The organism is Burkholderia metallica, from assembly GCF_001718555.1.
Lineage (GTDB): Bacteria > Pseudomonadota > Gammaproteobacteria > Burkholderiales > Burkholderiaceae > Burkholderia > Burkholderia metallica.
Genome location: NZ_CP013401.1, coordinates 1,940,252 through 2,054,474, shown reverse-complemented (window position 1 = coordinate 2,054,474; position 114,223 = coordinate 1,940,252). Strand labels below are relative to the sequence as shown.

The 114,223-nt window shown below is 67.6% G+C and carries 101 protein-coding genes and 2 pseudogenes (2 of these 103 cut by a window edge); 74 read left to right on the top strand and 29 right to left on the bottom strand.

From position 1 onward, the window contains the following. From phaC to WJ16_RS09175, 6 genes are all read left to right on the top strand, one after another. Positions 1-421: the 3' portion of a class I poly(R)-hydroxyalkanoic acid synthase gene (gene phaC, locus WJ16_RS09195; RefSeq protein ID WP_069256804.1), read on the top strand. 1,445 nt of this gene lie to the left of the window's left edge; the window shows 421 of its 1,866 coding nt (coding positions 1,446-1,866); its start codon lies beyond the left edge, outside the window; its stop codon occupies positions 419-421. Positions 422-520: 99 nt separating this feature from the next. Further along, complete coding sequence (locus tag WJ16_RS09190; protein WP_069256803.1) at positions 521-1,702, top strand: acetyl-CoA C-acetyltransferase; 1,182 nt, start codon at positions 521-523, stop codon at positions 1,700-1,702. A gap of 120 nt (positions 1,703-1,822) precedes the next feature. Beyond that, positions 1,823-2,563 carry a 3-ketoacyl-ACP reductase gene (locus tag WJ16_RS09185; protein WP_027784565.1) on the top strand — a complete coding sequence of 247 codons (741 nt, stop codon included), beginning with the start codon at positions 1,823-1,825 and terminating at the stop codon, positions 2,561-2,563. Positions 2,564-2,682: 119 nt separating this feature from the next. Next, a complete protein-coding gene (gene phaR, locus WJ16_RS09180) occupies positions 2,683-3,249 on the top strand; it encodes a polyhydroxyalkanoate synthesis repressor PhaR (RefSeq protein ID WP_006485265.1) in 567 nt (188 codons plus the stop codon). 142 nt (positions 3,250-3,391) lie between these two features. Beyond that, positions 3,392-3,556, top strand: coding sequence for a hypothetical protein (locus WJ16_RS34760; protein ID WP_157126747.1), 165 nt, complete (start codon positions 3,392-3,394; stop codon positions 3,554-3,556). 121 nt (positions 3,557-3,677) lie between these two features. Continuing rightward, positions 3,678-4,508, top strand: a complete 831-nt coding sequence (locus WJ16_RS09175; RefSeq protein WP_236858153.1) for a lysozyme inhibitor LprI family protein — start codon at positions 3,678-3,680, stop codon at positions 4,506-4,508. A gap of 302 nt (positions 4,509-4,810) precedes the next feature. On the opposite strand, the gene WJ16_RS09170 is transcribed toward WJ16_RS09175, so the two are convergent. Beyond that, complete coding sequence (locus WJ16_RS09170) at positions 4,811-5,065, bottom strand: hypothetical protein (RefSeq protein WP_069256801.1); 255 nt, start codon at positions 5,063-5,065, stop codon at positions 4,811-4,813. Positions 5,066-5,527: 462 nt separating this feature from the next. Here WJ16_RS09170 and rimO point away from each other — a divergent pair, with 462 nt between their 5' ends. The 5 genes and pseudogenes from rimO (at position 5,528) to WJ16_RS09145 (ending at position 10,096) form a co-directional block, all read left to right on the top strand. Further along, positions 5,528-6,889 (top strand): 30S ribosomal protein S12 methylthiotransferase RimO, encoded by a 1,362-nt coding sequence (gene rimO / locus WJ16_RS09165; protein ID WP_069256800.1) that lies wholly within the window; start codon positions 5,528-5,530, stop codon positions 6,887-6,889. Between the two features lie 3 nt (positions 6,890-6,892). Beyond that, positions 6,893-7,819 (top strand): sugar kinase, encoded by a 927-nt coding sequence (locus WJ16_RS09160; RefSeq protein WP_069256799.1) that lies wholly within the window; start codon positions 6,893-6,895, stop codon positions 7,817-7,819. 54 nt (positions 7,820-7,873) lie between these two features. Then, positions 7,874-8,195: pseudogene (locus WJ16_RS09155) on the top strand (acetyl-CoA C-acyltransferase); the annotation flags it as partial. A 64-nt stretch (positions 8,196-8,259) separates the two neighbouring features. Further along, positions 8,260-8,802, top strand: a complete 543-nt coding sequence (locus tag WJ16_RS09150; protein WP_069256797.1) for a hypothetical protein — start codon at positions 8,260-8,262, stop codon at positions 8,800-8,802. A gap of 112 nt (positions 8,803-8,914) precedes the next feature. Further along, complete coding sequence (locus tag WJ16_RS09145) at positions 8,915-10,096, top strand: cystathionine beta-lyase (protein WP_069256796.1); 1,182 nt, start codon at positions 8,915-8,917, stop codon at positions 10,094-10,096. A gap of 86 nt (positions 10,097-10,182) precedes the next feature. Here WJ16_RS09145 and serB read toward each other — a convergent pair whose 3' ends face one another. Beyond that, positions 10,183-11,028: a phosphoserine phosphatase SerB gene (gene serB / locus WJ16_RS09140; RefSeq protein WP_069256795.1), complete on the bottom strand. Its 846-nt coding sequence runs from the start codon at positions 11,026-11,028 to the stop codon at positions 10,183-10,185. Between the two features lie 157 nt (positions 11,029-11,185). Beyond that, complete coding sequence (locus WJ16_RS09135; RefSeq protein ID WP_069256794.1) at positions 11,186-12,127, bottom strand: LysR family transcriptional regulator; 942 nt, start codon at positions 12,125-12,127, stop codon at positions 11,186-11,188. Between the two features lie 125 nt (positions 12,128-12,252). Here WJ16_RS09135 and WJ16_RS09130 point away from each other — a divergent pair, with 125 nt between their 5' ends. Together WJ16_RS09130 and WJ16_RS09125 are read left to right on the top strand one after the other, a co-directional pair. After that, complete coding sequence (locus tag WJ16_RS09130; RefSeq protein ID WP_069256793.1) at positions 12,253-13,269, top strand: zinc-binding alcohol dehydrogenase family protein; 1,017 nt, start codon at positions 12,253-12,255, stop codon at positions 13,267-13,269. 159 nt (positions 13,270-13,428) lie between these two features. Beyond that, on the top strand, positions 13,429-13,980 hold the full coding sequence (locus tag WJ16_RS09125) for a DUF6013 family protein (RefSeq protein ID WP_069258018.1): 552 nt from the start codon (positions 13,429-13,431) through the stop codon (positions 13,978-13,980). A 329-nt stretch (positions 13,981-14,309) separates the two neighbouring features. Here the strand turns inward: WJ16_RS09125 and WJ16_RS09120 are convergent, their stop codons facing one another. Both WJ16_RS09120 and WJ16_RS09115 read right to left on the bottom strand, forming a co-directional pair. Then, positions 14,310-15,113 (bottom strand): ABC transporter permease, encoded by an 804-nt coding sequence (locus tag WJ16_RS09120; protein ID WP_069256792.1) that lies wholly within the window; start codon positions 15,111-15,113, stop codon positions 14,310-14,312. After that, positions 15,110-15,811 carry an ABC transporter ATP-binding protein gene (locus WJ16_RS09115; protein ID WP_069256791.1) on the bottom strand — a complete coding sequence of 234 codons (702 nt, stop codon included), beginning with the start codon at positions 15,809-15,811 and terminating at the stop codon, positions 15,110-15,112. Before WJ16_RS09115 ends, WJ16_RS09120 begins: the two co-directional genes overlap by 4 nt. Positions 15,812-15,963: 152 nt before the next feature. On the opposite strand from WJ16_RS09115, the gene WJ16_RS09110 reads away from it, so the two are divergent. Beyond that, complete coding sequence (locus tag WJ16_RS09110) at positions 15,964-18,249, top strand: AsmA family protein (protein ID WP_069256790.1); 2,286 nt, start codon at positions 15,964-15,966, stop codon at positions 18,247-18,249. Between the two features lie 6 nt (positions 18,250-18,255). Here WJ16_RS09110 and WJ16_RS09105 read toward each other — a convergent pair whose 3' ends face one another. Continuing rightward, the gene (locus WJ16_RS09105) at positions 18,256-18,708 is read right to left on the bottom strand and encodes a lipocalin-like domain-containing protein (RefSeq protein WP_069256789.1); all 453 of its coding nucleotides are present in this window, start codon (positions 18,706-18,708) and stop codon (positions 18,256-18,258) included. Positions 18,709-18,878: 170 nt separating this feature from the next. Between WJ16_RS09105 and WJ16_RS09100 the strand changes: the two genes are divergently transcribed. From WJ16_RS09100 to WJ16_RS09075, 6 genes are all read left to right on the top strand, one after another. Then, a complete protein-coding gene (locus WJ16_RS09100; protein WP_069256788.1) occupies positions 18,879-20,471 on the top strand; it encodes an ABC-F family ATPase in 1,593 nt (530 codons plus the stop codon). A 250-nt stretch (positions 20,472-20,721) separates the two neighbouring features. Further along, positions 20,722-21,471, top strand: coding sequence for an FkbM family methyltransferase (locus WJ16_RS09095; protein WP_069256787.1), 750 nt, complete (start codon positions 20,722-20,724; stop codon positions 21,469-21,471). Beyond that, positions 21,472-22,464 carry a phosphotransferase enzyme family protein gene (locus tag WJ16_RS09090; RefSeq protein ID WP_069256786.1) on the top strand — a complete coding sequence of 331 codons (993 nt, stop codon included), beginning with the start codon at positions 21,472-21,474 and terminating at the stop codon, positions 22,462-22,464. It begins immediately after the preceding gene. A gap of 1 nt (position 22,465) precedes the next feature. Next, the gene (locus WJ16_RS09085; RefSeq protein ID WP_069258017.1) at positions 22,466-23,344 is read left to right on the top strand and encodes a 4Fe-4S cluster-binding domain-containing protein; all 879 of its coding nucleotides are present in this window, start codon (positions 22,466-22,468) and stop codon (positions 23,342-23,344) included. 175 nt (positions 23,345-23,519) lie between these two features. Then, positions 23,520-24,590 carry an asparagine synthase-related protein gene (locus WJ16_RS09080; RefSeq protein ID WP_069256785.1) on the top strand — a complete coding sequence of 357 codons (1,071 nt, stop codon included), beginning with the start codon at positions 23,520-23,522 and terminating at the stop codon, positions 24,588-24,590. 7 nt (positions 24,591-24,597) lie between these two features. Next, complete coding sequence (locus tag WJ16_RS09075; protein ID WP_069256784.1) at positions 24,598-25,803, top strand: glycosyltransferase; 1,206 nt, start codon at positions 24,598-24,600, stop codon at positions 25,801-25,803. Here the strand turns inward: WJ16_RS09075 and WJ16_RS09070 are convergent. Then, a complete protein-coding gene (locus WJ16_RS09070; protein ID WP_069256783.1) occupies positions 25,760-26,449 on the bottom strand; it encodes a cephalosporin hydroxylase family protein in 690 nt (229 codons plus the stop codon). The two genes, WJ16_RS09075 and WJ16_RS09070, sit on opposite strands and share 44 nt — an antisense overlap. Between WJ16_RS09070 and WJ16_RS09065 the strand changes: the two genes are divergently transcribed. Further along, positions 26,448-27,443, top strand: a complete 996-nt coding sequence (locus WJ16_RS09065) for a phosphotransferase (protein WP_208606984.1) — start codon at positions 26,448-26,450, stop codon at positions 27,441-27,443. The two genes, WJ16_RS09070 and WJ16_RS09065, sit on opposite strands and share 2 nt — an antisense overlap. A gap of 11 nt (positions 27,444-27,454) precedes the next feature. On the opposite strand, the gene WJ16_RS09060 is transcribed toward WJ16_RS09065, so the two are convergent. From WJ16_RS09060 to WJ16_RS09040, 5 genes are all read right to left on the bottom strand, one after another. Next, positions 27,455-28,030 carry a polysaccharide deacetylase family protein gene (locus WJ16_RS09060; RefSeq protein WP_069256781.1) on the bottom strand — a complete coding sequence of 192 codons (576 nt, stop codon included), beginning with the start codon at positions 28,028-28,030 and terminating at the stop codon, positions 27,455-27,457. 140 nt (positions 28,031-28,170) lie between these two features. Then, positions 28,171-28,980, bottom strand: a complete 810-nt coding sequence (locus WJ16_RS09055) for an ABC transporter ATP-binding protein (RefSeq protein ID WP_069256780.1) — start codon at positions 28,978-28,980, stop codon at positions 28,171-28,173. Further along, positions 28,973-30,037 carry a FecCD family ABC transporter permease gene (locus WJ16_RS09050; RefSeq protein ID WP_069256779.1) on the bottom strand — a complete coding sequence of 355 codons (1,065 nt, stop codon included), beginning with the start codon at positions 30,035-30,037 and terminating at the stop codon, positions 28,973-28,975. The genes WJ16_RS09055 and WJ16_RS09050 overlap by 8 nt, the downstream gene beginning before the upstream one ends. Continuing rightward, a complete protein-coding gene (locus tag WJ16_RS09045; RefSeq protein ID WP_236858152.1) occupies positions 30,034-30,954 on the bottom strand; it encodes an alpha/beta hydrolase in 921 nt (306 codons plus the stop codon). The genes WJ16_RS09050 and WJ16_RS09045 overlap by 4 nt, the downstream gene beginning before the upstream one ends. A gap of 22 nt (positions 30,955-30,976) precedes the next feature. Continuing rightward, positions 30,977-32,098 carry an ABC transporter substrate-binding protein gene (locus WJ16_RS09040; protein WP_084636037.1) on the bottom strand — a complete coding sequence of 374 codons (1,122 nt, stop codon included), beginning with the start codon at positions 32,096-32,098 and terminating at the stop codon, positions 30,977-30,979. A gap of 161 nt (positions 32,099-32,259) precedes the next feature. Between WJ16_RS09040 and WJ16_RS09035 the strand changes: the two genes are divergently transcribed. The 10 genes from WJ16_RS09035 (at position 32,260) to WJ16_RS08990 (ending at position 46,811) form a co-directional block, all read left to right on the top strand. After that, positions 32,260-33,231 carry a helix-turn-helix transcriptional regulator gene (locus tag WJ16_RS09035; protein WP_069256776.1) on the top strand — a complete coding sequence of 324 codons (972 nt, stop codon included), beginning with the start codon at positions 32,260-32,262 and terminating at the stop codon, positions 33,229-33,231. 117 nt (positions 33,232-33,348) lie between these two features. After that, a complete protein-coding gene (locus WJ16_RS09030; RefSeq protein WP_069256775.1) occupies positions 33,349-35,556 on the top strand; it encodes a TonB-dependent receptor domain-containing protein in 2,208 nt (735 codons plus the stop codon). A gap of 49 nt (positions 35,557-35,605) precedes the next feature. Further along, positions 35,606-36,790, top strand: coding sequence for an isochorismate synthase (locus WJ16_RS09025; protein WP_069256774.1), 1,185 nt, complete (start codon positions 35,606-35,608; stop codon positions 36,788-36,790). After that, entirely contained in the window at positions 36,787-38,403 is a 1,617-nt protein-coding gene (locus WJ16_RS09020; RefSeq protein WP_069256773.1) for a (2,3-dihydroxybenzoyl)adenylate synthase, read from the top strand. Before WJ16_RS09025 ends, WJ16_RS09020 begins: the two co-directional genes overlap by 4 nt. A gap of 48 nt (positions 38,404-38,451) precedes the next feature. Continuing rightward, positions 38,452-39,327 carry an isochorismatase gene (locus WJ16_RS09015; protein ID WP_157126746.1) on the top strand — a complete coding sequence of 292 codons (876 nt, stop codon included), beginning with the start codon at positions 38,452-38,454 and terminating at the stop codon, positions 39,325-39,327. After that, on the top strand, positions 39,324-39,650 hold the full coding sequence (locus WJ16_RS09010; RefSeq protein WP_047901238.1) for a DUF2218 domain-containing protein: 327 nt from the start codon (positions 39,324-39,326) through the stop codon (positions 39,648-39,650). Before WJ16_RS09015 ends, WJ16_RS09010 begins: the two co-directional genes overlap by 4 nt. 44 nt (positions 39,651-39,694) lie before the next feature. After that, positions 39,695-43,609, top strand: coding sequence for a non-ribosomal peptide synthetase (locus WJ16_RS09005; protein ID WP_069256772.1), 3,915 nt, complete (start codon positions 39,695-39,697; stop codon positions 43,607-43,609). Then, the gene (locus WJ16_RS09000) at positions 43,606-44,400 is read left to right on the top strand and encodes a 2,3-dihydro-2,3-dihydroxybenzoate dehydrogenase (RefSeq protein ID WP_084636019.1); all 795 of its coding nucleotides are present in this window, start codon (positions 43,606-43,608) and stop codon (positions 44,398-44,400) included. The genes WJ16_RS09005 and WJ16_RS09000 overlap by 4 nt, the downstream gene beginning before the upstream one ends. Positions 44,401-44,434: 34 nt before the next feature. Next, a complete protein-coding gene (locus WJ16_RS08995; protein ID WP_069256770.1) occupies positions 44,435-45,538 on the top strand; it encodes a 3-deoxy-7-phosphoheptulonate synthase in 1,104 nt (367 codons plus the stop codon). Between the two features lie 34 nt (positions 45,539-45,572). Further along, the gene (locus WJ16_RS08990) at positions 45,573-46,811 is read left to right on the top strand and encodes an MFS transporter (RefSeq protein WP_069256769.1); all 1,239 of its coding nucleotides are present in this window, start codon (positions 45,573-45,575) and stop codon (positions 46,809-46,811) included. 35 nt (positions 46,812-46,846) lie between these two features. Here the strand turns inward: WJ16_RS08990 and WJ16_RS08985 are convergent, their stop codons facing one another. After that, a complete protein-coding gene (locus WJ16_RS08985; RefSeq protein ID WP_069256768.1) occupies positions 46,847-47,404 on the bottom strand; it encodes a hypothetical protein in 558 nt (185 codons plus the stop codon). Between the two features lie 300 nt (positions 47,405-47,704). Here WJ16_RS08985 and WJ16_RS08980 point away from each other — a divergent pair, with 300 nt between their 5' ends. Next, positions 47,705-48,184 (top strand): YjjA family protein, encoded by a 480-nt coding sequence (locus WJ16_RS08980; RefSeq protein ID WP_069256767.1) that lies wholly within the window; start codon positions 47,705-47,707, stop codon positions 48,182-48,184. A gap of 270 nt (positions 48,185-48,454) precedes the next feature. Here the strand turns inward: WJ16_RS08980 and WJ16_RS08975 are convergent, their stop codons facing one another. Then, complete coding sequence (locus WJ16_RS08975) at positions 48,455-48,820, bottom strand: hypothetical protein (RefSeq protein ID WP_069256766.1); 366 nt, start codon at positions 48,818-48,820, stop codon at positions 48,455-48,457. Positions 48,821-49,168: 348 nt separating this feature from the next. Here WJ16_RS08975 and WJ16_RS08970 point away from each other — a divergent pair, with 348 nt between their 5' ends. The 3 genes from WJ16_RS08970 (at position 49,169) to WJ16_RS08960 (ending at position 52,625) form a co-directional block, all read left to right on the top strand. Continuing rightward, complete coding sequence (locus WJ16_RS08970; protein ID WP_069256765.1) at positions 49,169-50,605, top strand: aldehyde dehydrogenase family protein; 1,437 nt, start codon at positions 49,169-49,171, stop codon at positions 50,603-50,605. 122 nt (positions 50,606-50,727) lie between these two features. Then, entirely contained in the window at positions 50,728-51,918 is a 1,191-nt protein-coding gene (locus WJ16_RS08965; protein WP_069256764.1) for an NAD(P)H-dependent flavin oxidoreductase, read from the top strand. Positions 51,919-51,983: 65 nt separating this feature from the next. After that, positions 51,984-52,625 (top strand): OmpW/AlkL family protein, encoded by a 642-nt coding sequence (locus tag WJ16_RS08960; RefSeq protein ID WP_069256763.1) that lies wholly within the window; start codon positions 51,984-51,986, stop codon positions 52,623-52,625. 75 nt (positions 52,626-52,700) lie between these two features. Here WJ16_RS08960 and WJ16_RS08955 read toward each other — a convergent pair whose 3' ends face one another. Further along, positions 52,701-52,904 (bottom strand): DUF1289 domain-containing protein, encoded by a 204-nt coding sequence (locus tag WJ16_RS08955; RefSeq protein ID WP_021159754.1) that lies wholly within the window; start codon positions 52,902-52,904, stop codon positions 52,701-52,703. Positions 52,905-53,324: 420 nt separating this feature from the next. On the opposite strand from WJ16_RS08955, the gene WJ16_RS08950 reads away from it, so the two are divergent. The 4 genes from WJ16_RS08950 to WJ16_RS08935 all read left to right on the top strand — a co-directional run bounded on the left by WJ16_RS08950 (position 53,325) and on the right by WJ16_RS08935 (position 57,406). Next, positions 53,325-54,419 (top strand): polyamine ABC transporter substrate-binding protein, encoded by a 1,095-nt coding sequence (locus tag WJ16_RS08950; protein ID WP_069256762.1) that lies wholly within the window; start codon positions 53,325-53,327, stop codon positions 54,417-54,419. Between the two features lie 85 nt (positions 54,420-54,504). Beyond that, entirely contained in the window at positions 54,505-55,665 is a 1,161-nt protein-coding gene (locus WJ16_RS08945; protein ID WP_069256761.1) for an ABC transporter ATP-binding protein, read from the top strand. Further along, complete coding sequence (locus tag WJ16_RS08940) at positions 55,662-56,588, top strand: ABC transporter permease subunit (RefSeq protein WP_006488137.1); 927 nt, start codon at positions 55,662-55,664, stop codon at positions 56,586-56,588. The genes WJ16_RS08945 and WJ16_RS08940 overlap by 4 nt, the downstream gene beginning before the upstream one ends. Then, a complete protein-coding gene (locus WJ16_RS08935) occupies positions 56,585-57,406 on the top strand; it encodes an ABC transporter permease subunit (RefSeq protein WP_069256760.1) in 822 nt (273 codons plus the stop codon). The genes WJ16_RS08940 and WJ16_RS08935 overlap by 4 nt, the downstream gene beginning before the upstream one ends. Before the next feature lie 107 nt (positions 57,407-57,513). On the opposite strand, the gene WJ16_RS08930 is transcribed toward WJ16_RS08935, so the two are convergent. The 3 genes from WJ16_RS08930 to WJ16_RS08920 are packed head-to-tail and all read right to left on the bottom strand — an operon-like array spanning position 57,514 to position 60,924. Continuing rightward, a complete protein-coding gene (locus WJ16_RS08930; RefSeq protein ID WP_069256759.1) occupies positions 57,514-58,320 on the bottom strand; it encodes a sulfite exporter TauE/SafE family protein in 807 nt (268 codons plus the stop codon). An 18-nt stretch (positions 58,321-58,338) separates the two neighbouring features. Next, positions 58,339-60,009 carry a bifunctional protein tyrosine phosphatase family protein/NAD(P)/FAD-dependent oxidoreductase gene (locus WJ16_RS08925; protein ID WP_069256758.1) on the bottom strand — a complete coding sequence of 557 codons (1,671 nt, stop codon included), beginning with the start codon at positions 60,007-60,009 and terminating at the stop codon, positions 58,339-58,341. Positions 60,010-60,039: 30 nt separating this feature from the next. Next, positions 60,040-60,924, bottom strand: a complete 885-nt coding sequence (locus WJ16_RS08920) for an MBL fold metallo-hydrolase (RefSeq protein ID WP_069256757.1) — start codon at positions 60,922-60,924, stop codon at positions 60,040-60,042. Between the two features lie 248 nt (positions 60,925-61,172). Here WJ16_RS08920 and WJ16_RS08915 point away from each other — a divergent pair, with 248 nt between their 5' ends. From WJ16_RS08915 to WJ16_RS08895, 5 genes are all read left to right on the top strand, one after another. Further along, a complete protein-coding gene (locus tag WJ16_RS08915; RefSeq protein WP_069256756.1) occupies positions 61,173-62,570 on the top strand; it encodes a sigma-54 interaction domain-containing protein in 1,398 nt (465 codons plus the stop codon). 72 nt (positions 62,571-62,642) lie between these two features. Further along, positions 62,643-63,173, top strand: coding sequence for a M949_RS01915 family surface polysaccharide biosynthesis protein (locus tag WJ16_RS08910; RefSeq protein WP_069256755.1), 531 nt, complete (start codon positions 62,643-62,645; stop codon positions 63,171-63,173). A gap of 164 nt (positions 63,174-63,337) precedes the next feature. Then, positions 63,338-63,898, top strand: coding sequence for a DUF2975 domain-containing protein (locus WJ16_RS08905; protein ID WP_069256754.1), 561 nt, complete (start codon positions 63,338-63,340; stop codon positions 63,896-63,898). A gap of 8 nt (positions 63,899-63,906) precedes the next feature. After that, the gene (locus WJ16_RS08900) at positions 63,907-64,131 is read left to right on the top strand and encodes a helix-turn-helix domain-containing protein (RefSeq protein WP_069256753.1); all 225 of its coding nucleotides are present in this window, start codon (positions 63,907-63,909) and stop codon (positions 64,129-64,131) included. Continuing rightward, a complete protein-coding gene (locus tag WJ16_RS08895) occupies positions 64,106-64,819 on the top strand; it encodes a hypothetical protein (RefSeq protein ID WP_069256752.1) in 714 nt (237 codons plus the stop codon). The genes WJ16_RS08900 and WJ16_RS08895 overlap by 26 nt, the downstream gene beginning before the upstream one ends. Positions 64,820-64,876: 57 nt before the next feature. On the opposite strand, the gene WJ16_RS08890 is transcribed toward WJ16_RS08895, so the two are convergent. The 4 genes from WJ16_RS08890 to WJ16_RS08875 all read right to left on the bottom strand — a co-directional run bounded on the left by WJ16_RS08890 (position 64,877) and on the right by WJ16_RS08875 (position 71,852). Continuing rightward, entirely contained in the window at positions 64,877-65,905 is a 1,029-nt protein-coding gene (locus WJ16_RS08890; RefSeq protein WP_069258015.1) for a MerR family transcriptional regulator, read from the bottom strand. A 129-nt stretch (positions 65,906-66,034) separates the two neighbouring features. Then, the gene (locus tag WJ16_RS08885; RefSeq protein WP_069256751.1) at positions 66,035-67,597 is read right to left on the bottom strand and encodes an efflux transporter outer membrane subunit; all 1,563 of its coding nucleotides are present in this window, start codon (positions 67,595-67,597) and stop codon (positions 66,035-66,037) included. A gap of 2 nt (positions 67,598-67,599) precedes the next feature. After that, the gene (locus tag WJ16_RS08880) at positions 67,600-70,746 is read right to left on the bottom strand and encodes an efflux RND transporter permease subunit (protein ID WP_069256750.1); all 3,147 of its coding nucleotides are present in this window, start codon (positions 70,744-70,746) and stop codon (positions 67,600-67,602) included. Then, a complete protein-coding gene (locus tag WJ16_RS08875; RefSeq protein WP_069256749.1) occupies positions 70,743-71,852 on the bottom strand; it encodes an efflux RND transporter periplasmic adaptor subunit in 1,110 nt (369 codons plus the stop codon). The genes WJ16_RS08880 and WJ16_RS08875 overlap by 4 nt, the downstream gene beginning before the upstream one ends. Positions 71,853-72,038: 186 nt before the next feature. On the opposite strand from WJ16_RS08875, the gene WJ16_RS08870 reads away from it, so the two are divergent. Then, positions 72,039-72,659: a TetR/AcrR family transcriptional regulator gene (locus WJ16_RS08870; protein ID WP_069256748.1), complete on the top strand. Its 621-nt coding sequence runs from the start codon at positions 72,039-72,041 to the stop codon at positions 72,657-72,659. Positions 72,660-72,710: 51 nt separating this feature from the next. Here the strand turns inward: WJ16_RS08870 and WJ16_RS08865 are convergent, their stop codons facing one another. Then, positions 72,711-74,444 (bottom strand): ClcB-like voltage-gated chloride channel protein, encoded by a 1,734-nt coding sequence (locus WJ16_RS08865; RefSeq protein ID WP_208606998.1) that lies wholly within the window; start codon positions 74,442-74,444, stop codon positions 72,711-72,713. Between the two features lie 103 nt (positions 74,445-74,547). Next, positions 74,548-75,615: a YeiH family protein gene (locus WJ16_RS08860; RefSeq protein WP_069256746.1), complete on the bottom strand. Its 1,068-nt coding sequence runs from the start codon at positions 75,613-75,615 to the stop codon at positions 74,548-74,550. A 112-nt stretch (positions 75,616-75,727) separates the two neighbouring features. Between WJ16_RS08860 and WJ16_RS08855 the strand changes: the two genes are divergently transcribed. The 8 genes from WJ16_RS08855 to WJ16_RS08820 all read left to right on the top strand — a co-directional run bounded on the left by WJ16_RS08855 (position 75,728) and on the right by WJ16_RS08820 (position 83,684). Then, on the top strand, positions 75,728-76,621 hold the full coding sequence (locus tag WJ16_RS08855) for a LysR family transcriptional regulator (RefSeq protein WP_069256745.1): 894 nt from the start codon (positions 75,728-75,730) through the stop codon (positions 76,619-76,621). Between the two features lie 163 nt (positions 76,622-76,784). Continuing rightward, positions 76,785-77,549 (top strand): apurinic/apyrimidinic endonuclease family protein, encoded by a 765-nt coding sequence (locus tag WJ16_RS08850; RefSeq protein ID WP_069256744.1) that lies wholly within the window; start codon positions 76,785-76,787, stop codon positions 77,547-77,549. Positions 77,550-77,577: 28 nt separating this feature from the next. Further along, the gene (locus tag WJ16_RS08845; protein WP_069258014.1) at positions 77,578-78,570 is read left to right on the top strand and encodes a sugar kinase; all 993 of its coding nucleotides are present in this window, start codon (positions 77,578-77,580) and stop codon (positions 78,568-78,570) included. 210 nt (positions 78,571-78,780) lie between these two features. Then, positions 78,781-80,061: an MFS transporter gene (locus WJ16_RS08840; RefSeq protein ID WP_069256743.1), complete on the top strand. Its 1,281-nt coding sequence runs from the start codon at positions 78,781-78,783 to the stop codon at positions 80,059-80,061. A gap of 4 nt (positions 80,062-80,065) precedes the next feature. Then, positions 80,066-81,031 (top strand): 2-hydroxyacid dehydrogenase, encoded by a 966-nt coding sequence (locus tag WJ16_RS08835; protein WP_069256742.1) that lies wholly within the window; start codon positions 80,066-80,068, stop codon positions 81,029-81,031. Positions 81,032-81,421: 390 nt separating this feature from the next. Next, positions 81,422-82,465, top strand: a complete 1,044-nt coding sequence (locus tag WJ16_RS08830; RefSeq protein ID WP_069256741.1) for a LacI family DNA-binding transcriptional regulator — start codon at positions 81,422-81,424, stop codon at positions 82,463-82,465. Between the two features lie 54 nt (positions 82,466-82,519). Beyond that, positions 82,520-83,308, top strand: a complete 789-nt coding sequence (locus WJ16_RS08825) for a YhfC family intramembrane metalloprotease (protein ID WP_069256740.1) — start codon at positions 82,520-82,522, stop codon at positions 83,306-83,308. 13 nt (positions 83,309-83,321) lie between these two features. Continuing rightward, entirely contained in the window at positions 83,322-83,684 is a 363-nt protein-coding gene (locus WJ16_RS08820; protein ID WP_069256739.1) for a DUF3022 domain-containing protein, read from the top strand. Positions 83,685-83,726: 42 nt separating this feature from the next. On the opposite strand, the gene WJ16_RS08815 is transcribed toward WJ16_RS08820, so the two are convergent. Further along, positions 83,727-84,158: a PGDYG domain-containing protein gene (locus WJ16_RS08815; protein ID WP_069256738.1), complete on the bottom strand. Its 432-nt coding sequence runs from the start codon at positions 84,156-84,158 to the stop codon at positions 83,727-83,729. A gap of 134 nt (positions 84,159-84,292) precedes the next feature. Continuing rightward, positions 84,293-84,835: a Spy/CpxP family protein refolding chaperone gene (locus WJ16_RS08810; protein ID WP_069256737.1), complete on the bottom strand. Its 543-nt coding sequence runs from the start codon at positions 84,833-84,835 to the stop codon at positions 84,293-84,295. 256 nt (positions 84,836-85,091) lie between these two features. On the opposite strand from WJ16_RS08810, the gene WJ16_RS08805 reads away from it, so the two are divergent. Both WJ16_RS08805 and WJ16_RS08800 read left to right on the top strand, forming a co-directional pair. Next, a complete protein-coding gene (locus WJ16_RS08805) occupies positions 85,092-85,556 on the top strand; it encodes an Lrp/AsnC family transcriptional regulator (protein WP_006481526.1) in 465 nt (154 codons plus the stop codon). Positions 85,557-86,059: 503 nt separating this feature from the next. Continuing rightward, the gene (locus tag WJ16_RS08800; RefSeq protein WP_069256736.1) at positions 86,060-87,160 is read left to right on the top strand and encodes a saccharopine dehydrogenase family protein; all 1,101 of its coding nucleotides are present in this window, start codon (positions 86,060-86,062) and stop codon (positions 87,158-87,160) included. Between the two features lie 96 nt (positions 87,161-87,256). Here WJ16_RS08800 and WJ16_RS08795 read toward each other — a convergent pair whose 3' ends face one another. After that, complete coding sequence (locus WJ16_RS08795) at positions 87,257-87,880, bottom strand: P-loop nucleotide/nucleoside kinase family protein (RefSeq protein ID WP_069256735.1); 624 nt, start codon at positions 87,878-87,880, stop codon at positions 87,257-87,259. Further along, positions 87,877-88,023: a cytochrome bd-I oxidase subunit CydX gene (gene cydX, locus WJ16_RS08790; protein WP_069256734.1), complete on the bottom strand. Its 147-nt coding sequence runs from the start codon at positions 88,021-88,023 to the stop codon at positions 87,877-87,879. Before cydX ends, WJ16_RS08795 begins: the two co-directional genes overlap by 4 nt. Positions 88,024-88,205: 182 nt before the next feature. Here cydX and corA point away from each other — a divergent pair, with 182 nt between their 5' ends. Further along, complete coding sequence (corA, locus tag WJ16_RS08785; RefSeq protein ID WP_069256733.1) at positions 88,206-89,183, top strand: magnesium/cobalt transporter CorA; 978 nt, start codon at positions 88,206-88,208, stop codon at positions 89,181-89,183. A 40-nt stretch (positions 89,184-89,223) separates the two neighbouring features. On the opposite strand, the gene WJ16_RS08780 is transcribed toward corA, so the two are convergent. Beyond that, the gene (locus WJ16_RS08780; RefSeq protein ID WP_069256732.1) at positions 89,224-89,511 is read right to left on the bottom strand and encodes a YciI-like protein; all 288 of its coding nucleotides are present in this window, start codon (positions 89,509-89,511) and stop codon (positions 89,224-89,226) included. Positions 89,512-89,947: 436 nt separating this feature from the next. Between WJ16_RS08780 and WJ16_RS08775 the strand changes: the two genes are divergently transcribed. The 18 genes and pseudogenes from WJ16_RS08775 to WJ16_RS08695 all read left to right on the top strand — a co-directional run. Continuing rightward, positions 89,948-90,436: an aminoacyl-tRNA deacylase gene (locus WJ16_RS08775; protein ID WP_069256731.1), complete on the top strand. Its 489-nt coding sequence runs from the start codon at positions 89,948-89,950 to the stop codon at positions 90,434-90,436. 858 nt (positions 90,437-91,294) lie between these two features. After that, a complete protein-coding gene (locus WJ16_RS08770) occupies positions 91,295-91,996 on the top strand; it encodes an energy transducer TonB (protein ID WP_069256730.1) in 702 nt (233 codons plus the stop codon). An 86-nt stretch (positions 91,997-92,082) separates the two neighbouring features. Further along, positions 92,083-92,988: a MotA/TolQ/ExbB proton channel family protein gene (locus WJ16_RS08765; RefSeq protein ID WP_069256729.1), complete on the top strand. Its 906-nt coding sequence runs from the start codon at positions 92,083-92,085 to the stop codon at positions 92,986-92,988. Between the two features lie 20 nt (positions 92,989-93,008). Further along, positions 93,009-93,431 carry an ExbD/TolR family protein gene (locus WJ16_RS08760; RefSeq protein WP_011549764.1) on the top strand — a complete coding sequence of 141 codons (423 nt, stop codon included), beginning with the start codon at positions 93,009-93,011 and terminating at the stop codon, positions 93,429-93,431. 98 nt (positions 93,432-93,529) lie between these two features. After that, complete coding sequence (locus tag WJ16_RS08755; RefSeq protein WP_069256728.1) at positions 93,530-93,961, top strand: ExbD/TolR family protein; 432 nt, start codon at positions 93,530-93,532, stop codon at positions 93,959-93,961. 16 nt (positions 93,962-93,977) lie between these two features. After that, positions 93,978-95,168 carry a tetratricopeptide repeat protein gene (locus tag WJ16_RS08750; protein ID WP_069256727.1) on the top strand — a complete coding sequence of 397 codons (1,191 nt, stop codon included), beginning with the start codon at positions 93,978-93,980 and terminating at the stop codon, positions 95,166-95,168. Positions 95,169-95,447: 279 nt separating this feature from the next. Beyond that, complete coding sequence (locus WJ16_RS08745; RefSeq protein WP_069256726.1) at positions 95,448-96,023, top strand: helix-turn-helix domain-containing protein; 576 nt, start codon at positions 95,448-95,450, stop codon at positions 96,021-96,023. 250 nt (positions 96,024-96,273) lie between these two features. Then, positions 96,274-99,072, top strand: a complete 2,799-nt coding sequence (locus tag WJ16_RS08740; protein WP_069256725.1) for a TonB-dependent receptor — start codon at positions 96,274-96,276, stop codon at positions 99,070-99,072. Between the two features lie 189 nt (positions 99,073-99,261). Further along, positions 99,262-101,124, top strand: coding sequence for an extracellular solute-binding protein (locus WJ16_RS08735; protein ID WP_069256724.1), 1,863 nt, complete (start codon positions 99,262-99,264; stop codon positions 101,122-101,124). A 12-nt stretch (positions 101,125-101,136) separates the two neighbouring features. Further along, positions 101,137-102,189 (top strand): microcin C ABC transporter permease YejB, encoded by a 1,053-nt coding sequence (locus WJ16_RS08730; protein ID WP_069256723.1) that lies wholly within the window; start codon positions 101,137-101,139, stop codon positions 102,187-102,189. After that, positions 102,143-103,240: an ABC transporter permease gene (locus WJ16_RS08725; protein WP_069256722.1), complete on the top strand. Its 1,098-nt coding sequence runs from the start codon at positions 102,143-102,145 to the stop codon at positions 103,238-103,240. The genes WJ16_RS08730 and WJ16_RS08725 overlap by 47 nt, the downstream gene beginning before the upstream one ends. Then, positions 103,240-104,874, top strand: coding sequence for an ABC transporter ATP-binding protein (locus WJ16_RS08720; protein WP_069256721.1), 1,635 nt, complete (start codon positions 103,240-103,242; stop codon positions 104,872-104,874). The genes WJ16_RS08725 and WJ16_RS08720 overlap by 1 nt, the downstream gene beginning before the upstream one ends. Before the next feature lie 112 nt (positions 104,875-104,986). Continuing rightward, positions 104,987-108,160: a multidrug efflux RND transporter permease subunit gene (locus WJ16_RS08715; protein WP_069258013.1), complete on the top strand. Its 3,174-nt coding sequence runs from the start codon at positions 104,987-104,989 to the stop codon at positions 108,158-108,160. A gap of 68 nt (positions 108,161-108,228) precedes the next feature. Then, complete coding sequence (locus WJ16_RS34755) at positions 108,229-108,357, top strand: Tn3 family transposase (RefSeq protein ID WP_076605902.1); 129 nt, start codon at positions 108,229-108,231, stop codon at positions 108,355-108,357. Between the two features lie 639 nt (positions 108,358-108,996). Beyond that, a complete protein-coding gene (locus WJ16_RS08710; protein ID WP_069256720.1) occupies positions 108,997-111,717 on the top strand; it encodes a TonB-dependent receptor plug domain-containing protein in 2,721 nt (906 codons plus the stop codon). A gap of 281 nt (positions 111,718-111,998) precedes the next feature. Next, positions 111,999-112,484, top strand: a pseudogene (locus tag WJ16_RS08705) (helix-turn-helix domain-containing protein); the annotation flags it as partial. Positions 112,485-112,835: 351 nt separating this feature from the next. Beyond that, the gene (locus WJ16_RS08700) at positions 112,836-113,975 is read left to right on the top strand and encodes an acyl-CoA dehydrogenase family protein (protein ID WP_069256719.1); all 1,140 of its coding nucleotides are present in this window, start codon (positions 112,836-112,838) and stop codon (positions 113,973-113,975) included. A 49-nt stretch (positions 113,976-114,024) separates the two neighbouring features. Then, positions 114,025-114,223, top strand: the 5' portion of a protein-coding gene (locus WJ16_RS08695) for an HpcH/HpaI aldolase/citrate lyase family protein (RefSeq protein ID WP_069256718.1). 704 nt of this gene lie beyond the right edge of the window; only the first 199 of its 903 coding nucleotides appear in the window; it begins with the start codon at positions 114,025-114,027; its stop codon lies beyond the right edge, outside the window.

The following is a 114,223-nucleotide window of genomic DNA, read 5'->3' as shown; positions in this document are numbered from 1 at the left end:
CGAGCCGGGCGCGCTGACCGTGTGCGGCGAATCGGTCGACCTGACGCTGATCGACGTGCCGACCTTCATCTACGGCTCGCGCGAGGATCACATCGTGCCGTGGCAGACGGCCTATGCGTCGACGTCGATCCTGTCGGGCCCGCTGAAGTTCGTGCTCGGCGCGTCGGGCCACATCGCGGGCGTGATCAATCCGCCGGCGAAGAAGAAGCGGAGCTACTGGGTCAACGACAGCGACCTGCCCGAATCGGCGGACGACTGGTTCGCCGGTGCAACCGAGCAGCCGGGCAGCTGGTGGACGACGTGGGTCGAGTGGCTCGACCAGTACGGCGGCCGCAAGGTGGCGCCGCCTGCCGAGGCCGGTAACGCGCAGTTCCCGGTGATCGAGCCGGCGCCGGGGCGTTACGTGTTGCAGCGCGATTGACGAAAACCGGACAGCGGCGCACGCTGTCCGGTGCACCGCAGTTTTTTTAACAGGGCCGGTAACGATGCGCCGTGTCGTGCGGGCCTGGAGGAAAGGGAAATGACGGACGTAGTGATCGTATCGGCCGCGCGGACCGCGGTCGGCAAATTCGGCGGTTCGCTTGCGAAGATTGCGGCGCCCGAGCTGGGCGCGACGGTGATTCGCGCGGTGCTGGAGCGTGCGGGCGTGAAGCCCGATCAGGTCAGCGAAGTGATCATGGGACAGGTGCTGACGGCCGGCTCCGGGCAGAACCCGGCGCGGCAGTCGCTGATCAAGGCCGGCCTGCCGAACGCGGTGCCGGGCATGACGATCAACAAGGTGTGCGGCTCGGGCCTGAAGGCCGTGATGCTGGCGGCGAACGCGATCGTCGCGGGCGACGCGGACATCGTGATCGCGGGCGGGCAGGAGAACATGAGCGCGTCGCCGCACGTGCTGCCGGGCTCGCGCGACGGGTTCCGGATGGGCGACGCGAAGCTGGTCGACACGATGATCGTCGACGGCCTGTGGGACGTGTACAACCAGTACCACATGGGCATCACGGCGGAGAACGTCGCGAAGGAATACGGGATCACGCGCGAAGAGCAGGACGCGTTCGCGGCGCTGTCGCAGAACAAGGCGGAAGCCGCGCAGAAGGCCGGGCGCTTCAACGACGAGATCGTGCCGGTGTCGATTCCGCAACGCAAGGGCGAGCCGCTGCAGTTCGCGACCGACGAGTTCGTGCGTCACGGCGTGACGGCGGAATCGCTGGCGGGGCTGAAGCCGGCGTTCTCGAAGGACGGCTCGGTGACGGCGGCGAACGCGTCGGGGCTGAACGACGGCGCGGCGGCGGTGCTGGTGATGTCGGCGCAGAAGGCGGCGGCGCTGGGCCTGACGCCGCTCGCGCGAATCAAGGCGTACGCGAACGCGGGCGTCGATCCGAGCGTGATGGGCATGGGCCCGGTGCCGGCCTCGCGCCGGTGCCTGGAGCGCGCGGGCTGGACGCCGGGCGACCTGGACCTGATGGAAATCAACGAAGCGTTTGCGGCGCAGGCGCTGGCGGTGCACAAGCAGATGGGCTGGGACACGTCGAAGGTGAACGTGAACGGCGGGGCGATCGCGATCGGTCACCCGATCGGCGCGTCGGGCTGCCGGATCCTGGTGACGCTGCTGCACGAGATGGTCAAGCGCGATGCGAAGCGCGGGCTGGCGTCGCTGTGCATCGGCGGCGGGATGGGTGTCGCGCTCGCGGTCGAGCGTCCGTAACCGGCCGTTCGTCACCGCCGAATCGAATTCGTGCGCCGGCCGGTTGCGGTTTCGGCCGGCGTCACGTGAAGTCAGAGGGGGCCTCGGCAGCTCTCGAAACCAAAAAATGGAGTGAGATTTATGTCTCAGCGAATTGCGTACGTAACGGGCGGGATGGGCGGCATCGGCACCAGCATCTGCCAGCGTCTGTCGAAGGACGGCTTCAAGGTCGTCGCGGGTTGCGGCCCGAACTCGCCGCGCCGCGTGAAGTGGCTCGAGGAGCAGAAGGCGCTCGGCTACGACTTCATCGCGTCGGAAGGCAACGTCGGCGACTGGGACTCGACCAAGGAAGCATTCGACAAGGTCAAGGCCGAAGTCGGCGAGATCGACGTGCTGGTCAACAACGCGGGCATCACGCGCGACGTCGTGTTCCGCAAGATGACGCATGAAGACTGGACGGCCGTGATCGACACCAACCTGACGAGCCTGTTCAACGTGACGAAGCAGGTGATCGACGGCATGGTCGAACGCGGCTGGGGCCGCATCATCAACATCTCGTCGGTGAACGGCCAGAAGGGGCAATTCGGCCAGACCAACTACTCGACCGCGAAGGCCGGCATTCACGGCTTCACGATGTCGCTCGCCCAGGAAGTCGCGACGAAGGGCGTGACGGTCAACACGGTGTCGCCGGGCTACATCGGCACCGACATGGTGAAGGCGATTCGCCCGGACGTGCTCGAGAAGATCGTCGCGACGATTCCGGTGCGGCGTCTCGGCGGTCCGGAGGAAATCGGTTCGATCGTCGCGTGGCTCGCGTCGAACGATTCCGGCTTCGCGACGGGCGCCGACTTCTCGCTGAACGGCGGCCTGCACATGGGCTGAGCGTCCGCGCTGCGCGGGCCGGGTGGCCGCGCAGCCGGGCGTTTTCCGAAGGCCCCCGCCTCCCGGATTCGGGCGGCGGGGATTCGTCAATTGCGCTACGCTGCACTCAAAGGCGTTACATGACTACTACAAAGAAGACGGCCGAACGGCTCATCAAGAAGTACCCGAACCGCCGGCTCTACGATACCGAGACAAGCACGTACATTACGCTGACCGACGTGAAGCAGCTCGTGCTGGAGCAGGAGGACTTCAAGGTCGTCGATGCGAAGTCCAACGAAGACCTGACGCGCAGCATCCTCCTGCAGATCATCCTCGAAGAGGAAAGCGGCGGCGTGCCGATGTTCTCGTCGTCGATGCTGTCGCAGATCATCCGTTTCTACGGCCATGCGATGCAGGGCATGATGGGCACCTACCTGGAGAAGAACATCCAGGCGTTCATCGACATCCAGAACAAGCTCGCGGATCAGTCGAAGAACCTGTATGAAGGCAATGCGATGAATCCGGAAGTCTGGTCACAGTTCATGAACATGCAGGCGCCGATGATGCAGGGGATGATGACCAGCTACATCGAGCAGTCGAAGAACATGTTCGTGCAGATGCAGGAGCAGATGCAGAACCAGGCGAAGTCGATGTTCAGCACGTTCCCGTTCAAGCAGCCGGGCGCGTCGGAGCCGGAGAAGAAGTAACGGTTTCGCGGCAGGCCGACCGCGACGGGCGACCTGTCGGGCGTCGGTGCCGCGAAGCAACGCGATGCGGGCCGGCCGATCGTGCATTCGGGCGCGACGATGGTGGTCGCTGCCTGTCTGATCACCTCGCCGACGGTCGCTCATGACCGTCGGTACCGAGTGCCCGCGCCGGGTTCGGGCGGGCATGACCGTTGTCCGGTCGATCGAGATCCAGTCACCTGTGAATGAATCCGGCGCGCATCACGCCTGGTGGTGTGCATTCGCGCGGGCACGCGTATCCTATGTGGCGCTGCATGGCGATGCGTGATTGCTGCGTTCGGCGAAAGGCGATACCGGTGCCCGGCATCACGGGCCGTGACAGGCGATGCCGCATCGACGCGGCATGAACAAGAAAAAACCGATTGAGAGAGAGCATGCGAGGGATTCGAATGGCATGGGCCCGCGGGCTGGCGGGTCTTGCGTCGATGTTCGTGATGGGCGCGGGCGTGGCGGTGCCGGCCTTTGCGATGGATTGCGCGAAAGCCGTGCAGCCGATCGAGAAGCGCATCTGCGCGAGCCCGGTACTGCGTGCGGCCGACGCGCGCATGAATTCGGCCTATGCGGGTGTGCTGAAGGCCGCGCCGGACGCGGCCATCCGCGACATGCTGGTGCGTAGCCAGCGCCGCTGGATCGACGCGCGCAACAACCGTCTCGATGCCGATTACGAAGGCCGCCCGCTGGCTGTCGACGAAGTGCGCAACGCAATCGATCGGCGTACCGCGGTGCTGGCCGATCGATCGGCTAAAGGATTGATCGCGCGTGCACAGGCCGAGCGCCAGTGGCTCGCGAAATACACGGGCGGCCCGCTCACCGGTTTCGATGCGAACTGCGATTTCATTCCCGACGATGCGCGTGGCGCGCACGTTTCCTATGCCTGTTTCGGCGCGGTGCATGTGCAGCATCGCGCGCGGGTTTGCAGCCAGAGCGAGGACTGGGCGACCGGTGCGGTCTATCAGTACCGGTCGGTGAGCGCGGCCGACGGCGGGAAGGTGCGCCCCGTCGCGTTCTGCGAAGCGCAGGCGCGCGCGAGCGCGTGCGACAACGGCGGGACGCACTCGGCGTGGATGCGTGCGGGGGTGTCCGGCGACGACAATCGCGCGTCGGCGCCGGTCGCCGGGTTGCCGCAACTCGATGCGGAAATGTGGCCGATTGGCGATGGCGACGATGCGGTATGGTTCGATCGGTGCCTGACGGCGCCGGTGTTTCCGGACATGCGGTGAAGAATCCCGCGCACGAGCACGGCCCGCCATGGCGGGCTTTTTTGTTTCTCGAGCCCGGGCGTCATGCGGGGCGGATATCGATCAAGCGACTGCTTCGATGCCGGGTGCTGGAGCGTGAATGCGGTCCGTTGCCGGTGACGATGCGCGGAGCGCTCGTGTGGGTGGAGACGGACGCGCAGGCCGCCGCATTGATCGCTTGGCGACGTGCCGCGGGTGTTGTCGCGCTCCGGCGTGATCCTGGCGCCCCTGCTCGGGCGCAGGGCGGCGAGCGCAATCCTGGGGGTAACGCGTGTCGTCGTCCTTCAGTGCGCCGGATCGAAATCCTGCTCGCCGTCCGGCGGAGGAAGGTCGAGCACGAGCTTGACCGCGCTGTAGTTGGCCTTGAGCGAAAACACGCGGCCGATCACGAAAAACGTCTGGCGCGAATTTTCGAGTTCGACGAAGTCGCCCGGTTGCGGCACGTGCGCGCCCTGGTCATACGAAAAGCTGGTGCTGGTCTGCTCGCCGATGGCTTCCGCCGCGTGCTCGGTGAATTCGATCGTGATGTGGGTGGTCATGAGAACCCCGTTGGGTCGATTGGAAAGGGTAGCGGGTTCGATTTTCGCATAGCGGCCGACCGGGTTCGGGCGATTTTCATTGCAGCCAGGGCCCATGCCCGGGAGCCGGATTGGGCGCCGCAATCCTCGCCAACCGTCGCCGCGGTGAGGCTAGGCGGCACCTCCGGACATCATTCCAATCCGTTATCGAACCGCTGACGAAAGAGGGGTCGCATGCACGCAGCAACACGCTGCCCGGATTCCGTGCAGGAAACCGCGAGCGCCGTGGGGCACGGTGCCGGAATCGAGCCGACGATCGTCGATCCGAAGTGAAAGGGACGCATCGGACGCCATTTCGAGCTCGACCTGCATCCGCGAGCCCATTCGATTGGGCCTCACCACCTCTGCACGTCGCTCATTTTGGCTCGCCGCCCCTAAATCGCTGTAAACTCACGCTTTTGCTGCCACGCCCCCACATTCCAGATGTCCCAATCCCCCAAAGTAGGGTTCGTATCCCTCGGGTGCCCGAAGGCGCTCGTCGACTCCGAACAGATCATCACGCAACTGCGCGCCGAAGGTTATGAAATCTCCGGCACGTACGACGGCGCCGACCTCGTCGTCGTGAACACCTGCGGCTTCATCGACGAAGCGGTCCAGGAAAGCCTCGACGCGATCGGTGAAGCGTTGACCGAGAACGGCAAGGTGATCGTCACCGGCTGCCTCGGCGCCAAGTCGAGCGCCAGCGGCTCGAATCTGATCGAGGAAGTCCATCCGAAGGTGCTCGCCGTCACCGGTCCGCACGCGGTGGGCGAAGTGATGCAGGCCGTGCATTCGCACCTGCCGAAGCCGCACGACCCGTTCACCGATCTCGTGCCCGCGGCCGGCATCAAGCTCACGCCGCGTCACTACGCATACCTGAAGATCTCCGAAGGCTGCAATCACCGCTGCACGTTCTGCATCATCCCGTCGATGCGCGGCGACCTCGTGTCGCGCCCGGTCGCCGAAGTGATGCTCGAAGCCGAGAACCTGTTCAAGTCGGGCGTGAAGGAACTGCTCGTGATCTCGCAGGACACGAGCGCGTACGGCGTCGACGTGAAGTACCGCACGGGCTTCTGGAACGGCAAGCCGATCAAGACGCGCATGACCGACCTGGTCGCCGCGCTGGGCGAACTCGCCGCGCAGTACGGCGCATGGGTGCGTCTGCACTACGTGTATCCGTATCCGAGCGTCGACGAAGTGATTCCGCTGATGGCCGAAGGCCCGTTCAAGGGGCACGTGCTGCCGTATCTCGACGTGCCGTTCCAGCACGCGCATCCGGACGTGTTGAAGCGCATGAAGCGTCCGGCGAACGCCGAGAAGGTGCTCGAACGCGTGCAGAAATGGCGCGAGATCTGCCCGGACCTGACGATCCGCAGCACGTTCATCGCAGGTTTTCCCGGCGAGACGGAAGCGCAGTTCGAAACGCTGCTCGATTTCATCCGCGAGGCGGAACTCGATCGCGTCGGCTGCTTTGCCTACTCGCCGGTCGAAGGCGCGACCGCGAACGAACTTGATGGCGCGCTGCCGGACGACGTCCGTGAAGCGCGTCGCGCACGCTTCATGGAAGTGGCCGAGGAAGTGTCGGCGAAGCGTCTGCAGCGCAAGGTCGGCAAGACGCTCAAGGTGCTGATCGACGAGGTCGGCGAAGAAGGCGGCATCGGCCGGACGGCGGCCGATGCGCCGGAGATCGATGGCGTCGTCTATGTCGAGCCGGCCGCGAAGGCTTCGAAGCGCTACAAGGTCGGCGATTTCGTGTCCGTGAAGGTCACGGGCGCCGACGGTCACGACCTGTGGGGCGAGGTGTAAGCGATGGCCGCCGCATTGCCGGAGATCCTCGCGCTCGGCGAGGCGATGATCGAATTCAACCAGTCGCAGCCGGGGCGTCCCGAATTCCTGCAGGGCTTCGGCGGCGACACGTCGAACTTCTGCATCGCCGCGGCGCGCCAGGGCGCATCCACGGGCTTCGTGTCGGCGATCGGCGACGATCCGTTCGGCCGGCTGCTGGCCGACATGTGGCACGCGGAACACGTCGACACGTCGTACGTGCGGATCGACCGCACGGCGCCGACCGGCGTGTATTTCGTCACGCACGGCGCCGAAGGTCACCAGTTCGACTATCTGCGCGCGGGCTCGGCGGCGAGCCGCTATGCCGTGGGCGATCTGCCGCTCGATGCGCTGGCCGCCGCGAAGGCCGTGCACCTGTCGGGCATCAGCCTCGCGATCAGCACGGCCGCGTGCGACGCCGCGTTCGCGGCGATCGACCATGCGCGCCGCAACGGCGCGAAGGTCAGCTTCGACACGAATCTGAGGCTGAAGCTGTGGCCGCTGCCGCGCGCCCGCGCGGTGATGCGCGAAGCGCTGCGCCAGACGGATATCTGCCTGCCCAGCTGGGACGACGTGACGGCGCTCACCGGCGCGAACGATCGCGACGCGATCGTCGATGCGATGCTCGAACACGGGCCGCGGATCGTCGCGCTGAAGCTCGGCAAGGAAGGCGCGTACGTGGCGACCCCGGACGAGCGGCGCGTCGTGCCGGGCTTCGCGGTCGAGGCCGTCGACGCGACGGGCGCGGGCGACTGCTTCGGCGGCGCGTTCGTCGCCCGGATCGTCGCGGGCGACGATCCGTTCGCGGCGGCGCGCTATGCGAACGCGGCGGCGGCACTGTCGACGACGGGCTACGGCGCGGTCGCGCCGATTCCGCACCGCGATGCGGTGGAGCGCCTGATGCAAGGCTGATGCGGGACGCGCATGCCGGCCACGGCATCGCATGGGCGATTGATGCGAGCGCACAGCCGACCGCTCGCACACGTCGTCGCGTATGCGCACGCGGGCGTCGATCCGGCCTGCATGGGAATCGCTGCGACACAGAAGGTACTCGCGCGCGAGGCTGACGGTCGCCGATCTCGACATGATCGACGCAAACGAAGCGTTCGCCGCGCGACGCGTGTGCGGTGACGCAGGCGCCGGGTTTCTCGGCCCGGCAAGGGTGAATCCGAACGGGGCCGGCATTTTTCTCGGCCACCCGATCGGGGCGACGGGCGCGCTGATCGCCGGCATGGCGCTGTACGAGTTGCAGCACATTGGCGGTCGACATGCGCTCGTGATGACGTGACTCGGCAGCGGGCAGGGCATCGCCCGCGATTTTCGAGCGAATCTGAAGCAAGGAGCAACACACGGTGGGTCGATATTCGCAATGGCAACGGGCGCTCGTCGTCGCGGGCGCGCTGGTGGCGGGCATGGCGATGCCGGGCGCGGTCGCGGCGCAGGCCGTCGCGCCGGGCGTGCAGCAGGATGAACCGGCTCCGGCGCGGCCGCTGAAGCCGAATCCCGAGTTCGCCCGCTTGCCGCGCTACGAAGGCACGCTCGGCGACCGGCCGATCGTCGTGCATCTCGGCCCGAAGACGGACGAGGAAGGCGTGCACGGCGAATACCAGTTCGCCGATACGGGCGAAGTCGTGCTGCTCGCAGGCGACCGCGATGGCGACACGCTCGAAATCGAGGAATCGAACGACGGCACGAACATCACGGGCGTGTGGATCGGCCGCTTCGACGCGACGGGCGACCTGAAGGCCGACCGGATGAATTCGGACGAATCGGATCCGCAGCCGGTCGTGCTGCGGCTCGCGCCGGGCAAGCGCGCGGCGCTGCAGGTGCGCGACGGCCGCGTGCAGGAAATCGAAACGGTGGGTGGCGTCGTCAATCTGCGCACCGACGACTGACCCGCGCTGGCTCGGTATGCGCGGCGCGCATTGTACCGGGCCAATTGCGCCGATTTTGGCTAATCTAGCAATCTGTTCCGCACTCGAACGGCCTCGTGCCCGGCTTCCCGTCATGACTGAATCCACTTCCAAGCGCGCGCTGCAAACCCGCATCGTGCAACCCGACGACGCAATCCCGGAAGGCTTCCGTTCGTTCGTGCCGCCGGTCGCGCGCGCGTCGACGGTCGTATTCCCCGATCTCGCGACGATGCGCGCGCTCGTCTGGCACAACGACAACCAGTGGCGCTACGGGCTGCACGCGACGCCGACGTCGCTCGCGCTCGCGCAGCGGCTCGCCGAGATCGAGGGCGGCACGCATGCGCTGCTGCAGCCGTCGGGTCTCGCGGCCATCGCGAACGTCTACTTCGGCATCGTGAAAGCCGGCGACGACGTGCTGATTCCGCACAACGTGTACGGCCCGAATGCCGATTTCGGCAACTGGCTCGCGAAGGATTTCGGCATTACCGTGCGCTTCTACGATCCGCTGATCGGGGCCGGCATCGCCGACCTGATCCAGCCGGACACGCGGCTGATCTGGATCGAGGCGCCCGGCTCGGTGACGATGGAAGTGCCCGACGTCCAGGCGATCACCGCGGCCGCGAAGGCGCGCGGCGTCGTCACCGCGATCGACAACACCTTTTCGGCGGGGCTCGCGTTCAAGCCGTTCGAACACGGTGTCGACATCTCGGTGCAGGCGCTGACCAAATACCAGTCGGGCGGGAGCGACTTGCTGATGGGCGCGACGATCACCGCGAACGCGGAGCTGCATGCGAAGCTGAAGCTTGCGCGGATGCGCAGCGGCATCGGAGTGTCGGTCGACGATTGCTCGCTCGTGATGCGCAGCTTGCCGAGCATGCAGGTGCGCTTCGATGCGCACAGCAGGAGTGCGCTCGCGCTCGCACAGTGGCTGAAGGGGCGGCCGGAGATCGCGGCGGTACTGCACCCGCAGATCGCGGATTGCCCGGGGCACGCGTCGTTCGTGCGCGATTTCACCGGCGCGGGCGGCCTGTTTTCGGTGGTGTTCGACGCGCGCTACAGCGCGGAGCAGGTCGACCGTTTCGTCGAGTCGCTCGAACTGTTCGCGATCGGCTGGAGCTGGGGCGGCGCGTGCAGCCTCGCGATGCCTTACGACGTCGCGTCGATGCGTCCGGACTGGCCGCATCGCGGCACGCTGGTGCGTTTCTATGTCGGTCTCGAAGACGAATCCGACCTGCGCGCGGACATCGAGCGCGCGATGCAGGCCGCACTGGGGTGATCGCGCGCCGATAACGTCTTCCGGAAAAACGAAACGCCGGCGCGATGCATCCTCGCGCCGGCGTTTTTATTTGATGCGCTGCGGAATCAGAACAGCCGCAGCAGCCCGTCGAGGCCGACGTGATCGAACGCGACCGTTGCCGCGGCGCGTACGACGGGCTTCGCGTGGTACGCGATCGACAAGCCGGCTTCGGCCATCATCTTCAGGTCGTTCGATCCGTCGCCCATCGCGATCGCGCGGCTCGGCTCGAGGCCGAGCGACGCGCATGTGTCGCGCAGCAGGCGCGCCTTCACGTCGGCGTTGACGATTTCGCCGAGTACCTTGCCGGTCAGCTTGCCGTCGACGATCTCGAGCGTGTTCGCATGCGCGTAGTCGAGGCCGAGGCGCGCTTTCAGCCGCTCGGTGAAGAACGTGAAGCCGCCCGACACGAGCAGCGTCTTCATGCCGGCGGCCTTCACGCCGGCAAGCATCTTCTCGGCGCCCGGCGTCAGTTGCAGCCGTTCCTCGTACACGCGTTCGAGCGCGTGCGCGTCGAGCCCGGCCAGCAGCGCGACGCGGCGCGTGAGGCTTTCGTTGAAGTCGCGGATCTCGCCGCGCATCGACGCTTCGGTGATCTCGGCAACCTGCGTTTTCAGGCCGCAGAAATCGGCGATCTCGTCGATGCATTCGATCGTGATCAGCGTCGAATCCATGTCCATCACGGCAAGCCCGAAATCGCCGAGCGTGAGGCCGGCCTCGACGAACGCGAAGTCGAGCGCATGCGTGCCGCAATACGCATCGATGTCGAGGCGCTGCGCGGGGTTCGCGTCCTCGATACGCAGCGCGTGATCGTCGGTCTGCACGATGCGGGCGCCGCGCGACAGCGCGAGCAGCGGTTTGTGATGGGCGTCCGACAGCGGCGAAAGGCTCTGGATGACGAGGTTGTGGGTCATGACGGAGTGGTAGGAAGCGAATGAAAAGCCTGCGCGGCCGATGAGCGGCCGCCTGCCGATGCGTGCCCCGGCGTCGGGCGCTTGCATGGCGAACACACCATTGTAGCCGGTTGGTCGCGCACGGCGGTGGGGAGCGAAACCTTGCACGGCGCGGCGGTCAGCGCCCGGCCGCGCGATCCCAGTACGGCGGATCGCCGAAATGCTCGGCCAGGAACGCGATGAACGCGAGCGTCTTCAGCGGGACGTGCGCGCGGCTCGGGTAGACGGCCCAGATTGCGATGTCGTCCGCGAACGGATAGTCGTCGAGCACCGTGACGAGCGTGCCGCTCGCGAGCAGCGGGCCGACGTCCCAGGTTGACTTGATCGCGATCCCGAAGCCGTCGACGAGCGCTTCGCGGATCGCCTCGCCGTTGCTTGCGACGAGCCGGCCGCCGACCCGCACGGTGAGCGGCCCTTGCGGCGTCGCGAACGACCAGTCGCGCTGGTCGCCGAGGATCACGCATTCGTGCTGCGCGAGCTCGGCCGGATGTCGCGGCGTGCCGTGCTCGGCGAGATACGCGGGCGAGCAGCACAGCACGCGGCGGTTCGCGGCGAGCTTGCGCGCGACGAGCGTCGAATCCTTCAGCATGCCGAGGCGGATCGCGACGTCGTAACCGTCGTCGACGAGGTCGACGATCTCGTCCGACAGCCGCAGGTCGAGCGACACGGACGGATAGCGGCGCAGGAACGCGGGAATGACCGGCGCGACGTGCTGGCGGCCGAACGACGACGACATCGACACCTTCAGCCGTCCGTACGGCTCGGTGCGGCCGTGTCCGACCGACGCGCGCGCGGCGTCGGCGGCCGACAGCAGCGTGTCGGCGTGCGTCATGAAGACTTCGCCGTCCTGCGTGAGACTGATGCGGCGCGTGGTGCGATGCAGCAGCCGCGCGCCGAGCTGGCGCTCGAGCTGCGCGATGCGCGCGCTCGCGACCGCGGCCGACACGCCGAATTCGCGCCCGGCCGCGCTGACGTTCGCGAGCAGCGCCGCACGGACGAACAGCGCGACGTCGAGCAGGTCGAGCGGCTTGTCGGGGGCCGGAATCGGATTGGAGGCCATTATTCTGAAAATCCTGAAAATGTTTCAGGAAATATAGCGGTTTTCTCGAATGATCGGGTTGCCTACGATGACGTTCGTGGGGGCTGCGCCGCGGCCCGCCCGGATTTCCTGAAAGGAGTATCGAGATGAAAGCCGTTGGACTCACCCGTTATCTGCCGATCGACGACCCGCAAGCCCTGCTCGACGTGGAGCTGCCGCAGCCCGTTCCGGGCCCGCGCGACCTGCTCGTGAAGGTCGAGGCGATTTCCGTGAATCCGGTGGACACGAAGGTGCGCGCGCCGAAGCCGCAAGTCGAGGCGACGCCGCGCGTGCTCGGCTGGGATGCGGCCGGCACGGTGGTCGCGGTCGGCGCCGACGTCACGCTGTTCCGGCCCGGCGACGAAGTGTTCTACGCGGGCAGCATCACGCGGCCGGGCGCGAACAGCGAATTCCATGCGGTCGACGAGCGGATCGTCGCACTGAAGCCGCGCACGCTCGACTTCGCCGCCGCCGCCGCGCTGCCGCTCACCGCGCTGACCGCATGGGAGGCGCTGTTCGACCGGCTGCGCGTGTCGCCGCAGGGCGCGGACGCTGGCAAGTCGGTGCTGATCATCGGCGGCGCGGGCGGCGTGGGCTCGATCGCGATCCAGCTCGCGAAGACGCTCGGCAAGCTGCACGTGATCGCGACCGCGTCGCGGCCGGCATCGGCCGAATGGGTGCGTGGGCTGGGCGCCGATACGGTGGTCGACCATTTCGGCGACCTGCCCGCGCAATTGCGTGAGGCCGGGTATCCGGAGGTCGACTACGTGCTGATCTTCAACGACACGGATCGTCATTTCCCCGCCGCCGCGGAGGTAATCCGGCCGCAGGGCGGCATTTGCACGATCGTCGAGAACGACAGGCCGGTGCCCGTCGAACTGCTGAAGGCGAAAAGCGCCGCGTTTCACTGGGAATTCATGTTCACGCGTGCGATGTTCGAGACGCAGGACATGATCGAGCAGCACCGGATCCTCGGCGAAGTCGCGCGGCTCGTCGACGGCGGTACGCTGCGCACGACCGTCGGCGAACAGCTCGGCACGATCAATGCGGCGAACGTTCGTCGTGCACACCAGTTGCTCGAGGCCGGGCGCGCGATCGGCAAGCTCGTGCTGAGCGGCTTCTGAGCGGCCGGCGCGCGTAAGGTTGCGGCGCCGCGAACGCAAGCGGGGTAACACCCGATGCGTTTGCGGCGCACTGCATCCCGCTTGGCGGTAGACTGGCAGCGCATCATGCATCGAAAACCGCGCGGCACGCGCGTGCCGCCGCATACCAAGGAGGTCAGCATGAGCCAACGCAGCTTGTCAGTCGCCGCATCGTGGTCGGTCGTGTTCGCGGCGGCGTGCGTCAGCGCGAGCGTATTCGCGGCGCCGCCGGTCAAGGGCAGCCTGAAGGGAGGCGGTACCGGACAGCTCGAATACACGGTCAAGGTCGACTCGAAGACCTTCGGCAATACGCAGGAGACCCGCAAGATCCGCTCGGGCGAAACGGACGACTTCAACTGGAAGTCGGTGCCGCCGAGCGGTGCGGTCGCGATGCCGGACGGCTGCCCGAACACCGACAGCCTGCCGCGCGACGCGAACGGCGCGATGGTTCGCCAGACCCAGGTGCGGCTCGCGCCGTCGATCGACGCGAAGGGCATCGCCAACGTGCAGATGAGCTTCCAGGCGGCCGCGCCGAAGGGCACGCGCAACGTGACGGCCGGCGGCAAGTCGCTGCAGTGCCCGGACGTCGTGGCGGTGAGCCAGGTGAAGTGGGTATCGATTCCGACCAACGGCGGTTCGAAGACCGTCACGATGAGCGACGGCACGAAGGTGACGGTGTCGATCAAGCGCTGAGTGGCGCGACGCGCGGGCCGGCCCGGCGGCACGTGACCGTTTCGTGTCGCCGTCACGGTGCTTGACGGCGATCTGCGTGGCCTTGTCGTGTTGCGGCAACGTACGGCAGCATCGCGGGACGTCATGGATGCGTCACGCGATGTTCGCCCGCATCATCCCTTTCCTGTCACGACCTCTCCATCAAATGCCGAATGCGCGCGGTGCGTCGCGTCGGTCGACGGGCTCGCGCCGGACGCGGATATCGCAGCCGTGCTGCGGCAGACGATCGGCAAGCGCGTCGGCGCGCGCTGACCGGCGAACCGCGCGAGCGAAGCGCGCGGCGCCGCAGGTCAGTGCGCGCGTTCTTCCAGCCGCGCCGCGAGAAAGCGGTGATCGGCCGAGAACAGCCGGCGATAGGTCATCAGCACCGCACCGACGGTCCCGAGCGCGGAGGCCGCGGCGATCAGGAACATGATCACGATCTGGTAGCGCACGGCTTGCAGCGGCGACTGGCCGGCCAGCACCTGGCCCGTCATCATCCCCGGCAGGCTCACGACGCCGACGACGGCCATCTGGTTGAGCGTCGGCAGCATGCCGGCGCGCACGGCCTGGCGCGCGGCGTCCTGCGCGGCTTCCCAGCGCGTCGCGCCGAGCGCGAGCGCCGTTTCGACGCGATCGCGGCGTGCGGTGAGTTCTTCCATCATCCGCTCGACACCGAGCGACACACCGGTGAGCGTATTGCCGAGAATCATCCCGAGGATCGGGATCGCGTATTGCGGCGCGTACCACGGATGGATGCGGATCACGACGAACAGGCCGACCGCCGCGACGAACCAGCTGCTGAACCAGATCGACACGATGCTGTCGATGCGCTGGCCGCGATACGTGCGCCTGGCGCGCCCCGCGCCGGCGAACCCGGCGATCAGCGTCATCAGCGCGGTGAGGGGCAGCACGACGTACCAGTGAGGATGCCCGAACACCCAGCCGAGCACGTAGCCGATCGCGAGCAGCTGCACGACGGTGCGCACCGCCGCGAGTGCGAGCTTGCGGCCGAGGCCGAGCGACAGCGCCATCGAGATCGCGCCGTTGACCGCGACGAGCGCGGCGGCAATGCCGACGTCGACGAGACTCAGGTCCTGCAGCGCCGGGCTCATTGCGTCGTCTCCGTCGGGTTGGCGACGTGCATCACGCCGGCCTGCATCACGAGCCGCATCGTGCCGATGCGGGCGGCCTGGGCCGGATCGTGCGAGATCCACATGTAGGCGCGCGCGTCGGGCGCCGCGTCGAACCATGCGCCGACCAGCGTCTCGATCGCGCGCGCCGATTCCGGATCGAGCGCGGACGTCGGCTCGTCGAGCAGCAGGACGTCGGGGTCGAGCTGCAGCACGCGCAGCAGCGCGGCGATCTGCGCTTCGCCGCCCGACAGGTCGCTCGCGCGCTTGTCGAGAAAGTCGGGGCCGCGGCCCGCCTGCGCGGCGAGCGCTTCGGCGCGTGCGCGATCGAACGTCGCATCGCGATAGATCGCGAGCGAGTACGGATAGCGCAGTTGCGCTTCGACGGTGCCGTCCATCTGCGCGGGGCGCTGGCGCACGTACGCGACGCTGCGCCGGTAACGCGGAATCACGTTGCGCCGGATCCGCTGGCCGCGCCACAGGATCTGGCCGCCATCGAGCGGATCGAGCAGCGCGAGCGCCCGCAGCAGGACGCTCTTGCCCGACCCGGACGGACCGGTGATAGCAATTCGCGATCCCGCTGCGAGGCTGAAATCGGTCGGTGCCAGCAGCGTCTTGCCGCTACTGGCGTCGCGCCGCGTGATGCGCTGCGCATCGATGAGACCGGTGGGGGCAGTCATGTCAAAAGTGAAAAAAAGCGTTAATGGCGCCGAAGCGTCGCGTTGGCGTGCGTCATAATACCGATTGAAAAGCTGCGAGTGTCGTGCGCCGTTCGTCCACACAAGCGGCCCGGCATGGCGCGGCAACATTTCAGAACAACAACGGAACCGCCATGACGCTAACCCGAGCCATCGGCAAATCGGCTGCATGGATCGCCGGAATCGTCGCGGTGCTCATCGCGGCGGCCGGCATCTTTCTCTACGTCTTCGACTGGAATCGAGCGAAGCCGTGGGTCAACGAACAGGTCAGTGCCGCACTCGGCCGCCCGTTCGCGATCAACGGCGACCTGAAGGTCGGCTGGCGTCGCCCCGACGGCGAAACCGGCTGGCGGGCATGGGTGCCCTGGCCGAGTTTTTCGGCCACGCAGCTCGAGATCGGCAACCCCGACTGGGCGAAGGCGCCCAAGTTCGTCACGCTCGATGCCGCGCACTTCGATCTCGCGATCCTGCCGCTGCTCGCGCATGAAATCGTGATCCCGTCGATCGACGTCGTGAATCCGGCCGTCGATCTCGAGCGGCTGGCCGACGGCCGCAACACGTGGACCTTCCAGTTCAAGCAATCGTCGCAGCCGTCGCCGTGGAAAGTGCGGCTCGACAGCTTCGGCTTCGCGAAGGGCACCGTCACGTATCGCGACGCGATCACGAAGGCCGACCTGACCGTCGCGATCGATACGCTCGGGCAGCCGATTCCGCTCGGCGACGTGCTGAAGGAACAGGAGCAGACGTCACGCGCGGCATCGGCGCAACGCGTCGGCAAGCATGGCGCCGCGCAGTTGAGCGCGAAGGCGAATGCGCAGGCCGCGTCGGGCGCTTCCGGCGCGCAGGCTGCGAGCGGGGCGTCGGGGGCCGCCGGGGCGTCGGCTGCGTCGGCCGTCGTGTCGGCTTCGTCGTCGTCCGCTTCGTCCGCATCGGCTGCCGCCGCGTCCGGTGCAAGCGGCGCCGCGGCACCCGCGAAGCCGGCCGGCCCGACCTATGCGTTCGGGCTGAAGGTCGACGGCCGCTACAAGAACGTGCCGATCAGCGGGACCGGCAAGGTCGGCGGCGTGCTCGCGATCGAGGACACGTCGCGGCCGTTCCCGCTGCAGGCCGACGTGAAGGCGGGCGACACGCGGCTCGCGATCGTCGGTACGCTGACCGACCCGATGCATCTCGCGGCGATCGACCTGCGGCTGTGGCTGCAGGGCACGTCGATGTCGCATCTCTACCAGCTCACCGGCATCACGCTGCCCGATACGCCGCCTTACGCGACCGAAGGGAGGCTGATCGGCAACTTCAAGCCGCACGCGAGCACGTTCCGCTACGAGAACTTCAACGGTCGCGTCGGCGGCAGCGATCTCGGCGGGACGCTCGTCTATGCGCAGCGCGAGCCGCGGCCGAAGCTGTCGGGCGAACTCGTGTCGAACCTGCTGCAGTTCTCCGACCTCGCGCCGGTGATCGGCGCGGATACGGCCGCGAGCAAGGCCAAGCGCGGCGACACGACGCGTCAGCCGCCGGACCGCGTGCTGCCGGTCGAGACGTTCCGGACCGACCGCTGGCGCGCGATCGACGCGGACGTGAAGTTCACCGGCCGCAAGCTCGTCAAGAGCGCGAACCTGCCGATCACCAATCTGTACACGCACATTCTGATGCAGGACGGCGTGCTGACGCTCGAGCCGCTGCAGTTCGGCGTCGCGGGCGGCACGCTGGCGACGACCGCGCATCTCGACGGCAGCGGCACGCCGCTGAAGGGCCGCTTCACCGTGGCCGCGCGGCATCTGAAGCTCAAGCAGCTGTTCCCGACGCAGCAGGTCATGCAGTCGGCGCTCGGTGAAATCAACGGCGACGCGTCGCTGTCGGCGACGGGCAATTCTCCGGCCGCGCTGGCCGCGACGTCGACCGGCGAAGTGAAGGCGCTCGTCACGAACGGCCGCATCAGCCGCCTGCTGATGGAAGCGGCGGGGCTGAACGTCGCGAACGTCGTCTACGAGAAGCTGTTCGGCAACCGCGACGTGAACATCAATTGCGCGGCGATCGACTTCGTCGCGACCAACGGGATGCTCGACCCGAAGGTGTTCGCGCTCGATACGGACGACGCGCTGATCAACGTCGACGGCCCGATCAACCTGCGCGACGAATCAATCGACCTGAAGATCCATCCGCATACGAAGGGCTTCCGGATCTTCTCGCTGCGCTCGCCGCTGTACGCGAAGGGCACCTTCAAGAATCCGAAGGTCGGCGTCGACGCGGGCGCGCTCGCGCTGCGCGCCGGCGCGATGGTCGGGCTCGGGTTGATCAACCCGTTCGCGGCGCTGATTCCGCTGATCGCGCCGAGCAACAACCGCGACGTGCCGTGTTCGGAGCTGTTCGGGCAGATGAACGCGAAGGCCGCGCAGAAGGCCGCCGCGAAGGCCGGCAAGTGACGCGCGTCAGCGGGCCGCGCGCACCCAGAGCAGCACGGCGTCGACGTCGCGACCGTCGATCCGCACCGGCGCGGCGGTGCCGAGCTGCAGGCGGTCGCCGTCGAGCCTGACGGCGCGCTGCTGCACGTTGCCGACCCAGTTCGGGAACAGGCTGATGTCCATTTCGTGGGTCAGCGTGCCGTCGTCGGCCACCTGAAAGGGGCCGGAATAGGCGATGTAGCCGCCGGCGGCGGCCGCGCGCTCGTCGGTGGTGCCGCCCTGCAGGTCGCCGTCGGCATAGGGCGGGCGGCCGGGTGCCATCAGCTGGGCGGACATGTAGCCGTCCGGCGTATAGAGGATCCAGCCGCGCACGTCGCGGCCGAGCGGGTAGACGACCGCGCTGCCGTCGCGCGGGCGGATTTCGTAGGACACGAGGCGCCATGCGCCGACGAGTTGTTCTCGAAGCTGGCTGGCAAGCATGCGGGATTCCGGTAGGGCGGCGGCAGCGCGTGTGCCGCCGTATTGGCGGGCCGCCGGCGGCAGGGTCGGATGGGCCGGAATAGGCCGCCCGGGCGGTACGGTCGGCAGTTTCTCCGACTCCTGCTAAAATACACGGTTTTCCGTCGATTTCTCTCTTAACGGGACCTGCCGTGCTTTCTACTGCCAACATCACGATGCAATTCGGGCCGAAGCCCTTGTTCGAGAATATCTCGGTCAAATTCGGCGAGGGCAACCGCTATGGTCTGATCGGCGCGAACGGCTGCGGCAAGTCGACGTTCATGAAGATCCTCGGCGGCGACCTCGAGCCGAGCGCCGGCAACGTCGCGCTGGAACCGAACGTCCGTCTCGGCAAGCTGCGCCAGGACCAGTTCGCATACGAAGACGTGCGCGTGCTCGACGTCGTGATGATGGGCCACACCGAGATGTGGGCCGCGATGACCGAGCGCGACGCGATCTACGCGAACCCGGAAGCCACCGACGACGACTACATGCACGCGGCCGAGCTCGAAGGCAAGTTCGCCGAATACGGCGGCTACGACGCCGAGGCGCGCGCGGGCGCGTTGCTGCTCGGCATCGGCATCGAGGAAAAATTCCACAACGGCACGATGAGCGACGTCGCGCCGGGCTGGAAGCTGCGCGTGCTGCTCGCGCAGGCGCTGTTCTCGAAGCCGGACGTGCTGCTGCTCGACGAACCGACCAACAACCTCGACATCAACTCGATCCGTTGGCTCGAGCACACGCTCAACGAGTACAACTCGACGATGATCATCATCTCGCACGATCGTCACTTCCTGAACTCGGTGTGCACGCACATGGCCGACATGGACTTCGGCACGCTGAAGGTCTGGCCGGGCAACTACGACGACTACATGCTCGCGTCGGCCCAGGCGCGCGAGCGTCAGGCCGCGGCGAACGCACGGGCGAAGGAGCGCGTGGCCGAACTGCAGGACTTCGTGCGCCGCTTCTCGGCGAACAAGTCGAAGGCGCGCCAGGCGACCAGCCGTGCCAAGCAGATCGACAAGATCAAGATCGAGGAATTCAAGCCGTCGTCGCGCCAGAACCCGTTCATCCGCTTCGAGTTCGAGAAGAAGCTGCACAACGTCGCGGTGGTGGCGGAAGAGATCACGAAGAAGTACGAACGCACGATCTTCCAGAACTTCAACCTGTCGGTGCAGCCGGGCGAGCGCATCGCGATCATCGGCGAGAACGGCGCGGGCAAGACGACGCTGCTGCGCTCGTTGCTCGGCGCGCTCGCGCTCGACCACGGCACGGTGAAGTGGTCCGAGAACGCGAATGTCGGCTACATGCCGCAGGACACGTACGAGGAGTTCCCGGACGACATCACGCTGATGGACTGGATCGACCAGTACCGCAAGGACGGCGACGACGAAACGATGGTGCGCGGCACGCTGGGCCGCCTGTTGTTCTCGTCGGACGACATCAAGAAGTCGGTGAAGGTGCTGTCGGGCGGCGAGAAGGGCCGCATGATCTGGGGCAAGCTGATGCTCGGCCGCCACAACGTGCTGCTGATGGACGAGCCGACCAACCACATGGACATGGAATCGATCGAGTCGCTGCAGATCGCGCTCGAGCAGTTCGAAGGCACGCTGATTTTCGTGTCGCACGACCGCGAATTCGTGAGCGGGCTGGCGAACCGGATCATCGAAGTGCGCACGGACGGCACGCTGTTCGACTTCGGCGGCAATTACGAGGAGTTCCTGACGAGCCAGGGGCAGGAGTAAGTGTCCTGACGCTTCCTTTCATGTGCCGCGGCTTCGCAATACGAAGCCTGCGCGCATAGACCGAAGCCGCGAGCCGGAATCTCTCGGGCCCGCATCGACAGCGTAGTCGAGGCGGGCTTTTTCATTTCCACGCATTCCCGCGGGGACGAAGCCCGGCTGCATCGCGCATTCCCGTTTCCTCGCATCGACCGACTTCGGGTAAATTACGCTCCGGATACCTCCCTCAATTCCGACCCGGAGCCGCCCCTCGATGCAGGACCGTCCTTTGCCGCTCGACCTGTCCGGCCTTGCGCCAAGCCTGTACGCGCAGGGCACCGAGGAGGGCATCCTGTCGCGCCTGATGGAGCGGATCGCGCCGATCCACCGCTTCTGCGTCGATGTCGGCGCGAGCGACGGCCTGCGCAACAGCAACACGGCGCGCCTGTTGCGTGAACGGGAATGGTCCGGCGTGTTGGTGGAAGGCAGTGCGTACCGTTTCGGCAAGCTGGCCGCGCATTACGCCGGCGCGAGCCGCGTTCGATTGCACCACGACCGCGTTCAGCCCGACACGATCGACACGTTGCTCGCCGATGCGGGCACGCCACCCGATTTCGACCTGCTGTCGATCGACATCGACGGCAACGACTACTGGGTGTGGCGCGGCCTGCAGGCGTTTCAGCCGCGCATCGTCGTGATCGAATACAACCCGTACTACACGCCGCCCGAGCGCTGGGTCATGTGCTTCAATCCAGACCACGAATGGGACGGGTCGACCTATTACGGCGCGAGCCTCGAATCGCTCGTTCACCTCGGCCGGCAGAAGGGTTATGAACTCGTTTGCTGCGACGACATGGGCAACAACGCGTTCTTCGTGCGGCAGGATCTGTATCCGCTGCTCGGCATCGCGAACAACGATCCGTCGGTGCTGTTCCGGCCGGCGATGTACAAGCTGCGCTACGTCGGCCACAACACGTTCCTGAGCGGCCATCCGTATCGCTACGGGCCGGCCGAGGCTATCTGAATGGACTCGCTCGCCGCGACCTTCGACGAGATCCGCGATGCCTATGCGCTGCGCCGTGGCGGGCCGCCGCGCCAGGTCGGCGAACGCGTGTGGCACCTGCCGACCGACGACGGCGGTGTAGCGGTCAAGCTTTACGCGTCCGAACATCGCGCGCGAGCGGCGAAGGAAGCTGCCGTGCTCGCGCACTTTGAGACGCACGGCGATGCACGCTTCCGTGTGCAGGCACTGAAACGCACGGCAGACGGCGCACCGCTGTGGACGGGAGCGAACGAACACGCGATGCTGACGCGCTGGGAAGCCGGGCGGTTCAGAACCTACGACACGTTTTCGCCGGCCGAATGGGCGGCGCTGGGCACGAGTCTCGGCGCGTTGCACACGAGTCTCGAACGGCTTCATCTGCCGCAGATCGACACGATCCACGCACGGCTGGCGGCGATCGACGCGGACGCGGTACGCCGCAGCCTGCTCGACGCGCTGGATCGCGTGCGCTCGCACGACGGCGCCGACAGCCTGCGCCGCTATGTCGATCTCGCGCTGCGCCTGCTCGAGCGCTACTATCCGGGCAGCATCGACGCGTTTCCCGCCGACGATCCGCAGCACCCGATCCACAATGATTACAACCAGTTCAACTATCTGTTCACGGGCGCGCTGCCGCCGCTGATCGTCGACTGGGAAGCGTCGATCGGCGCGCCGCGCGAATACGAACTGGTGCGGTGCCTGAACCATCTGCCGCTGGAGGCGCCGCACCTCGCGCAAGCGTTCGTGCGCGCGTATCGGCGGGCCCGGCCCGTGGACCCGGCGCGCATTGCATGGGCGGTCGATGCCGCGTGCGTGCAGCACGCGCTGAAGCTCTGGATCGTGCAAGGCTGGCTCGACGAACCGTCGCGTTTCGCATCGCATCTGAACGGCGCGGTGACGATGGCGTCCGCGATGGTGGATGCGCGCGAGCGTCTCGTCGATTTCTTTTCCCGTTGTGTGGACGCAGGACGCTGACGTGAATGCGAATCTGAACCGGATTGCGAATCCGCCGCCGCCGGCCGAGCGGCAGCATGTGTTTCCGCCGCCGCTGGATCGCGATTACCGCGTCGAAGACGGGTGCGTGCTGACGCGCTCGCTGGAAGCGCACATCGTCGATCACTGCAACCTGACCTGCGCGGAATGCTGCTCGCTGTCGCCGCTGCTGCCGGCGTGGTACGCGCGCCCCGAATCGATCGAGACCGATCTGCGCATCGCCGCGAAGGTGCTGCGCCCGCGCATGTTCAAGCTGGTCGGCGGCGAACCGCTGCTGCATCCGGCGCTCGTCGAACTCGTCGAGCGCGTGCGCGCCACCGGCATCGCACCGGTGATCTCCGTGACGACGAACGGCCTGAAGCTCGGCGAGATGACGGACGCGTTCTGGCAGGCGGTGGATGCGCTGACGATCTCGCGTTACCCGAAACCGGCGCTGTCGTCCGACCTGGTCGCGCACGTCGAGCGTCAGGCGGCGCGCTTCGACGTGCGCCTGAACTGGAAGGTGCAGGACGTGTTCACGACGATGAACCGTGCGCAGCCCGGCACGGATCGCGACGCCGCCCGGCGCCTTTATCACGATTGCTGGATCCGGGAGCGCTGCCATATGATTCGCGACGGCATGTTCTACACGTGCACGCGTCCCGCGCATTTCCATACGCTCTACAACGGCGCGAAGGATTTTCAAGCGGACGGCCTGCGGCTGCGCGACGATGCGGACATGCTCGATGCGATGCTCGCGTATCTGCAACGCGAGGCGCCGCTCGAGGCGTGCCTGCATTGTCAGGGCGGCAGCGCGCCGGTGGCGCCGCATCGCATCCTCAAACGCATCGAAGTGGACGCGTTGAAGGCTCGTTATCCTTGACGTTTTCCTTCGCCCGCTTATAGGCGGAGGATCCCCGCAACCGGCGATGCACGTCCTCGTCGGTGAATGTTTCGCACAGCATTGATATCGCGATCATGCATGACACCCAATTCTGCGCCCTGCGTCCCGAAGGAATCTCCTCGGGGAAGCGCGGCGTTTCCCGGAGCCAATCCCGATGATCGTCGGCACCCGCGACCCGTTCGGTTTCGAGCGTCTGCACTACCACCCGCGCAGCGGCACGTCGGCGTCCGGCATCCGGGCCGTCCTGCACGCCTCGGGGCAGCCGGCCGGCGAGCCGGACGTGGCCGCCATCGCCGGTTACCTGAGCGGCGAGCGTCCGGTCGACCGCACCGTGCTGCGCGATGTGCTCGCGGTGCCGCCCGGCCATGCGCTGATCCGTTCGCCGCAAGGGCTGACCGTGCAGCCGACGCCCGAACGGCCGCAGCGCGCCGATCTGGAAACCGTGCTGCGCGCGTCGCTGCAGCGCGCGCTCGACAGCGGCAAGCGCGTGGCGCTGGCGCTGAGCGGCGGGCTCGATTCGGCGCTGCTGCTGGCGTTGCTGCGCGAGCTCGGCTCGCAGCGGCACGTAACGTCCTACATTCTCGCGACCGACATGCCGGACTACTGCGAACTCGACGCGGCGCTCGAGCTGGCCGAGCAGATGCAGGCGAACGTGAAGATCGTGCGTGCGAACGAGGCCGATTTCGTGGCCGCGCTGCCGCGAACGACGCATGCGGTCGAGGAACCGATGTTCAACCTGCATCCGGTTGCCAAGCTGCTGCTGGCCGAGGCGATGGCCGCGGACGGCGTCGAGGTGGCCATCACCGGCGACGGCGCGGACCAGGTGTTGCGCCGCGACCAGTCGGCCAACTACCTGCCGCTGTGCCATGCGTTGTTCGATGCGGCGGCGGTCGACCTGCATCCGCCGTTTGTCGACGATGCGGTCGTCGCGCATCTGACGAGCATCGCGCCCGACCCGAACAAGCAGTGCCTGCGCGATCTGGGCGCGCGCCTGAACCTGCCGGAGCGTCTCGTGCACGGCCCCAAGCGCGGGCGGCTCGCCCCGGCGATGGACCTCGCGGCACTGCTCGATCGCGACCGCGCGTGCGCGCTGGCCGACACGCTCGGTCTTGCCGCGCCCACGCTGCAGGCGGATACCGAACGCGTGCTGTGGACGACGCTGATGCTGATCCTCGATCATCTCGACCACTTCGATCATCGCGATGCCGCGCATCGCCTAACCTGAGCCGTTCATGAAACGCATCCTGTTCTGCGTGGTGCCCGAAAAAGGGCACGTCAATCCGTGTATCGGCCCGGCGCAGCATCTGCGCGCCGCCGGCTGCGACGTCGCGTTCTATGCGCCGGCCGACATCAGCGCGCAGCTCGATGGCGCCGGCGACTTCGCGTTCGTCGGGCCGCGCGAGACGCCCGAACGCCACGACCTGTCGCGCGGCGCGAGCTTCGCCGCGAACATTCGCGACGCCGACTGGTTGCGGCACTGGATCCGCACGCTGCTGATCGACCTCGCGCCCGCGCAGGTCGACGGTATACGCGCGGTCCTGCGCGAATGGCAACCGGACGTGGTCGTGATCGATCCGCTGCTCTATGCGGCGGCGATTGCGGCCGAGCTGGAAGGGCTGCCGTGGGTCTCGATGTCCAATTCGCTGAATCCGGTGTTGCCGGACGATCTCGATTCGGAGCTGCTGCGCACGGTACGCTGGCTCGCACCGGAACGCACGCGCCTGTTCGCGCGCTACGGCCTTGACGCGCGTTTTCGCGGTTGCGACATCCTGTCGCCGCATCTGACGCTCGCGTTCACGACCGACGCGCTGGTCGGTGCGCCGCCGCCAGGTATCGAACTGGTCGGCCCCGCGCTGCCGTCCGGCCCGCGCGGCGACGAGACGGCGTTCCAGTGGGAACGCCTCGATGCGGATCGCCCGCTCGTCTACATGTCGCTCGGCAGCCAGCTTTACTACCATCCCGACGTATTTGCGAAGGTCATCGAAGCCACGCGCGCGACGTCGGCGCAACTGGTGCTGTCGGTGGGCGAACTGGTCGATTCGGATCTGCTGCCGACCGGTGACGAGCGCGTCGTCGCGGTGCGTTATGTGCCGCAACTGGCGCTGCTGCGGCGCACGCACGCGTTCGTCAGCCACGGCGGCGCGAATTCGGTGATGGAGTCGCTCGCGTGCGGTGTGCCGATGCTGGTGTCGCCGTTCTGCAACGACCAGTTCCATTCGGCCCATTTCGTCGAGCGGGCCGGTGCCGGATGCGTACTGGATCTGCAGCAGGCCGGCGTGACGGACATCACCGATGCGCTCGAACGCCTGTTGCGTCCCGGTTCGTTGCGCGAGCATGCGGCGAGAATCCGTGCGAGCTACGCGCGCGATGGTTCGGCGCAGGCCGCGCGCCTGATCAGCGCACTCGCTTCAGGAAGCCGCCTGGCGACAGCGTCATGAGCACGCGGTCCTCGATGTCCTCGTCGACCTCGAACCGGTCGTCGCGGGCGAGAAATTCGCGCACGGCCGTAGCCGGGTTGTTGCCTTTGCCGTACGGCTTGCCGTCGAACATCGATGCCGGCAAGTACTCCATGATGGTGTCCATCACGATCGCGTAGCTGCCGGGCGTCACGAGTGGCGCATAGCATTCGAGTTCGCGCAGCACGTGTGAGTGGGTATGCGCGAGATCGAGGATTGCCATCACGCGCGCGCCGTCGCCGATCTGCGCGCGCACCGACGCGAGCGTGTCGGCCGCGCACGATTCACCTTCGATCAGCACCATGCGATGGGCGAGCCGGTGCGATTGCAGGCGTTGCCTGACCTCGTCGCGCAGGCGCGGTTCGATCGCGACGACGCGGCCGCGCTCGCCCGCCAGTTCCAGCATCGACGCGGAGAACACGACACCACCGCCCGCCGCGATGCCGGTCTGCACGATGCAGTCGGGGCGCGCGCGCCAGATCAGTTCCTGGAGCGCGAGCATGTCGCCGGGCAGATGGAAGAAGCGCTCGCCGAGCCAGCGCGTCTGGAACAGATGGTCGAATTCGGCAGCGCGCGTCAGCCATTCGATGTTGATGTCCCGCATGCGGGCCGAAGGACGCTCTGACATGGTCAATGCAACGAATAGGAGTGGTGTGAAAACGCTGGAATCCTGGCTTCACCGGCACTGGAACCTCGGGCCGGCGCGCATGCAGGCGCTGTCGTCGGGCCATACTAACAAAACGTATCTCGTCGAGTGCGATGCGGCGCGCGCGGTGTTGCGCGTGTCGTGGTCCGGCAAACCGGTCGAGCAGGTGCATCGCGAGGCGTCGATACTCGGCCATCTGGGCCGCTCGCGCACGGCGCCGATGCTGCCTGCGCTGCCGCGATTGCGGCCGACCGTGGACGTGCAATCCGGTGTGCAGGCGCCCGATGGAAGCTGGCTGCATCTGTTCGAGCATATCGACGGCAATCCCGGCTTGCCCGACGATGCGCAGGCAGGCGCGATCGATGCGATGCGCGCACTCGCGCATCTGCATGCGTCGCTGGCGGCGATCCCCGCGAGCGAATCCGCGCCGCTGGCATGGCTGACGGCGCGCCATGCGCGCGTCTCGGCACGTGCGACGCCGTCGTTGCCGGCCGACTTGAGCAGCCATTACGACACGATGATCCGGCGGATCGGCGCGCATCTCGACGCCGCGGCCCGCTGGCTGACGGGGCCGGTGCATTGGCTGCACGGCGACTATCACGCGGGCAACCTGCTGTACGTGGGCCACGCGGTGAACGGCGTGCTCGATTTCGACGATGTCGGGCAGGGCGCGCAGTGGCTCGAGGCGGCCTTTGCGCTGTTCGCGCTGTCCCGCGATGCGGGCAGGGACGATCGCTTCGTGTTCGATACGCAACGATGGGAAGTCGGCCTGCAGACCTATGCGGCGACGCGGCGCGATGCTGCGCCGGACTGGATGCGCGACAACCGCGCTGCGCTGATGGCCCTGTTCTGCGCGGACCAGACGCTGATTCATCTGGAAGCCGCCCAGCGCGGCCTGTGGATGCCGGGGCCCGGCATCGGATTTCTCGGTGGCTGGCGGCAGTTGCTGGACGGTGCGACGCCCGGAAGCTGGTAGGTCCCCCTGCGTCAGTCCCGGCGATTCAGGAACAGGCGCACGGCTTCGACCGTGTTGGGTCGCGCTTCTCCATGCCGTGATCCATCGTGCATGCAGAACAGCACGTCGCGATGCTGTGCCGCGCTGTCGGCGACATGTGCGCGCATCGTGTCGCACAGCGCCTGGGGCGACGGCGCCGGGCGCTGCCAGTCGTCCAGTATCGCGGTCCAGCCCGTGTGTTCGCGCCGCAGCCGCGCGAGCACGCCGGCGCGATTGTCCTGCGGCATCAGTCCGTAAGGAAGGCGCAGCGGGATCGCGGCCGGTGCGGGTACGCCGGCCCGGCGATAGGCCTCGCGAATCAGCGCGTCGGTCGCCTCGATCTCGTCGATCAGCGCGTCGTCCGGCAACGCGCCCGGCCTTGCATGCGAATGGGTGTGATTGCCGAGCCGATGACCTTCGCGCGCCATTCGCGCCGCGACGTCGAGCGCGCCCGCCAGGTTCCGGCCGAGCAGGAAGAAGGTCGCCTCGCACGACGCGGCGTGCAGCACGTCGAGCAAGGGCGGTGTCGACGGGCCCGGGCCGTCGTCGAAACTGAGGCGTATGGACATCGCGTGGAGGGCGCGCCGTGTGAGTGGAACCTGAACGATAGCGCAATCCGACGGCTGACCGGGCGAGCCTCGTCAGTGAGCGGAAGCGTGCGGACCCAACGCGGCCGGCCGACACCGCCCGTGCTCAAGCGTTGAATCGCTCAGGCGTCGCAAGCAAGCGCTGGCTCGTCCGGAATCGCCCGCTCCGCCAGCGCGACGTAATCGCCCGACGCCGTGCGCTCGACCCTTGCATCGACCCGGTACGCGCGCCGCAGGTTCGGCGGCGTCAGCACGTCGGCCGGTGCGCCGTCCGCGACGAGTCCGTCGGCGCTCAGCAGCACGAGCCGGTCGCAGAAACGCGATGCGAGATTCAGGTCGTGCATCGCGACCAGCACGATCGCGCCGCGCCGGCGGGCCGCGTCGCCGACCGCCTCCAGCGCGAGCAATTGCCAGCGCAGGTCGAGCGCGCTGGTCGGTTCGTCGAGCAGCAGCAGCGGCGTGTCGCGCACGAGCACCTGCGCGAGCCCGACCATCTGCCGCTGGCCGCCCGACAACCGGTCGAGCGGCGACATCGCCAGCGGGTGCAGCCGCAGCCGCGTGAACACCTGTTGCAAACACCGGTCGTGCGTCGCGTCGGACAGGCCGCCGCAGGTGGCGCGCAACGCGCTGCGCACGGCTTCATAGACGAGCAGCGACGACGGTTGCGGCAAGGTCTGCGGCAGATAGCCGACCTGCCGCGTGTGCTCGCGGCGCGACCCGGACAGCAGGTCGAAGCTGCCGAATGCCGCGCGACCGGTCGCGGACGCGAGCCGCGCCAGCGCGCGCAGCAGCGTCGACTTGCCGACGCCGTTCGGCCCGAGCAGCCCGATCGTCGTGCCCGGCTCGACTGGCGCGAGCGACAGCTCGTCGAGCACGACCCGGGCGCCGTAGCGGACGCACAGCGCGTCGAGTTGCAGCATCGGCTCAGCCATCGAGCCTCCTGCGCCGGCTGACGAGCAGCATGAACAGCGGCACGCCGACCAGCGCGGTGATGATGCCGATCGGCAGCGTCACGCCGGGGATCAGCGTCTTGCTGAGCACGGACGCGCCGGCCAGCATGATCGCGCCGGCGAGCGCCGCGCCCGGCAGGTAGTAGCGATGCTCGTCGCCGACCAGCAGCCGCGCGACGTGCGGCCCGACGAGGCCGACGAAACCGATCGTACCGACGAACGACAGCGCCGTCGCGGACAGCAGGCTGATGCGCGCGAGCGCGACGAGTCGCAGCCGTTCGACCGCGATGCCCATGCTGCGCGCCTGCTCGTGGCCGGCGCGCAGCGCCGTCAACGACGCGACGTCGACACTCGCCCACAGCGTGCAGGTGGCGAATACGCAGGTCAGCAGCACGATCTTGCCCCATGTCGCGCGCGCCAGGCTGCCCATGCTCCAGAACACGATCTGCTGCAACGCATTCGCGTCGGCGACGAATTGCAGCAGCCACAGCAGGGCCTCGAAGCTGAACATCAGGCCAATGCCGAACAGCACGACGGTCTCGGTCGTCGCGCCGTGGCGCCACGCGAGCCAGACGATCAGCAGCGTCGCGGCGCTCGCGCACGCGAACGCGCCGAGCGACAGCGCGACGTTCTCGTTCCACAGCACCAGATGCCAGCCGGAAATCACGACGAGCGATGCGCCGACGCTCGCGGCGGCCGACATGCCGAGCGTGAACGGGCTCGCGAGCGGGTTGTTCAGCACGGTCTGCATTTCGGCGCCGGCGAACCCGAGCGACGCGCCGACGAGCACGGCCATCAGCGCATACGGCAGGCGCACGTCCCACAGGATCACGCGCTGTTCGAGCGGCAGCCCGCCGGGCCGGAACAGGCCGCCGAGCAGGTCGGCGACCGGGAACGGCGACGGGCCGGTCGAGACGTCGACGACGAGCAGCGCGACGAGCACGCCTGCGAGCACGACGAGCGCACCGACACGTCGTGCGGCGACCGCGCGGTAGCGAAGTCGCAGCGACGGAGATGAAACGGGTGTCGTCGTGCTCATGTGGCCGCTCCGGATGCGGGCTCGAAAACCACGCGTGATGCAAGCGCGAGGCTCGGCAGCACGACGCCGCCATGATCTTCGCCGTCGATCAGCCGGAACGCGGCGTCGAGCCCCGAGCGGCCGCCCACCCGCGCGACGAAGTCGCGGGCGGAACTGACCTGCTTGCGCGCCTGCTGGCGGCGCATCCGTTCGGCGTCGGGGTTCGGTGCATCTTCCTCGAGGCAGCCTGCGGTCACGAGGACGCGCAGCGGTGGTGCGAGCGGCGCGGCTTGCGCGGCGAACCGGTCGGCATAAGGCAGCAGCATGCGCTCGCCCCACCAGATCGACGGGCTTGCGGCCACGTAGCGCCGAAACAGGTGCGCGCGCGTGAGCATCGCGTACAGCGTCAGCAGCCCGCCGTACGAGTGGCCGAACAGCGTCTGCCGCTCGGGATCGACCGGCAACTGGCGGGCGAGCCACGGTTGCACGTCGTGCTCGATGAAGTCGAGAAAGCGGTCCGCGACGACGCCGCGCCCGTTCGGCAACGGCGCGAGCGTGTAGTCATCCGCGCGCGCGGCCATGTCGTAGGGCCCGTCGACCGGATAGCCGATGCCTATCACGACGGCCTCGGCGTCGCGCGTGCCGTCCGGCCGCGCGCGGCGATTGCGGGTGAGTTGCGCCGCGAGCGGGAACAGCGCGTTACCGTCGAGCACGGTGAGCACCGGATGGGGCGCCGAGCCAGAACGCTCGGCCGGCAACGCGACGAACAGACGCCGCGTGCGGCCGGCGATCGTCACATCGAACTGGCGGCTGTTCGGCACGAAGACCGGCGGCGCGGCGTCGAGGCCGGGCCACGCACGCGCATCGGCGGCACACGCGGGCGCGAGCCGGTCGCCGAGCGGGCCGGCCAAGCCGGCGACGAGCAGGGAGCGGCGCATGGAGGAGGCGGGCATCCGCATGTCAGGACCCTTCCTGCACCCAGTATTCGCCTTGCAGCGCAACGGGCTGGAAGCGTCGCACCATCGTGTCGAACGTGGCGCGCGGATCGAGATCGGCGAACAGCGCCGGATGCAGCCACTTGGCCATCGCCTGCACGGCGACGACGTTGAACGGCGAATTGTAGAAGTGATGCCAGATCGCATACGCGCGCCGCTCGCGGACCGCGCGCAGCGGCGCGATCTGCGGTCGCTTCAGCGAACGGTCGAGCGAGCGGACGGCGGCGTCGCGCGGCACGCCGGCGCCGAGCGCGAGGCGTTGCGGCGCGCTTTGCAGCGTCTGGAGCGAGCCAATCGCGGTGCCGATGTAGAAATCGGGCTGGCGGCTCAGCAGGTATTCGGGGTTCAGCGTGCCGTGCTCGCCGGGCACACGGCCCTTCGCGACGTTGTTGCCACCGGCGGCGTCGAGCAGGTGGCCCATCATGCCGGTCATCGTGTCGCAGCAGTCGCCCGACAGGCCGACACGGCTTTCGAGGAACACGCTCGGCGCGGCGGGGCGCGCGGTCGCGAGCCGCGTGCGGACGAGGTTGAGCTGCTGCTGCCAGTACACATTGAATTCCGTCGCGCGCTGCGGCGCGCCGAGCACCTGGCCGAGCAGCGCGATGCTGCGCGGCGTGTTGGCGAGCGGGTCGTGCCGGAAGTCGACGAACACGATCGCGACGCCGGCCGCCTCGAGCCGCGCGAGCGTTTCGCGATCGCGCTCGCCGGGGCCGTGGCCGCCGCCGAGCCCGAAGATCGCGACCTGCGGGCGCAGCGCGAGCGCGCGCTCGTCGCTGAAGCTGCCGGACTGCGAGCGTCCGATGCGCGGCACGTCCTTCAGGCGCGGGAAACGCGTGAGCCATTGCGCGTAGCTCGCGGGATCGAGTTGCTCGAAATCACCCATCATGCCCACGAGGCGGCGCGTCGGATCGCCGCCGTCGACCACCGCCAGCGCAGGCAGCAGGCGGCCCTCGCCGAGCAGCACGCGCTCGACGCGCGCGGGAATCCGAACCTGCCGGCCGGCCAGGTCGGTGACGGTCGTGGTGTCCGCCTGCGCGGCCTGCATCGCGAACCAGCCGCACAGCCATACGCCCAGCATGACCCATATTCCGCTTGTCTTTCTCACGTGACTCCCGATACGATATAAATGAGAACAATTCTCATTTAATTGTAGCCGAGCCGATGCCGCGACTGGGGCGTCGGTCGTTTGATCGAACACCAAAATAGTTTGCGCGGGCGCAAGAGGCCTGCGCGTGGGGGTATGACGACATGACAGCGCTGACGCCAGCCGCTTCCCATTCCGATCGCTATCGACACGATGCGCACGTCGCGCGGATCCGCGAGGTGCGGCCCGGGCTGCGCATCCATTCGGACGATGCAACGGACGAATTCGACGCCGTGATGTCGGGGCAGTGTTCGCCGGGCCTGCATCTCGTGCTGCTGCTCGAGGGTGCGCTCGACGTGTCGTACGGCGACCGGCGCGTGGTGCTGACGACGGACGGGCGGCGGACCGGCCGTGCCGGCCGCGAAGCCGCGCGGCCCGCGGTGCGGATGCAGTCGTTCCTGCTCAACGCGGTCGAGCCGGACACGTTCCGCAGGCGGCTCAGCAAGGGCGGATACGCGCGGCGGCTGAGCCTCGCGATGTCGGGCGAATGGCTCGGTCATCTGCAGGAGGCCAGCCGCGGCGTCCTGCCCGAACAGCTCGGCGCGATGCTGTCCGCGCATCTCGCGATCCGCTTCTGGCAGCCGACGCCGCGCGCGACGGCGCTCGCCGAGCAGATCGTGCGGCCGCCGGCCTATCAGCCGATGCTGCAGGCGATCTATCTGGAAAGCCGCGTGCTCGAACTGCTCGCCGAGGCGTTCACGCCGCTCGAGAGCGACGCGGCGCAGGCGTCGGACGCGTCGCTCGGGTCGCGCGACTATCGCCGGATGGCCGAGCTGCGCGCGTTCCTCGCGAGCGACGCGGCGCAGGAACTGTCGCTCGACGACATCGCGCGGCACGCCGGGATGAGCGCGAACGCGATGCAGCGCCAGTTCCGCGCGGCCTACGGTACGACCGTGTTCGACTTCGTCCGCGAACATCATCTGCAGCGCGCGCGGCTCGCGCTCGAGCGCGACGCCGTGAGCGTGAAGCAGGCCGCGGCGCTGGCCGGCTACACGAGCGCCGCGAACTTCGCGACGGCCTACAAGCGCCGCTTCGGCGTCACGCCGACGCTCGCGCGGCGCAGCGACCGGCGCTGACGACGGCCGGCGACGGCGCTCAAACGACTTCGATGCTTACGCAAAGATTTCGGTTGATTACATGTTTCATAATGCAAATGAGAATCAATCACATTTTGAAACATCGAAAGCGCCACCATGCCGAATCAAGCTGCAAGCCTTGCATTGAAGCCGGTCGTCGTTGCCGGCCTGTATCTGATGGGTGCGTCGTGCGCGTGGGCGCAGACGCCTGACCGGGCGGCGGAACCTGCCGCCGCGTCTGCCGTCGCCGCCCGATCCGCCGCCGCCAAACCGGACGACCCGGCCAAGCCGGCCGGATCAGCGCCGCCGGAGGCCGCCGCCGATCCGGCCATGCTGAAGGAGGTCGTCGTCACGGCGAGCCGCCGCGAGCAGGCGGTCCGCGACGCGCCCGCGAGCATTTCGGTGATCAGCCGGGAAGACATCGAGGCGAAGCCGTATACGTCGGTCGCCGAGATCGTCGCCAACGTCGAGGGCGTGAGCGTCGTCGGTGCATCGCCGAACGACCAGGACATCTCGATTCGCGGGATGCCGGGCGAGTACACGCTGATCCTCGTCGACGGGCGTCGCCAGAACACGCGCGAAACGATGAATCGCGGCACGGCCGGCGTGCAGTCGAACCTGATGCCGCCGCTGTCCGCGATCGAGCGGATCGAGGTGGTGCGCGGGCCGATGTCGTCGCTGTACGGCGCCGACGCGATGGGCGGCGTGATCAACGTGATCACGCGCAAGGTGCCGAAGCGTTGGGGCGGCACGATCACGGCCGGCAGTGTGTGGCAGCTCGAATCGAACCAGGGCGACACGCAGAGCGTCGACTTCTGGCTCGGCGGCCCGCTGAAATCCGACGTGCTCGGGCTGCAGGCGTCGGGGCGTCTCCTGCATCGCGGCGAAGACAACATCTACTACCCGAACAGCGGGACGGGCGGCGCGAACGGGCAGCGGATCGGCAGCTTCGACGTGAAGTTGTCCGCGAAACCCGCGAGCAACCAGGACGTGAGCGTGAACCTCGGGCGCGAGCAGCTCACCTATCTCAGCACGCCGGGCAAGAGCGCCGCGCCGCTCACGCCGCGCACGGCGGCCACCGCGCTCACGGAGACGCGTCATGTCCGCGATTACTGGGGCATCACGCACGACGGCCGCTGGGGCTTCGCCGACACGACGGTGTCGCTGTACGGCGAGCGCGGCGTGCAGGACCAGTGGACGCCGGCCGGGCGTTCGCCGGTGAAGCCCGCGCTGACCGACACGATTCTCGAGGCCAAGGCCGCCGTGCCGTGGTGGGGCGAGCGCAACATCCTGACCGTGGGTGGCCAGCACATCTGGTCGAGGCTGTCGGGCGTCAGCGTGCAGGACGCGGTGCCCAAAGGGCATGGCGCCAATGCGGATCGCGTCACGCGCAACGCGTGGGCGCTGTTCGGCGAGAACGACTACTTCTTCAACGACCGCTTCACGCTGACGACCGGCGTGCGACTCGATCACGACGATCGTTACGGCAGCCACGTGAGCCCGCGCATCTACGGCGTCTACCAGCTCAGCAAGGCGTGGACGGTGCGCGGCGGCGTATCGACCGGTTTCCGTCCGCCGTCGCTGCGTCAGAGCACGGCCGGTTACTGCATGACGTCGGGCGGCGCAGCGGGCGCGATGCCCGGCACGTTGTGCGGCAATCCGGATCTCAAGCCGGAGACGAGCCTGACCGAGGAGCTCGGCGTGCGCTACGACCTGGGCGACACGTACGCGGGCCTGACGCTGTTCAACAACCTGTTCAAGAACAAGGTGGCGAGCTACGACACGGGCAAGGCCGATCCGCGTTCGCCGGGCCGCAACATCTATGTGTACGACAACATCGACCGGGTCAAGCTGTACGGGCTCGAGATCGGCGCGGGCACGCGCCTGTCGCGCACGCTGAAGGTGTCGGGCGCCTACACGCTGACCGAATCGCGCCGCGAGGGCAGCGGCGAGAAGGCGTTCAACGGCAGTTCGCTCGACGGTTATCCGCTCGACAAGACGCCGAAGCACAAATTCAACGTGCAGGTCGACTGGACGCCGACCGCCAGGCTCGACCTCTACGCGGCGGCGAACTACAGCGGCAGCGAATACTGGGCCGCGTTCCGCAACGGCGCGCAGGGCGTGCGCGAGCGGCCGTCGGCGACGACCTTCGATCTCGGCGGGCGCTACCGGATCGACAAGCGTTTCTCCGTCAATTTCGCGGTGCTCAACCTGACCAACAAGATGGTGCCGATCGACGATCGCACGCGCACGACCGGGCTGAGCGGCAACTGGCTCGTCGACCAGGGGCGCCGCATCGCGGTGAGTCTGACCGCCGAAATGTGACGGCATGGCCGGCGCGCCGCGCCGGCTCATTCAATCTGGAGGCAATGTCATGAATGCAATTTCCCGACCCGACGAACTATTAGTACCCCATAACGTGTGGGATGTGTATCGCGCGGATACCCCGTTGTTTCTCGCAACGCCGGCGCATACGGTGCTGGCCTGCGATGTCGCGGAGGCGATCCCGCATGCGGACGCGCCGCTCGCGGCGCGCGTGAACGATGCGTTGCGTCGCGCGCGGGCCGACGGCCACATGGGCGCGACGGTGGTCGGCGCGGTGCCGTTCGACGTCGGCGCGCCGACCGCGCTGCGGGTTGCGCGCACGATGCTGCGCGCGCGACCGCTCGGCGCGCAGCGGGCAGCCGGGCCGGCCGGCACGCGCTATGCGACGCGCGAGGTGCCGTCCGCGGATGCGTATGCGGACGCGGTCGCGCTGGCGGTTGCCAGGATTCGCGCGGGCGAGCTCGACAAGGTCGTGCTGGCGCGCACGCTGGAGGCGACCGGCGAGGTGCCGGTCGACGTTGCGGCGCTCGTCGCGCGACTCGCGTCGTGCAATCCGCACGGCTATACGTTCTCCGTGGATCTCGGCGCGGGCCGCACGCTGCTGGGCGCGAGCCCGGAGCTGCTCGTGAACCGCTTCGGCGGCGTCGTGCGCGCGAATCCGCTGGCGGGTTCCGCGCCGCGCAGCCGCGACCCGGTCGAGGACCGGCGCCGAGCGCAGGCGCTGCTGGCGTCGGCGAAGGATCTCGACGAGCACCGGGTCGTCGTCGACGCCGTGCGCGACAGCCTCGCGCCGCTGTGCAGGCGGCTCGACGTGCCGGCGCGCCCGTCGCTGGTCCATACGGAAACGATGTGGCATCTGTCGACCGAGGTGTGCGGCGAAACCGACGCGGATGCGTTGACGCTCGCACTCGCGCTGCATCCGACGCCCGCCGTCTGCGGCGCGCCGCGCGCGGCGGCGCGCGACTGCATTCGCGATGCCGAGCCGTTCGATCGCGGCTTCTACGCGGGGATGCTCGGCTGGGTCGATGCGCATGGCGACGGCGAGTGGGTCGTCACGATTCGCTGCGCCGAAGCGTTCGACCGCACGCTGCGGCTCTATGCGGGCGCGGGCGTGGTCGGTGAATCGACGCCCGAAGGCGAACGCGCGGAAACCGCGGCCAAGTTCCGGACGATGCTGGATGCGCTCGGTATCGATCGCGATGCCGCATCGGGCGCCGCGCGGGAGGCCGCATGACGCCCGCGAACCGCACGCCGTGGCCGGACGCGTTCGCCGCCGCGTATCGGCAGAAGGGGTACTGGCTCGGCCAGTCGTTCGCGCAGTGGTTCGACGAACGCGTCGCGCGGCACGGCGAACGTATCGCGCTCGTACAGGGCGACCTGCGCTGGTCGTACCGGACGTTCGCGGCGGAAGCCGAACGCACGGCCCGCGCGCTGACCGCGTGCGGGATCGTGCCGGGCGACCGCGTCGTCGTGCAATTGCCGAACTGCGTCGCCTTTTTCGCGGTGACGTTCGCGCTGTTCCGGATCGGCGCGCTGCCGGTGTTCGCGCTGCCCGCGCATCGCCGGCGCGAGATCGGCTACTTCTGCCGGCACGCGGGCGCGGTCGCCTATGTCGCGGCGGAACAGCACGACGGGTTTGACTACCGGGCGCTCGCGACCGAGATCCGCGCCGATGCGCCGACGTTGCGCCACGTGCTGTTCACGGCGCCCGGCAACGCGCGCGTGGCGCTGCCGGATGCGACGCCCGACGTCGCGCTGCCGCTGGGGCCCGGCGCGCACGAGATCGCGTTCCTGCAACTGTCGGGCGGCAGCACGGGTACGCCGAAGCTGATTCCGCGCACGCACGACGACTACCTGTACAGCGTGCGCGAGAGCGCACGCATTTGCGGGCTGACCGAACGCAGCGTCTATCTCGCGGCGCTGCCGGCCGCGCACAACTATGCGCTGAGTTCGCCGGGCTCGCTCGGTGTGTTCGATGCCGGCGGCACCGTCGTGCTGAGCGACGGCGCGAGCCCCGACACTGCGTTCCCGCTGATCGAGCGCGAGCGCGTGACGGTGGCGGCACTGGTGCCGCCGCTCGTGCCCGTATGGCTGGCCGCGGCCGGGCAGCGGCGCGGCGCGCTGGCGAGCCTCGAACTCGTCCAGGTCGGCGGCGCGCGCTTCGATCCGGCGCTTGCGGCGCGCGCGGCCGACGGCTTCGGCACGCAATTGCAGCAGGTGTTCGGGATGGCCGAAGGGCTGGTCAACTACACGCGGCTCGACGATCCGCGCGACGTGGTGATCGCCACGCAAGGGCGCCCGATCTCGCCGGACGACGAGATCCGCATCGTCGACGACGACGACCGCCCGGTCGAACCCGGCGCGGTCGGCCATCTGCTGACGCGCGGCCCGTACACGATCCGCGGCTACTACGACGCGGCCACGCACAACGCACGCGCGTTCACGGCGGACGGCTTCTATCGCACCGGCGATCGCGTCCGCCTGACGGCGGGCGGCCAGCTCGTCGTCGAGGGGCGCGCGAAGGACCAGATCAACCGCGGCGGCGAGAAGATCCCGGCCGAGGAAATCGAACACCTGCTGCTCGCGCATCCGGGTGTCGTCGACGCGGCGCTGGTCGCGATGCCCGACCCGTATCTCGGCGAACGCAGTTGCGCGTACGTGATTCGAGGCACGCCCGCGCCGGCCGCGGCAGACCTCGTGCGCTTCGTGCGTGGCCAGGGCGTGGCCGCGTACAAGGTGCCCGACCGGATCGAATTCGTCGACGCGTTCCCGAAAACGCCCGTCGGCAAGATCGACAAGCGCGCGCTTCGGCAGCACATCGCGGATCGGCTCGCCGCCGCTGCGTGACGAGTGCGGCGACGCCCCGTCGTTTTTTCCATTCCCAAGCAATCCAACATGGCCATTCCGAAAATCGCTTCCTATCCGATGCCGGCCGAGCTGCCGGCGAACCGCGTGAACTGGCGCTTCGACCCGCGCCGCGCGGCGCTGCTCGTGCACGACATGCAAGACTACTTCCTCGACTTCTACGACCGTGCGGCCGCGCCGGTGCCGACGCTCGTCGCGCACGTGCGTCGCCTGATCGATTTCGCGCATGCCGCCGGGATGCCGGTCTACTTCACCGCGCAGCCGGCAACTCAGGCGGCGGCCGATCGGGCGCTCCTGACCGACATGTGGGGGCCGGGTCTCACCGCGCAGCCGTCGCGCGCGGCGATCTGCGACGCGCTCGCGCCGGCGCCCGGCGACACGGTGCTCGACAAGTGGCGCTACAGCGCGTTCCGGCGTTCGCCGCTCGAGACGCACCTGCGCGAGCAGGGGCGCGACCAGCTCGCGATCTGCGGGATCTACGCGCACATCGGCTGTCTGATGACCGCCTGCGACGCGTTCATGCGCGACGTGCAGCCGTTTTTCGTCGCTGACGCGCTCGCGGATTTCTCCGAGCGCGAGCACCGCATGGCGCTCGACTACGTGGCTGGACGTTGCGGAATGGCAGTGACCACGGACGCGCTCGTCGGCGTCGCACCGGTGGACGATACGGCACCGATGCTCGCCGCGATCGCGGCGCAGGTCGCCCGCAGCCTGCGGATGCCGACCGCCGACCTGCGCGAGCACGACAACCTGGTCGATTGCGGGCTCGATTCGATCCGGATGATGACGCTCGTCGAACAGTGGCGCGCGCAAGGCTACGACGTCACGTTCGTCCAGCTCGCCGAGCAGCCGACGCTCGGCGCATGGACGCGAGTGCTGCAGCGCGCGGCGCGGGTGAGCGCATGACGGCGCGTCCGGCGATGCCCGATGCCCGTCCGGCGTCGTTCGTCAGCACGGCGGAGGTGTCGGTGCCGCAGGCCGACCGCGTGCTGTTCAAGCTGTGCAAGCACTACGCGATCAAGGTGCCCGTCGTGTTCGACGAACATCGCGCGACCGTCGATTTCCCGTACGGCGTCTGCCGGATGCTGCGTACCGACGACGTGCTGCAGCTTCGCTGCGAAGCCGATTCGTCGGAGCAGCTCGAGCAGATCCAGTACGTGATGGACGAGCACCTGGGGCTGATGTCGCGTAACCGGGCGCTGGTGGTCGCATGGGAGCGGGGCGCGTGACGCGGCCCGCCTCCGGCTCAACGAACTTCGGGGCAACCCCGCTCATGACAAACGAATCCTTGCCGATCCGCGCGACTTCCGCGCAATACGGAATCTGGGTCGCGCAACAGGTCGACTCCGACGATCCGGGCTATCTGACGGCCGAGACCGTCGAGCTCGACGGCGCGCTCGACGTCGCCGCGCTGACCGACAGTGTCGAGGCCGTGCTCGATCACGCCGACGCGCTGCACATGCGGTTCGCGTGGCAGGACGATGCGCTGTGGCAGGCGCGCCGGACGCCACGCACGCGGCTGCCACTCGTCGATCTGTCGGCGCAAGCCGATCCCGTGCAGGCGGCGCATGCGTGGATGAAGGCGTCGCTGTCGATCTGCTGCGACGTGACCGCCGATCCGCTGTACCGCACCGCGCTGCTGCGGCTGTCACCAACCCGGCACTGGTGGTATCTGCAGGTCCATCACATCGCGCTCGACGGCTTCGGCTACGGGCTGCTGCAGCAGGCCGCGGCGACTCGCTACAACGCGCGCGTCGGCGGCGGGCCGCTGCCGGAGCTGCCTGACTGGCGGATCGATCGCGTCGTTGAGGCCGAGGCGCGTTATCGCGCCGACGGCGGCTTCGATACCGATCGCGCGTTCTGGCGCGCGCATCTGCGCGACGTGCCCGCGCCGCTCGTCCTCGCGCGGAAACAGGACATCGCCCCCGACGCGTGGCGCGCGACGCGCGTGCTCGACGCCGAACGCGTGCGCGCGCTGCGCGCCGCCGCCGAGCGGGTCGACGTCGACTGGAATGCGTGGCTGCTGTGCGCGGTCGGCATCTGGCTCGCGAAGCAGGGCGGCCAGTGCGACCTGACGCTCGGGCTGCCGGTGATGAACCGACTCGGCACGCCGGCGCTCGGCGTGCCGTGCATGGCGATGAACATCGTGCCGCTGCGCGTGCATGTCGACGCCGGGCGCTCGCCGCGTGAGCTTGCACGCGAATGCGCGGAGCGCCTGCGCGCGATCCGGCCGCACCTGTATTACCGGTACGGCTGGATTCGCGGCGATCTCGGGCTGCTGGAGCGCAACGCGTTCCTGTTCAACCAGGCCGTCAACGTGATGCCGTTCGAACGGAAGGTCGCATTCCACGGGCTCGCGAGCGACACCCGCGCGGTGAGCGGCGGTCCGGTGAAGGATCTGAACGTGACGCTCGCCGTGCGCGGCGGCGCGTGGCATCTGACGCTGGAAGCCAACCCGAACGCGTACGACGAAGCGGTGCTCGCCGCGCATGCGCGCGACCTTGCCGCGTGGCTCGACGCATTTGCCGAACAGGCGCCGGACGAACCGGTAAGTGCACTGCTCGACGGGATGCCCGCGCCGTCGATCGTGCGCGGCACGCCGCTCGCCGGGCCGTACGACGACGTGCTCGCGCGGATCGAACGCATCGCGCGCGACGCACCGGCGCACCCGGCTATCGAGGCCGGCGGCCACCGCATCGACTACCGCACGTTGCTCGCCGACGCCCATGCGCTTGCGTCGGAACTCGAGCGAAGGGGTGGGGCGCGCGATGCACGCGTCGCGATCGCCGCGCCGCGCGCGCCCGACGTGATCGCGGCGATGCTGGCCGTGCTGAAGGTCGGCGCGGCGATCGTGCCGATCGATCCGGACGGACCGCCGCAGCGCGTCGCGGCGATGCTGGCGGATGCGGCGCCCGCGCTGGTGATCACGCGCGACGTGTATCGCGAATGTGCGGGTGGGCGGCCGGTGCTCGATCTGGCTGCGGCGCGCGTGTCGTCGCCGCGCGACGTGGCGTGCGCGGCGCCTGACGCGGCACAGCCCGCGTACCTCCTGTACACGTCGGGATCGACCGGTCGGCCGAACGGCGTGCTGGTCGGGCGCGGCGCGCTCGCGCATTTCGTCGCGAGCACGCGCGACCTGTATCGCATCGGTCCGAGCGACCGGGTGCTGCAGTTCGCGCCGCTGCATTTCGATGCGAGCTTCGAGGAGATCTTCGCGACGCTCTGCAACGGCGCGACGCTCGTGCTGCGCGACGACGCGATGCTCGACTCGATCGACGCGTTCACGGCCGAGGTCGAGCGCCGCCGCATCACGGTGCTCGACCTGCCGACCGCCTACTGGCACGTGCTCGCCCATGCCCTGGACGCGCGCCATGCGCAGCGCCTTGCCGGCGTGCGTCTGACGATCATCGGCGGCGAGGCCGCGTTGCCGGAGCGAATCCGGCGCTGGCACGCGCACCTGCCGCATCTGGCGCTGCTGAACACCTACGGGCCGACCGAAGCGACGATCATCGCGACGGCCGCCTGCGTGAGCGGTCCCGGCGCGGTCTGGCGCGACGGCGAGCCGGTGCCGATCGGCACGCCACGCGCGGGCGTCGACGCGCAGGTGGTCGACGAGCGCCTGTATCCGGTGGCCGAGGGCCGCACGGGCGAGCTGGTGCTGTGCGGCGACGCGCTGGCGCTCGGCTACCCGGGCAATGCGGCGCTGACGTCCGAGCGCTTCGTCACGCTGCCGGGGAGCGGTACGCGCGCGTACCGGACCGGCGATCTCGCCTCCGTGCGCGACGGCCGGCTGGTGTTCGACGGCCGGATCGACCACGAGGTGAAGATCAGCGGCGTGCGCATCGATCCGCGCGAGATCGAGGACTGGCTGCTGCGCACGCCGGACGTGCGCGAGGCGGCGGTCGTCGCGTTGCGCGGCGACGCCGACGTGACGACGCTCGCGGCGTTCGTCGTCGGGGTGGACGAAACGGCCGCGCTGCGTGCGCGGCTCGCCGACGCGCTACCGGCCGCGGCGATTCCCGACGCGTGGCACGTGCTCGAACGGCTGCCGCGCAACGTCAACGGCAAGACCGATCGCAACGCGTTGCGGCAGCGCGCGATGGCGGCCCGCATCGGCGTGGACGACGATCCGCGCGCCGACGCGCTCGAACGGCAGGTGATGCACGCGTGGCGCAGCGTGCTCGGCGGCGTCGCGCTGACGCCGGATTCGAATTTCTTCGACATCGGCGGCAAGTCGTTGCAGGCGATCCAGGTGAGCGCGCGGCTGGCGACCGCGCTCGGCCGCGACGTGCCGGTATCGATGCTGTTCCGCCATGCGACGGTCGCGGCGCTGGCGGCTGCACTGCGCACGCCGCTGCCGTACCGGCCGCGCGTGGAGCGCGACGCGTTCGCCCCGCATCTTGCGATCCAGACGGCGGGAGGCGCTGCGCAGCGGCTCATCTGCATTCATCCGGCCGACGGCCTCGCGTGGAGCTATCTGCGGCTTGCCGCGTACCTGCCCGACACGACGGTCGACGGGCTGCAACTGTCAGTCGGCGACACGAACGGCGCGGCCGATTTCGACGCGCTCGTCGACACCTATGTGCGGCGCGTGCGGGCACTGCAGCCGGACGGTCCGTACCACCTGCTCGGCTGGTCGCTGGGCGGCGCGCTCGCGTACGCGGTCGCGGCGGCCCTCGAACGCGTCGGCGCGCCGGTGGGCGTGCTCGCGCTGATGGACAGTTATCCGTCGTCCGCGTGGATGGCACAGCCGCAGCCGGAGGCGGGCGACGCGCTGCGGATTCTGCTGACGGTGAACGGCGATTTCGACACGGCGGCGTTGTCCGACGCATTGCTGCGGCAGCGCCTGTTGCGCGCGAACAGCCCGTTCGCAGCGCTCGGCGGCGCGGGGCTCGACGCGCTGGTCGACGCGACGCTGCGGCAGATGCGCCAGTTCCGCGCCGCGCCGACCCCGCGTTACGGCGGCGAACTGCTGCTGTTCAACGCAACCCGCAAGCGGCCCGGCACGCCGGGGCCCGACAGCTGGGCCGCGCACCGGCCGGCGGCGTTGCCGACCTGCGTGGCGCTCGACTGCTCGCACGACGGGATGTCCGATCCCGAACCGATGGCGGCGATCGGCGCCGCGCTGACCGAACGGCTCGCCGCATGGGCCGACATGGAAACCGTTACGAGGAACGTGAATCGATGAGCAGGGAAACCGAGATGACATTTCTGGCGGGGGTGGCCGTCGTGACCGGCGCGGCGCGCGGGATCGGCGCCGCCGTGGTTCGCGCGCTCGCCGCGCGCGGGGTCGACGTCGCCGCGTTCGACGCCGACGGCGACGCGCTGGCGCGGGCGAACGAGGATCGCCCGCCGGCGCCGGGCCGCGTTCATCCGTTCGCGGTCGACGTGACCGACGCGCGCGCCGTGCGCGCGGCAATCGAGCACGTGGAGGCGACGGTCGGCCCGATCGGCATGCTCGCGAACGTCGCCGGCGTGCTGCGGCTCGCGGCCGCGACGTCGCTGACCGACGACGACTGGGCGCATTGCTTCGCGGTGAACACGCACGGCGTGTTTCACCTGTCGCGCGCGGTCGCACAGCGCATGATCGAGCGGCGCACGGGCAGCATCGTGACCGTCGGGTCGAATGCGGCGCTCGTGCCGCGCACGCAGATGGCCGCCTACGCCGCGTCGAAGGCCGCCGCGCATCAGTTCACGCGGTGCCTCGGCCTGGAGCTGGCCGGTCACGGCATTCGCTGCAACATCGTCGCGCCGGGTTCGACCGACACGCCGATGCAGCGCCAACTGTGGCGCGGCCCGGAAGGCCCGGCAGGCGTCATCGCGGGGTCGCTCGAAACCTATCGCACGGGCATTCCGCTCGGGCGCATCGCCGCGCCGGACGACGTCGCCGGCACCGTGCTGTTCCTGCTGTCCGACGCCGCGCGCCACGTGACGCTGCACACGCTGTGTGTCGACGGCGGCGCGACGCTCGGCGTGTGACGGCCCGTCTGAATTCCGTCTCCGGAGCGTCTTCATGAAACAGATATCGGCCTGTGCCGAACAAGGTGCGGCAGGCGCGTTCGCGTTGCCGCATCACGAGAAACGGTTGCGCGTCGGCGCGCGGCTGCCCGTGCCTGACGCGCTGCGCCACGCGGTGCCGGCGTCGTATGCGGCGCGGGCGACCGTCGACGCGGGACGCGCGCAGGTGCGCGCGATTCTCGAACGGCGCGACGCGCGCCGGATCGTCGTCGTCGGCCCGTGCTCGATCCACGATCCGGCGGCCGCGCTCGACTACGCGCGCCGCCTCGCCGGCCTTGCGCACGCGGTGCGCGACGCGCTTTGCGTGGTGATGCGCGTCTACTTCGAGAAGCCGCGGACGACGGTCGGCTGGAAAGGGCTGATCAACGATCCGGGGCTCGACGGCAGCCATCGCGTCGAGGAGGGATTGCGCACCGCGCGCCGGCTGCTCGTCGACATCAATGCGCTCGGGCTGCCGGTCGCGACCGAGGTGCTGGACGTCGCGACGCCGCACTACCTGTCCGACCTGGTGAGCTGGGCCGCGATCGGGGCGCGCACGACCGAATCGCAAATCCATCGCGAGCTGGCATCGGGGCTCGCGATGCCCGTCGGTTTCAAGAACGGCACGGACGGCCAGGTCGACATCGCAGCGCACGCGATGCTGGCCAGCATGCGGCCGCACACGTTCATCGGCGTCGATGGTGCCGGCGGTCCGGCCTTGCTGCACAGCACCGGAAATCCGCACGCGCACCTCGTGCTGCGCGGCGGTCGCCACGGGCCGAACTACGACGCCGCGGCGGTGGCGGCCGCGGTCGAAACGTTGCGCGCGCAACGCCTGACGCCGAACCTGCTGATCGACTGTTCGCATGCGAACTGCGGCAAGCAGGCGATACGGCAACTGGCGGTGCTGGACGATGTGGTCGGGCAGATGCGCGCGGGCAACGAAGCGATCCGGGGCGTGATGCTCGAAAGCTTCATCGAGGACGGCGCGCAGCCACTGGGCGGCGCACTGCGCTACGGCTGCTCGATCACCGATCCGTGCATCGGCTGGGAGGCGACCGAGGATGCGCTGTTGCGCGCCCGCTGCCTGCTGACCGACGACAGCCCCCATGCGCGCTGACGCGCGTCGTTTACCTTTTCCATCGGAACACCTTATGTCGACGACTTCCGCTGAATCCCTGCAAGCGCCGGCCGATGCCGGCGCGTCCATGCTGCCGCTGCTGCTCGCGAACTTCGCGATGGTGGCCGGCACCTACGCATTCGTCACGATCGCCGGCCCGATGGCGCGCCGCATGCATCTCGAACCGCTGCATATCGGCGCGATCATCGGCGTCGTCGGGCTCGTGTGGATGGCTGTCGCGCCTCGCTGGGGGCGAGCGGCGGACACGCGCGGGCGCTTGTCGACCATGCGCGCGGCGATCGTCGGGTTCGTCGCGAGCTCGCTGTTGCTGGCCGGCTATGTCGGCTGGGCGTTGCGCGACGGCGGCAGCGCCGTGCCGCCGGTGTGGGCGGGCGTTGTCGCGCTGCTCGTCACGCGCGCGGCGATGGGCGGCTGCTATGCGGGGCTGCCCGTCGCGGCCACGGCGTGGATCGCGGACCGGACGCTGGCCACGGGGCGCGCGTCGGCGATCGCGCGATTCGGCGCGGCGGGCGCGATCGGGATGGTGCTCGCGCCGCCGCTCGCGGGCTGGCTGGCCGGGTTCGACATGACGGTCGCGCTCGCCGTGTTCGCGCTGTTGCCGCTCGTCGGGCTGGCGGGGCTGCGACGGCTGCGCGACGACGGCACGCACGCGGTGCGGCAGGCGCCGCCCCGGCTGAAGCCGACCGATCCGCGCGTACGCCTGCCGTGGTGCAGCGCGTTCGCGCTGTACAGCGCGGTGATGATCGCGAACAGCGTGCTCGGTTTTTACGTGATCGACCGGCTGCACGTGCGAACGGGCGACGCGTCGATGGTGGTCGGTTACGCGCTCGGCAGCGCCGGCATCGGGTTGATCGCGACGCAGTCGCTGGTCGGCCGGCTGCGTGCGGTCGCGCCGCTCCAATGGCTGCGCTGGGGCGCGCTGGCGGGTGGCGCGGGGTTCGTGTCGGCGCTGGCCGCGGAGGCCGCGCACCCGCTGCTGCTGTGCGCGAGCTACTTCGTGGCGGCGAGCGGGATGGGCGCCGCATTTCCCGCGGTCGCGGCGCTCGCGAGCACGCGCGTCGAAACGCATGAGCAGGCCGCGTGCGCGGGCGCGATGTCGATGGCGCAAGGGCTCAGCATGGTCGTCGCGCCACTGGCCGGCACGATGCTGTACGAACTGCATCCGGTGGCGCCGTTCGTGTCGATCGGCGTAGTGCTCGCGGTCGTATGCGTCGCGACTTGCGGCGCGGGGGCACGCGCGCCGGCGGCGTGACGGTTTTCGTGAGCGTCGCGCGAATCGGCCGCCGGTTATTCGACCGGCGCAACGACCAGCGGACAGGCGCCGATCGCGCGCAGCCGCGTGCCGGTCCATTCATAGAAGAACCGGGCGGCCTTCGCGTTGTTGTCGTCGCAGTCGTCGTTGAAGCAGCCCGAGACGATCAGCAGCGCACTGCCTGCGCGGAAATCGACGCGTTCGTCGTCGTTGCCCATGACGCCCGCGATCACGTTCACGCCGGGCATTGTGTAGGTCGCGCCCGTGTACTTGTCGACGATCGCGAAATTCCGGCAATCCGTTCCGCAGCCCCAGATCGCGACGCGGTAGTGGCCGGCAAAATTGGCCGGTTGCGTGAATTCGTCGCGAATGACGGTGCGATACAGGCGGGCTTCCTTGCTGGTCAGCCGGGGCGCCGCGGCCGGCTTGCGCGGCGCGCGTGCGGCGGGTGCGGGATAGCGGTTGAACGAAGGCGACGGGCATGCGGCGGCAGCCGTCGCTGCGGCCGGGGGCGCCGCATGGGCGGCGCCGGCGTCGGCAAGCAGCGCGGCCGATGCACCGGCGATCAGCAGAAATCGATAGGCGAGCGCCACGCGTCATCCTTCATGTTCGAGATTGAGATCGGGCCGAGGGCCCGAACGGCCGCCGCCGACGATTCTATGACGCTTCGCGTGTGCCGGCGACACGGAATGGCGTTCGCGCGCGCGTGCCTTCAGTTGCGCATCGAACCGGCCGTGCGTGATACGTCTCCCCGTCAAGCATTGTCAAATCGCGGCGATATATCACGATGCCTGACGTTTCAGGCCGCGCACGAAGGCTGTCATGTCCGGGTCGATTGAGTATCCTTGAATTCGATTTGCGGTAGTCATGCAGTCACAACCGGGAGGCTTCACATGAATGCACGTCTATACCGCGCGACCGTTGCCGGCGCGCTGATCGGATTGCTCGCACCGTTTTCGGTGGCCCATGCGCAGCTTGGCGATGTCCTGAAGCAGGTCGGCGGCGGTGGCGATTCGGGCGGCAGCGCGGGCGGTGCGCTCGGCAACCTCGGCGGGCTTGGTGGCGCACTGACGGGCGGCGGCGGTTCGTCGCTGATGCCGGGCAGCACCGGCAACGTCGCGGGCCTGCTGCAGTTCTGCATCCAGAACAACTATCTCGGCGGCGCGTCCGGCGGCGCATCGTCGGTGAAAGACGCGCTGATGGGCAAGCTCGGCGGCAATGCATCGTCCGACAGCGGTTACACCAGCGGCTCGAGCGGGATCCTCGACGCCGGCAACGGCAACAAGCTCGACCTGAGCGGCGGCGGCCTGAAGCAGCAGGTGACGAAGCAGATCTGTGACAAGGTGCTGTCGCAAGGGAAATCGCTGTTGTAAGCACGGGGCGTGCACCCTGCAACGGGGCGCACGATATCGAACACCGGCGCGACGGATTCGCGGCATGACCGCGTGACTGCCGCCCGCGCATGCATTTCGCCGCAAATGGGGCGCGGCGTATGTCCGGCGCGTTGCGTCGACTACCGTCACCCGACCCGCCGCTGGAGGAAGGGAAAGGGTCCGGTCGGGCGCGGCGGTCGTGCCGGCGATTGATGGCGGCAGCCGCTGCGGACTGGCCGGCCGCCGTTTGTGTACCGCCCACCGCGCGCGTCAATCGGCCAGCCGCTTGTCCGCGAGCGCCTTGCAGCAGTCTTCGTATACCCATTGGACGAGCTTTGCCCGATAGTCGAGATCGTCGGTATCGACGATTTCCTCGACCGCGTCGCGTGCCCACGGCGCGTCGACGAACCCGGCATGCCGCTTCGCGATGTCCTGCGCGAGCGCCGCGAGCTTGGCGACCGCGAGCCAGTCGGCCTGGCGGTGATGGCGGTCGAGCCAGCGGTGCGCGGCCTGGACCTGGAACGCGGCGTCCGGCCACGATTCGTTGAGGTAAAACGCGCCGAGATTGCCGCAGGTGAGCCAGCAAAGCAGCTCCAGGCGGTCTTGCGAGCCGAGGGTATGGGATGCGTCGGACATGGCAGCGCTCACGAAATGCAGGGATTCCGGGCGGCGCCGGCCGCAATGGGCCGGTGCCGATAATAAAAACATAGCACGATGCGGGCCCGGCCGCGCACCCGGACGGATGCTGACGCGGCGGCGAAACGGACGCTGCGCCGGCGTTCACAGCCGACGGCGCAGCGAGGATGCGGCAGCGGTCGGCGTTCTTTCGAATGGCTGTCAATCGTCACACCAGTCGTCCGCAACGCTCGTTAGAATGTCGGCTTCCCCGAAGCACGGGACCCGATGCGAAGCCTGGAGCAGGTGCTGACGCACCCGCTCCAGCCGACTTGAGCGCTAACTTTGGCCGACAGGAGACGCAGCACGATGAAAATCTACGACCAGTTCTATATCGACGGCGCATGGCGCAAACCGGCCGGCACCGGCACGATCGACGTGATCGACTCGGGCACCGAGGCCGTGATCGGCCGGATTCCGGAGGGCGTCGCGTCCGACGCGCGGGATGCGATCCGCGCGGCGCGGGCGGCCTTCGACGCGTGGGCGGCCACGCCGGCCGCGACGCGCGCGGGCTACCTGCGCAAGATCGTCGAGCATCTGCAGGCGCGCAGCGAGGAACTCGCGCAGTCGATCACCGGCGAAGTCGGGATGCCGATCAAGCTGTCGCGCGCGATCCAGGTCGGCGGCCCGATCTACAACTGGAAGGCGTACGCGAAGCTCGCCGAGACGTTCGAATTCGAGGCGCAGGTCGGCAACTCGCTGGTGGTGCGCGAGCCGGTCGGCGTCGTCGCGGCGATCACGCCGTGGAACTACCCGCTCAACCAGATCACGCTGAAGGTCGCGCCGGCGCTCGCGGCCGGCTGCACGGTCGTCCTGAAGCCGTCCGAAGTCGCGCCGCTCAACGCGTTCATGCTGGCCGAAGCGATTCACGAAGCCGGGCTGCCGGCCGGCGTGTTCAACCTCGTGTGCGGCTACGGCCCGGTCGTCGGCGAGGTGCTGGCCACCGATCCGGACGTCGACATGGTGTCGTTCACGGGCTCGACGCGCGCCGGCAAGCGCGTGGCCGAGCTGGCGGCCGCGAGCGTCAAGCGCGTCGCGCTCGAGCTGGGCGGCAAGTCGGCCTCGGTGATCCTCGACGATGCCGATTTCGCGACGGCGGTGAAGGGCACGGTCAATGCGTGCTACCTGAACGCGGGGCAGACCTGTTCGGCGCACACGCGCATGCTGGTGCCGGAGGCCCGCTACGACGAGGCGCGCGAAATCGCGAAGGCGGCGGCCGAAACCTACGTCGCGGGCGATCCGCGGCAGGACGCGACGCGCCTCGGCGCGCTGGCGTCGGCCGTGCAGCAGCAGCGCGTGCAGGCGTACATCCAGCGCGGGATTGACGAAGGCGCGGAACTCGTCACGGGTGGCACGGGTATGCCGGACGGGCTCGCGAAGGGCTTCTTCGTGAAGCCGACCGTATTCGGCCGCGTCGATCCGAAATCGACGATCGCGCAGGAAGAAATCTTCGGGCCGGTGCTGTCGATCATCACGTACCGCGACGAGGACGAAGCCGTGCGCATCGCGAACGATTCGCCGTACGGGCTCGGCGGCGCGGTGTGGGCCGGCAGCGACGAACGCGCGATGGGCGTCGCGCGCCGCATCCGCACCGGGCAGGTCGACATCAACGGCGGCGCGTGGAACATGGCCGCGCCGTTCGGCGGCTACAAGCAGTCGGGTCACGGCCGCGAGAACGGCGTGTACGGGCTCGAAGAATATCTCGAGTACAAGTCGATGCAACTCAAGCCCGCGAAGCCGGCCTGAGCGTTCGTCACGGCCCGGACCGGAAACGGCACGCTCGCGTGCCGTTTTTTGTTGACGGCCGTCAAGGTGCGCGCGGGTGGATCGTCGATCATCGCGGTTCCGATGTTTCGATGAGGTAACCGATGACCGTACGCACTTCCTTTCCGCCGCTGACGATTCGCGGCCGCACCTTGCTGCCCGTCGTGCAGGGCGGCATGGGCGTCGGCATCTCCGCGCACCGGCTGGCGGGCAGCGTCGCGCGCGAAGGCGCGGTCGGCACGATCGCGAGCATCGACCTGCGCCACCATCATGCGGATCTGCTCGCGCGTTGCCGCGCGCAACCCGATCGCGCGACGCTCGAGGCCGCGAACCGCGAGGCGCTCGCACGCGAGATCCGCTTGGCGAAGACCTACGGCGAAGGGCGCGGGATGATCGCGGTCAACGTGATGAAGGCCGTGAGCGCGCATGCGGACTACGTGCGGGTCGCGTGCGACGAAGGCGCGGACGCGATCGTGATGGGCGCGGGCCTGCCGCTCGACCTGCCCGACCTCACGCAAGGGCATGACATCGCGCTGATTCCGATCCTGTCGGATAGCCGCGGGATCGCGCTCGTACTGAAGAAGTGGATGAAGAAGGGGCGCCTGCCCGACGCGATCGTGATCGAGCATCCGGCGCATGCGGGCGGCCATCTCGGCGTCACGCAGATCGCCGACATGCACGACGGCCGCTTCGATTTCGTGCGCGTGCTCGACGAAGCCGCGCAGGTGATGGCGTCGCTCGGTCTGGCGCGCGAAACGGTGCCGTTGATCGTGGCGGGCGGGATCAACAGTCACGACGCGGTGCGCGCGGCGTTCGACGCCGGCGCGAACGGCGTGCAGGTCGGCACGCCGTTCGCGGTGACCGAAGAGGGTGATGCGCATCCGCATTTCAAGCGCGTGCTGGCCGACGCGACGCCCGACGACATCGTCGAATTCGTCAGCGTGACGGGGCTGCCCGCCCGCGCGGTGAAGACGCCGTGGCTCGACCGTTACCTGCGCAACGAGACGCGCATCCGGAACAAGCTCGGTGCGCTGAAACAGCGCTGCCCGACCGCGCTCGAATGCCTGAGCGTCTGCGGCTTGCGCGACGGCATCGAGAAGTTCGGCCATTTCTGCATCGACACGCGGCTCGCGGCCGCGCTGCGCGGCGACGTCGCGAACGGGCTGTTCTTCCGCGGCCGCGAAGCGTTGCCGTTCGGCCGCGCGATCCGCAGCGTGCGCGATCTGCTCGACCTGCTGCTCACAGGCAGTGCGACGGAGCCTGCGGCAAACCGTCCCACGTTTACGCTGGCTTGACGGATATCAACATGACGAAAAGACCCTGCAAGGAAAATGGGAACCATTCTTTGGGGGTCCGTACCATGCATGAAACGATTCGAACTTGTGTTACCGCTGCCGCCGTTGCAGCCGCTTTCGCCGCGATGCCTTCGCTGTCGCACGCGGCGTCGCCGGGTGATGGCATCAACCAGGGCGACGTCCTGGTCCGGCTGCGCGCGATCAGCATCCAGCCGAACGAACGCGCGAGCGATACGCTGGGCGCGCTGAACGTCGGCGTGAACAACGCGATCGTGCCCGAGCTCGACTTCACGTACATGATCCGCGACTACCTCGGCGTCGAACTGATCCTCGGCACGTCGAGGCATCAGTTGACGTCGAGCCTCGGCAATCTCGGCGGCGTGGGCGTGCTGCCGCCGACGCTGCTGCTGCAGTACCACTTCAACCACGCCGGCAAGGTACGTCCGTACGTCGGCGCGGGGGTGAACTACACGTACTTCTACAACAACGGGCTCAACGTCGGCGGGGAGGGCGTGTCGATCAACAAGAGCAGCTTCGGCCCCGCGCTGCAGTTCGGCGTTGACGTGCAGTTGACGAAGAAGGTGTTCATGAACGTCGACGTGAAGAAGATCTGGATGAGCACCGATGCGACGCTCGGCGACAAGGGCATCGGCACGCTGCACATCGATCCGCTGATCGTCGGCGTGGGCGTCGGGATGAAGTTCTAGACGCGGCGGGAACAGAACAGAGTTGGGGTTGGCGGCATGGCGGTCGGCATGCCGCTTTTTTTATGCGCGGCGGATTTACAGCTTGTCGTACTGGAAGCGCATCGCGGTGCCCTCGCGCTGGATGCGCTCCCACACCGCGCGCTTTTCGTCGTCGCTCAGGAACACCCAGTTCGACACTTCGGCGGCCGTGCGGCCGCAGCCCTTGCAGACTTCGTCGAACAGGGTCGAGCACACGCCGATGCAGGGGCTGTCGGGCAGGTCGTGGAGATTGGAGGCCATCGGAAGGGTTCGCGCGGTTGAATCGTCAGCCGCCATTTTAATGCATCGCGGCCGGACGGCCGGGCGGGCGCGGCCGGCGTGCCCGCAAGGTGCGGCGGCGTGACGGTACGGCCGGGTCCGGGGCAAGCCGCCGCACGGGGCGCGTTCGGGCGACGCGCGCGGTTTCGCCGCCGTCCGTTTTTCCCGGTGGACAGCCGCCGATTACCCGATAGAATTCCCCGGGAACGCCCCGCCGTGCGGGCGGCCAGCGTGGCCGACGGCGGGAATCTGTTCCGTTTGCGCGACACCGGCATGATTTTTTTGTGACGGGGCGCGAATGATGGTAGTTTTCGGGGTTTTCGAGGGGCGGCGCGCCAGAATGCGCCGTCATGACGAGGCAGACGGCAGCCGGACACACGGTCCGGCCGGAGGGAGAACGGGATGAAAGCAAAGGTAGTGGGCCGGTTCGCGGCGCTCGCGCTGTGCGTGGGTGCATCGGCGGCGGCGGCGAAGGATACGCAGCTCAATGTCTATAACTGGTCGGACTACATTGCGAAGGACACGATCCCGAACTTCGAGAAGCAGACGGGCGTCAAGGTCCGCTACGACAACTACGACAGCGACGACACGCTGCAGGCGAAGCTGCTGACGGGCAGCTCGGGCTACGACATCGTCGTGCCGACCAGCAACTACGCGGGCAAGCAGATCGCCGCCGGCATCTTCGCGCCGCTCGACAAGTCGAAGCTGCCGAACCTCAAGTACCTCGATCCGCAACTGATGGCGCTCGTCGCCGGCGCGGACCCGGGCAACAAGTACTCGGTGCCGTGGGCGTACGGCACGACGGGCCTTGCCTACAACCTGACCAAGGCGCAGCAGGCGCTCGGCAAGGTGCCGCTCGACAACTGGGACATCCTGTTCAAGCCGGAAAACATCTCGAAGCTGAAGACCTGCGGCGTGTCGGTGCTCGACGCGCCGGACCAGATGTTCGCGGCGACGCTGCACTACATCGGCAAGGATCCGATGAGCACGAACCCGGCCGACTACAAGGCCGCGATGGAGGTGCTGAAGAAGATTCGCCCGTACATCACGCAGTTCAACTCGTCGGGCTACATCAACGACCTGGTCGGCGGCGACATCTGCTTCGCGTTCGGCTGGTCGGGCGACGTGGTGATCGCGAAGCATCGCGCGATCGAGGCGAAGAAGGCATACAAGATCGAGTACTACATTCCGAAGGGCGGCGCGCCGGTGTGGTTCGACGTGATGGCGATCCCGAAGGACGCGAAGAACAAGGAAGCGGCGCTGCAGTGGATCAACTACATCGAGGATCCGAAGGTGCACGCGGCGATCACGAACGCGGTGTACTACCCGAGCGCCAACGCCGAGGCCCGCAAGTACGTGCGGCCCGACGTCGCGAACGACCCGGCCGTCTATCCGCCGGCCGACGTCGTGAAGACGCTGTTCCTGCTCAAGCCGCTGCCGCCTGAAATCCAGCGTCTGCAGACGCGTCTGTGGACCGAGCTGAAGTCGGGCCGCTGACGCGAGCCGGCGTTCAAAGCAGTCATGAAGCCCCTGGTGCCCCCGGGGGCTTTGTTCGTTCAACGCAGGAGAGAAGCAGCACATCATGAATAGCCAGTCGGGTGCGCCGGTCGCGGGCGCGCCGTCCTCCGTGTCCTCCTCCGGCGCCGGTACGCGCGCCGAGACCTTTGTCCAGATCGTCGACGTCGTCAAGAAATTCGGTGACACCGAAGCCGTGCGCAGCGTCAACCTGACCGTGCGCCAGGGCGAGCTGTTCGCGCTGCTCGGCAGCTCGGGCTGCGGCAAGTCGACGTTGCTGCGGATGCTCGCGGGCCTCGAAACGGTCACGTCGGGCAAGATCCTGATCGACGGCGAGGACCTCGCGCAGATGCCGCCGTACAAGCGGCCCGTGAACATGATGTTCCAGTCGTATGCGCTGTTCCCGCACATGTCGGTCGAGTCGAACGTCGCGTTCGGCCTCAGGCAGGAGGGCACGCCGAAGGCCGAGCTGAAGGAGCGCGTCGCGTCGGCGCTCGAACTCGTGCAGATGAGCAAGTACGCGAAGCGCAAGCCGCATCAGCTTTCCGGCGGCCAGCAGCAGCGCGTCGCGCTCGCGCGTTCGCTGGTCAAGCGGCCGAAGCTGCTGCTGCTCGACGAGCCGATGTCCGCGCTCGACAAGCAGATCCGCCAGCGCACGCAGATCGAGCTCGTCAACATTCTGAACAAGGTCGGCGTCACCTGCATCATGGTCACGCACGACCAGGAAGAAGCGATGACGATGGCGAACCGCCTCGCGGTGATGAGCGAAGGGCAGATCGTGCAGATCGGCTCGCCGAACGAAGTGTACGAATATCCGAACAGCCGCTTCTCGGCCGAATTCATCGGCTCGACGAACCTGTTCGACGGCGTGACCGTCGAAGACGAGCCCGACCACGTCTACATCGAATCGCCGGAGCTGCCGAGCCGGCTGTACGTGAGCCACGGGATCTCGGGCCCGCTCGGGATGCCGGTCACGGTGTCGGTGCGCCCCGAGCGGATCGCGCTCACGCGCAAGCCGCCCGAAGGCGCGTTCAACTGGGCGCGCGGCCGGATCAGCAACGTCGCGTACATGGGCGGCTACTCGCTGTATCACGTGAAGCTCGACGCGGGCAAGACGGTGATCGCGAACGTGTCGAGCCTCGCGATTTCGGAGCTCGACACGCCGGCGCTCGGCGACGAGATCTACGTGCGCTGGAGCGCCACGGCCGGCGTGGTGCTGACGTCATGAACGCGTTCAAGTCCCTGCTCGAGTGGCCGGTGCGGCGCTTCAACCTGACGGGCGCGACGGCGGTGGTCGCCGGCCCGTTCACGTGGCTCGTGCTGTTCTTCCTCGTGCCGTTCGTGCTGGTCGTCAAGATCAGCTTCGCGGAGCTGCAGCTCGGCATCCCGCCGTATACGGAGCTGGCGTCGTATGCCGACGGCGTCGTGCACATCGCGCTGAACCTGTCGCACTACGCGTTCCTGTTCACCGACAGCCTGTATTTCGCGACCTACGTGAACTCGGTGTGGGTGGCCGCGATCACGACGTTGCTGTGCCTGCTGCTTGGCTATCCGATGGCGTACTACATCGCGCGCTCGAACCCGGCAACCCGCAACCTGCTGATGATGGGCGTCATGCTGCCGTTCTGGACGTCGTTCCTGATCCGCGTGTACGCATGGATCGGCATCCTGAAGAACAACGGGCTGCTGAACAACTTCCTGATGTGGATCGGTCTCACGCATACGCCGATCGAGCTGTATCGCACCAATTACGCGGTGTACATCGGGATGGTGTATTCGTACCTGCCGTTCCTCGTGATGCCGCTATACGCCCACCTCGTGAAGATGGACCTGCGCCTGCTCGAAGCCGCGTACGACCTCGGCGCGAAGCCGTGGAAGGCGTTCGTGCAGATCACGCTGCCGCTGTCGAAGAACGGGATCATCGCGGGCTGCCTGCTGGTGTTCATCCCGGCGGTGGGCGAATACGTGATTCCCGAGCTGCTCGGCGGCGCGAACACGCTGATGATCGGCCGCGTGATGTGGAACGAGTTCTTCAACAACGCGGACTGGCCGATGGCGTCGGCCGTGACCTGCGCGATGGTGCTGCTGCTGCTCGTGCCGATGGCGATGTTCCAGCACTTCCAGGCGAAGGAACAGGGAGGCCGTCGATGAAGCCGAATCGTTACCTGCAGTTCGCGGCGCTGTTTGCCGGCTTCGCGTTCCTGTACATCCCGATCATCAGCCTGATCGTCTACTCGTTCAACGAGTCGAAGCTCGTCACCGTGTGGTCGGGTTTCTCGTTGCGCTGGTACTCGGCGCTCGTCGCCGACGACGAACTGCTGACGGCCGCGTGGCTGTCGCTGAAGATCGGCGTGCTGACCGCGTTCGCGTCGGTGTTCATCGGCACGTGGGCCGGCTTCGTGCTCGCGCGGATGGGGCGCTTTCGCGGTTTCGCGCTGTTCAGCGGGATGATCAACGCGCCGCTCGTGATTCCCGAGGTGATCCAGGGGATTTCGCTGCTGCTGCTGTTCATCGAGCTTGCGAAGTGGATCGGCTGGCCGGCCGAGCGCGGCATCTTCACGATCTGGCTCGGCCACGTGATGCTGTGCATCTCGTACGTCGCGATCATCGTGCAGTCGCGCGTGCGCGAGCTGAATCCGTCGCTGGAGGAGGCCGCGCTCGATCTCGGCGCGACGCCGCTGAAGGTGTTCTTCACGATCACGCTGCCGCTGATCTCGCAGGCGCTGATCGCGGGCTGGCTGCTTTCGTTCACGCTGTCGATCGACGACCTCGTGCTGTCGGCGTTCCTGTCGGGCCCCGGTTCGACGACACTGCCGCTCGTCGTGTTCTCGCGCGTGCGTCTCGGGCTGAACCCGGAGATGAATGCGCTCGCGACGCTGTTCATCATCGCGGTGACGGCCGGCGTCGTGATCGCGAACTTCGTGATGCTGCGCCAGGAACGCAAGCGGATGGCGGGGTTCGCCGCCTGACGCTCGGGTGGCGATCGCCGTCGCGATGAAAAACGCCCGGTGCCGACGATGAGTCGGCCCGGGCGTTTTGATTTGTGTGGCGGTGCGTATCGGCAGCCGCCGACGGTTCATGCGCCGAACGCCGCCTTCGCGAGCAGCCCGAGCGCGACGCAGACGAGCACGGCCGCGAATCCGGCCTGCACGTGCCGCGCGGCGAGGCGGCGCGACGCGCCGCGACCGGCGGCCATGCCGAGCGCGGTCGCGACGGTGAACCACAGCGTCACGTCGAGCGGCGCGCGCGTGCCCGACACGAGCGTCGCGAGCACGCCGCCGGTACCGACGAGCGCGATCACCATCAGCGACGTCGCGACCACGCCGTGCATCGACACGTTCGTGAACTTGCGCAGCATGGGCACGATCACGAAGCCGCCGCCGACACCGAGCAGCCCCGTCATCAGGCCGGTCACCGCGCCGGTCGACGCGAGCGCGACGCCCACCGGCCATGACCACACGAGCCGGCCCGTATCGGGATTCACGCGGCCGACGCACAGCGGCGACGCCTCCGCGTCGGCCGGCGCGCGCCGCAGCGCCTGCCGCAGCAGGCGGGCCGCGACGACCAGCATCGTCAGCGCGAACAGCGTGAGCAGCAGGCGCTGCGGCAGCACGTGTGCGAGCCGTACGCCGAGCGTGGTCAGCGGTACGCCGGCCACGGCCATCAACAGGGCCGCGCGATAGCGCACGAGCCCGCGGCGAAAGCCTTCGAGCGCGCCGAGCGCGGCGCTGCCCGCTACCGCGACGAGTGCGACGGGCGTGGCCTGCTGCATCGGCCAGCTCATCCCGACCACGAGCGCGGGCACCGCGAGGATGCCGCCGCCGGCGCCGGTCAGGCCGAGCACGGCGCCGACGAAGCCGCCGAGTACGAGGGAAATCAGCATGACGTCATCGGGCTCCGGTCAACGTGCGATCGCGGGCTTCGCGAGCCATTCGCGGCCCTTGAGCATCGCCTTCCAGTAGAGCGGCGGCAGCACGCGCGCCTTGAGCAGCCACGCGAGCCGCGACGGGCGCTTGCCGTCGATCAGCCACGCCGGGAAGGTCGGCGCGACCTTGCCGCCGTACAGGAATTCGGCGAGCACGATCTTGCCGCGCTCGACGGTGAGCGGGCACGAGCCGTAGCCGTCGTACGCGGCGTCGCCGTGCGCGCGGCCGAGCGACGCTAGCAGGTTGTGCGCGACCACCGGCGCCTGCTTGCGGGCGGCTGCGGCCGTTTTCGCATTGGTCGTGTTGGTGACGTCGCCGAGTGCGTAGATGTCCGGAAACTGCTTGTGCCGCAGCGTCGCCGGATCGACGTCGATCCAGCCGGCCGCGTCGGCGAGCGGGCTCGCGCGCACGAAGTCGGGCGCCTTTTGCGGCGGCACGACGTGGATCATGTCGAACGAACGCACGACGGTTTCCTTGCCGCCGTCCGGCAGCGCGCGTGCGAACGTCGCGCGGCGTGCGGGCCCGTCGATCGCGACGAGGTTGTGGCTGAACGACAGCGCGATGTCGTAGCTTTTCACGTACTCCATCAGCGCGGGCACGTAATCGGCGACGCCGAACAGCGCGCCGCCCGCATTCAGGAATTCGACGTTCGCGGCGCCGAGGCGGCCCGCGCGGCGCCAGTGGTCGCACGACAGGTACATCGCCTTCTGCGGCGCGCCCGCGCACTTGATCGGCATCGGCGGCTGCGTGAAAAGCGCATTGCCGCCGCGGAATGCGCGGACGAGTTCCCACGTGTACGGCGCGAGATCGTAGCGGTAGTTCGACGTGACGCCGTTGCGGCCGAGCGTGTCGGCGAGGCCTTCGATCGCCTCCCAGTCGAGCTTGAGCCCCGGGCACACGACGAGCTTGCGATAACCGATGCGGCGGCAGCCGTCGAGCACGACCGTATGCGCGTCGGGCTCGAAGCCCGCGACGGCGGCCTGGATCCGGCGCACGCCGCGCGGCAGCACGTCGGTGACTTGGCGCGCGGTCGTCTCGGGCCGGAACACGCCCGCGCCGACCATCGTCCAGCCCGGCTGGTAGTAGTGAACGTCGGCCGGGTCGATCACCGCGATGTCGAGCGACGCGTCGCGCGCGAGCAGGCTCGATGCGACCGCGATACCGGCCGCACCCGCGCCGACGATCACGATGTCGTGCCGCGCGTCGACGGCCGGTGCCGCCTGTCGGCCGCCCTGGGCGATACGCGACGCGAGCGCGCTCAGGTCATGGCCGGCCGCACCGGCAGTGGCGACGATGTCGTTCAGCGGACGCGACCCTGCCTGCGACAGCGCCCACAGCGTGGCCGAGCGCGTGCCGCTGCGGCAGTACGCGAGCAGCGGGCCGTCGAGCGACGCGACGAGCGCGCCGAACTGCGCGGCCTGGTCGTCGGTGACCTTGCCCGTATCGACCGGCAGGTAATGCACGTCGATGCCGAGCGGCGCGGCGGCCGCGCGGATCTCGGCGACGGTCGGTTGGTCGGGGCCTTCGCCGTCGGGCCGGTTGCACACGATCGCGCGGATGCCCGCCGCGTGCAGCGCGGGCAAGTCGGCTGCCGCGATCTGCGGCGAGACCGACAGCGCGTCGGTCAGCTTGCGGATGGTGGTCATGTCGGGGTTCTCGGTTGGGGGCGGCGGCGCTCAGATCGCGTCGAGCGGGATCTTCAGGTAGCGCACGCCATTGTTTTCGGGCTCGGGCAGGTGGCCGGCGCGCATGTTGACCTGCACGGACGGCAGCATCAGCACCGGCATCGCGAGCGTCGCGTCGCGCGCGGTGCGCATCGCGACGAAATCGTCCTCGGTCACGCCGTCCTTCACGTGCACGTTCGCGCGGCGCTGCTCGGCCACTGTCGTCACGAACTGCACGTCGCGGCCGCCCGGCTGGTAGTCGTGGCACAGGTACAGGCGCGTGTCGGGCGGCAGCGCGAGCACGCGCGCGATCGAGCGGTACAGCGTGCGCGCATCGCCGCCGGGAAAGTCGCAGCGCGCGGTGCCGTAGTCGGGCATGAACAGCGTGTCGCCGACGAACGCCGCACGCTGCGTGGCATCGTCGACGCAGTAGGTCATGCACGCGGGCGTATGGCCGGGCGTGTGCAGCGCACGGATCGTCAGCGCGCCGAGCGCGAGCGTGTCGCCGTCGTCGACGAGCCGGTCGAACTGGCGGCCGTCCTGCGCGAAGCCTGGGCCCGCGTTGAACAGCGTGCCGAACACGTGCTGCACGCGGCACACGTGCGCGCCGATCGCGATCCGGCCGCCGACGTGTTCCTTCAGGTACGGCGCGGCCGACAGGTGGTCGGCGTGCACATGGGTTTCCAGCAGCCAGTGCACGTCCGCGCCGAGTTCGGCGACGCGGGCGATCAGCCGGTCGGCACTCGCCGTGTGCGTGCGGCCGGAGGTCGGGTCGTAGTCGAGCACGCTGTCGATCAGCGCGCACGCGCGACTTGCGGTATCGAGCAGCAGATAGCTGACGGTGTGGGTCGCCGGGTCGAAAAAGCCTTCGACCGACAGGGCGGGGGCGTTGCTCACGGGGTGTCCTCGATCGGGTTCTGCATCTGCAATCGGGATCAGTAATTCAAGAAGCGTGCCAGCCTGCATCGCAGTGCCGACCGATCTCCCAGGGACTTGATTCGGCTCGGATTTTCGGTGCGGCGGCGGCGATGCGCGGGTGTCGCCGGCACCGGTTCGACACGGTGGACTGCCACGACTGGCAGTGCCGTGGCAGAATTGGCAGTCTGCGTGGCAGTTCGTCAGGCAGCCCTACACCGAGCGTCCGCATGAATCCGCACGACACCATCCCGATCGTCCCCGTGCCGCGCCGCGACGTCATGCCCGACGTGCGCGCGCTCGTCGCGTATCTCGAGCAGGATCCGCAACCGATGATCGTCGTCGATCCCGACTACCGCATCCTCGCGGCGAACGATGCGTACCGGCGCCAGTTCGGCGTCGCGGGCGTCGAGCACGTGGGCCGGCACTGCTTCCAGGTCTCGCATCACTACGACGTGCCGTGCGACCAGGCCGGCGAGCATTGCCCGATGAAGCAAGCGCTCGAATCGCGCGGGCTGAACCGCGTGCTGCACATCCACCACACGCCGCGCGGCCCCGAGCATGTCGACGTCGAGCTGCGGCCGATCTTCGATGCGTCCGGCAACGTGATCGCGTACGTCGAGCGGCTGACGACGGTGCGCAGCGCGTCCGCGCAGCCGAGTGCGGAAGGGCTCGTCGGCGGCGCCGACGCGTTCAATGCGGCGCTCGGCGCATTGCAGCGCGTCGCGCCTTCGATGCTGCCGGTGCTGCTGCTCGGTGAGTCGGGCACCGGCAAGGAACTGTTCGCCCGCGCGCTGCACGAGGCGAGCGACCGCGCGATGGGGCCGTTCGTCGTCGTCGATTGCTCGGGGATCGCCGAGACGCTGTTCGAGAGCGAGCTGTTCGGCTACGAGAAGGGCGCGTTCACCGGCGCGAACCAGCGCAAGCCGGGGCTCGTCGAAACCGCGCAGGGCGGCACGCTGTTCCTCGACGAGATCGGCGACGTGCCGCTGCCGATGCAGGTGAAGCTGCTGCGCCTGATCGAGTCGGGCACGTTCCGCCGCGTCGGCGGCGTCGAGGCGCTGCGCGCGGATTTTCGGCTGGTCGCGGCGACGCACAAACCGCTGCGCGAGATGATCGACGACGGCCGGTTCCGGCAGGACCTCTATTACCGGATCAATGCGTTTCCGATTCCGTTGCCGGCGCTGCGCGACCGGCGCGGGGACATTGCGCTGCTGGCCGAATCGATCCTGCGGCGGATCGCGAACGCGCGCGCCAGTGCGGGCGACGGGAGCGCGCGGCCGTTCGCGGCCCGGCCGTTCGTGCTGACCGAGCCCGCACGGGCGTGCCTCGAAGCGTATGCGTGGCCGGGCAACATCCGCGAGCTGCGCAACGTGCTCGAACGCGCGTGCCTGTTCGCGGATGACGGGACGATCCGGATCGAGCATCTGCCAGCGGAGCTGGTCGCCGCATCGGCGGCGCCGCAGGACCATACGGCCGATGCGCGCGGCGTGTCGGACGCGGAGCTGGTGCGCATCGCGCGCACGTTCGACGGCACGCGCAAGGCGCTCGCCGAACAGGTCGGCATGAGCGAGCGGACGTTGTACCGGCGGATGAAGGCGCTCGGGCTCGGGTCGCGCGAGCGCTGAACGGGCGGGCGGCTGGCAGCGGCAGGCGGCTTTGTCGATAATGGCGCGTTCGATCCTGCCTCCACGTCAACGATGAAGACACGCTTCCTTTCGCCCGGTCTGTTTCTTGCCGCCACCGCGCTGTGCAATCTGGCGCAAGCCGCCGCCCAATACACATGGACCGACGCGGCCGGTGCACACGCGGTGACGCTCGCCAGGACCGAATCCGGCGACGACGTCGAACTCAAGGTGGCCGCGACGCTCGACGGCCGGCCCGACTGGACCGTACGTGACTACGTGAAGGCATGCCCGGTCGACGTGATCCTCGACGTCGTGCCCGCGTCGATCGAAATGCGCGACCTGCTCGGCAACGGCCGCAAGCAGTTCCTGTTCGCGTACAAGATCGGCTGCCGCGGCGACGTCAGTGCCGACCAGGTCAAGTACTTCCTGGTCGACCAGGGCACGAAGTACGTGCTGCGCGGCGAGGAAACCGTGACGGTCAACGGCAAGTTCATGGACGGCGGCGCGGCGCCCGTGCCGAATGCGGACCTGAAAGCCCAACCCGCGTTTCTGCGCTACATGACGAAGCATTGGCGCGGGATCAGCGTGCGCGACTATCGATAGGCGTGCGCTCGGCGATCGCGATGGTGCGTCCGACACGCGACTGTCGAGACGAGCTTGAGCGTGCCATGCGACAGAAAATCATAAAAATACAACAATTAATTATCGTTTTACGATAATTGTCGGTGTACACTCGACGCGTGTTCATTCCCCGTCGAGGATTTCGCATGCATTCCGATCGCATCGCTCGTATCAGCCAGCAAATGGCCACCCTCACGCTGTGGTTCATCGTCGGCATGCTGGTGCTCAACGCCGCGTGCTGGGCGTTTCCGTCATTGAACGCGGCCTCCGGGCCCGGCCTCGTATTCGGCCTCACCGATTCGGTGATCTCGAACCTGAACGTGGATGTCGCCGCGTTCCCGTGGTGGCAGAAGGCCGTCGGCATCCTGCTGTCGAGCGTGCCGCTGATCGCGCTCGCGAACGGCCTGCGCCATCTGCGCGCGCTGTTCCGCACGTACGCGCGCCGCAACTATTTCTCCGCGCAAGCGGCCGGCCATCTCGGCAAGACGGGCCGTGCGATCGGCCTGTGGGTGTTGCTCAGCCTGCTGTGCGAACCGCTGCTGACCGTGTGGGCGACGCTGCGTGAGCCGGTCGGCCATCGCGTGGTCAGCATCGGCTTCAGCCTGCCTTACGTGGTCGCGCTGTTCACCGCGGCCTGCATCGCGGTCATCGCGCATATTCTCCGGCAGGCGAGCGAGCTCGATGCCGAACATCGGCAGTTCGTCTGAGGCGCGCGATGACGATCGTGGTCAAGCTCGATGTGATGCTCGCGACGCGCAAGGTCCGCTCGAAGGATCTCGCGGCAGCCGTCGGCATCACCGAACAGAATCTGTCGCTGCTCAAGCAAGGGAAGGTCAAGGGCATCCGTTTCGCGACGCTCGACGCGATCTGCCGCTATCTCGACTGCCAGCCCGGCGACCTGCTCGCGTTCAGCGATGACGGCGGCGGCGAGCCGGACTGACCCGTCGCAGCCGAGAAGTGCCGACGTGGCGGGGCGGCGTCGGTGGCGCATGGTCCCGGCGGCTGTCGCCGTTGCCGTCTCCGTGTCGATTCACCTGCTCGGATGGTTCGCGCTGCAACGGACACCGACGGCGGCCGTCCCGGCAGCCGGCGTGTCGCGCCGCGTCGCGCTGCGTGTCGAGCTGATTCCGGCGCGGCCTGCGCCCGCGGCGAGCGTGCGTGACACCACGCGAACCGGCCCAGCGTCGGGTGGGCGCGGTGTCGGGCGCGCCGCGCCTTCGACGAAACGGCTTGCCGCGGTTGCAGCGTCGCGCATGGCGACGCGGACGTCTGCGGATGCGGCGGACGTTTCGCATCGGCAACGCGAGACGCTTGCCGGCGCAATCGCGGACCGACGCGAATCTCGTCCCGGCATCGCGTCGGGGCCCGGTCTCGACTGGCGCCGCGATCTCGACGCAATCGGCTCGCGGCATGCGGCAGCGCGTAGCCCGGCGCAGGCGGCGGTGGGCGCGCTGGGCGCGTCGTCGGGCGGCGCGGCTGCGCGCGGTGACACGGTCGATGCGAGGCTGGCGGACGGCATCACGAATGCCCGTCGCGCCGACTGTCGGCGTGCGTATTCGGGCGCGGGCCTGCTGGCATTGCCGATGCTCGCACTGGATGCGGTTCGCGATACCGGCTGCAAATGGTGAAACGGGCGGCACGCGGGAAACCCGCTTGCCGCCCGCAACGTCATGCACTCAACGCACTCAACGCGCCGGCGCAAGCTGCGCCATCGCCTCCCGCACGAAGCCGATCAGCGTGTCGTCGGCCCACGAATCCTTCGTCAGCGCCGGCTCGCTCATCATCGCGTGACGAAATTTCGCGTGCGTGGCCGGATCGTGGCCCGCATAGCTGCAGAACAGCTCGAGCCAGCGCTGCGCGAGCGTGCGGCCTTCCGGCGACGCGGGCGTCGCGCCCGCGTCGATCGCGTCGCGCACGTCGGCCATCAGTTGCGGCCATTCCATCGCACGGTCGGCGTAGTGCGCGCGCATGAAGCGGATCTCGTCCTGCGCGAGATACTTCTCGAAGATCCGCATCTTCGTTTCCGCCGACGCGCGCAGCACGTAGTCGCGCAGCGCGGTCGAAATGCCGATTTTCGACTGCATCGCCGGCTCCTGCTCGTGCATCAGGTTCAGCTTCGTCAGCAGCCGCGGATCGTTGTTCGTGTCGCGCACGAGCAGCGCCATCCAGCGGCCGGCGAGCGCACGCACGCGCTCGTCCTCGGCGGGCACGCCCGCGTCGTACAGCGCGCGGACGTCGTCGATGAGGGCGATCCATTCGGCGTCGCCAGCCTGACTTTTCTGGTACATCGGCAGGCGCGCGAGTTCTTCCTCGGAAAAATATTTGTCGTACACGGTCATCAACTCCAGTGTGGTGAGCCAGTCGGCCAGCTCCGGCTCCGTGCCCGCGGCGAGCTGCGCATGCAGGCTCACGAGCCGCTCGCGCAGCTGCGTGGTCTGCGCGAGCTGACGGTCGAGCAGTGCGATCTGCTTCGCGACGATATCGACGAGCGGGGTGTCGGGCTGGTTCAGGTGGTCGCCGATTTCGGCGAGCGACAGGCCGAAGCGACGCAGCGCCTGGATCTGGTGGAGCCGGGCGATGTCGTGGCGGTCGTACAGCCGGTAGCCGTTGTCGGCGCGCGCCGAAGGCGTCAGCAGACCGATCGCGTGATAGTGATGAAGCGTGCGGACGGTCAGCCCGCTGCGTTTCGCCAGTTCTCCCACTTTCAGTCGCATTCGTTCCTCCATTCGGTACGCACACTGGAGTCTCGAACGTTACGCTACGTGAGGGTCAAGCGGAAGATCGGAAATCGGCGACCGGACGCGCGCGGGGTCGCCGCACGCGCGTCCGGTCGGAGGGGCGGGTCATTGCGCCGAGGGCGTGGCGTCGGGCGCGGCGGCGTGTGCGTGCCGGCCGGTTGCGTCGTCGGCTGCGCGGCCGGCGTTGCCGGACTTGTCGCCGGTGTCCACCGGCGGTGTGCCCATCGCCTGATAAAGCCGCGCGGTGTCCGCGAACCGCGCGCCGGTCGCGCGGATCTCGTCGAGCCGCGCATTGCGGTACTGCAGCTCGCTGGCGCGCGCAGCCGACGGCGGCAGCGCGCCGAGCCGCACGCGGGCCGCCGCGTCGTCATACGCGCCGCGCGCGGACAGCGCGGCGCGCGACGACGCATCGAGCGCTTCCGCATCGTGCTCGAGCGCCGCGAGCGAATCGGCGACGTTCTGGAACGCGCCGAGCACGGCCTGCCTGTACTGGTCGACGGCGGCCTCGTAGGTCGCCTTCGCCGCGCGGCGCTGCGCGAGCAGCGCGCCGCCGTGGAAGATCGGCTGGCTCAGCGACGCGCCGACGTTCCAGATCGCGCCGGCGCCCGACAGCATCGTCGGCCAGCTGAAGCCGCCTTTGCCCATCGCGGCCGACAGCGACAACTGCGGGAACAGCTGCGCGGTCGCGAGGCCCACTTCGGCCGCGGCCGCCTTCAGCCCCGCGTCGGCCGCCTGGATGTCCGGGCGGCTTCGCAGCAGGTCCGACGGCACGACGACCGGCACCTGTTCGGGCAGGTGCAGATCGGTAAGCGCCAGGTCGGCCGGCGGCCGGTCGGGCGTGCGGCCGACCAGGACCGCGAGCGCATGACGCGCGGAGTCGCGTTGCTGGCGCAGCGCGGGCAGGCTGGCCGCGAATGTGTCGGCGCTTTGCCGCGCATTCAGCGCGTCGCTGCGCGACGCCGAGCCGAGCGCGTAGCGGCGTTCGGCATCGTGCGCCTGGGCGTTGGCGAGCGCGACGAGCCGCTCGGTCGTCTCGATCTGCGCATTGAGCACCGACACGGTGATCGACGCGGTGACGATGTTCGCGGCCAGCGCGCGCCGCGCGGATTCGAGCTGGAACGCGCTGACGTCGACGCGTCGCGCCAGCGCGCGGTTCGCGAAACGCGACGCGCCGAACAGGTCGATCGTGTAGCTCGCCTGCAGCTGGCCGACGAACGTGTCGTACAGCAGCGTCGGTGCGCCGAGCGCGGGAATCGGCACGCCGAGCGCGCGCTGGCGCGCGGCCTGGCCGCCCGCGTCGATCGACGGCAGCAGCGAGCTGCCGATCTGCCCGCGCAACTGTTCGCGTGCGGCATCGAGCGAGTGGGATGCCGCGCTCAACGTCGGGCTGTTGCGCAGCCCTTCGTCGACGAGCGCGTCCAGCGCGTCGGAGCGGTACTGCTTCCACCAGTCGGGCACCGGCTGCGCGCCCACTTCGAACTGCTGCGCGACGCCTTGCGCGGACACGGTCTGCCGCACTTGCGGCGTGGCGCCGTAGTGCGCGGGCGAAGGCATCGCGGGCGGCTCGCCGCTCGGCGCGAACCATGCGCAGCCCGCGAGCGGGCCCGCGAGGCTCGCCGCCGCGAGCGCCCGGACGGCTTGGGTTTTCAGGTTCATCGATCGATCCATGGTCAGGCTCCCGACGGCGCGGCCGGCGTGCCGCCGGGCGGTGGGCCGTCGTGCGGGTCGCGCTCGTCGCGCTTCACGCGGAACCACGTCGCATACAGCGCGGGCAGGTAGAACAGCGTCAGCACGGTCGCGCTCGTGATGCCGCCCATCAGCGCGGTCGCCATCGGCCCGAAGAAGTTCGAGCGCAGCAGCGGGATCAGCGCGAGCACGGCGGCCGCGGCCGTCAGCGTGATCGGGCGGAAGCGCCGCACGGTCGCGCCGATGATCGCGTCGACGCGGCCGTGGCCGATCGCGATGTCCTGCTCGATCTGGTCGACGAGGATCACCGAGTTGCGCATGATGATCCCGAACATCGCGATCACGCCGAGCATCGCGACGAAGCCGAACGGCTGGCCGAACAGCAGCAGCGTCGCGACCACGCCGATCAGCCCGAGCGGCGCGGTCAGCACGACCATCAGCACGCGCGAGAAGCTCTGCAACTGGATCATCAGCAGCGTGAACACCGCGATCGCCATCAGCGGCATCTGCGCATTGATCGACTTCTGCGCCTTGGCGCTTTCCTCGACCGAGCCGCCGATGTTGATCTGATAGCCGACCGGCAACTGCGCGCGCAGCGCGTTCAGCTTCGCGTCGACCGCATGCGTGACGTCGATGCCCTGCGCGCCGGCGCGCACGTCCGACTGCACGGTGATGGTCGGCTGGCGGTCGCGCTCCCACACGACGCCGTATTCGAGCGTCGGCTCGAAGCGGCCGAGCGAGCCGAGCGGCACCGGGCCGTTCGGCGTCGGCAGCGCGAGGCCGGCGAGCTTCGCCGGATCGACGCGATCGGCCCGCGGCGCGCGCAGATCGACCGCGATCAGCTTGTCGCGCTCGCGGTACTGCGTGACGGTCGTGCCGGACAGCGTCATCGCGAGGAAGCTCGACACGTCCTGCGACGTGACGTTCAGCTCGCGCGCCTTCTTCTGGTCGATCTCGAAGCGCACCGAGCGCTCGGCCGGCTCGTCCCAGTCGAACTGCACGTTCACCGTGCGCGTATCGCCGCGCATCGTCGCCGCGACCTTCTCGGCGATCGAGCGCACCGTCGCGATGCTGTCGCCGCTCACGCGGAACTGCACCGGATAGCCGACGGGCGGCCCGTTCTCGAGCCGCGACAGCCGCCAGCGCACGGCCGGGAACTGCTCGCGCAGCGTGGTTTCGAGCCAGGTCGCGAGCTTCTCGCGATCTTTCACCGACTTCGCGGTGATCACGAACTGCGCGAAGTTCGGCAACTGAAGCTGCTGGTCGAGCGGCAGGTAGAAGCGCGGCGCGCCGCTGCCGACGAAGTTCACCGAATGATCGATCTCGGGGCGCTTGTCGATCACTTTCTCCAGGCGCTCGGTTTCGCGCAGCGTCGCCGCGAACGACGCGCCTTCGGGCAGCCGCAGGTCGACGAGCAGCTCGGGGCGGTCGGAGCTCGGGAAGAACTGCTGCGGCACCAGCGAGAAACCCATCAGCGCGACGACGAACAGCGCGCCGGTGATCAGCAGTACGACGAAGCGCCGCTCGATGCACCAGTCGACCCAGCCGCGCAGCCGCCGGTAGAAGCGCGTGTCGTAGATGTCGTGCTCGTGGTCGTCCGGCAGGTGCGCTTCGTGCGCGTGACGCTTGCGCTCGGGCAGCAGGTGGTAGCCGAGCAGCGGGATCAGCACGACGGCCGCGAACCACGACGCGATCAGCGCGATCGCCGACACCTCGAAGATCGAGCGCGTGTATTCGCCGGTGCTCGATTTCGCGAGCGCGATCGGCAGGAAGCCCGATACCGTGACGAGCGTGCCCGTCAGCATCGGGAACGCGGTGCTCGTGTACGCGAACGCGGCCGCGCGTGCGCGGGTGTAACCCTGTTCGAGCTTCACGGCCATCATTTCGACCGCGATGATCGCGTCGTCGACGAGCAGCCCGAGCGCGAGCACGAGCGTGCCGAGCGACACCTTGTGCAGCCCGATGTCGAACAGGTACATGAAGAGCGCGGTGACCGCGAGCACGACCGGGATCGAGATCACGACCACCATCCCGGTGCGCAGCCCGAGCGACACGAGGCTCACGACCAGCACGATTGCGACGGCTTCGGCGACGGCTTCGAGGAAGTCGTCGACCGAATGCGCGACCGCGTGCGGCATGCTCGATACCAGCGTCAGCTTGAGGCCGGCCGGCAGTTGCGCCTGCAGGTCCTTCGATTCGGCGTCGAGCGCGTTGCCGAGCCGGATCACGTCACCGCCCGGCTGCATCGTGACGCCGATGCCGAGCACCGCGTGGCCGTTCGCGCGCATCTGCGTGACGGCCGGATCGTCGTAGCCGCGCCTGACCGTCGCGAGATCGCCGAGGCGGAACGTGCGGCCGTTGATGCGGATCAGCGTATCGGCGATCGCATCGACGTTGTCGAACTGGCCGCTCGGCCGCACGAACACGCGATCGTCGGCGCTCGTCAGCACGCCGGCCGACGAGATGTCGTTCTGCGCGTTGATCGCCTGCCCGAGCTGCTGCGGCGAGATGCCCAGGCGCGTGAGCTGCGCGTTGTTCACCTCGATGAAGATCCGCTGTTCGGGGTCGCCGAAATAGTCGACCTTGCCGACGCCCGGCACGCGCAGCAGCACGGTGCGCAACTGGTCGGCGTAGTCGTGCAGCTGCGCGGGCGTGAAGCCGTCGCCCTCGAGCGTCCAGATGTTGGTGTAGACGTCGCCGAATTCGTCGTTGAAGAACGGACCCTGCACGCCGGGCGGCAGCGTATAGCCGATGTCGCCCACTTTCTTGCGGATCTGGTACCAGGTCTCGGGCACGTCCTTCACGGGCGCCGAATCCTTCATCGTGAAGAAGATCAGCGATTCGCCGGGGCGCGAATAGCTGCGCAGGAAGTCGATCGCCGGCGTTTCCTGCAGCTTGCGGCCGATCCGGTCGGTCACCTGTTCCTGTACCTGGCGCGCGCTCGCGCCCGGCCAGAACGTCCGGACCACCATCACGCGGAACGTGAACGGCGGGTCTTCGGACTGGGCGAGGCGCGTGTACGCGAGGATGCCCGCGAGCGTCGCGAGCGCGATCAGGTAGACGACCAGCGCCTGGTGGCGCAGCGCCCATGCAGACAGGTTGAAGCGGCCTTCTTCGTAGGAAACGCTCACGATGCGAAGTCCTCCGGATGCAACGGCGCGATCGCGCGTACCTTCTCGCCCGCGCTGACCGTGTGCACGCCCTGCAGCACGACGCGCTCGCCGGGCTGCAGCCCGTGCGACACGGTGACCGTGCGCTCGTTGAAGCGGGCGACGTCGACGCGGCGCAACTCGAGCGTGTCGTCCTTCGTGCGCACGACCCACACGGCCGGATGCGCGCCGTCGTGGAACAGCGCGGTGGCGGGCAGCGTGATCGGCGATGCGTCGCCGGCGGCCGGCGCGCCGGCGAATGCGACGTCGGCGGTCATCCCGAGCCGGATCGACGGATCGGGCGCGGCGAGCGTGAGCTTCACGCGGTAGGTGCGGCTTTGCGGATCGGCCGCCGGCGCGATCTCGCGCACCTTCGCCGCGAACCGGCGGCCCGGCAGCGACGGCAGCGTGACGGTGGCCGCGTGGCCGGGCGCGAGCGATGCGAGCGCGGCCTCGGGCACGTCGCTGACGACGTCGACGTCGCCCGACCACGCGAGCTGGTAGACGGGCTGGCCGGCCGACACGTTCTGGCCGGTATCGGCCTGTTCCGCGGTGATGGTGCCCGCATGATCGGCGACGAGCGTCGCGTAGCGGAGCTGGTTCTTCGCGAGCGCGAGCTGCTGCTGCGCCTGGTTGTGCTGGGCCAACGCCGACGTGTAGCTGTTCTCGGTCTGTTCGAGCTGCGCGGTCGCGATCAGGTTTTCGCGGGCCTGCGCGCGATCGCGGTCGAGCTGCTGCTTCGCGAACGCGAGGCTGTGGGTCGCGGCATCGAGTTGCGCCTGCGCGCTCGCGGCGTTCTTCTCGACGTCGGACGGATCGAGCAACGCGACGACCTGGCCGACCTTGACCGTATCGCCGAGGCGCACCTTGCGCTCGATGATCTTGCCGGCGATGCGGAACGACAGCGGCGTGGCATAGCGCGGCTGGATCTCGCCGGGCAGCGTGCTGGCGACGGCGGCGCCGTCGGCATGAGCGGGCAGCGCGACGACGGGGCGCGGGGCGGGCGGCGCGGCTTCTTTCGGATGACAGGCGGCGAGGACGAGCGCAGCGCCGACCAGCAGCGCGGCGCGGGAACCGGAGCGATTCACGAAACCCCCAGATGAGGTGAGAGCGAGAGCGTAACGAGGCCGGCAAGCGCGGCGCGCGCTTGCCCCGAGCGGCGCCGGCACGGACGCGCGGACACCTTCTTTCAGAAACTGTGGCGAATTCTAATACACACCTGTATCTGAATGCAAAGATGAATCCGAAAGGTAAAGGGTGCTAGACTGCGCCGCATGAAACCACAGCGCTTAACCCGCGAGCAGAGCAGGGACCAGACGCGCGAACGTCTGCTGAATGCCGCGCATCGTATTTTTCTGAAGAAAGGCTATGTCGCCGCGAGCGTCGAGGACATCGCGGCGGCGGCCGGCTATACGCGCGGCGCGTTCTATTCGAATTTCCGCAGCAAGTCGGAGCTGCTGCTGGAGTTGCTGGAGCGCGACCACGCGGAGGTGCAGGCCGACTTCCAGGCGATCTTCGACGGGGGCGGGTCGCGCGAGCAGATGGAGTCGATGGCGCTCGCGTATTACCGGACGCTGTTCCGGGACGACGAATATTCGCTGCTGTGGGGCGAGGCGAAGCTGCAGGCGGCGCGCGACGCGAAGTTTCGCGTGCGCTTCAATCAGTTCCTGCACGGCAAGCGGCTGCAGATGGCCGAATTCATCCGGCGCTTTTCCGAACGCGCGGGCACGCCGCTGCTGTTGCCGGCGGAGACGCTCGCGTTCGGGCTGATGTGCCTGTGCGACGGTGTGCAGTCGTATTACACGGCCGATCCGCAGCACGTATCGGCCGAGGTGGCCGAGTCGGTGCTCGCCGGGTTCTTCGCGCGGGTCGTGCTCGGGCGCGCGCCGGACTGAGGCGGCCTTCGGCTTGAGCCGCGCTCGCGCGGCCGGCGGCGTGCCGCCCGGTCAGCGCTCGCCCGTCATGCGCCGGTACGCGTCGAGCAGCGACGTCTTGTAGACGACGCCCGCGAGCGTCGGCTCGGCTTCGCTTTCGATCACCGGCAGGCGTTCGCCCTGGAACGCCATGAAGCGTTCGAGCGCGGTCGCGAGCGGCATGTCGGGCGTGAGGAGGGGAAACGGCGTGTGCGCGTAGTGCGCGGCCGTCTTGTCGGTGGTGTCGCGCTTGTCGAGCAGGTCGGACGTGATGTCCTTCAGCGCGACCGCGCCGCGAAAGCGCCCGGCGTCGTCGGTCACGTACAGGTACTTCACCGGATATTCGAGAAACACGCGCGTCATGTCGGCGACGCTCGCGGTGAGCGGCACGACCGTCTGCGCGGGCTGGATCAGCTCGCGCATCTGCGTGGTGCGCAGCCGCAGTCGCTCCTGCGCGTCCTGGTAGTGGTGCAGCGTGATTTCGTACATCGACGTCGTGCCCGTCGCCCGCGCGACGAAATACGCGAACACGCACGACACCAGCAGCGGCAGCACGACCTGGTAGCTCAGCGTCATCTCGAAGATCATCAGGATCGCCATCAGCGGCGCCTGCGTGGCGCCCGCCATGAACGCGCCCATCCCGACGATCGCATACGCGAAGTACGCGGACGTATGGCCCGGCCACAGCGCTTGCATCGCGAGCCCGAACAGCGAACCGAACACCGCGCCGACGAACAGCGTCGGCGTGAACACGCCGCCGATCGCGCCCGAGCCGGCGGTCGCGGCGGTTGCGATCACCTTGAACACGAGCACCGCGATGAGCGCCTGCCAGGTCCACGGCGAATGCAGGATGTGGTTCACGACGCTGTAGCCGTTGCCCCATACGTCAGGAATCCAGATCGAGATCACGCCGACGACGAGGCCGCCGAGCGCGAGCCGCACGGGCAGCGGCAAGGGCAGCCGCTTGAACTGGTTCTTCGACGCATCGAGCAGGTGCAGGAACTGCGGCGCGAGCACGCCGCACAGCGCGCCGAGCACGACGAACAGCAGCACCTCGGGGCCGGTCACGGCCGGAAACACCGGCATCTCGTACGGCGGCCGGTAGCCGGCGAATTCGCGCATCACGATGTTCGCGATGACCGACGCGACGACCATCGGCCCGAAGCTCTCCATCGCGATCGTGCCGAGCACGATTTCCGACACGAAGAACGCGCCGGCGATCGGCGCGTTGTACGCGGACGTGATGCCGGCCGCCGCCCCGCACGCGACCAAGAGGCGCAGGCGCGGCGGGTCGAAGTGCGCGAAGCGGCCGACGAGCGACGCGGCGAGCGCCGCGAGCTGCACCATCGGGCCTTCGCGGCCGATCGAGCCGCCGCTGCCGATCGTCAGCAGCGACGACACGCTGCGCCACAGGCTCTGGCGTACCGGCACGACGCCGTTGCCGAGCGCGACCGATTCCATGTAGTCGGTCTTGGCGGCCTGTCTGTCGCCGCGCGTCGCGAGCAGCAGCACGCAGCCGGCGAGGAAGCCGCCCGCGGCCGGCATCCAGAAGCGCACGTACCACGGCAGGCGCTTGGCCATCTGCACGAAGCTGCCGCTTTGCCCGGAGATCAGGTGCTGCATCAGGTCGATGCCTTCGCGGAACGCCATCGTGGCAAAGGCGCCGCCGACGCCGACGATGGCCGACCAGATCAGCATCGTATGGGCGTCCGACAGGCGGAACAGCGTCTTGGCGCGAGTGCGCAGCTTCAGCAGGAACGAGAGCACGGCTGAAAGAGGGCGATGGAAAACGACGCGAAGCATAGCACTGCGCCGCGCCCGCGGGATCGTCCCGTCGGGCGCGGCGCGCGAAGTGTCACGGGCGGGCAATTCAGCCAAGCCAGTGCTGCACGGCCCAGGTGATCCCGTAGCCGCCGGCGATCAGCCACACGTACAGGATCAGGCCGGTCATCAATGCGCGGGGGCCGGCGGCGCGGATCTGCGCGACGCGGGTTTCGATGCCGAGCGCCGTCATCGCCATCGTCAGCGCGAAGGTGTCGAGCACGTTCAGCGTGTGCGTGACGTCGGCGGGCAGCACGTTCAGCGAGTTGACGATCACGAAGCCGAGGAAACCGAGCGCGAACCACGGCACGGCCACCTTGCGCTTGCCTTGCGCGCCGCCGGCGGTGGCGCGCGCCGAGCGGGCGAGCCACCAGCCGAGCACCAGCAGCACCGGAACCAGCAGCATCACACGCGTCATCTTGACGATCGTCGCGACGTGCGCGACCTGCGGGCTGATGTCGCTCGCCGCGCCGACCACCTGCGCGACCTCGTGGATCGTGCCGCCGAAGAACAGGCCGAGGCCGGCCGGATCGAGGTTCAGCAGCCCGGCGTGATACGCGATCGGGTACAGGAACATCGACAGCGTGCCGAACAGCACGACGCTGCCCACGGCCATCGCGCTCTGGTGCGGCTTCGACTGCAGCGTCGACTCGAACGCGAGCACGGCGGCCGCGCCGCAGATCGCGCTGCCTGCGGCGGTCAGCAAGGCGGAGTCGCGGTCGAGCTTCATGATCTTCATGCCGGCCCAGGTGCCGATCACGAGCGTGCTGACGACGACCAGTACCGACACCGTCAGGCCCGGCAGCCCGACCTGCGCGATTTCCTGCAGGCTCACGCGCAACCCGAAGAACGCGACCGCGATGCGCAGCAGCTTGCGCGCGGAGAAATTGACGCCGGCCGCCCAGCTGGCCGGCATGCCGTCGCGCAGCGCGTTGCCGTACAGCGCACCGGCGACGATGCCGACGATCAGCGGCGACAGGCCGAGCCCCGCGATTGCGGGAAGCTGGGACAGGCTCGTGACGGCGGCGGCGAACAGCGCGACGAACAGCACGCCGTTCAACTGGCCGCGCATCGACGGCGCGGCGGGGCTGAGATGGGGAGTCGGGGCAGTGGACATGGAAGCACCGTGATGGAGCGTGTTGCGATGCTGTAATCCTAATTTCGTTATATCGATATGAAAAATTGTGATTTGTGACGTAAACTATCCGGAAAGCCGATAATTTATCCCCATGACCCCGGATCAACTGATAACGTTCGCGGCCGTCGCCGAGCACCTGAACATCAGCCGCGCCGCAGTGGCGCTGCATCTGTCGCAGCCGGCCGTGTCGGGCCAGTTGCGGCTGCTCCAGGACGAATTCGGCGAGCCGCTGTACCAGCGCGAAGGCCGCGGCATCCGCCTGACCCCGGTCGGCGAACAGCTCGCGCAGTACGCGAAGGCGCAGCGCGATACGTTCGCGCAGGCCCGTGCGTTTCGCGACGCGGTGCGCGGCCTCGAGGCCGGCACGCTGCGCATCGGTGCGAGCACGACGCCCGCGAGCTACCTGTTGCCGTACCTGATCGCGGCGTTCCAGCCGCGCGCGCCGCGCGTGGCGATCCAGACGATGAGCGGCAACACGGCCGACGTGGTCGCGGCGCTGCCGTCGCTCGACATCGCGATGATCGAGGGGCCGCCCGGCGAGGCGCTGCCCCCGGGCACGGCCGTGCACCCATGGCGCGAGGACGAAATCGTGGCGATCGTGCCGTGCGGCCACCCGCTGGCCGCGCCCGAGTATGCGTCGGGGGTCACGCTCGACGCGCTGGCGACCCATCCGCTCGTGCTGCGCGAGGCGGGCTCCGCCGTGCGGCAACTCGTCGAGCGCGCGTTCGCGCAGGGCGCCGCACCGATGCGCGTCGCGTTCGAGATCGCCGGCGTCGAGGCCGTGAAGGAAGCGGTGCGCGCCGGGATGGGCGTCGGGTTCGTGTCCGCGATGTCGCTGCGTCACGACGATGCCGCGCTCGTCCTGCGCTCGCTCGCGCCCGCGCCGCTCGCACGTCACTTCTCGATCCTCGTGCCGCACGGCGGCGCGCCGTCGCGGGTCGCCGCACAATTTCTCGAGATGAGCCTCGCGCACGACGTCGCGTGAGCGGCCGCAGCCGGGCCCGGGCACGCGCGATGCGCGCCATTTCGGTGCACATTCGCGTCGTTGCCCCGTCTTAGGGATTTCCTCTATGGCGTGGGCCCGACGCGAGGCGCACCATCCGTCTCAAGCAAATGGAACCGGTTCCATTCCGGTGAAAAAGGGCAAAATGGCAGACATCGTGATCGTGGCGAGCGCATTCGGGATGGACCGCGTGCGTCAGGAGGGCCACAGTGCATTCGTCGCGACCGCGGCGGCATCCGGCGCAACGGGTTTCGAGGTGCGGCGCGAGCTGTTCGCATCGGAAGATGCGGCGGCGCCCGGCGCGCTGGCCGCGCTCGGTGCGCAACTGGCCGGCCACGGGCTGTGGTCGGTCTATTCGACGCCGGCCAACCTGTACACGGAAACGGGCGCGCTCGATGCGGATGCATTGCGCGGCGCGCTCGCGGAAGCCGACGCGCTCGGCGCGCGTTTCGTGAAATTCCAGCTCGGCGGCTTTGCCGGCGACGCGCACGCGGCCGACATCGTCGCGCTGTCGCGCGGCGCGCGGGCCCGCGTGGTGGTCGAGAACGGGCAACTGCCGGTGGGCGGGTCGCTGGCGCAGTTCCGCGGGCTGTTCGATGCGCTGGCCGCGGCGGGCACGCCCGATGCGCTCGGGATGACCTTCGACATCGGCAACTGGCAGTGGCCGGGCGAAGCGCCGCTCGATTGCGCACAGGTGCTCGCGCCGCATGTGGAATACATTCATTGCAAGGCCGTCGAGGGGGAGGGCGCGCGCCGTTTCGCCGTCGCGCCGGCCCCGAACGACCCGCTCGTGACCGGCGTGCTCGCGGTGCTGCCGCGGCATGCGCCGCGCGGCATCGAGTTTCCGTTCGATGCGGCCGATCTGGCGGGCGACGCGTGCCGGCGGGTCGCGTGGCTCGCCGCCGCGTGACGGCAGAACGATCCTGGAGAATGCATTCATGAAAGCAGCACTCGATGTCGTGACCTACGGTGAAGCGATGGCGATGTTCGTCGCGAACGATCCCGGCCATCTCGCGCATGCGGGGCAATTCACGAAGCGGATCGCGGGCGCCGACCTGAACGTCGCGATCGGCCTGTCGCGGCTCGGCTTCCGGGTGGGCTGGATGAGCCGTGTCGGCCGCGATTCGTTCGGCAGCTACGTGCTCGACACGCTGGCGCGCGAAGGGATCGACGCGTCGTGCGTGAGCGTCGACCCGCGTTACCCGACCGGCTTTCAGCTGAAGTCGCGCAACGACGACGGCAGCGACCCGACCGTCGAATATTTCCGCAAGGGCTCGGCCGCGAGCCACCTGTCGTGCGACGACTACGTGGCGGACTACGTGCTCGGCGCGCGCCACCTGCACCTGACGGGCGTCGCGCCGGCGATCTCCGCGACGTCGTGCGAGCTCGCATTCAAGCTGGCGCGCGAAATGCGCGCGGCGGGCAGGACGATCTCGTTCGACCCGAACCTGCGCCCGACGCTGTGGCCGTCCGCCGACGTGATGGCGAAGACGCTGAACGCGCTCGCGTCGCTCGCGGACTGGGTGCTGCCGGGCATCGCCGAAGGGCGGCAACTGACCGGGCACGACACGCCGGCCGACATCGCGGGCTTCTATCTTGCACAAGGGGCGCGCGGCGTCGTGATCAAGCTCGGCGCCGAAGGCGCGTACTACCGGACGGCCGACGGCCGCGACGGCACGGTGGCGGGCGAGCGCGTGCAGAACGTCGTCGACACCGTCGGCGCGGGCGACGGCTTCGCGGTTGGCGTGGTCAGCGCGCTGCTGGAGGGCAAGACGATCGAACAGGCGGTGGCGCGCGGCAACCGGATCGGCGCGCTGGCGATCCAGGTGATCGGCGACTCGGAAGGGCTGCCGAGCCGCGCGGCGCTCGACCGACTCGAAAACGTCAGCAATCGCGCCGATCGCTTAGAGGAAACCTTCACCGCGCAATGAGAGGCCGGACACGGCACAATCCGCGGACTCATTTCGTCGTGCGTGCGCACGGCAAGGTACGGGGCCGGGGCGGGCGCTGACGCGTTCGTTCGGGTCGATTGCGAAGCATGGGGTCCAGGCAGGGGCTGAGGCACTGAACTGGATGGATCACGAAGCATGGGTCCAGGTAAGTGCTGAAGCACCAACCTGGATCGACAAGGAGACATTCTGATGGCCAATACACTCGCTGCCCGCCGCTGGTGGACGATCATGCCGATCGTCTTCATCACGTACAGCCTCGCCTACCTCGACCGCGCGAACTACGGGTTCGCGGCCGCGGCCGGCATCAACCAGGACCTCGGGATCGGCAAGGGCCTGTCGTCGCTGATCGGCGCGCTGTTCTTCCTCGGCTACTTCTTCTTCCAGATTCCCGGCGCGATCTACGCGGAACGCCGCAGCGTGAAGAAGCTCGTGTTCGTCAGCCTCATCCTGTGGGGCGCTTGCGCGGCGCTCACGGGCGTGGTCAGCAACATCCCGTCGCTGATGGTGATCCGCTTCGTGCTCGGTGTCGTCGAAGCAGCGGTGATGCCGGCGATGCTGATCTACATCAGCAACTGGTTCACGAAGAACGAGCGCTCGCGCGCGAACACGTTCCTGATCCTCGGCAACCCGGTCACCGTGCTGTGGATGTCGATCGTGTCGGGCTATCTCGTGCACGAATTCGGCTGGCGCCACATGTTCATCGCCGAAGGCGTGCCGGCCGTCATCTGGGCTGTGTGCTGGTGGTTTCTCGTGCAGGACAAGCCGGCCGATTCGCCGTGGCTCACCGCGCAGGAAAAGCGCGACCTCGACGCCGCGCTCGCGGCCGAGCAGGCCGCGATCAAGCCGGTGCGCAACTACGGCGAGGCGTTCCGCTCGCCGGCCGTGATCAAGCTGTGCGCACAGTATTTCTGCTGGAGCATCGGCGTGTACGGCTTCGTGCTGTGGCTGCCGTCGATCGTCAAGAACGGCTCCGCCCTCGGGATGGTCGCGACCGGCTGGCTGTCCGCGCTGCCGTATCTCGCCGCGACGATCGCGATGCTCGCCGCGTCGTGGGCATCCGACAAGGTCGGTTCGCGCCGGGGCTTCGTGTGGCCGTTCCTGCTGATCGGCGCGGCCGCGTTCGCCGCGTCGTACGCACTCGGTTCGTCGCACTTCTGGATCTCGTACGCGCTGCTGGTCGTGGCCGGCGCCGCGATGTACGCGCCGTACGGCCCGTTCTTCGCGATCGTGCCGGAACTGCTGCCGAAGAACGTCGCCGGCGGCGCGATGGCGCTGATCAACAGCATGGGCGCGCTCGGCTCGTTCGTCGGCTCGTACTTCGTCGGCTACCTGAACGGCGCGACCGGCTCGCCCGTCGCGTCGTATGCCTTCATGAGCGCCGCGCTCGTCGCCGCGGTGATCCTCACGCTGTCCGTCAAACCCCAGCCGCGCGACACGCATTCGCTCGCGGCGCCGCTGCAAGGAAAATGAAACGATGAAGCCCCGTATCGTCGCGTACAAGCCGCTGCCCGATGACGTCCTCGCGTACCTGCGCGAGCATGCGGACGTCGTGCAGGCCGATGGCGCCGCCGCCCTCGCCGATGCGCTCGGCGACGCGGACGGCGCGATCGGCGCGAGCCTGAAGGTCACGCCGCAGATGCTCGACCGCGCACCGCGGCTGAAGGCGTGGTCGACGATCTCGGTCGGCTACGACAACTTCGACGTCGCGGATCTCACGCGGCGCGGAATCGTGCTCGCGCATACACCGGACGTGCTGACCGAGTCGACCGCCGACACGGTGTTTTCGCTGATCCTCGCGTCCGCGCGGCGCGTGGTCGAGCTGGCCGAGTGGGTGAAGGCCGGCCACTGGCATCACAGCATCGGCCCCGACCTGTACGGCACCGACGTGCAGGGCAAGACGCTCGGCATCGTCGGGCTGGGGCGGATCGGCGGCGCGGTCGCGCGCCGCGCGGCGCTCGGCTTCCGGATGCAGGTGCTGTACGCGAACCGCTCCGCCCATGCCGAAGCCGAGACGCAATACGGCGCACGGCGCGTCACGCTCGACGAGCTGCTCGCGCAGTCGGATTTCGTGTGCCTGCAGGTGCCGCTGTCGCCGGAAACGCGCCACCTGATCGGCGCGGCCGAATTCGCGAAGATGAAGCGCGGCGCGATCCTGATCAACGCATCGCGCGGGCCGGTGGTCGACGAAGCCGCGCTGGTCGACGCGCTGCGTGCGGGCACGATCCGCGGCGCGGGGCTCGACGTGTTCGAGCAAGAGCCGCTGGCGGCGGACTCGCCGCTGCTGGAGATGAAGAACGTCGTCGCGCTGCCGCATATCGGCTCGGCGACGCACGAGACGCGCCACGCGATGGCGCGCTGCGCCGCGGAAAACCTGGTCGGCGCGCTGGCCGGCACGCTGCGCACGAATCTCGTCAATCCGGACGCGCTCGCGCGCGCCTGAGCGTCGGCCGGCGGCGGGCCGACGGGGTAGCCTGACCACCGGTCGGCGCCCGGCCGGCGGCGGCCCGGCTTCGTTAGAGTCGACGGTCTTGGTGCCGGAGGGCCGGCTGCGTTATGATCCCCGCGCGTCGCATCGACGCGCCGGGCAACGCGGCCGGCGGCGTCCCGCGGCGGGTATCCGCGCCAGATCCGGTGCGGCCGATTGCTTTTGCACGCGACCGGGGCGGGTGCCGACGCACCGGCGCGGGTCGATCGCGAAGCAGGGGATCGGCGCAAGCGCTGAGGCGCCAACGCCGATCGACAGGAGATTCCACCGGGTGGCTTACGTTTCCAACAACAAAGGTCCGTCTGCTCACGAAGCGGCGCGGATCGTACGTCGCGAGGCACGACAGTGACCGATTCGCAACCAACCACGACGCGTCCGGCGACGATCAGCGATGTCGCCCGCGAAGCCGGCACCGGCAAAACCAGCGTGTCGCGCTACCTGAACGGCGAGACGCACGTGCTGTCCGCCGATCTGCGTCAGCGGATCGAAGCGGCGATCGCCCGGCTCAACTACCGGCCGAACCAGATGGCGCGCGGCCTCAAACGCGGCCGCAACCGGCTGCTCGGCATGCTCGCGGCCGACCTGACCAATCCCTATACCGTCGAAGTGCTGCAGGGCGTCGAGGCCGCGTGCCATGCGCTCGGCTACATGCCGCTGATCTGTCACGCGGCCAACGAAGTCGAGATGGAGCGCCGCTTCCTGCAACTGCTCACGACCTACCGCGTCGAAGGGCTGATCGTCAACGCGCTCGGCGCGGACGAGGACGTGCTGCGCCCGCTGCGAGGCGCCGGCATCCCGGCCGTGCTCGTCGACCGGACCGTCGAGGGCTTCGAGGCTGACCTGATCGGCCTCGACAACGCCGATGCGATCGAGACGGCGCTCGCGCACCTCATCGAACACGGCTTCGATTCGATCCATTTCGTCGTGCAGCCGTTCGAGCGCGTCAGCTCGCGGCGTCTGCGCGAAGCCGCGTTCCGCGCAGCGCTCGGCGCGCGCGGGCTGACGGTGCCGTCGACGGTCGTGCTCGACCTGAACGAGCCCGATGCGGCCGCGGCGGCGCTCGCCGACGTCGACGTCCGCATCGACGACGCGGCGCGGCGCGGCGTGCGTGCGGCGCTGTTCGCCGCGAACGCGCCGGTCGCACTCGCGATCGCGCGGCACCTGCGCGCGCGTTTCGGCGCCGCATGGCAGCAGAAGGTGGCACTGCTGTCGATCGACGATCCGGAATGGGCCGAGCTGATCGGCATCACGACGATCCGCCAGCCGACCTACGAAATCGGCTACAAGGCCGTCGAATTCGTGCACGAGCGGATCGACGGCGCGGCGGGCGACGTACGCGCGTCGCTGCTGCCGGGCGAGCTGGTTGTGCGCGCGTCGACCGCAAGCTGAGTATCATGCGGGGCACGCAGCGCGCCGGGTGCGCTGCCCCGAACAAGGAAATACATGACTGTCGCTCCCGTCACGCTGGCGGTGCTGATCGCCGCCACGCTGATCATCGCGCTCCTGCCGCTCGTCCTCTACCGATTCCTGCGCAAGCCGCTCGCGCTGAACCGCCGCGACACGATCGTCGGCGTGGCCGTCTTCACGCTGTTTGCGATGATCGCCGAACGTGCGTTCCACGGGCTCGTGCTGAGCCGGACGCCGCCGGACGGCTGGCTGACGCAGCCGCTCGCGTTTGTCGCGTACAGCGCGCTCGCGACCGCGGTGTTCGAGGAAGTCGGCCGCTATCTCGGGATGCGTTTCCTGAGCCGCCGCTACGGCCCGTCGGCCGGCGACAGCCGCGGAATCGGCTACGGGATCGGTCACGGCGGCGCCGAAGCATGGTTCATCGGCGTGCTCGTGTGGGGCCAGTGGTCGTATCTCGCGTGGCTCGCGAGCCGCGGCCAGCTCGAAACGCAACTCGCCGACCTGCCGGGCGATACCGTCGTGCGGCTGCACGTGATGCTCGCGACGCTGTCCGCGCAGTCGGTCCTGCTGTTGCTGCTCGAACGCTGCGCGGCGTTCGTGCTGCAGCTTGCGCTGTCGGTGCTGGTCTGGCGCGGCGTGCGCGCCGGCCGCGCGGGCGTGTTGCCGCTCGCGATCGTGCTGCATGCGCTCGCGGCCGTTCCGGCGCTGCTGTACCAGTTGCGCGTGCTGCCGGCCGGCTGGGTCGAGGCCGCGTATTTCATGCTGGCCGCGATCCTGGTCGTCGTGCTGGTGAAGACGTGCCGGCCGTCGCAATCGGCAGCCTGACGGGAGAGACGCGATGGACGACTACCTGATCGAATGCCAGAGCGCGGAATTCGACGCGCTCGCACGGGTGATCTGCGATCTCTTTCCGGAGCAGACGCGTTTCACCGAGAGCAGCGACGCGCGCGGGCGGTTCCTGTCCGTGCAGTGGCTCGCGATGCGTTTCGGCTCGACGCCGAAGCGCATGACGCTCGATATCCGCATCGTGCCGGCCGCGCTCGCGCGCTATCTGGCGCTCAAGCCGATGCAGCGCGCCCGCAGCCATGCGGTGCTGCATGCTTATACGGAAGCGATGCTCGGATCGCTCGAGGAGCGGCACGCGGCGGGCGAGGCCGTCGAGCGCGACGCTGAACTCGAACTCGACGAAGACTTCGCGTGACCGTGCGCGCCGGCGCAATGCCGGCGCGCTGCCGCGCTTGCCTTACGCGTCGCGGTAGACCTGCGCGAAGCGCTGCGCCTGCACGACGCCGTAGTCGCCGGGCGCGTACTGCATCACCCAGTCGCCGGCGACGCCGCGCAGCGTGTCGCCGTTTTCCGAGCGGGCGATCGTGAACGGCTCGTCCATCCGGCGGGCGAGCACGACGGCCGGCCGGTTCCGGTAGGCGCCCGGCGTGCCGTGCGCGAGTGCCGGCTCCGCCGGCAGGTATTTGGCGTCGAAGCGTGCGCGGGACACGACCCAGCGGTCGCCGGTCGAACCGGTGATCAGCGCATCGCCCGCCACGTAGCGGTTCGGGCCTTCGAGGCTCATCAGTTCGCCGTCGGCTTGCGCGAACGCAACGGTGACGGTTTCGTCCTTGACGACGCGACGGGCCTGCGGATCGGATTGCAGGTCGATGTGCTTGAGTTCGAGCATGGCGGGGAGGGCGGGAAAGCGGGAAAAGCCGGGAGCTTATCTCGAATCCGGCGCGCCGTGTGACGCGCCGGCCGCCGGAAGGGGCGCGGCGCCGGCCGGCCCGGACGGGCGGCACGGCGCCGGCGGGGCGGACGTCAGGGCTGCGCGGGTGCGCTCGCGGCCGGCGCGGCTGCCGCCTTGCCTTCCTTGCCCTTCATCTTGCCCTTGCCGCGGTGTTCGCCGCCGTGGTGCAGCCAGCTGCGGAACGTCGTGTCGGCCAGGGCCTTCTGGTCGGCCGGGAAGCTCTCGTAGAGCGGCGCGAATGCGTCGGCGAGCTTCTTCGCGCCGTCGGCGTTGGCCTGCGACAGTTCCGCATACTGCTTCATGTCGTCGATCGCCGAGACGTCGTGCTTGGCCATCCGTTCGCGATACAGGCGGCCCATCGTGTCGCCGTTCTCGCGCATCGTGTCGGCGAACGTCTTCCACTGCGGTTCCTGCGCCGACGTGATCTTCAACTGGTCGTGCAGGTACTTGATGCGCTGCTCGATACGCGCTTCATGCCGCGCCGCGCGCTGCTCGGCGCTCGGGGCCGACGCGGCGGCCGTCGCGGCCGGGGCGGACGCCTGCGGCGCCGGGGTTTGCGCGAACGCGCTGGCTGCAACGGCGAGCGTAGCGAGGGTGAGCGAGATTTTCTTCATGATGGGCTCTCCGGGGTGGTGTCGTGCGAGGGGGCGCGGCGGCCATCGCCGCTGGGCGCGCTTCTCGCGTCGCCCGCTATTAGTAGCACGTTGCGTGCGGCGCGGCAGTGAATGCGACACTTGCTTACATCCGATACGAATCGAAATTGAAAGGTTCGTGTCGGCGTCCGGCGATGCGGTTTGGGCGGCCCGGCGTTCGGCGCTATCATCGCGTCACCTTCCACTCAGCCGGCACGTCGTGCTCCGGCCCAGGCTCATGCGTCCACCCCGCCTCGACCAACTCGACGATCTCGACCGGCAACTCGTCGCGCTGCTGCAGGCCGATGCACGGGCCAGCGTTGCGGATCTCGCGCGCCAGCTCGACGTTGCGCGCACGACGGTCGTCGCCCGCATCGCGCGGCTCGAACGCACCAACGTGATCGCCGGGTACAGCGTGCGGCTCGGGCAGGACGTGCTCGACGCGAGCATCTACGCGTATGTCGGCATCATCCTCACGCCGAAGTTCGGCAAGGACGTCTTGCGCAAGCTCGACCGGATGCCGGAAGTCCAGCTGCTGTGCGCGGTGAGCGGCGAGTACGACTACGTCGCGTGGCTGCGTGCCGATTCGCCCGAACGGCTCAACGACCTGCTCGACCAGATCGGCACGCTCGAAGGCGTCGAGCGCACGACGACGTCGATCATCCTGTCGCGCAAGATCGATCGCGGGACGATCGGCGGCTGAGCCGTTGCATGCGGCACCGCGCATGACGGACGGCGCAAGCGCATGTGCGGTACCGGCTTCGTTGCGTTACGGGTGTCTGGATCAACGGCGGGTAGACGCCCGCACGCATTCGTTTCGGCATTCGCTGTACCTCATGATCGGCATGAGTGCCCGTCGCCATCCTTCCGCGCACTTCGCTCGTCACTCTCCCGGCTCTCCTTTCCGTATTCGGCTTCGACCGGCGTGTAGCACGTGACGCATGTGCAGTTCGTGTGTCGGGAGCCATGCCGTGCGTCCCCGTCTTCGTCGTAGCAACGCGCCACCGCCAACGGCCGGTTTGCGACAGCGCCTTTACGCGATTTTTGGATGAAATTGTCGTTTCGACCAAATGTATCGTCATAACGTCGAATTTATCGGTCGTTTCGCATCATTCTTCGTCTTGGAACTGATTTTGCGCGTCCCTAAACTGTGTTCATGGCTCAACGCCGTCCACAACATCGAACCCATCATCAGGAGATAAGCGCATGAAAATCGCCATCGTCGGCGCAGGTCTGATCGGCCACACCATTGCTCATATGCTGCGTGAAACGGGCGACTACGAAGTCGTCGCGTTCGACCGCGATGCCGATGCGCTCGCGAAGCTGTCGCGCGAAGGCATCGCGACGCAGCGGGTCGATTCGGCCGACGCCAACGCGATTCGCGAAGCAGTGAAGGGCTTCGATGCGCTTGTCAACGCGCTGCCTTACTACCTCGCCGTGAACGTCGCCGCCGCCGCGAAGGCTGCCGGCGTTCACTACTTCGACCTGACCGAAGACGTGCGCGCGACCCATGCGATCCGCGAACTGGCCGAAGGCTCCGACCGTGCGTTCATGCCGCAGTGCGGCCTCGCGCCGGGCTTCATCGGTCTCGCCGCGCACGAACTCGTGAACGGCTTCAGCGAAGTGCGCGACGTAAAGATGCGCGTTGGCGCGCTGCCCGAGTATCCGACCAACGCGCTGAAGTACAACCTGACGTGGAGCGTCGACGGCCTGATCAACGAATACTGCCAGCCGTGCGAAGCGATCCGCGACGGCCGCAAGCAGTGGGTGCAGCCGCTCGAGGGCCTCGAGCACTTCTCGCTCGACGGCACCGAATACGAAGCGTTCAACACGTCGGGCGGCCTCGGCACGCTGTGCGAGACGCTGTCGGGCAAGGTCGAGACGCTCGACTACAAGTCGGTGCGCTATCCGGGCCACCGCGATCTCGTGCAGTTCCTGCTCGAAGACCTGCGCCTGTCGACCGACCGCGATACGCTGAAATCGATCATGCGCCGCGCGGTGCCGTCGACGAAGCAGGACGTCGTGCTCGTGTTCATCACGGTGACGGGCGTGAAGGACGGTCAGCTCGTGCAGGACGTGTTTACGCGCAAGATCTTCGCGAAGGACGTGTGCGGAATGCACATGAGCGCGATCCAGATCACGACGGCCGGCGCGATGTGCGCGGTGCTGGATCTGTTCCGCGAAAAGAAGCTGCCGCAGAGCGGTTTCATCCCGCAGGAAAAGGTGTCGCTGAAGGCTTTCCTGTCGAACCGCTTCGGCAAGCTGTACGAAGGCGGCACGATGGAGCGCATGCACGCGGTGGCTTGACCACCCGCCGGTTTCAGGCACGAGGGCCGTACGACGCCGGGAGCGCAGCAGCGCTTCCGGCGTTGTTTTTTGTGCGAGGCGGAGAAGCGGGGGCGGTCAGGCCGGCAGCGGCGGGACGAGCATCGTCGCAGGCGGAGGAGGAGGGGGCGCGATGCGGTACAGCAGCGCATCGATGTCGGCGTCGGAGGGCGCGGTGTTGTCGAACATCACGATGCCTTCGCATTCGTGGCCGGTCGGCACGAAGCGGCGCTGCCGGTATTCGTCCCAGTGCGTGAGCTTGTATGCATCGTTCGGGTTGCCGCGCGCGACGATGCGCTGGTGCGCGACGTCTTCCGACGTATGGACCCAGACGACCGTCAGTGTGACGTCGGGCGCGATGCCAAGCCACGCGCGGTCGAGAATGCGGCGATCGCGCACTTCGCGCGACAGCGGGCCGACGACGAGCGCGCCGATGCCGAGCGCGAGATTTTCACGGGCCGTGTCGAGCAGGCCCTGGTATTCCGGATCGCGCAGGTGCTTCAGGTAGAGCGCGCTGTCGCGGTCGTTCGGATCCTCGGTGAGCGCGCCCATCGCGGCCGAGCTGTAGCGGCCGTACAGCGTGTCCTTGTCGAGCAGGCAGAAGGCTTCGCCGGTCGCGCGCATCAGCGGCCCGATGAGCCGCTTCGCGAGGGTGGTCTTGCCGGTGCCGGCGTGACCGCAGAAGAACACCAGGTGCGTCACGAAACCTTGCCTCCCGGCCGCGGGGTCGACGCGCCGTTGCGCTTGTCGCCGCGCGAGAAGACTTCCGCTTCCAGCCACATCGCGTTGATGATGCCGAAGCCGAGCGCCACGCCGATGCCGAGTATCCACGAGAAATACCACATGGGTCTGTCTCCTTGACGGTTGGGCCGCACGGCCGTGCGGCGTGTGTACCGAAGTGCCCGTGCGCATGCTGCGGCGCACGCAGCCCGATCATGACCAATATCGCCGTGCCACGCAAGCCGGGCCGCCTGCGCAGCAAACCGGTAAACTGATGCGAAAACCGCAACGTCAAGTCACTGACAACATGCTGATCAACTGTGCTGCATACCAGGACGGCCGCAAGCTGGCCGACATCGAAATCGACGCCATCAGCGAGTACGTGTCGAAGCCCGAATGCTTCGTGTGGGTCGCGCTGAAGGATCCGACACCCGAGGAAATCGACCTGATGGGCGAGGAGTTCGGGCTGCACGAGCTGGCGCTCGAAGATGCCCGCAAGGGGCACCAGCGGCCGAAGATCGAGGAGTACGGCGATTCGCTGTTCGCGGTGCTGCATACGGTCGAGCTCGACGACGACGGCGAATTCAAGGTGGGCGAGCTGAACGTGTTCGTCGGCCCGAACTACGTGCTGTCGATCCGCAACCATACCGAGCAGGATTTCCGCGAAGTGCGCAAGCGCTGCGAGCGCGAGCCCCATCTGTTGCAGGAAGGTTCGGCGTTCGTGTTCTACGCGCTGATGGACCAGGTCGTCGACCGCTATTTCCCGATTCTCGAAACGCTCGGCACCGAGCTCGAGGAGCTCGAGGATCGCATCTTCGCGAAGGCCACGCCCGCGTCGTCGCGCGTGATCATCGAGGATCTCTATTCGCTGAAGCGCCGGCTCGTGCTGCTGTACCAGCATACGGCGCCGCTGATCGAGCCGCTCGCGAAGCTCACCGGCGGACGCATCCCGCAGATATGCAGCGGGATGGAGCATTACTTCCGCGACGTGTACGACCATCTGCAGCGGATCGTGAAGACGATCGAAGGGCGGCGCGAGATGGTCGTGACGGCGATCCAGGTCAACCTCGGGATGATCTCGCTCGCCGAGAACGAGGTGACCAAGCGGCTCGGCTCGTTTGCCGCGTTGTTCGCGATTCCGACGATGATCGCCGGCATCTATGGGATGAACTTCGCGAACATGCCCGAGCTGCACCTGAAATACGGTTTCTACGGCTGCATCGCCGTGATGCTCGCGGCCGATCTCGGGCTGTGGTGGCGCTTCAAGCGGGCAGGGTGGCTATAGCCGCCGTCCGCGGCAAGCGGGCGAGCGGCGAGTCGGGCCGCTAGCGCGGTGCGTGCTTGCCGATCACGACGCGCCACGGCCGCACGCGCCATGATTTCACGAGGCCGTTCTGGACGTACGGATCGGCACGCGCGAACGATTCGGCGGCCTCCGGCGAATCGCCTTCGAACACGAGCACGGCCTGGTCGGCGGGGTCCGACAGCGCACCCGCGAGCACGAGTTCGCCGCGCTCCGTCGCGGCCTGTGCCAGTGCGAGATGCTGGGCGCGAAACGGTTCGCGACGGGTCAGGTAGTCGTCGACGAGTTCGTAGATCAACTGGTAATGCATGGTGGCTCCAGGCGTCGGTTGCGGCCGCCGAATGGCAGGCGGCCGGCTCAGTATAGGTCACCCGGTGGCCGTTGGCAGCGCGGTTTGCGTGGCACGCCGACGGGCCGCCGAGTGTTGCCGCGGATCGAAAATGCATGGCCTGGTTTCGCCGGTTCCTATCGGGAAAATGCAACTAACGGTCTAGTGCTTCAACGTCGTCGCATTGATCCGCGCATTCGCGCCGGTGAACCCATTGCTTCGATCGGTCTATAGAAAAAGGGGCTGCCACGTGCGTTCCGGATCCGGATTTCTGCGGCGGCGATGGCCATTCGACTGGACAGAAAGGGGGCGACACCGGCCGCCTCGCGAGGGCGTTTCCATTGGCCGGAAATGCGACCTATGCTGAACGAATCCGGAGCGAACTCCGTTCGCCCGATTCGCCCAGACGAGGTGTGCCATGCCAGTGTCAGCCACCCTGCAGGATTGCCTGCGCCAGAAGTCATCGCGGTACGAAGTGGTGTACCACCCCTATAGTCATACGAGCATGGAGACGGCCGCCGCCGCGCACATTCCCGGCGATCGGCTCGCGAAAACCGTGCTCCTCGAAGACGGCGAAGGCTACGTTGCCGCCGTATTGCCGAGCACGTATGCCGTGCGCCTGTCGGATCTCTGGGTGAAGACGGGGCGCCATCTCGTGCTCGCCCGGGAGGTCGAGCTGCGCGAACTGTTCAAGGATTGCGACATGGGCGCGTTGCCGCCGGTCTGCATGGCGTACGGGATGAAGACTTTTCTCGAGGAGCGCCTCGCGCAGCAGCCGGAAGTGTATTTCGAGGCCGGAGATCATCAAGCGCTGATTCACATGATGCAGGACGAATTCCTGATGCTGATGGAGACGGCCGAGCGCGCGCATTTCTCGCACCGGATGCAGGGGATGATGCTGTCCTGAGCGATGCGGGTCGTGTGTCGATGAAGCATGCGCGGGCATTTTCCCACCGGGCTCGGTGAGGTGGGGACGCCCGTGCGTGCAGAAGGGCGGGCAACGAATTCCCGTGGCCCCGGCTTTATCCGTCGCCGGAAGATACATTCGTTATGCAGATCATTGTGAGAATTGGATCGTTGGAGAAGGTTTCCATATTTTGATTTGCATTCCTATTAAAAGTAACGAAGATCGACACTACGAATATCGCCTGAACAGGACCCGCCTGCATGAAAGCGATCAATCGGCTTCCATCCACGCATCGGACAATGAAGCGCATCCGGCATTGCTCATTCTGGAGTGCACCGATTCGGTGTGATGGCACTAAATTGGTGATTATTTTGAATAAGCACTGAATTAGTGCGGCAACCATACAAACAAATTACTTAATTAATGGAAAATGGTTGGCGAAGTTTACTAACTCGTTATTCGAGTAAGGCCTCCAAACTTTGTATTCAAGTATCAAATAAAGTTTGACGCCCGGATTTTTTCCTTGCTATCTTCTGCACCCAAGACGAACGGCCTGGCTGACATCAGCGTGTAACGAAGATCCAATCGTCATACGAGAAATGTGCCTGTGTCGACGCAGCTGACAATTGCCTGACCACGCTGGTGCGGGATAGACGCCGGATAGGGCGGCTATCCCGTTGCGGTTGAAACGATTCCTTGAAATTGAATAAATGGGATCCGAAATCGATGCTTTCAATTCGGATTGCAAATTGAATTAAAAATGAAATTTCGGGGTGAGGCGGAGACGGAATCGACCCGGTTCCAGAGCCGGCCATCATCGCGAAACTGGGCGATTCGCTTGGGGGAAGGATAGTGGGCATGAAAGTCGAAGAGCATCTGGTTGCTTCGAACAGCGGACTGGCCACGCTGGGCCGTCCGCGGGAATTCGGCAAGAAGCAGCAGAATCCGGTGCGCCGTTTCGGCGGCATCGCAGTCGTCCTCCTGTTGCATGCAGTGCTCATCTACGCATTGCTCAATGGCCTCGCGACCAAGGTCGTGCAGGTGATCCAGCATCCGATCGAAACCCGCATCATCGAGCCGGTGAAGCCGCCGCCGCCGCCACCGATGCCGGTCGTCAAGCTTCCGCCGCCGAAGTTCGCGCCGCCGCCGCCGCCATTCGTGCCGCCGCCCGAAGTGCCGGTGCAGGCACCCCCGCAGCAGGCGACCATCATGCACCAGTCGGTGCCGGTGCCGTCCGCGCCGGCCGTGCAGGCGCCGGTCGTCGCACCGCCCGCGCCGGCCAAGCCGGTCAGTCACGAAGTGGGTGTCGTCTGCCCGAATTCGGACTCGATGCGCGCGTCGATGCAGTACCCGAAGGAAGCGCAGGAAAACAACATCACGGGTGACGTGACGATCGAGTTCGTCGTGGATGCGGAAGGAAACATCACGAACGAACGCGTGGCCCAGTCAGCCGACCCCGTGCTCGATCGTGCGGCCTACAACACCGTGAAGCGGTTCAAATGCGTGGCGCAAGGCCAGGCGGTACGGGTGCAGGTGCCGTTCTCGTTCAACCTGAATTGATGCAGTGGGCGGTCCGGCGGGAGCCGGACCGGTGAAAACCGGCTTGAACCTAAATCGTAAGTTTAACGAAAGAATTGGAGTGGGGTATGACGAAGCGTTCTCTGGCCGCGCTGGCGGCAAGCCTGTTGATGTCCGTCGCCGCAATCGACGGGCTCGTTGCACCGCAACTCGCTTACGCGCAAGCGAGCGGAACCGCGGCGACATCCGGCGCGTCGACGCAGGCCGCGGCGCCGACGCAGGCGCCCGCTGCCGCCGAGCCGGCCTCGCCGCCGGCGCCGGCCACGACCGAAGCGGTCGAGAATCCGTACGGGCTCGGCGCGCTCTGGAAGAACGGCGACTTCGTCGCGCGCTTCGTGCTGATCCTGCTCGTGATCATGTCGATGGGCAGCTGGTACATCATGATCACGAAGTTCGTCGAACAGTTGCGCGCGAACCGCCGCGCGAAACTCGCCGACGCGCAGCTCTGGAGCGCGCCGTCGCTGGTCGAGGGCGCGAAGCTGCTCGACGAGGCGTCGCCGTTCCGCTTCATCGCCGAAACGGCGATCGAGGCGGGCGAGCATCACGACGAGGCGCTGCTCGAAGCCGTGGACCGCAACACGTGGATCGACGTGTCCGTCGAGCGTTCGATCACGAACGTGTCGAACCGCATGCAGGACGGGCTCGCATTCCTCGCGACGGTCGGCTCGACCGCGCCGTTCGTCGGGCTGTTCGGCACGGTCTGGGGGATCTATCACGCGCTGACGGCGATCGGGATCGCGGGCCAGGCGTCGATCGACAAGGTCGCGGGCCCGGTGGGCGAGGCGCTCATCATGACGGCGATCGGCCTGGCGGTTGCGGTGCCGGCCGTACTCGGCTACAACTTCCTGGTCCGGCGCAACAAGTCGGTGATGGAGCGGGTCCGCAACTTCGGCGCCCAGTTGCATACCGTGCTGCTGGCCGGCGGCAAGCGTCCCGCTCGCGTGCCGTCGTCCGCCGCGTCGCTCGTGAACTGACCGGCTGACGGAGGCGCGCGATGGGCATGAACGTCGGGCAGGACGAAAGCGACGAGGTGATCGCGAACATCAACACGACGCCGCTCGTCGACGTGATGCTGGTGTTGCTGATCATCTTCCTGATCACGATTCCGGTCGTCACGCACACGATCCAGCTGCAGTTGCCGAAGGAGGTCGTGCAGCCGCTGCAGACCACGCCGAAGAGCGTCGAGATCGCGGTGAACCGCGACGGCGATTTCTTCTGGGGTGAGCAATTGGTGGACGCATCAACGTTGCTCGCGAAGCTGAAAGGTGTGTCGCAGCAGCAGCCACAGCCGAGCGTGCACGTGCGGGGCGACCAGAACACGCGCTACGAGTTCATCGGCCGGGTCATCACGATGTGCGAGCGGGCGGGTATCGCGAAGGTGTCGTTCATCACGGAACCGCCGGCGCGGGGTGGTTAGCGGCGCATGGGAGCGGCACACGCGCCGGTTCTGATTGATGGTGGAGCAGGGATCTGAGTAAGCACTAAAGCGCCAACTCTGGTCGACAGGAGCAGACGATGGGAATGAACGTGCCTTCGGGCGGGAGCAGCAGCGAGCCGGACGTGATGGTCGACATCAACACCACGCCGCTGATCGACGTGATGCTGGTGCTGCTGATCATGCTGATCATCACGATCCCGATCCAGATGCATTCGGTGAAGATGGACCTGCCGGTGGGCAACCCGCCGCCGCCCGCGACACAGCCGGAAGTCGTGCAGATCGACATCGACTTCGACGGCACGACGACGTGGAACGGCGCGCCGGTGCCGGATCGCGCGGCGCTCGAGGCGAAGCTGACACAGGTCGCGCACGAGCCCGTGCAGGCGGAGATCCATCTGCGGCCGAACAAGCTGGCGCCATACAAGGACGTGGCGGCCGTCCTGGCGTCCGCGCAGCGCGTGGGCGCGACGAAGATCGGCCTGATCGGCAACGAGCAGTTCATGCAATGACGGGACAGGCCAACCGATGAACCAGCAACGATGGAAACGGATGGTGGCGCTGACGGCGCTCGGTGCGGCCTGCGCGCTCGGCCGGCCGGCGTGGGCGGCCGACGCGTTGCGGCCCGATGTGGCGAAGCCGCTGGCGGCGGCGCAGGACCTGTATCGCGCCCACAAGTATCGCGACGCGCTTGGCAAGATCGCGCAGGCGGCCGCCGTGCCCAATCGCACGCCGTATGAAACCTACATGGTGGAGGCGACGCGCGGTGCGGCGGCGATGGCGGCTGGCGATACCGGCGTGGCCGCGCAGGCCTACGAAACCGTCCTGAACTCGGGGCGCCTGTCAGGCGAGGACGAGCAGCGGACGACGGCGGCGCTCGCGGGGATCTACTTCCAGCAGAAGAACTATCCGCAGGCGATCCGCGTCGCGCAGCGCTACCTGAAAGCGGGCGGCACGGACCCGGAAATGCATACGCTGCTCACGCAGTCGTATTACCTGTCGAACGATTGCGGCCAGGTCGTGAGCCAGTTGAAGGCCAGTACGGACGCACAGGTGAAGGCCGGCCACGCGCCGGACGAAGGGCAGTTGCAGATGCTGGCGACCTGCGCGCAAAAGAGCAAGGATGCCGGCGCCTATCGCGGCGCGCTCGCCGTGCTGGTGGCTTATCACCCGAGCGCCGCGTACTGGGAGGAAATGGTCTCGGCGATTCGCGGCAGCCCCGGTTACCTGTCGTCGCTCGACCTCGACATCTACCGGTTGCGCAGGGCGACGGGCGCGCTGACGACGGCCGACGCCTATATGGAGATGACGCAGCTCGCGCTGGTGGCGGGTACGCCGGCCGAAGGCAGGCAGGTGATCGACCAGGGGTTCGCGTCCGGCGTGCTGGGCAAGGATGCGCAGGCTGACCGAGAGAAACGGCTGCGGGCGCTGGCCGACAAGCGCGCGCAGTCGGGCGCGGACGCTGCAGATCCGGTGGCGCCGATCGACGCCGGCATGAATCTGGTGTTCGCAGGCCACGCGGCGCAGGGACTGTCGATGATGGAGCAGGCGATCGCGAAGGGCGGGCTCGAGCATCCCGATGCGGCGCGGTTGCGGCTTGGCGAGGCGTACTACGTGGCCGGCCAGAAGGCGCACGCGGTCCAGGTGCTGCGGACGGTGAAGGGCGCCGACGGATCGGGGGATCTGGCGAAGCTCTGGACGGTCGTGGCGTCGCGCTGAGGGGCGCAGGGAAGCAGGCGCTCGACGCGGGAATCGCGGCGAACTGAAGGCAGGGAAGTCCGGCTGGACGAGGATAAGGGAGCAGCCTTGTTAATTAGCAAACCGAATGAAATGAGCATGAATCGTGCGGCCGTGACACGGGAATCCCGTTTCGCGTCGCATGCGACATGCGGCCGGCGGCGAAGGAGAGCGGAGTTTCGCGCCGCGGCGACAGCCTCATGGCATCGGGCAAGGGCTGCCGACATCAAACCGATTTCGATTGAGAGGGTCCGTTCTTCCATGGTCTTGCCTCCCGATGAATCGGTGCTCGTTGCAGTTTCGCTCGGCAACAAGATCCGCGCGCTTCGGCAGCGCCTGAAACTCACGCTCGACGAAGCGGCCACGACGGCAGGGATCTCGAAGCCGTTCCTGTCCCAAGTCGAGCGTGGGCGCGCGACGCCGTCGATCACGTCATTGGTCCGAATCGCGAAGGCGCTCGGCGTAACGATGCAGTACTTCATCGACACGCCAACCGAGGCGCGCTCGGTGTGCCGCGGCGACGCATTGCAGTATTTCCAGTTCGCCAACTCGGCGAGTTCCTTTGCCCGGCTGACGAATCTCGTGGACGGACGCAAGCTCGACGCGATTCTCGTCAGGATACCGGCGGGGCAGTCGCCGTCGGAAGTGACGACGCATGCCGGGGAGGAGATTCTCTACGTGATGCGCGGCAGGGTCGTGCTGACGCTGGAGGATTGCACGTTCATGCTGGGTGCGGGCGACACCGCGCACTACGAGTCGACAACGCCGCATGCGTGGCAGAACACGGCCGACGAAGAGGCGGTGATCGTCTGGGTCGGTACGCCGCGGCTGTTCTAGCCCGTCGGACCAGAATTATTGGAAACGGTAAGCAAGCTGTGCACTCAATGTAAGTAATAAGTATTGCAAATCAAATAACGAAAAAGGGCCATGCGGCGTTCGCGCTGCACGGTCGATCCATTCGGATCGCGGTGGTTGGCAGGGCGGAAATGACGGGCTCCGGCACACGGATGCCCTGGACGCGCGACGGAATTCACAAGATTCGGACGTGCACCGGGTGGGGTCTTACTGACGAGCGAGAGGAAACAAGATGAAGCAGAGAGCGCTAGCGTTGGCCATCAAAAGAATAGTCTGGGCAGAACTGGCACTCACCGCGACGCTGGCGGTGCCGGCCTTCGCACAGAGCCAGCCGGCGCCTGGCGCCGTTGCCGTGGCGGATGCGGTCGCGACCGGCGCGCCTCCGGCCGCGATCGTCGCGCAGGCGGGCGGTACCACTAGCACGCCCGCTGAAACGGGCGCGGCAGCACCCGGCGCGGCCGTGACGGACGATACCGTACCCGCCGTACCCGCCGCCCCGGCCGCGAACGGGCAGGGCAAGGTCGCGCAGATCAAGCGTTTCGAGGTGACGGGCTCGCTGATCCGGCAATCCGACAAGACCGGCTTTCAGCAGGTGCAGACGATCACGCCGAAGGAGATCCAGGCCAGCGGCGCGGTGACGGTGACCGACTTCCTGCGCAATGCGACGGCCAACTCGGCGAACAGCTGGGGCGAAGGGCAGTCGGGCAACTTCGCGGCCGGCGCGGCCGGCATCGCGCTGCGCGGCCTGTCCGAGAAATACACGCTCGTGCTGGTCGACGGCCAGCGCGTGGCGCCGTACGCGTTCTTCTCGAACAGCGTCGATTCGTTCTTCGACCTCAACACGCTGCCGCTCAACGACATCGAGCGCATCGAAATCGTGAAGACGGGCGCGGTGTCGCAATATGGGTCGGACGCGATCGGCGGCGTCGTCAACATCATCACGAAACACAATTTCCGCGGGCTGCAGCTCGACGGCAGCATCGGTAGCGCGATCAACGCTGGCAACGGCGACGGCACGACGAAGTTCGGCGTGCTCGGCGGCTTCGGCGACCTGAACGCCGACCGCTTCAACGTGACGGCGGCGCTCAGCTACTACAAGTCGAACGGGTTCACGCTTGCCGATCGCGATTCGACCCGCAACCAGGACTTCACGGGCAAGCCGGGCGGCTTTTCGCTGCTCGGGCCGTCCTACTGGAACATGCCCGACGGCAGTGCGCAGGCGTTGAACGGCTGCCCGTTCGGCGGGGCGGTCCGCCCGGCCGCGACGAACTCGCTGTCGGCCGGCCTGCCGGGCACGATCTGCGCGTTCAACACGGCGGAAAGCACGTCGATCCTGCCGATGACCGAACGCCTGAACGCGAAGCTGCATGGCGACTTCAAGATCAACGACACGACGACGGCGTTCGCGGACGTTCTGGAAAGCTACAACACGACCACGACCAACGATGGCCTGTGGAACAACGTGATCGGCAACCCGCAGAATCCGGCGCTCGTCTGGAATCCGCAGACGCAGCTGCTGTCGCCGTTCAACACGGTCGTGCCGGTGACCAACCCGTACAACACCACGGGCGCGGCGACGCCGTTGACCTACGCGTTCCCGAACACGGTCGCGCAGAAGACCTGGGCGAACTACTGGCGCGCGGCGGCCGGCATCAAGGGTTCGTTCACGCTGCCATACAGCGACTGGGACTGGGCGACGTCGGTCAGCCATTCGCAGAGCACGGTATCGAACGTGTTCACGAACCAGCTGAACGTGAACGCGCTGAACAACATCTACCAGAACGGCACGCTGAATTTCGCGAACCCGGCCGCGACGCCGAACGCGTTCAACGGCCTGTATCAGGAAGCGAACAATCTCGGCATCTCGAAGCTCGACACGATCGACGCGACGCTGTCGACGCCGAACCTGTTCCACCTGCCGACCGGTGACGTCGGCATCGGCTTCGGCGCGCAGTTCACGCACCAGAGCGAAACGCTGACGCCTGGCTCCGAGTACCTGAGCGGCGCGGTGATCTCGCCCGATCTGCAGACCGTGAACGGCGCGCGCAACGTCGCGGCCGTCTATTACCAGGTCAACGTGCCGATCCTGGAGAACCTGACGTTCAGCCAGGCAGGCCGCTACGACCACTACACGGACGTGGGCGGTGCGTTCTCGCCGCGCTTCGCGCTGCGCTATCAGCCGATCAAGGCGCTCACGTTGTATACGTCGTACAACCGCGGCTTCCGTGCGCCGACCTTCGTCGAGGATAGCAAGTCGCAGACGCTCGGCATTCAGGTCGACCCGGCCACCGGCCAGAACTACACGTCGATCACGGTCGGCAACCCGAACCTCGCGCCGGAACGCACGCGCAACTTCAACGTCGGCTTCCAGGTTTCGCCGGCCCGCTACACGGATATCGGCTTCGACTGGTACAAGATCCGCATCGACAACGTGATCGGCCAGGGCAAGCCGTCGCAGGTCGTGACCGACCCGACGACCGGCCAGTTGCTGTACAAGGTGATTCCGTACCAGAACCTCGGCTACCTCGACACGAACGGCTTCGAAGGCACGTTCCGCCAGGGTCTGCCGCTCAAGGGCTGGGGCATGCTCACGCTGTCGGGCGACTGGGCGTACGTCAACAGCTACAAGATCGGCTTCCCGGGCAGCGCACCGATCAACGGCGCGGGCAACAACTTCACGATCACGCAGCCGTTCGGCGGCAGCTTCCCGCGCTGGCGCGGCAACACGACGCTGGACTGGAACTATCGCAAGTTCGATGCGGCGCTGACGTGGCAGTTCACTGGCCCGTACGCGCAGAACCTGCTGGCGGAGCCGCCGAAGGTCGGTTCGTACAGCCAGTTCAACCTGATGCTGACGTACACGGGCTTCAAGAACTGGACAATCTACGGTGGCATCGACAACATCTTCAACCGCACGCCGCCTTACGATCCGATCTTCGCGAACGGCACGCTGAGCCAGAGCGGGTACGACACGTCGGTGTATTCGTACATCGGTCGCTTCGCGCAGGTTGGCGCGACGTACAAGTTCTGACGCCGACACGCGCAAAACCGAACTGCTTGGACAGGCCGCTCCACGTCCACTACCCCTAATTCGGAGCGGCCTTTTTTAACCAGGCGCGATGACGGTACTGCCGGGTTCGACCGGTATCGACAACGCATGAATCGACAGGCATTGATCGCGCGCGGGCATCGGGCCGGCACGCTACCGGGTTGACTAAACATGAGACTGTTGAAATGGCGGCGAATGCACGCACTGTTCGCGTGCGTGGTGCTGATCGCATGCGCCGCGGTCATGCCGCGGGCCGCACGAGCGGTGCCGGCCATCGCGCAATATGACCAGCCGAAATACCCGCCGGGCTTCACGCATTTCGATTATGCCGATCCCGACGCACCGAATGACGGCACGCTCAACTTCGAAAACTACGACGAGGCACAGAGCTACGACTCGCTGAACCCGTTCCTCGTGCGTGGCTCGCCCGCGCCGGACATCAAGAACCTGATGTTCGACACGCTGATGCAGCGCAGCTGGGACGAGCTCGCATCCGAATACGCGTTGATCGCCGACGACGTCGAGGTGGCGCCCGATGGTTTGTCGGCTACGTTCCACATCAATACGGCCGCGCGCTTCTCGAACGGCGACGCGATCACCGCGGCCGACGTCAAGTATTCGTTCGATACGCTGACGAGCCCGCAGGCGTCGCCGCTGTACAACACGCAATTCTCGATCATCAAGCGTGCGGTGGTCGTCGACAGCCACACGATCCGCTTCGAGTTCAAGCACGCGGAGCGCGACGCCGCGCTGATCGCAGGCGATCTGCCGGTGTTCTCGCCGAAGTGGGGGCAGCGCGCGGACGGTACGCGGCCGGCGTTCGACCAGATCGCGAACGAGCCGCCGATCGCGAGCGGCGCGTACCTGATCGAGCAGCGCAGGAACGACAAGCAGATCGCGTACGTGCGCAACCCGCACTACTGGGCCGCGAATCTGCCGTCGCGGCGCGGGATGTTCCGTTTCGCGCGCGTGTCGTTCAAGCTGTACCTCGACCAGTACACGGCGCTCGAGGCGTTCAAGGCCGGCGATGTCGACGCGCGGATGGAGTACAGCTCGACGCAGTGGGCGCGCAAGTACGTCGGCAAGAATTTCAGCAACGGCATGCTGAAGAAGGGGGAATTCCCGGACGGCCCCGCGCAGATGCAGGGCTTTCTGATGAACCTGCGCAAACCGATGTTCCAGGACGTGCGCGTGCGGCATGCGCTCGCGCTGGCGTTCGACTTCGACTGGATGAGCCGGATGATGTTCTACGGACAGTACCGCCGCACCAACAGCTTCTGGGACGCGAGCCCGTTCGCCGCGTCCGGCATGCCGAGCGCGAAGGAGCGCGCGCTGCTCGAACCGTACCGCTCGACGCTGCCGCCGGAGGTGTTCGGGCCGATGGTCAAGCAGCCGTCGACGCTGCCGCCGGGCTCGCTGCGCGAGAACCTCAGGCAAGCGCGCGACTTGCTCGCGCAGGCCGGTTGGCACTATCGCGACGGCGCGCTGCGCGACGCGAACGGGACGCCGATGACGATCGAGATCATCGACGACCAGCCCGGCATGGATCGCCTGATCCTGCCGTACACGCAAGCGCTCGCGACGCTCGGCATCCATGCGTACCTGCACGAGATCGACAGCGCGCTCTACCAGAAGCGGCTCGACAATTTCGAGTACGACATGACGACGTATATCTACCCGCCGGTGACGATCCCCGGCGCGGAGCTGACGCGCCGTTTCGGCAGCGCGGCTGCCTCGCAGCCCGGCTCGGAGAACTATCCGGGCGTGAAGTCGAAGGCCGTCGATGCGCTGATCCGCGCGGCGCTCGCGGCGAATACGCTCGACGATCTCGAGACGGCCACGCACGCCCTTGATCGCGTGCTGATCAACCTGTACGTACTGGTCCCGCAGTACTACATGCCGAACGCGCGGATCGCGTACAAGACGACGCTCGGCCATCCGGCGGTTGTGCCGGCTTCCTATCAGTACGAGGACTGGATCGTCGACTACTGGTACGGGAAGCGGCCGGCGGTCCAACCCGCTCCGGCGGCCTGACGGAGAACAACCATGCTGGCATACATACTCAGGCGCCTGCTGTTGATGGTCCCGACGCTGATCGGCGTCGTGACGATCACGTTCGCGGTTACGCAATTCGTGCCGGGCGGCCCGGTCGAGCAGTTGCTCACGCAGTTGCGCCACGGCAGCGCGCGCGGCGGGGAGGCGGGCGGAGGCGGGGGCGGCTACCACGGCAGCCAGGGCGTCGATCCGCAGCAGATCGAGCAGATCCGCAAGCAGTTCGGCTTCGACAAGCCGCCGCTCGAACGCTACGCGCTGATGCTGAAAAGCTATGCGACGTTCGACCTCGGGCAGTCCTATTTCGCGCACCGCAGCGTATGGGCCGTGATCCGCTCGAAGCTGCCGGTGTCGATCACACTGGGCTTGTGGACGGTGATCCTCACGTACCTCGTATCGGTGCCGCTCGGCATCGCGAAGGCCGTGCGCAATGGCTCGCGTTTCGACACGGTAACGAGCGTGCTGGTGCTGACCGGCTACGCGGTGCCGGGCTTTGTGCTCGGCGTGCTGCTGCTGATGCTGTTCGGCGGCGGCACGTTCTGGCAGGTATTCCCAATGCGCGGGCTCACGTCGGACAACTTCGACGACCTGACGCTGATCGGCAAGATGCTCGACTATCTGTGGCACATGGTGATGCCGGTCACCGCGTCGGTGATCGGCAATTTCGCGATCGTCACGATCCTGACGAAGAACACGTTCCTCGATGAAATCGGCCGGCAATACGTGCTGACCGCGCGCGCGAAAGGGGCGCCGGAGCGCGACGTGCTGTGGAAGCACGTGCTGCGCAATGCGGCGATCCCGCTGCTCACCGGGTTGCCGGCCGCGTTCGTCGGCGCATTCCTGAACGGCAACCTGCTGATCGAGACGCTGTTCTCGCTCGACGGAATGGGGCAACTGTCGTACGACTCGGTGATCCGCCGCGACTATCCGGTCGTGCTCGGCTCGCTGTTCCTGTTCACCCTGATCGGTCTGCTGACCAAGCTTATCGCGGATATCTGCTATGTCCTCGTCGACCCCCGTATCCAGTTCAGCCGCCTGGACCACTGATCCAGCGTGCGCGCCGTCGCCGTGGCGGCGCACGTGGCAGCGCTTTCGTGCGCAGCCGCTCGGCTATGCAAGCCTCGCGATCTTCGCGACGCTGTTCGTGCTCAGTCTGTGTGCCGACGGCCTGTCGAACGATCGGCCGCTGCTCGTGCGCTACGACGGGCACTATTACTTTCCGATTGTGAAGGACTATCCGGAGACCGAGTTCGGCGGCGACTTTCCGGCGAAGACCAACTATCTCGACCCGTACATTCGCGCGAAGCTCGAGGCAGGCGGCAATTTCGCGATCTATCCGCCGAATCGCTACCGCTACGACACGATCGACTATTTCGCATCGCGGCCGTATCCGGCGCCGCCGTCGGCGAGCAACTGGCTAGGCACCGACCAGTTCGGGCGGGACGTGCTCGCGCGACTGCTGTACGGGTTCCGGCTGTCGGTGCTGATGGCGTTCGCGCTGACCGTGTCGGGGGTGCTGGTCGGCGTGCTGACCGGCGCGCTGCAGGGCTTCTACGGCGGCCGCACCGACCTGATCGGGCAGCGCCTGATCGAGATCTGGAGTGCGTTGCCAGACCTGTACCTGTTGATCATCTTCGCATCGATCTTCACGCCTTCGCTGTGGTTGCTGTTCATCTTGCTGTCGATGTTCGGCTGGCTCGTGCTGTCCGATTACGTGCGCGCGGAGTTCCTGCGCAACCGCGCGCTCGACTACGTGAAGGCCGCACGCACGATGGGGCTGTCGAACTGGCAGATCATGTGGCGGCACGTGCTGCCGAACAGCCTGACGCCGGTAATCACGTTCCTGCCGTTCCGGATGAGCGCGGCGATCCTGTCGCTGACGAGCCTCGACTTCCTCGGCCTCGGCGTGCAGCCGCCGACGCCGAGCCTCGGCGAACTGCTGCAGGAAGGCAAGAACTACCTCGACGCGTGGTGGATCTCGATCTCCGCGTTCGCGGCGCTCGTCATCACGCTGCTGCTGCTGACCTTCATGGGCGACGCGCTGCGCAACGCGCTCGACACGCGCTCGCGCGGCTCGGCATTCGGCGGGGAGCGATGATGGCGAATGCGTTGCTTCAGATCGACGGGTTTTCGGCGCGCTTCGGTACGAAGGCGGCCGTGCAGGACCTGAGCCTGTCGGTCGGCCGCGGCGAGCGCGTGGCGCTCGTCGGCGAATCGGGGTCGGGCAAGAGCGTGACGGCGCTGTCGGTCCTGCGCCTCGCGCAGCAGGCGACGCTGTCGGGACGGATGCTGTTCGACGGCGAGGACTTGCTCGCGAAGACCGAACGGCAGATGCGCGGGATTCGCGGCGCCGACATCGCGATGGTGTTCCAGGAACCGATGACGGCGCTGAATCCGCTGTATACGATCGGAAAGCAGATCGCCGAGAGCCTGCGGCTGCACGAGGGGCTGCGGCCGGGCGATGCGCGCGAGCGGGGGATCGCGCTGCTGCGGCGCACCGGGATTCCGGAGCCGGAACGGCGCATCGACAGCTTTCCGCATCAGTTGTCGGGCGGGCAGCGGCAGCGCGCGATGATCGCGATGGCGCTGGCATGCCGGCCGCGGCTGTTGCTGGCCGACGAACCGACGACGGCGCTCGACGTGACGGTGCGCCAGCAGATCGTCGATCTGCTGATCGAATTGCAGGAGCAGGAGGCGGCCGCGCGCGGGATGGCCGTGCTGCTGATCACGCACGACCTGAATCTCGTGCGGCGCTTCGCGCAGCGCGTGGCCGTGATGGAGCAGGGTGTGCTCGTGGAGACGAACACGACCGACGCGCTGTTCGCCGCGCCGCGGCACGCCTATACGCGCCGGCTGCTCGACAGTGCCCCGCAGCGGGACGTCGAGCCGGTCGCGGCCGGCGCGCAGACGATTCTCGACGTGCAGGACCTCGCCGTCGATTACCGCGTCGCGGCGAAGGGCTGGCGCGCGGTGCTCGGCAAGACGACGTTCCGCGCCGTGCACGATGTGAAGTTGAACCTGAGGCGCGGCGAAACGCTGGGAATCGTCGGCGAATCGGGCTCGGGGAAATCGACGCTGGCGGCGACGGTGCTCGGTCTGCAGCGGCCGGCCGCAGGCTCGATCGAAATCGACGGCATGCCGCTGGACGCGCTGCGGACGACGGGCGGCAGGCGCGCGCTGTACGGCAGGATGCAGGTCGTGTTCCAGGATCCGTTCGGCTCGCTGTCGCCGCGCATGACAGTCGAGCAGATCGTCGGCGAGGGGCTCGCCGTGCACCGGCCGCAGGTAGCCGGCGCCGCGCGGCGCGCGCGGGTCGCCGCGCTGCTGCAGGAGGTCGGCCTGCCGGCCGAAGCGATGCTTCGCTATCCGCACGAATTTTCCGGCGGCCAGCGTCAGCGCATCGCGATCGCGCGCGCGCTGGCGGTGGAGCCGGAACTGCTGGTGCTGGACGAGCCGACGAGCGCGCTCGACGTGTCGATCCAGAAGCAGGTGCTGAATCTGCTGACGAATCTGCAAAAGAAGTACAAGCTGAGCTACCTGTTCATCACGCACGATCTCGCGGTGATGCGTGCAATGGCCCACCGGGTCGTGGTGATGAAGGCGGGGAGGGTGGTCGAGGAGGGCGATACGCTCGACGTGCTGCATGCGCCGTCTTATCCGTATACACGCGCGCTGCTCGCGTCGTCGATGCTGGCTCCGGTGCGCGGCACACAAGAGAGAGCCGATGATTGACGTGAAACGGGCGAAGTACGCCCAGGCCGCCCACACGCCGTGCGGCGGCGCCGACGGTGATGCCGTTTCGCGGTCCCGCGTCGAAACGCCGGCGGTTCGCTGACGCATGTCGATGCCATCGTTCTTCATCGATCGTCCCGTTTTTGCGTGGATCGTTGCGCTCGCAATCGTCGTCGCGGGCGTGCTCGCCATTCCGCAGCTTCCGATCGCGCAGTATCCGCGGCTTGCGCCGCCGCGGGTCGTGATCACGGCCGCGTATCCGGGCGCGTCGACCGAGACGGTCGACGGCGACGTCGGTAGCATCATTGAGGAAAGCCTCGACGGCGCCGACGGGCTTCTGTATTACGCGACGAGCAGCGACGGTCACGGCAATCTCGAGATCGACGTCACGTTTTCGCCCGGCACCGATCCGGACATCGCGCTCGTCGACGTGAACAACCGGCTGAAGCAGGTCGAGCCGCGGTTGCCGCAGCAGGTCGTCCAGCAGGGGATCGGCGTATTCAAGGCAGCGAACACGTTCCTGATGCTCGTCACGCTGACGTCGACCGACGGCACGCGCGATTCCGCGCAACTCGGCGATTACCTGAACCGCTACGTGCTGCGCGAACTGAAGCGTGCGCCGGGCGTCGGCGCGGCCGAGCTGTGGGACGCCGGCGAGGCGCTGCGGGTCTGGCTCGATCCGAACAAATTGCGTGAATACGACCTCGGCGCCGACGACGTGATCGCTGCGATCGGCGTGCAGAACGCGACGGTGACGGCCGGTGCGATCGGCGATGCGCCGTTCGAGCGCGGCCAGCAGCTCACCGCGACGATCGTCGTCAAGGGACAGCTGACGTCGCCGGAGGAGTTCGGCCGGATCGTGCTGAAGTCGAAGCAGGACGGTTCGGTGGTGCGCGTCGCCGACGTCGCGCGGGTCGAAATCGGCCGCGACGACTACTCGTTCTATTCGCGGCTGAACGGCCGGCCGGCGGCCACCGTCGGCATCCAGCTCGGCCCGCGCGGCAACGCGCTCGAAACCTCGAACGCGATCCGTGCGCGGCTTGCCGAACTGTCGAGGGTATTGCCGCCGGGCGTGGCGATGGAGATTCCGTTCGATGGCGCCCATTTCGTGACGATCGCGATCCGGGAGGTCGTGCTGACGCTCGTCGAGGCGGTCGTGCTGGTGTTTTGCGTGATGTGGCTGTTCCTGCGCGATCTGCGTTACACGCTGGTGCCGACCGTCGTGATTCCCGTCACGCTGATGGGTGCGTTCGTCGCGATGTGGGCGTTCGGACTGTCGATCAACGTGTTCACGATGTTCGGTCTCGTGCTGGCGATCGGCATCCTTGTCGACGATGCGATCGTCGTCGTCGAGAGCGTGCACCGGGTGATGGAGGAGGGCGTGTCGCCGCGCGACGCCACGCGCCGCGCAATGAAGCGGATCGGCGGTGCGATCGTCGGGGTGACCGCGGTGCTGACCGCCGTATTCGTGCCGATGGCGTTTTTTCCGGGCGCCGTCGGCGGCATCTACCGGCAGTTCGCGGTGGCGATGATCGCATCGATGCTGGTGTCGTCGTTCATGGCGCTGTCGCTCACGCCCGCGCTGTGCGCGAACCTGCTGAAGCCGGTCGCGCGACACGACGGCGGGATCGGCCACGCACGGCGACGTGGCATCGGCACGCATCTGGCCAACTGCTTCGGTGCGTTCTTCGCGCGCGTCGAATCCGGTTATCGCCGTCTCGCCGTGTTCGCCGTGCGCCGCACCGGCATGGTCGTGGCGGTCTACGCGGCGCTCGTGATCGCATGCGGGCTGCTGTACTGGATGATGCCGGGCGGCTTCCTGCCGACCGAGGACCAGGGGCAACTGCAGGTGATGATTCAGTTGCCGGCGGGCGCCACGCAGGCGCGCACGCTCGCGGTCGTCGAGCGTGTCGAGGCGATCCTGCGCGCGGAGCCGGCGATCGCGAACGTGACGAGCGTGATCGGCTGGAGTTTCGCGGGCAGCGGGCAGAACGTCGGGATGGCGTTCGTGGAGTTGAAGGACTGGGCGCGGCGGGACGTCGACGCGATGGCGTTGCGCGACCGGCTCAACGGGCGTTTCGGCACGATCCTCGACGGCGACGTCGAGGCGTCGCTGCCGCCGTCGGTGCGCGGCATCGGGCATTCCGACGGATTCACGTTCCGGCTCGAGGATCGCGGTGGCGTCGGGCTCGATGCGTTGAAGGCGGCTCGCGAGCAGTTGTCCGGACGAGCGAAAGCGGATCCGTTGCTCGCCGCCGTGCATTTCGAAGACCTGCCGGACGCGCCGCGCATCGAACTCGATGTCGACCGTGCGAAGGCGTATGCGCTCGGCGTGCCGTTCGAGCGAATCGCGGGCCTTCTGGGTGGCACGTTCGGCTCGAACTACATCAACGATTTTCCGGCATCGGGCCGGATGCGGCGGGTGATCATCGAGGCCGACCCGGCCGCGCGCGCGACCGATGCGCAACTGATGGCGCTGACGGTGCCGAACCGCACCGGCGACATGGTTCCGTTGTCGGCCATCGCCGCGCCGCACTGGACGGTCGGCCCGGTGATGCTGAATCGCTACAACGGTTATCCGTCGCTCGACATCAGCGGCCGCGCGGCGACCGGCACGAGTTCGGGCGCGGCGATGGCGGAGATGGAGCGGCTCGCCGGCGCACTGCCGGTCGGGATCGGCTTCGACTGGGTCGATGCGGCGCGCGAGGAGCAGGTTGCCGCGCGGCAAACGCCGCTGCTCGTCGGGCTGTCCGTGCTCGCGGTTTTCATGGCGCTTGCCGCGCTGTACGAAAGCTGGACGGTCCCGCTGTCCGTGCTGACGATCGTGCCGCTCGGCATGATCGGCGCGATCGCGGCGGCGCTCGCGCGCGGGATGCCGAACGACGTGTATTTCAAGGTCGGGATGATCACGGTGGTCGGGCTGGCGGCGAAGAATGCGATCCTGATCGTGCAGTACGCGCGCGATCTGGCCGGGAGCGGCGTGCCGCTGCGGCAGGCGGTGATCGACGCGGCCGCCGCGCGATTCCGGCCGATCATGATGACGTCGATGGCGTTCCTGCTGGGCGTCGTGCCGCTCGTGCTGGCGACGGGCGCGGGTGCGGAAAGCCGGCGGTCGATCGGCACGGGTGCGTTCGGGGGCGTGCTCGCCGCGACTATGTTCGGGCTCGTGTTCGCGCCAGTGGCGTTCCGGGTGGTGGTATCCGTAGGCCGGCGCGGGCGGCATGCGGCGGTGACGAAGCGCGACGTGCAGCGCGTGGAAACGGCTGAAAATCTGGAGATCGATTGATGGTCGCGACGGGGCGTTGGCGGTGCGATCACGGGATGACGGGATGACGGGGGCGCGACGCCAAGCACGTGCTCGAAGGGCTGCGCTATCAGGACTCCGATCTGTTGATCGCGGAACACTATGCCGACACGACGGGATTCATAGATCACGTATTCGGACTGTTTCTATGCCAAGGATTCGTGTCTCCTCTCTGGTAAACAAAAAAATTCGGGCTGACGAGTTCCGGCCGTGTGCTCCATTGCGGCGCATGCGCGAACGGGTGAAAAAGGCAGCCGCACAAGGAAGACAGAACAACGGTAGCGGCGGATGAACCATATCGATTTTTATTCGGCACCAACCGGGTGCGTCCATTGCACCTAAACAAAGTTATGTAGTATCAAATATTTTTTGACGCATCGATTATGTCCTGCTATGTTCGCGTCCAACGTAAAACTTTGGTAGTGAACGGTAATGAAGATTCCGTGCATTAAGACCTTCAAAGTGAAGACGTAAAGCAGCCCTTCAACGAGCGACTGCGTTTCCTGGCAACGCGTACGCGCTAATTGACAAAGCGCCATGGCGCGAATGTTTCAGGGGCATCTTGTATGCGCCCGTTCGATGCGCGAAAAGATCGATCTGTGTAATTAGGTTTCCTAACTCTATAGGAATGAAATTTCTTTTATTTCAAATTCATTCCACTCAGAATTGGAAGAAATAAATTTGAAAGAAATAAACGGGCGGACGAAATGGTTGTGATCGCCAGATGACGAATGAGGAACGCGGGGTAACGCTATTTAAAGGCCGGCGAATCTCCGTGCATACAAAAAGGTGAGGCCTTGCGACGACAGAGGGGTGTTATGAAACCAACGGCTTTGGGATCGGCAATACGCAGCATCGTATGGGCTGAAGTCGCGTTGACGGCGGCTTTGGGTACCTCCGCTTACGCGCAGACAACGCCTGTCGACGGCAGCGTCGCCGCCGAGCAAACCGGCAGCACGACCGCCGCCGCACCCGCGCCGGCATCGGGCACCGTCGCGGGCGGGCAGACCGTGAAGAAGCTCGACAAGTTCGAAGTGACGGGCTCGCTGATCCGTACATCCGACAAGGTCGGTCACACCGAAGTGCAGGTCATCACCGCGAAGGAAATCCAGCAAAGCGGATACACGACGGTTGCCGATTTCCTGCGTTCGACCTCGGCCAATTCCGCAAGCAGCTGGGGCCAGACGACGATGAACAGCTCGGCCCCCGGCGGCGCCGGCATGGCGTTGCGCGGGCTCAGCGAGAAATACACGCTCGTGCTCGTCGATGGCCAGCGCGTCGCGAACTATGCGCAGTCGGTGAACTTCACCGACACGTTCTTCGATGTCAACGCGATCCCGTTGAACATGGTGGAGCGCGTCGAGATCGTCAAGACCGGCGCGGTATCCGTCTACGGCTCGGACGCGATCGCGGGCGTCGTCAACATCATTACGAAGAAGAACTTTCAGGGCCTGCAGATCGACGGCCAACTCGGCAAGGCGCAGCATCCGGGCGACGGGCAGGGCAACTTCAGTGTACTGGCCGGCTTCGGCGACCTGAATTCGGATCGCTTCAACGTCACCGCGGCCGCCAGCTATTACCGCGATTCGGGCTCGACGCTCGGCGATCGCGACATGACGTCGGCGCAAGACTTCACGCAATATCCCGGCGGGCTGGCAGCGCCGCTCGGGCCGAACCAGCAATCGTACTGGTCGCTGGCGGACGGCTCCAGGGTGCCGCTTTCGCCGTGCCCGCCGGGCAGCAAGACGAGCGCGACCAATTGCACGTACAATCCGGCCGCGTCGACATCGCTCGTTCCGTCCACGACGCGCCTGAACGCGAAGGTGCGCGCCACCTTCAAGATCGACGACAACACGCAGGCCTATGCGGGCTTCTGGGTAAGCCGCGATGAAACCGTCCAGTTGCAGGGACCTGCCTCGATCTCGAGCACGACGAACGTCTACAACCCTTCGACCGGGTCCGTTTCGCCGCTGCCGCGCACCGTACCGGTGAGCAACCCCTATAACCCGTTCGGCGTGCCGACGGCGATCAACCTGACCTTCCCGGGCAACGTCGTGGGGGCGGACACGGTATCGACGTTCTGGATGGCGAACACGGGCGTCAAAGGTTCGTTCGACACGGGCAGATTCGGCGCGTGGGACTGGTCGGCCGATTACGGCCACTCGCAGAGCACCGTCGATACGACGTATCGCAACCGGATCAACGTCGCGGGCCTCGAGAACATGCTCGCGAACGGCACCTACAACTTCTCGAACCCTGCCGCCACGCCAAACGGCCTGAACGGCGTTTTCACGGACGACGATCAGCAGGCCATCTCGAAGGTCGACAGCGTGACAGCCAAGGCCTCGACGTCGAATCTCTTCACGCTGCCCGGGGGCCCAGTCGGCCTGGGCCTGGGCACCGAGTTCCGTCACGAATCGTCGACGATCAACCCGCAGACGCTCGCGTCGCAGGGCGTATCCGCACCCGCGAACGTGCAGACGGTGGAGGGTTCGCGCAACGTCGCCGCCGCGTTCTACCAGGTCGACATTCCGATCCTGCGCAACCTGACGTTCACGCAGGCGGGCCGCTACGATCACTACAGCGACTTCGGTGGGGCGTTTTCGCCGAGTTTTGCGCTGCGTTTCCAGCCGGTGCAAATGCTGACGACGTATGCATCGTACAGTCGCGGCTTCCGCGCGCCGACCCTCGTCGAAAACTCGCAGGCCGTCTATCTCTCTCACCAGAACCTCGTCGATCCGAACGATCCGAGCGGTGTGCCGACCAAGCACTTCACGACGGAGCAAGTCGCGGGCAATCCGAATCTTCAGCCCGAGCACACGAAGAACTACAACATCGGCTTCCAGCTTTCACCCGATGCGATGACCGATATCGGCGCGGCGTTCTACAAGGTCCGCATCGACGGCGTCATCGGCACCGATGATCCGAACGCGGTGCTCGTCGCCAACGATCCCTCCCGCGTCGTGCGCAACGCCGACGGGTCGGTGCGTTACCTCGTTCAGCATTTCGTGAACCTCGGTGCGCTCGACACCGATGGCTTCGATCTCAATTTCCGCAAAGCGCTGCGCACCAAGTACGGCACGTTCACGCTCGCAGGCGACTGGACTTATGTGTGGCACTTCAAGCTGCACAGCCCCGGAACCGCACCGCAGGACTTCGCCGGCAACAACCTTGCGCTGCTGCAGCCGTTCGGCGCGAGCAACCCGCGCTGGAAGGGCAATACGAGCGTGAGCTGGGACTACCGGCAATTGACCACCACGCTGACCTGGCAATACACGGGGCCATATACGAACGCCGTGGCCGCGGAATTCGGCGACGGAGGTACGGGATCGGTGGCGTCGTACAGCCAGTTCAACCTCATGTTCAACTATCGCGGCTTCAAGCATTGGACCATTTACGGCGGCGTCACGAACCTCTTCGACAAGAAGCCGCCGTTCGACGTCGAGTGGCAAGCCGTGCCCGACATCACTGGCTATGACCAGTCGCTCTACACGAACCTTGGTCGTTTCTTCCAGGTCGGGGCGACGTACCGGTTCTGACAGGGAGGAAGCCGCCAGGCGGCAACCGGTCCCGGCGCGCGGCCCGCGCCGGGACGACGAAGAATGAGCTGGACCGGCAGCCGGCCTCAATCAAGGTCAAGTGCAGAGGTGCAAGGTTTGAACGCGAGGACGCTTGGCCAGCAGCCCCTCGTGCAGTCGATTTTTCATATTTGACATAATCAACATTATCAGTTATTTGTGTTGTAGTGGCTAGATTGAAATGTCCGCTTTCGGGCCACGGAAGCTGTCCGGCCGCCGGGTGTCCGGCGCCGGAGGCTGCGATGGCTGCAACGGAGCGGATCACGATGACGATGCGCGAGCTGGACAGGTTCAAGGTCATTCAGGACGTAGCCGACGGGAAGCTCAAACCGTGGCGTGCGGCCGAACGGCTGGAGTTGACGACACGGCAGATCCGGCGACTGGTCGCCCGGCTGCGTGAGCACGGCCCGGCGGGATTGGTGTCGGGACATCGAGCGAAGCCCGGCAACCGTCGTCTGGATCCAGGAGCCGCCGACCGGGCCCTGTCGATCATCCGAGATCGCTACGCCGATTTCGGACCGACACTGGCCTGCGAGAAGCTCTGGGAGTGTCACGGCATTCGGCTGGCCAAGGAAACGGTCAGGAAGCTGATGACGGACGCCGGGCTCTGGATTCCGCGCCGGCAACGACCGCCGAAGATCTACCAACCGCGAGCGCGCCGGGCGTGCCTGGGTGAACTGATCCAGATCGACGGCAGCGATCATCGATGGTTCGAGGAGCGGGCGCCATTCGACATCGTCCGCAACACAGGATGAAATGCGATGCCGAGGTCGAGCATATGCCGCTGTACCGAAGCGCGACCCCGGCGAGACGTCACGAACGATTTGCCTCGATGACGCGCATCCCGCACGACCTGCCGATTCGCCACGAACGTCGCCTCTAGTTCCCTTGACTGCCTGAATGCGTGCACCCGTCCGCACGCCGCGACGATCCGCCATCACCCCACCCGCCCTCGCCTCGCCGCCTCACGCGGCAACTACCACTACTGCCAGTACCTCCGCCGTTCGTGCGCCCGTACTCTTGTCGGCATCGCTGGCGCGCCGTTCGAGGCTGCGCCGCTTCGACCGGAGACACGACAGATGCCATTCGACTGGACGCAGGAACAGCATGCGACGCTCGCGCGCTTTCGCGACATCGGCGCGGAGATCGCCGCCGCGCAGCGCGACGCGCGCGCGCCTGCAGGATTCGATGAAGCCGGCTGGGCCCGGCTCGGCCAGGAAGGACTGTGGGACATGATCGTCCCCGAAACATACGGCGGCGACGGTTACGGCTGGTGGCACTTCTCCGCGGCGCTCGAAGGGCTCGCATCGTCGATCCGCCGCCCGGCGCTGCTGCTGTCGGTGATCGCGCAGGCCGGCATGGTGCGCGCGCTCGAACGCTACGGCACGGCGATGCAGCAGGATCGCTACTTCGGCGCGATCCTGCGCGGCGAGCTGAGCGCGACGGCGATCGCCGAGCCGGGCACCGGCACCGACGTGCGCAGCATCGCGACGAAGCTGGTCGAGCATGACGACGGCTACCGGCTGACCGGCAGCAAATTCAACATCGCGCACGCGCCGCTTGCGCGCTTCATCCTCGTCGTCACGCGCATCGAGACGCCCGGCCGGCGCAACACCGCGCTCGTGATCGTCGATCGCGACCAGCCGGGCATGACCGTCGCCGAACCCGACCGCAAGCTCGGCCTCGACGATCTGCCCACCGGCGCACTGCATTTCGACGACTGCCCGATCGCGCGCGGCCAGTTGCTGGGCGAACCGGGCGCCGGGCTCGGCAACCTGATCGACATCATTTCGCTCGGCCGCCTCTACTACGGGCTCGTCGCCGCGCAGGTGACGGCGCCGTATCTGCGCGACGCGATCGGCTACTGCCGCGAGCGGCGCAGCTTCGACAGCACGATCGACGCGCACCAGTACGTGCAGCGCCGCCTGGTCGACCTGCAGATCGGCATCGAGCGCGGCACGTGGCTCGCGCGCGGCGCGCTCGCGCAGTTGCTGACGGACCACCCGCAAGCGCTGATGACCTGCTCGATCGCGAAACTGGTCGGCGCGCAGGATCTCGTCGACAGCGCGCTCGGCCTCGTGCGGCTGTACGGCAGCCTCGGCTACCAGGCCGGCCCGGTGGCCGCGTTCGCGTCGGACGCGCTGGGCTTCATGAGCGTCGGCGGCACCGAGGAAATGCATCGCAAGAACATCTTCAACCAGATGATGCGCGCCGGCTGAGCGCGTGCGCCATCGATATGCGTATCACACGCCCTACAGGAAACCACGCATGACAACGACCCACCGACGTCCTTCCCGCCTGCGCCGCTCCTGGCTGTTTCTCGCCGGCGCCGATCACGATGCACTCGTCGCCGGCGCCGCGAGCGGCGCGGACGTACTGATCCAGGAACTCGAAACCTTCACGCCGCCCGACCGGCGCCCCGCCGCGCGCGAACTCAGCGAGCGCGTGCTCGCGGGCTGGCGCGATG

What these genes read in the sequence shown, in the direction of transcription:
- WJ16_RS08900 (WP_069256753.1), top strand. Translation starts at nt 63,907, where the DNA reads ATGACGATCGTGGTCAAGCTCGATGTGATGCTCGCGACGCGCAAGGTC.
- WJ16_RS09055 (WP_069256780.1), bottom strand. Translation starts at nt 28,980, where the DNA reads ATGGCTGAGCCGATGCTGCAACTCGACGCGCTGTGCGTCCGCTACGGC.
- WJ16_RS08825 (WP_069256740.1), top strand. Translation starts at nt 82,520, where the DNA reads ATGACTGTCGCTCCCGTCACGCTGGCGGTGCTGATCGCCGCCACGCTG.
- WJ16_RS09010 (WP_047901238.1), top strand. Translation starts at nt 39,324, where the DNA reads ATGACGGCGCGTCCGGCGATGCCCGATGCCCGTCCGGCGTCGTTCGTC.
- WJ16_RS09020 (WP_069256773.1), top strand. Translation starts at nt 36,787, where the DNA reads ATGACGCCCGCGAACCGCACGCCGTGGCCGGACGCGTTCGCCGCCGCG.
- WJ16_RS09175 (WP_236858153.1), top strand. Translation starts at nt 3,678, where the DNA reads ATGGCATGGGCCCGCGGGCTGGCGGGTCTTGCGTCGATGTTCGTGATG.
- WJ16_RS09125 (WP_069258018.1), top strand. Translation starts at nt 13,429, where the DNA reads ATGAGCCAACGCAGCTTGTCAGTCGCCGCATCGTGGTCGGTCGTGTTC.
- WJ16_RS09035 (WP_069256776.1), top strand. Translation starts at nt 32,260, where the DNA reads ATGACAGCGCTGACGCCAGCCGCTTCCCATTCCGATCGCTATCGACAC.
- WJ16_RS34760 (WP_157126747.1), top strand. Translation starts at nt 3,392, where the DNA reads ATGACCGTCGGTACCGAGTGCCCGCGCCGGGTTCGGGCGGGCATGACC.
- WJ16_RS08820 (WP_069256739.1), top strand. Translation starts at nt 83,322, where the DNA reads ATGGACGACTACCTGATCGAATGCCAGAGCGCGGAATTCGACGCGCTC.
- WJ16_RS08730 (WP_069256723.1), top strand. Translation starts at nt 101,137, where the DNA reads ATGCTGGCATACATACTCAGGCGCCTGCTGTTGATGGTCCCGACGCTG.
- WJ16_RS08945 (WP_069256761.1), top strand. Translation starts at nt 54,505, where the DNA reads ATGAATAGCCAGTCGGGTGCGCCGGTCGCGGGCGCGCCGTCCTCCGTG.
- WJ16_RS09120 (WP_069256792.1), bottom strand. Translation starts at nt 15,113, where the DNA reads ATGAGCCCGGCGCTGCAGGACCTGAGTCTCGTCGACGTCGGCATTGCC.
- WJ16_RS09160 (WP_069256799.1), top strand. Translation starts at nt 6,893, where the DNA reads ATGGCCGCCGCATTGCCGGAGATCCTCGCGCTCGGCGAGGCGATGATC.
- WJ16_RS08855 (WP_069256745.1), top strand. Translation starts at nt 75,728, where the DNA reads ATGACCCCGGATCAACTGATAACGTTCGCGGCCGTCGCCGAGCACCTG.
- WJ16_RS08860 (WP_069256746.1), bottom strand. Translation starts at nt 75,615, where the DNA reads ATGTCCACTGCCCCGACTCCCCATCTCAGCCCCGCCGCGCCGTCGATG.
- WJ16_RS09170 (WP_069256801.1), bottom strand. Translation starts at nt 5,065, where the DNA reads ATGACCACCCACATCACGATCGAATTCACCGAGCACGCGGCGGAAGCC.
- WJ16_RS08895 (WP_069256752.1), top strand. Translation starts at nt 64,106, where the DNA reads ATGACGGCGGCGGCGAGCCGGACTGACCCGTCGCAGCCGAGAAGTGCC.
- WJ16_RS08970 (WP_069256765.1), top strand. Translation starts at nt 49,169, where the DNA reads ATGAAAATCTACGACCAGTTCTATATCGACGGCGCATGGCGCAAACCG.
- WJ16_RS08905 (WP_069256754.1), top strand. Translation starts at nt 63,338, where the DNA reads ATGCATTCCGATCGCATCGCTCGTATCAGCCAGCAAATGGCCACCCTC.
- WJ16_RS09115 (WP_069256791.1), bottom strand. Translation starts at nt 15,811, where the DNA reads ATGACTGCCCCCACCGGTCTCATCGATGCGCAGCGCATCACGCGGCGC.
- WJ16_RS08720 (WP_069256721.1), top strand. Translation starts at nt 103,240, where the DNA reads ATGGCGAATGCGTTGCTTCAGATCGACGGGTTTTCGGCGCGCTTCGGT.
- WJ16_RS08800 (WP_069256736.1), top strand. Translation starts at nt 86,060, where the DNA reads ATGAAAATCGCCATCGTCGGCGCAGGTCTGATCGGCCACACCATTGCT.
- WJ16_RS09185 (WP_027784565.1), top strand. Translation starts at nt 1,823, where the DNA reads ATGTCTCAGCGAATTGCGTACGTAACGGGCGGGATGGGCGGCATCGGC.
- WJ16_RS08915 (WP_069256756.1), top strand. Translation starts at nt 61,173, where the DNA reads ATGAATCCGCACGACACCATCCCGATCGTCCCCGTGCCGCGCCGCGAC.
- WJ16_RS09075 (WP_069256784.1), top strand. Translation starts at nt 24,598, where the DNA reads ATGAAACGCATCCTGTTCTGCGTGGTGCCCGAAAAAGGGCACGTCAAT.
- WJ16_RS08700 (WP_069256719.1), top strand. Translation starts at nt 112,836, where the DNA reads ATGCCATTCGACTGGACGCAGGAACAGCATGCGACGCTCGCGCGCTTT.
- WJ16_RS09145 (WP_069256796.1), top strand. Translation starts at nt 8,915, where the DNA reads ATGACTGAATCCACTTCCAAGCGCGCGCTGCAAACCCGCATCGTGCAA.
- WJ16_RS09090 (WP_069256786.1), top strand. Translation starts at nt 21,472, where the DNA reads ATGGACTCGCTCGCCGCGACCTTCGACGAGATCCGCGATGCCTATGCG.
- WJ16_RS08835 (WP_069256742.1), top strand. Translation starts at nt 80,066, where the DNA reads ATGAAGCCCCGTATCGTCGCGTACAAGCCGCTGCCCGATGACGTCCTC.
- WJ16_RS09190 (WP_069256803.1), top strand. Translation starts at nt 521, where the DNA reads ATGACGGACGTAGTGATCGTATCGGCCGCGCGGACCGCGGTCGGCAAA.
- WJ16_RS09025 (WP_069256774.1), top strand. Translation starts at nt 35,606, where the DNA reads ATGAATGCAATTTCCCGACCCGACGAACTATTAGTACCCCATAACGTG.
- cydX (WP_069256734.1), bottom strand. Translation starts at nt 88,023, where the DNA reads ATGTGGTATTTCTCGTGGATACTCGGCATCGGCGTGGCGCTCGGCTTC.
- WJ16_RS09005 (WP_069256772.1), top strand. Translation starts at nt 39,695, where the DNA reads ATGACAAACGAATCCTTGCCGATCCGCGCGACTTCCGCGCAATACGGA.
- corA (WP_069256733.1), top strand. Translation starts at nt 88,206, where the DNA reads ATGCTGATCAACTGTGCTGCATACCAGGACGGCCGCAAGCTGGCCGAC.
- WJ16_RS09050 (WP_069256779.1), bottom strand. Translation starts at nt 30,037, where the DNA reads ATGAGCACGACGACACCCGTTTCATCTCCGTCGCTGCGACTTCGCTAC.
- WJ16_RS08930 (WP_069256759.1), bottom strand. Translation starts at nt 58,320, where the DNA reads ATGCTGATTTCCCTCGTACTCGGCGGCTTCGTCGGCGCCGTGCTCGGC.
- WJ16_RS08750 (WP_069256727.1), top strand. Translation starts at nt 93,978, where the DNA reads ATGAACCAGCAACGATGGAAACGGATGGTGGCGCTGACGGCGCTCGGT.
- WJ16_RS09110 (WP_069256790.1), top strand. Translation starts at nt 15,964, where the DNA reads ATGACGCTAACCCGAGCCATCGGCAAATCGGCTGCATGGATCGCCGGA.
- WJ16_RS08950 (WP_069256762.1), top strand. Translation starts at nt 53,325, where the DNA reads ATGAAAGCAAAGGTAGTGGGCCGGTTCGCGGCGCTCGCGCTGTGCGTG.
- WJ16_RS09130 (WP_069256793.1), top strand. Translation starts at nt 12,253, where the DNA reads ATGAAAGCCGTTGGACTCACCCGTTATCTGCCGATCGACGACCCGCAA.
- WJ16_RS09030 (WP_069256775.1), top strand. Translation starts at nt 33,349, where the DNA reads ATGCCGAATCAAGCTGCAAGCCTTGCATTGAAGCCGGTCGTCGTTGCC.
- WJ16_RS08710 (WP_069256720.1), top strand. Translation starts at nt 108,997, where the DNA reads ATGAAACCAACGGCTTTGGGATCGGCAATACGCAGCATCGTATGGGCT.
- WJ16_RS08935 (WP_069256760.1), top strand. Translation starts at nt 56,585, where the DNA reads ATGAAGCCGAATCGTTACCTGCAGTTCGCGGCGCTGTTTGCCGGCTTC.
- WJ16_RS08925 (WP_069256758.1), bottom strand. Translation starts at nt 60,009, where the DNA reads ATGACCACCATCCGCAAGCTGACCGACGCGCTGTCGGTCTCGCCGCAG.
- WJ16_RS09060 (WP_069256781.1), bottom strand. Translation starts at nt 28,030, where the DNA reads ATGTCCATACGCCTCAGTTTCGACGACGGCCCGGGCCCGTCGACACCG.
- WJ16_RS08780 (WP_069256732.1), bottom strand. Translation starts at nt 89,511, where the DNA reads ATGCATTACCAGTTGATCTACGAACTCGTCGACGACTACCTGACCCGT.
- phaR (WP_006485265.1), top strand. Translation starts at nt 2,683, where the DNA reads ATGACTACTACAAAGAAGACGGCCGAACGGCTCATCAAGAAGTACCCG.
- WJ16_RS08725 (WP_069256722.1), top strand. Translation starts at nt 102,143, where the DNA reads ATGTCCTCGTCGACCCCCGTATCCAGTTCAGCCGCCTGGACCACTGAT.
- WJ16_RS09045 (WP_236858152.1), bottom strand. Translation starts at nt 30,954, where the DNA reads ATGCGCCGCTCCCTGCTCGTCGCCGGCTTGGCCGGCCCGCTCGGCGAC.
- WJ16_RS09095 (WP_069256787.1), top strand. Translation starts at nt 20,722, where the DNA reads ATGCAGGACCGTCCTTTGCCGCTCGACCTGTCCGGCCTTGCGCCAAGC.
- WJ16_RS09105 (WP_069256789.1), bottom strand. Translation starts at nt 18,708, where the DNA reads ATGCTTGCCAGCCAGCTTCGAGAACAACTCGTCGGCGCATGGCGCCTC.
- WJ16_RS08940 (WP_006488137.1), top strand. Translation starts at nt 55,662, where the DNA reads ATGAACGCGTTCAAGTCCCTGCTCGAGTGGCCGGTGCGGCGCTTCAAC.
- WJ16_RS09015 (WP_157126746.1), top strand. Translation starts at nt 38,452, where the DNA reads ATGGCCATTCCGAAAATCGCTTCCTATCCGATGCCGGCCGAGCTGCCG.
- WJ16_RS08770 (WP_069256730.1), top strand. Translation starts at nt 91,295, where the DNA reads ATGAAAGTCGAAGAGCATCTGGTTGCTTCGAACAGCGGACTGGCCACG.
- WJ16_RS09080 (WP_069256785.1), top strand. Translation starts at nt 23,520, where the DNA reads ATGATCGTCGGCACCCGCGACCCGTTCGGTTTCGAGCGTCTGCACTAC.
- WJ16_RS09000 (WP_084636019.1), top strand. Translation starts at nt 43,606, where the DNA reads ATGAGCAGGGAAACCGAGATGACATTTCTGGCGGGGGTGGCCGTCGTG.
- WJ16_RS08980 (WP_069256767.1), top strand. Translation starts at nt 47,705, where the DNA reads ATGAATGCACGTCTATACCGCGCGACCGTTGCCGGCGCGCTGATCGGA.
- WJ16_RS08960 (WP_069256763.1), top strand. Translation starts at nt 51,984, where the DNA reads ATGCATGAAACGATTCGAACTTGTGTTACCGCTGCCGCCGTTGCAGCC.
- WJ16_RS08775 (WP_069256731.1), top strand. Translation starts at nt 89,948, where the DNA reads ATGCCAGTGTCAGCCACCCTGCAGGATTGCCTGCGCCAGAAGTCATCG.
- WJ16_RS08845 (WP_069258014.1), top strand. Translation starts at nt 77,578, where the DNA reads ATGAAAGCAGCACTCGATGTCGTGACCTACGGTGAAGCGATGGCGATG.
- WJ16_RS08740 (WP_069256725.1), top strand. Translation starts at nt 96,274, where the DNA reads ATGAAGCAGAGAGCGCTAGCGTTGGCCATCAAAAGAATAGTCTGGGCA.
- WJ16_RS09065 (WP_208606984.1), top strand. Translation starts at nt 26,448, where the DNA reads ATGGTCAATGCAACGAATAGGAGTGGTGTGAAAACGCTGGAATCCTGG.
- WJ16_RS08805 (WP_006481526.1), top strand. Translation starts at nt 85,092, where the DNA reads ATGCGTCCACCCCGCCTCGACCAACTCGACGATCTCGACCGGCAACTC.
- WJ16_RS08890 (WP_069258015.1), bottom strand. Translation starts at nt 65,905, where the DNA reads ATGCGACTGAAAGTGGGAGAACTGGCGAAACGCAGCGGGCTGACCGTC.
- WJ16_RS08760 (WP_011549764.1), top strand. Translation starts at nt 93,009, where the DNA reads ATGGGCATGAACGTCGGGCAGGACGAAAGCGACGAGGTGATCGCGAAC.
- WJ16_RS08715 (WP_069258013.1), top strand. Translation starts at nt 104,987, where the DNA reads ATGCCATCGTTCTTCATCGATCGTCCCGTTTTTGCGTGGATCGTTGCG.
- serB (WP_069256795.1), bottom strand. Translation starts at nt 11,028, where the DNA reads ATGACCCACAACCTCGTCATCCAGAGCCTTTCGCCGCTGTCGGACGCC.
- WJ16_RS08870 (WP_069256748.1), top strand. Translation starts at nt 72,039, where the DNA reads ATGAAACCACAGCGCTTAACCCGCGAGCAGAGCAGGGACCAGACGCGC.
- WJ16_RS08735 (WP_069256724.1), top strand. Translation starts at nt 99,262, where the DNA reads ATGAGACTGTTGAAATGGCGGCGAATGCACGCACTGTTCGCGTGCGTG.
- WJ16_RS08765 (WP_069256729.1), top strand. Translation starts at nt 92,083, where the DNA reads ATGACGAAGCGTTCTCTGGCCGCGCTGGCGGCAAGCCTGTTGATGTCC.
- WJ16_RS08850 (WP_069256744.1), top strand. Translation starts at nt 76,785, where the DNA reads ATGGCAGACATCGTGATCGTGGCGAGCGCATTCGGGATGGACCGCGTG.
- WJ16_RS08745 (WP_069256726.1), top strand. Translation starts at nt 95,448, where the DNA reads ATGGTCTTGCCTCCCGATGAATCGGTGCTCGTTGCAGTTTCGCTCGGC.
- WJ16_RS09070 (WP_069256783.1), bottom strand. Translation starts at nt 26,449, where the DNA reads ATGTCAGAGCGTCCTTCGGCCCGCATGCGGGACATCAACATCGAATGG.
- WJ16_RS08885 (WP_069256751.1), bottom strand. Translation starts at nt 67,597, where the DNA reads ATGGATCGATCGATGAACCTGAAAACCCAAGCCGTCCGGGCGCTCGCG.
- WJ16_RS08955 (WP_021159754.1), bottom strand. Translation starts at nt 52,904, where the DNA reads ATGGCCTCCAATCTCCACGACCTGCCCGACAGCCCCTGCATCGGCGTG.
- WJ16_RS08755 (WP_069256728.1), top strand. Translation starts at nt 93,530, where the DNA reads ATGGGAATGAACGTGCCTTCGGGCGGGAGCAGCAGCGAGCCGGACGTG.
- WJ16_RS08810 (WP_069256737.1), bottom strand. Translation starts at nt 84,835, where the DNA reads ATGAAGAAAATCTCGCTCACCCTCGCTACGCTCGCCGTTGCAGCCAGC.
- WJ16_RS09135 (WP_069256794.1), bottom strand. Translation starts at nt 12,127, where the DNA reads ATGGCCTCCAATCCGATTCCGGCCCCCGACAAGCCGCTCGACCTGCTC.
- WJ16_RS08965 (WP_069256764.1), top strand. Translation starts at nt 50,728, where the DNA reads ATGACCGTACGCACTTCCTTTCCGCCGCTGACGATTCGCGGCCGCACC.
- WJ16_RS08990 (WP_069256769.1), top strand. Translation starts at nt 45,573, where the DNA reads ATGTCGACGACTTCCGCTGAATCCCTGCAAGCGCCGGCCGATGCCGGC.
- WJ16_RS08815 (WP_069256738.1), bottom strand. Translation starts at nt 84,158, where the DNA reads ATGCTCGAACTCAAGCACATCGACCTGCAATCCGATCCGCAGGCCCGT.
- WJ16_RS08995 (WP_069256770.1), top strand. Translation starts at nt 44,435, where the DNA reads ATGAAACAGATATCGGCCTGTGCCGAACAAGGTGCGGCAGGCGCGTTC.
- WJ16_RS08840 (WP_069256743.1), top strand. Translation starts at nt 78,781, where the DNA reads ATGGCCAATACACTCGCTGCCCGCCGCTGGTGGACGATCATGCCGATC.
- WJ16_RS08910 (WP_069256755.1), top strand. Translation starts at nt 62,643, where the DNA reads ATGAAGACACGCTTCCTTTCGCCCGGTCTGTTTCTTGCCGCCACCGCG.
- rimO (WP_069256800.1), top strand. Translation starts at nt 5,528, where the DNA reads ATGTCCCAATCCCCCAAAGTAGGGTTCGTATCCCTCGGGTGCCCGAAG.
- WJ16_RS08975 (WP_069256766.1), bottom strand. Translation starts at nt 48,820, where the DNA reads ATGTCCGACGCATCCCATACCCTCGGCTCGCAAGACCGCCTGGAGCTG.